This is a genomic window from Bradyrhizobium sp. USDA 10063 (assembly GCF_054063735.1).
Genome location: NZ_JBSSGP010000002.1, coordinates 9173547 through 9287648 on the forward strand (window position 1 = coordinate 9173547; position 114102 = coordinate 9287648).

The window sequence follows — 114102 nt, forward strand, 5'->3', positions numbered from 1 at the left end:
GGCAGGCGGATGCCGACGACAGGGACCGGCCGTTCGGGGGAGGCGGTCGCGGGCGTCCGCTTCAAGGCCTGGCAGCCGGCTTCCGGCCTGCATCCGACCATCCCGGTGCATGCACCGCTGACCTTTGACCTGATCGACACCTGGAACGGCCGCTCGCTCGGCGGCTGCGTCTACCATGTCGCCCATCCCGGCGGCCGCAGCTACGAGACCAAGCCGGTCAATTCCTACGAGGCCGAGGCGCGGCGGCTGGCCCGCTTCCAGGACCACGGCCACACCCCCGGCAGGATCGAGCCGCCGCCGGAAGAACGCACAATTGAATTCCCGCTGACCCTCGACTTGCGGACGCCGCTCCTGCATTGATTGCAACAGGAGCGTCGGGAATGACCGGATCGGTCGGCAACAATCAGGAGAACAGGGCCCGCCCGGGCCAGCGCCGCATGGCGCAGTGGTCGCGCGACTATGCGCGGCTGCCCGGCATTCCCGATGAATATATTGGCCCGGACGGCACGCCGCGGCCGGTCTGGACCCGCTTCTTCGATGCCTTCGCTGCGCTGTCGCCAGCCGAGATCGAGCGCCGCTTCGCCGCCGCCGACCGGCATCTGCGCGACGCCGGCGTCACCTATCGTGCGCCCGGCGAAACGTCCGACCGGCTGTGGCCGCTGAGCCACCTGCCGCTGATCATCGATGAGCCCGACTGGCAGCAGTTGGTTTCCGGCATCACGCAGCGGGCGCAACTGCTCGAGATGGTCCTGCGCGACATCTATGGCGAGGGTCGCCTGCTCGCGGACGGCGCGATCCCGGCCGCCGCGATTGCGGGCAGCAGCGAATATCTGCGCGCCGTCAGCGGCATCAAGCCGCCGGGCGGGCGCTACCTCCACCTCTATGCCGCCGATGTCGGCCGCGGGCCGGACGGCCGCTGGTGGGTGCTCGGCGACCGTACGCAGGCGCCGTCCGGCGCGGGTTACGCGCTGGAAAACCGCCTGGTGCTCTCGCGCGCCTTTGCGGGCCTCTACAAGTCGATGAATGTCGAACGCGTTGCGCCGTTCTTCGAAGCGTTCCGGGACGCGCTGCGCGCCAGCGCCGACCGCGACGAGCCGCGCATCGGTCTGCTGACGCCCGGCTCGTTCAACGAGACCTATTTCGAGCACGCGACGCTGGCGCGCTATCTCGGCTTCCTGCTGGTCGAGGGCGACGATCTCGCCGTCAGCGGCGACCGAGTCCACATCCGCACCGTTGCCGGGCTGAAGCGGCTCGACGTGCTGCTGCGCCGGGTCGATTCCAACTGGCTCGATCCGCTCGAGCTCAACGCCTCCTCGCATCTCGGCGTGCCCGGTTTGATCGAAGTGTTGCGCAAGGGCGGTGTCGTCGTCGCCAACATGCCGGGTTCGGGCGTGCTCGAGTCACGGGCGCTGCTCGGTTTCCTGCCGAGCCTCTGCCGCCGCCTGCTCGGCGAAGAACTGGAAATGCCGCATATCGCGACCTGGTGGTGCGGCCAGAAGGCCGCGCGCGAACAGGTGCTGTCGCGGCTCGATGATTTCGCGATCGAAAGCGCCTATGGCCGGGGTGTCCCGGGTTTTGCGAGCCATGGCCCCGTGCTCGCGAGCGAATTGTCGCCGAGCGAACGCGAACGGCTGAAGAGCGCCATCGCCGAGCGCGGTATCGATTTTGTCGGCCAGGAACTGGTGCGGCTGTCGACCACGCCGGTGTGGGAGAACGGCCAGCTCACGCCGCGTCCCTTCGTACTTCGCGTCTTTGCTGCGGCCACGCCGAGCGGCTGGACGATCCTGCCCGGCGGCTTCTGCCGGATCGCCGAACAGGCGGATGCCCGTGCGGTGTCGATGGGTGACGGCGCGCGCGCCGCGGATGTCTGGGTGGTGTCGGAAAAAGCGGTCTCGACCGCGAGCCTGTTGCCCGCCGGCGATACCGTGCGCATCCGCCGCATCGCCGGCGTGTTGCCGAGCCGTGCCGCCGACAATCTGTTCTGGCTCGGCCGCTATCTCGAACGCGCCGAAGCGACGCTGCGATTGATCCGCGCGCTCGGCTCGCCGATGCGCGACTCGAACAAGGCGAGCTCGACCGGCCCGTCCAACATTCATTCAGTCGAGCGCATCCAGCGCATGCTGGTGGCCTGGGGCGCGAGCTCGCAGACGGCGCGAGCGAACCCGGCCAAGGTCGTCGCCGAAGCCTTGCAGAGCGAGGAGCGGTTCGGCTCGGCGCTGTCGCTGGTGCGCGCCGCGCAGCGCACCGCCACCTCGCTGCGCGAACGCCTGTCGCCGGACGCCTGGCAGGTCATCACCGAGATGGTGGACCGGCTCGGCGAGGAAGTCGAGGATGACGACGGCGTCATCAGCGCGGCCGAGCTGACGCTGCAGGAACTGGCGAGCTTTGCGGGCCTTGCGCAGGAGAACATGAACCGCGCCGCGGGCTGGCGCTTCCTCGAGATGGGCCGCCGCGCCGAGCGCGCCATCAACACCACCCGCTTCGCACGGCAGTTCGCCTATGACGAGGCTGGCGACGAAGACCTCGACATCCTGCTGACGCTCGTCGATTGCCAGATCACCTATCGCTCGCGCTATCTGGTGACGCCGATCCTCGCGCCGGTGCGCGATCTCGCCGTGCTCGACCCCTACAACCCGCGCTCGGTCGCATTCCAGGTCGAAAGCCTCAACGAACACATCGCAGCGCTGCCGAGCCTGAAGCAATACGGGATGATCGAGCGCCCGCAGCGGCTCGCGGTCGCGCTGCAGGCCATGCTCGCGACGGCGGAAGCGGCGACACTTGATATCAAGACGCTGTTCTCGCTGGAACAGGACCTGCTCAATCTCGCCGACGCCATCGGGCTGCATTATTTCCCGCACGGGCCCAACGCGAGCCGGCCGGAGAAGCTGACGGGCCTCGCGTGATCTACGATATCAGGCACGTCACCACCTACTCCTACGAAAGCCCGGTGAATGTCGCGCGATGCTCGCTGCGGCTGGAGCCGCAAAGCGGCAACGGGCAGGAGCTGATTTCCCACAGCGTCGAGATCAGGCCGCGGCCTGCGGAGCGCACGGCGCGGCGCGACTTCTTCGGCACGCACACCGAAAGCATCCTGATCGAGACCGCGCATCGCAACTTGCGCATCGACTCGCGCTCGCGCGTCTCGGTCGCGCGCCATGCGCCCGGCCGCACCGCGCCGAGCCCATCCTGGGAGAGCGTGCGCGATGTTGCGTTCGAGGCGACGAGTCTCGGACCATCCTCGCCGGTCGGCTATGTTTTTGCGAGCGCGCTGGTGCCGGTGCTCGGACCGCTCACGGCCTATGCGTCCGCAAGCTTTCCGCAAGGAGGCGGCATCCTCGCCGGTGCCGCCGACTTGATGCGCCGCATCCGCAGCGACTTCAGGTACGATTCCAAGGCCACCGTGATCTCGACGCCGCTGACGGAGGTGTTCGAGAAACGCCACGGCGTCTGCCAGGACTTTGCCCATGTGATGATCGCAGGGCTCCGTGGCCTCGGCCTGCCGGCAGCCTATATCAGCGGCTATTTGCGCACCATCCCGCCGCCGGGACAGCCGCGCTTGCAGGGGGCGGATGCGACCCACGCCTGGGTCTCGGTGTGGTGCGGCGCCGACCTCGGCTGGATCGGCTTTGATCCGACCAACGATCTCCTGGTCGAGAACGATCACATCATCCTCTCGGTCGGCCGCGATTTCTCCGACGTCTCTCCGGTCGACGGCATCATCGTCGGCTCGCGCAAGCAGAAGCTGAACGTCGCCGTCGACGTGCTGCTGGTGGAGTGACGCCGTCACCCGCTCAGCGAAATATGGCGACGGACGACGGCAGTCCGCCGGCGCGCTTGCCGCGCAGCGTCTCGGACGGGTACTCGCCGAACAGGTTTCGGTAATATTGGGCGAACCGTCCGAGCTCGATGAAGCCCTGCTGCATCGCGACTTCGCCGACCGTGACCTGTCCGGGCGCGCTTTCCCTGAGCATGGAATGGATGGCGCAAAGACGCTTGTGGCGCAGGAATGTCACCGGGCCTACTCCGAAGACCTCGTGAAAGGCACGATGAAGTCCGCGCCGCGACAGGCTGAATTCGGCGCAGATCTCGGAGATATGCACCGGCCTCGGGCCCACCGTATCGAGATAGTCCTCGACGCGGCGAACGAGCTTCATCGCCGATGGTAGATAGCCGCCCTCGTCCGGCGGCAGCGAATTGACGATGGTCCCCGTCATGCAGTCGATGATGGCGCGCTTCCAGAATTCGGCCGCATCATCGGTAAGCACCGCCTCGTGCCGCGCGAGACTTGAGATGATCTGGGGCAGGCGGCGGGCTGCGACCATGCCGATCGCACGGTGTGTGCGATAGTGACTTTTTTGCAGCCAATGGGCGGGATCGCTGAGCCGCGCGTCGCCGCCGAAGATGGAGCCGAGATCGGCGAGATCGAGCCGGACCGCCGCATAGGTGGATGCGCCGTGGAAGACCCCGTCATGCTCGACCAGCGGCGGGATCACCAGGACGTCGGACGGACGCATGTCGAACGACCAGTGCGTGACGCGATCTTCAGCATCAAGCAGCATGCCAACGATCAGCTTGTCATCGGTCGAAATACGCTGCGTGCGCAGGCCGAGATTGAATGAGCCGATGCTCAGCGAGAAATCTCCGATGCCGACATGGGACAGGGTCCCGCGCAGCCTGCCGCGTCCGAGCTGCATGACATCGACATGGCTGCCCTTGACGCCCCGATGCATGCCTTCGAAGCCATCGAGGTCGCTGATGTTGACCGAAAGGCGTTGCGCCATCTTCGCTCCCCCCGCGGTGGAGCAGTGCCGGCCCCGACAACAAGCGGGAAACGGAGAAGTTCCTGCCACACCATGGCACCGATTTGTTCTGCCGATTCGGGTTTCGCGATGGCGCTCGTGCGGCAGCAATTTTCTCTGCATTCTCGCGAACGCGTTTACCAATCGCGGAAGATCGGTCGAGTCCGGTGGGTTCGCATTACGGCCGTAAGCAACCTTGCCGAAAATTGGCACAATCTGCACATCACAGGCATGCCGAGTTGGTCTATCGTTTGATCCACAACCAAAGCAGGCACGTGATCAGGTCGGATTGGACCGCATCACGCGCGGCGGGAGCGACTGCGCTCACGGCAGCCTGCGCTTCACGACAAGAAACAAGAAAAGGGGCTCACCTGTTGCTGCCGCTGGGCTGGCGGCGCTTGAACCGGAAGGGGCGCGACACCGCGCAAGGCTGGCGCCATGTTTCGGGCAGAGACCGAGTGCAGCAACTTTCAGCCGGATGATCTGCGGACCGAAGACATGGTCTGGATTCCCGGCGGCACGTTCCGGATGGGATCGGACCATCATTACCCCGAAGAAGCGCCATCGCATCGCGTAACGGTCGACGGTTTCTGGATCGACCGAACACCGATCACCAATTGGCAGTTCCGCGAGTTCGTGCTCGCCACCGGCCACATTACCGCAGCCGAGATACCGCCCGGTCCCGCGAACGATCCGGACGCGCCGCCGGACATGCGCCAGGCCGGTTCGCTCGTCTTCACGGCGCCGCGGCGGGTGCGCGATTTGCGCGATACCAGCCAGTGGTGGACGTTCATGCCCGGCGCCAATTGGCGCCATCCATACGGCCCCAAGACCCACATCAACGTGCTCGGCAGCCATCCGGTGGTGCACATCACTTACGCCGACGCATTGGCTTACGCGAAATGGGTCGGAAAGGAATTGCCGACGGAAGCGGAGTGGGAATTCGCCGCGCGTGGCGGGCTCGAGGATGAGGAATACGCCTGGGGCAACGCCTTGATGCCCGGCGGCGTCCACATGGCCAATACCTGGCAGGGCAATTTCCCGGTCCAGAATCTCTGCGAGGACGGCTATGACCGAACCTCGCCGGTGACGGCGTTCCCGCCGAACGGCTACGGCATTCACGACATGATCGGCAACGTCTGGGAGTGGACGACCGACTGGTGGTCGGCGCGCCACGAAGCCGACGCGCAGCACGGCGCTCTGCACAATCCGGTCGGCGGCCGCAAGGAGGCCAGCTACGATCCCGCGCGCCCGCGGGCCCGTATCCCGCGCAAGGTGCTCAAGGGCGGCTCGCATCTCTCGGCGCCAAACTACAGCCGCCGCTATCGTCCTGCCGCACGGCATGCCGAGGCGGTAGATGCCTCCACGAGCCATGTCGGCTTCCGGTGCGTGTTGCGGTCACCCGTGTCCGCATCTCACTAGTACCCCCTGCGCGCCGCGCACCGCCGGAGCGAGCCACCAAGCCCGGAAGGGTCGTTGAATCAGTTCCGATGGTGGGAACGAGTCCATGCCCGCGGGAGTTGATCTCTTTGGCAGCAGGGGAGGCATGGTGTCGAATACTGCAAATGCGAGGCCGGGGGGCGAACCAGCGGCCGTCATGTTGTTCCCGCAGCCGGCGCTGCAATTGGTCTACGACACAGCGCCGATCGGGCTTGCATGCCTGTCACCGGACTGCCGGTATCTGCAGATCAATCAACGTCTTACCGAGATATGCGGATTGTCCGTCGAATACCATCTCGGACGTTCCGTCAGGGATTGCGTGCCGGCGCTGGCCGACTCGGTCGAGCAGGTCGTGCGGTCGATCATGGAGACCGGCGAACCGGTGATCGGTGTCGAAGTCGCCGGTCAACGGGCCGATCAGGTCGGTGAGCGTTTCTGGATGACGTATTGGCACCCGTTGCGCGCGCCAAGCGGCCAGATCGTCGCCATCAATGTTGCGGCGGAGGAGATCACCGAACGGAAGCACAACGAGCAGGCGCTTCGCCAGGCCCGCGACGCGGCCGAGGCTGCGCTGCGCAATCTGCGGGAGGCCCAGGCTTCGCTGGTTGAAGCCGAGAAGCTTGCTGCGCTTGGCCGGATGGTCGCGGGCGTCGCCCATGAAGTCAACAATCCCGTCGGCATCAGCCTGACGGTTGCCTCCTCACTTCAGCGCAGGACCGAGCGCTTTGCAGCCGAGGCCGCGCGCGGCGGTCTCAGGCGCTCGACGTTGACCGAGTTCGTCGACGCGATCAAGGATGCGTCGAACCAGCTTGTGACAAACCTCAATCGCGCGGCCGAACTGGTGAGCGCGTTCAAGCAGGTCGCAGCCGACGACGATCAATCCGAGCGGCGCGAGTTCGATGTTGGCGAATTGACCGGACGGATCCTCCTGAACCTGCGTCCCGAGTTTCAGGAGCGCGGTATCACGTTGAATGCACGGTGCGAGCCAAACCTTCGGATGAACAGCTATCCCGGCCCTTATGGGCAGGTTCTGACCAATCTGGCGTTCAATGTCATCGCGCATGCGTTTCCGGACGGCCGCGGAGGCGCCGTCGATCTGACCGTGCGCGCCGCAGGGTCCGATCATGTCGAGGTGATGTTTGCCGACAACGGTTCAGGGATGAGCGCCGAGACCAGGCGTCGGGCCTTCGATCCCTTCTTCACGACCCGCCGCCACGAAGGCGCGACCGGCCTTGGCCTGCACATCGTCCACAACATCGTGACCGAACGCCTGGGAGGGCGGATCAGGCTGGATAGCGAGGCGGGCAGCGGCACGCGCGTTCAACTGCTCTTGCCGAGGATCGTGGGCGAACAGACCCAGCGGATCGATTGATCACGCACTCCTGCGCGCGCCTTCAACCGGATCGGCGCGCAAATTACCGAAGAATTTCTCGACCTCGCGCGACAGCGTCTCCGCCGTCGCCGTCAACTCGCCGGACGCGGTAAGCACGGATTCCGCGGCGACGGATGTCTTGCCCATGGCCTCGCTGAGCGAGCCGATATTGACCACCAGCGTGTCATTGCCTTGCGCGGCCGCCTGCGCATTGATCGAGATCTCGCGCGTCGCGGCATCCTGCTCGCCGACGGCGCCCGCGATATTCGATGTCACCGCGTTGATCTCGCGCACGGCATTGCCGATCTCGCGCACCGCCTCGACCGAATTGCGCGTCGAGGCCTGGATTGTGCCGATATTCTCGCCGATCTCGACGGTGGCTTTCGCCGTCTGTTCCGCCAGCGCCTTGACCTCATGGGCGACGACCGCAAAGCCTCGGCCGGCCTCGCCGGCGCGCGCGGCCTCGATGGTGGCGTTGAGCGCGAGCAGGTTGGTCTGCTCGGCGATCGCCCGGATCAGCGTGAGCACGCCGTCGATGCGCTGGGTCGCGGCGGCAAGCCCTTCGATCTCGGCGACCGACCTGTCGGTGCGCTGGCCGGCCTGCTCGACCGCGCCGGCGGACTGGCGGACCTGGCGGCCGATCTCCTGCACCGACGCCGACAGTTCTTCGGCGGCGCTGGCGACGGCGGAGACATTGTCGGCGGCCTGCGTGGTGGCGCCGGCGGCCGTCACCGCGCGATCGCTGGCATCGGATGCGACGCTGGCAATCGCCTGCGCCGTATCGCGCATCGAGGCCGCGTTGTCGTTGACCGCGCGCAGCACGGCGCCGATCGCCTCGCGGAACGCTTCCACCGAGGCTTCGATGTGCCTGGTGCGCTCGTCGCGTGCCTGCGATTCCTGCAGCACCTGCGAATTGAGGTTGCGGTTGCGCTGCATCGCCTCCCGGAAGATCTCGATCGCGCGCGCCAGCGCCCCGATCTCGTCGCCGCGCCTTGTGTGGGGAACCGCGACGTTCTCCTCGCCGTCCGCGACCTGCCTGATCGTGGTGGTGATCGCCGAGAGCGGGCGGGCGACCGAGCGCGAGATGATCAGCACGCCGAGCACCACGAGAACCAGAGCCAGGCCGCCGAGGCCGGTCAGGACGAGGGCCATGATGCGGTTGGCGTCGGTCTCCTGCGCCAACTTCTTGCTGCGTTCGGCATAGACCTTCGACAGCGCCTCCAGGTCCTTGTTCAGCGCCGTGCGCACGTCGCGGTTGGCGTCGTTGTCGCCCCATTCGCGGCCCGCGGCGGCGCCGATCTCGATGCCGCGGCGCACGAGCTCCTTGCGGAAATCGACGAACTGCTCGATGCGCTTCCTGAAATTGGCGAACTGCTCGGCATCGTCGGCCTGGACGATCTGCTCCCAGTTCTTGACCACGGCGAGGATGCGCTCGTTGAACTTGAGCAGCCCGTCACCGTATTTCTTCACCGCGGCTGGATCCGTCGACATGTAGATGCCGCGGGATTCCATCACCACCGCATAGACGAGCGAATTGACCCGTTCGACATTCAGCGCCGCGCGGCTTGCCGTCTCCACGGCTTCCGTGAGCTCTGCGTTCCGGCGGCTGTTGTACTCGGACAGGAAGGTGATGGCCGCGGTCAGCACCGCAAACAGCGCAAAAATCGCATACAGCCTGGCAGCAAGCGAAAGCCGGGACGCCATGGCGCGGACAGGGGTGGGGTGGGGGGATGTCGTGATTTCAGCCATTCGCGGCACTCCAGATAGGCCGGTGAGCACCGACGGCCGGTAAAATCATGTAGAATTTTAGTGGAGAAATTCTTAATTCGCGAAGTTTTCCGCATTGCAACCGACGGCCGGGGCGGCAACCAGGCCGGATAACCCATCGGCACCGCTTCTTGCATGGTGATAGGCTATCGATCCAATGAAGCGCGGCCAGCGCGCGGGAACTCGTCATGGTCTATCGCCACGTCATCGGTGCCACCTCCTACGTGTTCAGCGATCTGCGCGAGCTGCTCGCCAAGGCCACGCCGCCACGCTCCGGCGACCGCCTTGCGGGGATCGCAGCCGGCAGTGCGGAGGAGACGATCGCGGCGCGGATCGCGCTCGCCGATGTGCCGCTGAAGCAGTTCCTGAACGAGGCGATCATCCCTTACGAGGGCGACGAGGTTACCCGCCTGATCCTCGACACCCATGATGCAGCAGCTTTTGCCGCTATCTCGTCATTGACCGTCGGCGGCTTTCGCGACTGGCTGCTGTCGGATGCTGCGACCACCGACGCGCTGCGGAAGCTGTCCCGCGGCATCACGCCGGAAATGGCGGCCGCGGTGTCGAAGCTGATGCGCAACCAGGACCTGATCCTGGTCGCGAAGAAATGCGAGGTGACGACCCGCTTCCGCAACACCATCGGGCTGCGCGGCCGGATGAGCACGCGGCTGCAGCCCAACCATCCCTTCGACGACGTCAAGGGCATCACCGCCTCGATCCTCGACGGGCTCCTGCTCGGATCGGGCGACGCCTGCATCGGCATCAATCCGGCAAGCGATGACCCGAATGTCATCGGCGGCCTGCTCCGGCTGCTTGACGACGTCATCACGCGCCTGGCGGTCCCGACCCAGGGCTGCGTGCTGACCCATGTGACGACGACCCTGGGGCTGATCGGGCAGGGCCTGCCGGTCGATCTGGTATTCCAGTCGATTGCCGGAACGGAAGCCGCCAACCGCAGCTTCGGCGTCGATCTGGCGCTGCTCGGCGAAGCGCGCGAGGCGGGGCTGTCGCTCCGCCGCGGCACGGTCGGCGACAACGTCATGTATTTCGAGACCGGGCAGGGCTCGGCGCTGTCGGCTGGCGCCCATCGCGGCGTCGACCAGCAGACCTGCGAGGCTAGAGCCTATGCGGTCGCCCGCGCCTTCCAGCCGTTGCTCGTCAACAGCGTGGTCGGCTTCATCGGCCCGGAATATCTCTACGACGGCAAGGAAATCATCCGCGCCGGCCTCGAGGATCATTTCTGCGGCAAGCTGCTCGGGCTGCCGCTCGGCGTCGACGTCTGCTATACCAACCATGCCGAAGCCGACCAGGACGACATGGACAACCTCCTGACGCTGCTGGCCGCGGCCGGGGTCACCTTCATCATGGGGGTGCCCGGCGCCGATGACGTCATGCTGAATTACCAGTCGACCTCGTTCCACGACGCGCTCTACGTCCGGGATGTCTTCGGCCTCAAGCGGGCGCCCGAATTCGACGATTGGCTGTTGCGCGCAGGCCTCACAGGAAACGACTTCCGGCTTGCCGACGGTGCAGGGCTGCTGCCCGAATTTGCCTCGCGCCTGATCGCCTGAAATTCGGCGTTCCGTCCTCGCAGTGCTCTTTGGCAAAGACCCGTTCCCTGCGCGTGTGCACCGCCACAATCTTGAAGAATTTCTGGCCCAGCGTTTGATGCCGTGCTTACATTTGGTTTAGGCTCGTCTTAAGGAAATTTGGATGAGAGCTGAGGGCATCGAAACGGCACGACGCATCCTCTGCGTCTTCCCGCGCTACACGTCGGCGTTCGGCACGTTCGAATACGCCTATCCCTTGACCGATGGCGTCAAGGCCTTCATGCCGCCGCAAGGTCTCTTGCTGATCGCAGCCTATCTGCCGGAAAACTGGCAGGTCCGCTTCATCGACGAGAACATCCGTCCCGCCGGCAAGGCAGATTTCGAATGGGCGGAGGCGGTGTTCGTCAGTGGCATGCACATCCAGCGCCATCAGATGAACGACATCTGCCGCCGCGCGCATGCCTTCGATCTTGCCGTCGCCCTTGGAGGTCCTTCGGTCAGCGCCTGCCCGGACTACTATCCGTCCTTCGACTATCTTCACGTCGGCGAACTCGGCGACGCCACCAATGAGCTGATCGCGCGGCTTGCGCGCGATCCGTCGCGCCCGCCCGAGCAGGTGGTCCTGAAGACGGTGGACCGTGTGCCGATGACGGCGTTTCCGATCCCTGCCTACGAGCTTGCGGAGACCAAGCGCTATTTCCTCGGCAGCATCCAGTTCTCCAGCGGCTGCCCCTATCAATGCGAATTCTGCGACATCCCCGGCCTCTACGGCCGCAACCCGCGCCTGAAGACGCCGCAACAGATCATCGCCGAGATCGATCGCTTGCGCGAATGCGGCATGACCGACACCATCTATTTCGTCGACGACAATTTCATCGGCAACCGCAAGGCGGCCCTCGACTTGTTGCCGCATCTGATCGAATGGCAGAAAAAGAACGGCTATGCGATGCGGTTCGCCTGCGAGGCGACGCTGAACATCGCCAAGCGGCCCGAGATTCTCGAGAAGATGCGCGACGCCTTCTTCGTCACCATCTTCTGCGGCATCGAGACGCCCGATCCCGATGCGCTGAAGGCGATGCACAAGGACCACAATATGATGGTCCCGATCCTCGAAGGCATCCAGACTATCAATTCCTACGGCATGGAGGTCGTCTCCGGCATCATCATGGGCCTGGACACCGACAAGCCGGAGACCGCGGACGCGCTGCTCACCTTCGTCGACCAGTCCCGCATTCCGTTGCTGACGATCAACCTGCTGCAGGCGCTGCCGAAGACACCGCTCTGGGACCGGCTCGAACGCGAGGGGCGCCTGGTCGAGGACGACAGCCGCGACTCCAATGTCGAGTTCCTTTTGCCCTACGATCAGGTCATCAGTTCCTGGAAGCGGTGCATGGAGGTGGCCTACGAGCCTGAGAAACTGTTCGCGCGCTACCAGCACCAATGCGACTACACCTACGCCAACCGTGTGAAGGTGCCGGTCAGCCCGGAAAAGAAGACCTGGGCCAATATCAGGCGCGGGCTGGTCATGCTGCGCAACATCTTCTGGCAGGTCGGCGTGCTCGGCGACTACAAGCGGACATTCTGGAAATTCGCGCTCGGGCGGCTTCGCCGCGGCGACATCGAGGGATTGATCGCATCCTCGATGATCGCACATCACCTGATCACGTTCGCGCGTGCGGCCTCGAGCGGCCAGCAGAACGCGTCGAACTATTCGATCCGGTTGCGCGAGGCCTCCGTGCCTGCCGAGTAGCCGGAAATGAAACCATCGTCGCCGTCGCCCCTTTCGCTGACACGCCTGCGGGACTTGACGCCAGCGCGCGTCGGGCTCGGCCGTTCCGGCGCCAGCCTGCCGACCGAGGCGCTGCTGGGCTTCACGCTCGACCATGCCCGTGCGCGCGACGCCGTTCATGCCGCCTTCGATCTTGAGGCCCTGATTACGGGTTTCAACGATCTCGGCCTGCAGCCGCTCCAGGCGTCGAGCCAGGCGACCGACCGCCGCGACTACCTCAGGCGTCCCGATCTCGGACGGATGCTCGATCCCGAATCGCGACGCGCGATGGAGAGCCGCGGCGGCACGTCCAGCCAACTGGCCCTGGTGATCGGCGATGGCCTGTCGCCGACCGCGGTCAATGTCCACGCGGTCGAACTGGTCCGCCACCTGCTGCCGCAGCTTGCGGCGGGCCGGATCGATGTCGGCGCGACCGTGATCGCCTCCGGCGCCCGCGTCGCGCTGGGCGACGAGATCGGCGCAATTCTCAATGCGCGCATGGTGCTGGTGCTGATTGGCGAGCGGCCCGGCCTGTCGGCGCCCGACAGCCTCGGCGCTTACCTGACCTTCGCGCCGCGGATCGGCCGCACCGATGCGGAACGAAACTGCATTTCGAACATTCATCGCGCGGGTCTCACCTACGCGGAGGCGGCATACCGAATCGCGTGGCTGATCCGCGAGGGACTAAACCGCGCGGTCACCGGCGTTGCGTTGAAGGACGAAAGCGGAGGCATTCCGCCGCAGTTGGCCGCGCCCGGTTCGTGATCCGGGAAGGCGGCATCCGCCCCCGAAAAGATCACGTTCGAACAAAGAGATGAGAGCAGGATCCGCTTCAGCCCGATCCCCTCGCGCCCTGTGACAAATCCGATACTTAATGGCGATTTTTGTACTGCACACGCCGATTTGACCTCTCTCTCGTGCTTGCGAGGCGGTGGAGGGGCCTGTAAAACCGGCGGCGGTCAATACTTCCGTGTTTTCAAGGGCTAGCGCCGATTGGAAGTGGCCGTAGAGCGTTGTTCACGCCCGGAAAACCCAAGCTAGACAATTCGCGCCGATTTCAGAACTGGACAGGGCATGCTCGAAAAGAACTCCGAAAGTCAGGTCCACGTCGGAAAGGTCGAGGAGCCGCCGCAGGGACCCAGCATCGCTTTCGGGCTGGAGCGCATGGGGCTGATCGCGGTCAAGGCGCCGGTCGTCTCGCTGATTGTGCTGATCGCGCTGATGATCGCGGCCGTGTTCGGCGTGCAGCGGATCAAGATCGACGATTCACTGTCGCAACTGTTCCGTTCCAACACCAAAGACTACAAGCAGTACGAGGAGGTGACGAAGCGCTTCCCGGCGACCGAATTCGACGTGCTGGTCGTGGTCGAGGGCAAGACGCTGCTGGCGCGCGACAACCTCGAGAAATTGCGCGACATGGTCACCGACCTGCAACTGGTCGAGGGCGTGCGCGGCCTGGTCTCGCTGTTCTCGGCGCGGCAGGCGCCGGAGCCCGGCAAATTGCCGGCTGCACTGTTTCCCAACGAACTGCCGGAAGGCGCGGCCTACGACAAGTTCGTCGAGACGGTGAAATCCAACGAGATCATTCGCGGCAAGCTGTTGTCGGAGGACGGCACGCTGGCGCTGGTCGTGCTGTCGCTCGATCCCGAAGTGGTCTCGAGCAACAAGCTCAGCACCGTGATCGGCGAGATCCGCAAAGTCATGGCCGACGACCTCTCCGGCAGTGGCCTCGACGCCCAACTCTCCGGCGTGCCGGTGATGCAGCTCGAGATCCGCAACGCGGTCGAGCGCGACGGACTGACCTACAACGTCCTCGGCATCCTCGCCGGCTGCATCATCGCGATCATCTTCTTCCGCAAGATCTCCTTCATGGTGGTAGCGGCATTCCCGCCGATGATCGCCATCCTGCTTGCGCTCGGCGGCCTCGGCTGGGCCAATTTCAATCTCAACATGTTCCTGAACGTGATGACGCCGCTCATCATGGTGATCAGCTTCTCCGACTCGATGCAGCTCACCTTCGCGGCGCGCGACCGGCTGATCGCGGGGCAGGACAAATTGAGCGCGTTCACCAATGCCGTCCGGGTGGTGGGACCGGCCTGTGTGCTGACGCACGCGACCGCCGGCATTTCCTTCATCGCGCTGCAGTTCTCCGATTCCGACCTGATCCGCAAGTTCGGCGAGGCGGGGCTTGCCGCCACCATCATCGCGTTGCTCGCGGTCCTGTCGCTGGTGCCGGTATTCGGCGTGCTGTTCGTCCGCAATGAGCGCATCTTCGCCGTCAAGTTCCAGAGCGCCGATGCCGGCGTGCAGGCGCTGCGTAATTTCTGCTACTGGATCGCGGTGCGCATGGTCAGCAGGCCCGGGCTGTTCAGCCTGATCGCGCTGATCTTCGTTGGCGGGCTCGGCATCATCTATGCCAATCTCGAGCCGCGCTATCGGCTTGCCGACCAGGTGCCGGACAAGCGGCAGGCGGTTGAGGCCAGCAATCGGCTGGACGCCAAGCTGACCGGCGCCAACCCGATCGATGTCCTGATCGAATTCCCGAAGGGCGCTTCGCTCTACTCGCCCGAGACCTTGAAAGTGATCGCCGAGGTTCACTCCACGGTCGAAGGCGCGGCCGGCGTCGGCAATGTCTGGTCGCTGGAAACATTGCGGCGCTGGCTTGCCGAGAAGGCAGGTACGACCGACGTCGCGACGCTCAAGGAATATGTCAGCGTCATCCCCGAACATCTGGTGCGGCGCTTCATCTCGGCGAATCAGGATGCCGTGGTGGTGTCAGGACGCGTGCCCGATCTGGATTCAAGCGAGATACTGCCGGTGGTCGACAAGCTCGATCACGCGCTCGACAAGGTGCGCGCCGAGCATCCCGGCTACGAGATCGCCGTCACCGGCCTGTCCGCGATCGCCGCGCGCAACAGCGCCAGCATGATCGAAAAGCTCAACCACGGGCTGACGATAGAGTTCGCCCTGGTCGCGATCTTCATCGGGCTCGCCTTCCGCTCTGTCGTCGTGATGTTCTCCTGCATCCTGCCGGGCATCTTCCCGGTGGTGCTCTCGGGCACGGTGTTGTGGCTGCTCGGCGAAGGCCTGCAGTTTGCGAGCGTCGTGGCGTTGACGGTATCGTTCGGCCTCGGCCTGTCCGCGACCATCCACTTCCTCAACCGCCTGAGGCTCGAGCGCAAGCCCGGCATCACAGCGGCGCTCGCCGTGGAGCGCGCGACCGTGCTGGTCGGACCTGCGCTGATCCTGACCACGGTGGTGCTGGCCTGCGGCCTGGTGGTGACCGTGTTCTCCGACCTGCCGTCGCTGCGCCTGTTCGGCTGGCTCTCCGCCTTCTCGATGATCGCGGCCCTCGTCGCCGACCTCTTCATCCTGCGGCCGACCGCGATGTTCCTGATCAACCTGTCGGAAAAACTGCGCGGGAGGGCGACTCCACCGCCTCAAGCCAAGGCGGCGGAGTAGACGCCCTCGATCAGATCGTTTTTTGACGAGGTAGGCACCAGTTCGCGTTAAGGAAGCGCGCCAAAACAAATACCCATCGGTTTGCGCCGTCGTGCGACGCACGGGAAGCGTTGTGAGTTGACGAAGGCCGGGCTTGCAGAGGCGAGTGGCGCGAACCTGATGGCGATAATGGTATCCAAACGGCGCGAAGGGATGTCCGGCTTCGTCAGCACACCTTCGAACCTAATTGCGTATCGCGTGGGTCACCGCCGGCTTCTGGAAACACCGGCCGGTAAACGCCGCACGACGCTACGCCCTTTAGCAGGTTTAGCGTCTGGACTAACGCCAACGGTGGCGCCGGATTCGTACGCCCGACGTTGTCTGTCATAACTGGGGTCGCGGTCATCGAGGTGCAGCCCGGTTCGCATATCGACCTGGGCCAAATTGACGCCTTCGGCTTTGGTCGGAGTGACGAGCAGAGCAGTCGTCACCACCGGTAAGACTGCAACCATGGCAAGACCGATCTTCACCATGTGACCTCTCCCTGAGCCGAGAGGCATAACGAGCGCAGACGCTAAGGGTTCCTACAGTTCAAGTGAGCCCCTCGCTTAGCTACCTCGGTTGCCGTTTAATCTCCCTTGGGCCCGGGCGGGCGGACCTTGCCAGATCAATCTGGTCAGTCGGCGAAGGGCCACAAGCAGACTTCGCGAGACGAGATTGATTATGGCGCGTCCATCCAATCAGTCCGCCAAACGGCCAGCACGCTGGGGTGTCACAGTGGGCTGTGCGGACGAGACCAACTGCTTCGCAGAATTTAGAACTTATTGACTTGGATCAACGAAAGGTCCGCTAACTCGTCGCACTCGGATGCTGCGCAAAAGCGATACGAAAGCCACGTCGGGTGCTACGGCCGTCCGCGTCGAAGAGACCGATTTAGCGACAATTCCACGTCCGATCGAACGGGCTCCAGTAGCCTTGACCATTTAATCGGAGAGTTTCATGAGAAACTTCAGTCCGTTGGTGCTGTTAGTACTTCTCGTTACGCAATCGGCCTCGACACAGGCTGCGGATTTGAACGGAGCCTGGACGGTCGACGCCTCGGCCTGCGGTGAGGTGTTTACCAAAGAGAATAACAGGCTTGCTTTCAAACAAGATGCCGATCTCCACGCGGGCGGTTTAATCGTTCAGGGAAAGCAAATAACCGGCACTTTTCAAAAATGCACTGTCAAATCGTTGCACGATGACGGACCGAATTTACGAGTGATTGCGTCATGCTCGGACGGTGTTGCGGTTTCAGACGTAGCGTTCGACGTGAAAATCTCTGGAGAGAATAAGATCACACTCAGCTCCAAGGAGCCGGTGCCAGTGGAAATGCCGTATGTTCGCTGCTCGATGTGAAGTCCCGTGCGACGACGGCTTGAAGAGTACGTGGATGAAATGATCCGGCTATCCGAAGCCTAGGTGCGGACCGGAACTAACGGTGTACATGGTAGGTCAGAGGGAGTATTTGCGAACAAGAAGAGCTTTCCGTACTGATTCAATCAGAAGCGAGCTCTACCCCAGAGCGCCGTTCAGCGCCGCCTGGTCGTGCAGCGAGAAGCGCGGGCCAGCATACATGAATGAGCATTGGTGGATCACGATCTGTCCGCCGCTCACCGTGACATGCGAATAGTCGGGCGGTCGGGCGGCGCTGAGGTCAGCGCATGCTCGAGGAAGGCGAGGCGGCGCTCGCAGAGCAGGCCCTCGTGGTTCGGAGCCGAAATGGGTATCGGTCAGGACGACAAATTTCATCGGACCATGGTCTCCCGGTTCCAGGACTGATAGTCGGGCGAACCTTCGATGCGGATCGGACCGTCGTAGCCGAATTCCACCATGTGCACCGTGACGTAATCCTCGCCGAAGAACACAACGCCATAGGATTCCGGCAGATCCGACGCGCACAGGAGCTTTGTTTCGGCGAATAGCGGATAGCTCGCATGATTGGTGCCGCGCAGCGAGGAGACGGGAACGCCGGCGACCGATCCCGCGAGCGGCAGGTGGCAATGGCCGAAAAAGATATGACGGATCCGCTCGCGATGCCGTGCCACCAGTCGCCGGAAGGCGGCGTCGTCGAGCAGACGGATCTGATCGACCGGCACAATATGCGTCGGCATCGGGTTGTGATGCATGAACAGCAGGAACGGCCCGTCATGCTCGGCGAGCCGTGCCGCAAGCCAGCCGAGCCGTTCGTCGCAATAGCGGCCTGCGTGGGTCTCGGGTTGCGCGGTGTCGAGGAACAGGCAGCGTGCGTCGGGCAGGTCATGGACACCCTGCACGAAGCCGCCTTCTCCGGCGAGGTCGGGAAACACGCTGAGGAAGTTGGCGCGGCTGTCATGGTTGCCGATGCACAACCGCGCCGGAATCGGGAACGTTTCGAGGCGTTGCTTCAGCCATTGATAGTCGTCGCGGTCGCCCCAATCCGAGAGGTCGCCGGTGATCACCATGAGTTCGGCGTCATGGTGATCGCGGAGGATGTGAGTCAGCGCGCGTTCAAAGTTCTTCCTGGGATCGCGGCCGCCGATGGTCGAGCCCGGCGCCGTCAGGTGGATATCGCTCATATGGATGAGTTTCATGGGAACGTCCCGCAAATGAGCTGCGGGGCGCATGATACGCCCCGCAGCGGGTTTCGAAAGGCTTTAGCGCGTTGCACCGGTTGTCTTCGGCAGCAGCTTCTGCACGTCGGCCGTCATGTCGGCGAGCACGGCGTCCGCCTCCTTGGAGCGCGCGCCGCTGATGATCGAGTTCATGTGGTCCTTGATCACGTCGGTGATCTTGAGGCCGTTGTCGCCGGGGAAGGCGTACCACTTGGTGAGCAGGGCCATCTGGCTCACCGCGGTATAGTTGTTCGGGTTCTTCAGGTAGAAGTCCTTCAGATAGACCTCGTTGGCGACCTTGTTGGCGGGCATGTAGCCGGTGGTCTCGGCCATGATCGCGGCACCCTTCGGTCCGGTCCAGAACTTCACCACTTCCCAGGCGGCGTCGCGCTTCGCTTTGTCCTTGGACAGGATCATCACGACATTGCCGCCCGCCGGCAGGCGTCCGTTCGGCGACACGACGTCGGGGAAGGTGTGGGTCTTCAGCTCGAACTTGCCGCCGATCATCTGGGTAACCTTGTTCAGATCGGAGGTCGAGGTGATGTGGAAGCCGGTCTTGCCGGCGGCAAAGGCCGCGCGCATCGCAGGCTGGTCGAGGTTTGGCATGCCGCCTTCGTTGACGAGGCGGGCGAGCATCCGGATTGCGAACTGCCCTTCGGGGCCGTTGAAGGCCACTTTGGTCTCGTCGGCATTCAGCATGGTGCCGCCGCGCGCGAACACCGGCGCCTGCCACAGCCAGTTGCCGGTGATGTCCCACACGTAAGTCACGCCGTTGATGTCGGGGCCGAGCGCCTTGATTTTCTTCGCCTGCGCGATCAGTTCGTCCCAGGTCTTCGGCAGGTTGTTGGGATCGCCGCCGGCCTGCTTCAACAGGTCGAGATTGACATAGACGATCGGCAGCGAGATCGCGAAGGGCAGGGCGTAGATCTTGCCGCTCGCAGTCCCGATGTCGAACATCGCCTGGTGGAAGCCCTGGCGGTCGAAGTCCTTCTCGGCGGCGATGTAGTCGTCGAGCTGGGCCGGGATGTTCTTGTCCACCAGCACGCGGATGCGATTCAGGCCCTGGAAGGTGACATCGGGCATCTGGTTCGTGACCGCTTCGCGCAGCACCTTCTGGGTGCCGTCCTCGTAGGACTCGTAAGGCGCGCGCATCGTGATCTTGATGTCCGGCCGCACCTTGGCGAACTCTTCGGCGATGCGCTTGTGGGTCTCGGCGAACAGTTCCGGATACGGATACTGCAGCACGATCTCGGTCTGCGTCTGTGCCAGCGACGCGCTGGCGGCAAGCGACAGCACGGCTCCGGCGATCCACGATTTCAGCATAGGACAGGCTCCCTGTTTGAGATGACGCGTTACTTGATTCCGGTCAGCGTGATGCCTTCGATGAAGCGGCGCTGCGCGAGCAGGAAGGCGATCAGGAGCGGCGCGATGATCACCATCGCCGCCGCCATCAGCGGGCCGTAATTGGTGCCGGCCTCGTTGTTGCGGAAATGCGCCACCGCCAGCGGCGGCGTGCGCAACTGCTCGCTGTTGAGCACGATCAGCGGCCAGAAATAGTCGTTCCAGTGCGCGACCACGGAGAAGATGCCGAAGGCGGTGACCGCGGGGATGGCGGCGGGCAGCATCACCCGCCAGACGATGCCGAATTCGGAGATGCCGTCCATTCGCGCCGCATCCACCAAGTCATCGGGCACCGACTTGAAGAACTGGCGCATCAGGAAGATGCCGAACACCGAGATTGTAAAGGGCAGCACGAGCGCGGCATAGCTGTCGAGCAGGCCGAGCTTGTGCAGCAGCAGGAACACGGGAATCGCGGTGGCCTGCGGCGGAATCAGGATTCCGAACAGCACCAATGCGAACAGCGTGTCGCGGCCGAGGAAGCGCAGCTTCGCCAGCGCGTAGGCGGCGGGCAGCGCGATCAATATCTGCAGCACGAAGATCGAGACGGTGACGATCACGCCGTTGAGCAGGAACCGCCAGAGGTTGGCCTTGGCGAACGCGATTCTGAGATTGTCCCACAGCGCGAAGTGATGCGGGACCAGATGCAGCTCGCTGGAGAACACTTCCTCCGGCGGCTTGGACGCCGTCGAGATCATCCAGATGAACGGGGCTAGCAGCACCACGGCGCCCGCGATCAGGAGCAGGTGGCGGACAACCGGCCAGAGCGGAATTGCGCGGAGAGCCTTCATGCGGTTTGCACGCCGCGATCGGCGAGCCTCGCTTTGATCAAGGTGAGCAGGAGGACGAACACCAGGAACACGACCGTGAGCGCGGCGCCGTAGCCCGAGCGGAAGAACTCGAACCCCTCGGTGTACATCGTGTGGATCAGCACCTCCGTGGATTTCGAGGGCCCGCCCTTGGTGAGGATGTGCACGGTGTCGAACACCTGGAACGAGCGGATGCCGCTGATCACGATCACGAAGGTTGTCACGGGGCCAAGCATCGGCCAGGTCACGAGACGAAATCGCGCCCAGGCGCTCGCGGCGCCGTCGATCTCGGCGGCCTCGTAGAGCTGCTTCGGGATCGAGACCAGGCCGGCAAGGAACAGCACCATGTTGAAGCCGACCGCCTGCCAGATGCCGATCGCGCAGAGCGCGTAGAGCGCGGTGCCGCGGTCCTGCAGCCAGCTAAACGCCGGCAGCCCGGCCCCGCGCAGAAGCCCGTTCACCAGGCCGAACTGCGGATGCAGCATGAACTCCCAGACCACCGCCATCGCGATCAGCGTCGCCATCACAGGCAGGAAGTAGATGGTGCGGTAGAGGCCGCGCAGGCTGGTGCCGCTTTCGATCAGGAGCGCGATGCCGAGTCCAAGCGTCACCGCGCCGGGCACCACGATCACCACATAGGTCAGCGTGTTGCGCACCGAGATCCAGAATACCCTGTCGGCGAACATATCCTGGTAGTTGGCAAGGCCGATCCAGGAGAACGCGGGCGCGCCGAGCTGATAGTCGGTGAAGGATAGCGCGATCACGCTCGCGAGCGGGCCGAGCAGCATGAGCAGCATCAGCGTGAATGCCGGTGCGACCAGGCCATAGGCCGTCAGCGCCCGCTGGTCGCGGTGCTTTCGCAAAGTTGGACGCACAGCGGCGACGGCGGCATCGATGGTTGCGGCGTCAGACAACGGCCCGCTCCCGCACGCGCTCGGCATGCTCGATCTCGACTTCGATCCGCTTGCCGTCGGCGTTGAAGGCGCGCACCGCATCCATCGCGAAGCCGAACGAGACCGGGGTTGCGATCGGCGGCAGTCGCCGCGGATCGTCGATGCGCGCCACCAGGCGCGCGTCGCTGCCGTTGACGCCGAGATGCACGAACGCTTCCGACCCCATGTTCTCGGCGTGAACGACGTAACCCGAGAACGGCCCGCTGCCGAGCTCGATCCGCTCCGGACGCACGCCGATCCGGCATGGGCCGGCGCTCGCTGTGCTCGCCAACCGCAGCGCGACGCTGAGCGCCTCGATGCGGCGGTCGTCGCGGATTCGCCCGGGCAGGATGTTGATCTTCGGACTGCCGACGAATTCGGCGACGCGGATATCGCGCGGGTTGTCGTAGATGTCGGTGGGCGTGCCGACCTGAACCAGCTCGCCGCCGATCATCACGGCGATCCGGCTCGACATCGTCATCGCCTCGGCCTGATCGTGGGTGACGTACACGAAGGTGGTGTTCAGCCGCCGGTGCAGTTGCGCGAGCTCGGCGCGCATGTGGACGCGCAGCTTGGCATCGAGGTTGGACAGCGGCTCGTCGAACAGGAAGGCGACCGGCTGGCGCACGATGGCGCGTCCGACCGCGATGCGCTGCCGCTGTCCGCCGGACAATTGCGCCGGCTTGCGGCCAAGCAGGTGCGCGATTTCGAGCTGCTCGGCGACCCCTGCGACATCCTCGCGGATGCCGCGTTCCTTGCGGCGCCGGCTCGGCAGCAGCGCGCCGACGAGCGGCAGGCGCTCGATCGCCGAGAGGCGCCGCATGCGCAAGGGCACCGCGATATTGTCGAACGCGCTCAAATGCGGATAGAGCGCGTAGGACTGGAACACCATCGCGAGGTTGCGCGCGCTCGGCCGGATGCCGTCGGCGGCGACGCCGTCGATCCTGACTTCGCCCGCGCTCTGCGGCTCGAGGCCCGCGATCACCCGCAGCAGCGTGGATTTGCCGCAGCCGGAGGGACCGACCAGCGAGATGAACTCGCCATTCTCGATCCTGAGGTCGACGCCTTTCAGGATCTCCGTGCCGTCAAACGATTTCCTGATGGCTGAAAGTTCAATGCTCGCCATTCGATCTATTTCTCGAGCTATTGTTGCGTTGCGCCAGCGTTAAGGAACGCATCTGACACTTGCGTGACGGCTTGGAATGCTTCCTCGGGCCGGACACCGGCTTCCTGTGCGGTAAATCGCCGCCGGCACCGAGACATCGAGTTGCGCTTTGCGCGCGATCGATGTCTAGCTCAGTGTTTCCAAAGCCGCCGTGATGCGATCTCTGCGCCTTGCGCCAGCGCTTCCAGCTTTCGCCAGGCGATGTCGGGATCGACCGTGTGGAGCGTCGCGAAGCTGGCGAAGCCGCAATCGGTGCCTGCGATCACGCGTTCGCGTCCCACTACCCCGGCATAGCGTTCGATGTGCTGCGCAACCACTTCCGGATGCTCGATATAGTTGGTGCAGGTGTCGATCACGCCCGGCACCAGGACTTTGTCATCGGGCAGGGGAATCTCGGTGAAGACCGACCATTCATGCGCATGACGCTGATTGGCCGCTTCGATCAGCAGCGTGGCCGGCCGTACCTTCAGGATCAGGTCGAGGATTTCCGCAAGTTCGATGTCGTGGTGATGGGGAGATTCGTAATTGCCCCAGCACAGATGCAAGCGCATGCGCTCGGGCGGGATGTCCCGCAGCGCATGGTTGAGAATTTCGATCAGCCTGGCGATCTCTTTGCGGAAATCGGCGACCGTCGCTGGTGTCTCACGAAAGTGCCGACCAAGCGCGAGGTCCGGGCAATCGATCTGCAGCAACAGGCCGGCGCTGGCGATCGCGTCGTATTCGCGCTTCATCGCTTCGGCGAGAGCTTCCAGATAGGTGTCGTGCGACTGGTAGTGCCGATTGGGCATGTAGTGGGCCATGATGCCCGGGGACGATGCGCTCATGAACGCACCCTCGACGCTCACCGCATCGAGCGCAGCCTTCAGGTTGTTGATATCGGTCGCCAGGGCGTCTCCGCCGGAGTAGCTCACCGGTCCGACGCAAGCCGGCGTCTTGATGTCAAGCTTGATGCGTTGCGCGAAGTTCGGAAATTCCGACAGTTCGGACAATGCGAGCGGCTGGTCCTCACCTTCCAAGCCGGTCATGCGCTCGCGCGCATAGGTCGCGTAGGCATATTTGCTCATCTCGCCATCGCAAACGATGTCGATGCCAAGCTCGAACTGGCGACGCACGACCGATTTCACCGCGTCTTCCACGGCGCGCGGCAATTGTTTCAGGCCGTTCGCGTCCAGTTCGTGCTTCTCCCGGCGCAGCAGCATTGCCTCAAGTTCGGGCGGACGCGGCAGGCTGCCGACGTGGGTGGTCAGTATTCTCGAAGTACTCAGTTGCATATCGTTCGTCCTCGGACGGTGGTCATCGGCGCGTCATCCTCGTGAGGGTCTCGCGCGATGAGGAGGCCGTTGACGAGTAACCAGCCAGATTAACGTCACCGTGACGTCATATTAGCCGTGCTAATGGCTGGAGCAGCGCAGGTTGTTGGACTGCGATGCGAGGTCGGGCCCGATGCGGGCAAATCCCTATCAGATCAGCGCCTTCACCCATTCCGCGCGGGAGGGGAGTTTCACCCGTGCGGCCGAAAAACTTGGCGTCACTCAATCGTCAGTGACCCAGCACGTGGCAAACCTCGAGCGCACGATGGGGACCAAGCTCTTCGTCCGTCGCCGCGACGGACTGGAACTGACACGCGCCGGTCGCGAGTTGTTTGCCGTCTCGGACAGGCTGCGCACACTTGAGCAATTGATCGAGGAGAAGGTCGCCAATTACAGCGAGATGTCCACCGGACATTTGAGTGTGGTCGCCAATGCGCCGCGCCCGGCGATGCCCGTGATCGCCCGCTATACGACGCTCTACCCGCGCGTCCAGATCGAGTTCACGCTGGTGAGTTGGACGCTGGCCATGGAGCGCCTGCATGAACGCGCCGTCGATGTTGCCATCGTGGCCGATCCGGTGATCGACGAGCAGCTCTACAGCCTGCCGCTGACGCGGGCGCGCTACCGGGCTTATATGTGTCGCGGCCATGCATTGGCGCGCCGCAAGAGGCTTTCGCTCCGCGACCTCGTGGACGAGGCCGTGATCGTGCCGGAGGATGGCTCGCTGACGCAGCGCCTGCTGCACCAGAAGTGTCGCGAACTTGGCATCACTCTGACACGTCTCGTGAAGACCACGACATTTCCCGTCGTGAAAGAGGCTGTGCAACACGGCGTCGGTGTCGGCTTGTGGCCCGATGACAGCCTGTCGGCATCAAGCGAACTGGTTGGCATCGAGATCACCGACATGAGCGAGACCTTCACATATTATCTCCTTGCTCCCGTCGACAAGCGCGAACTGCGCTTCGTGCGAAGCTTCATTGACGTTGCCCGCGAGGTGCTGAATATCGACAACGAGGTCGGTTGGCCTGAATGAAGCTTCGCTCTCACGAAACAGGAAGACAGCAAAATGAATGAAGCGCCTCGTCCGCGCCCGAAGATCGCCGAGACCGTCATCGAGCCGACGGTCAAGCTGCGCGAGAGCACGATCGGCAAGTGCTGCGAGATCCTCGGCGATACCTCCGTCGAATATTCGGAACTCGGCGATTTCTCCTATCTCGGCCCGGGCTGCATGGTCGGGGATGCAGAGATCGGCCGGTTCTGTGCGATCGCCGCGCAGGTCAGGATCGGCGCACCGAACCATCCGATCGACCGTCCGTCGCTGCACCGTTTCACCTATTGTCCCGAATATTACTCTGAGACGGCCGCGCGTGATCGCACGTTCTTCGCCGAGCGTCGGGGCGATCGGGTGGTGATCGGCAACGATGTGTGGATCGGCCACGCCGCCATCGTCCTGCCCGGTGTCACGGTAGGGGATGGCGCGGTGCTGGCCGCCGGCGCCGTCGTGACGCGCGATGTGGCGCCTTACACCATCGTCGGCGGCGTGCCCGCCCGTCAGATCCGGGAGCGGTTCAATCGCAAGATCGCGGCGCGGCTTGCGCGGATCGCCTGGTGGAATTGGCCGTTCGAAACGATCATGGCGCGCCTGGGCGAATTCCAGTCGATGGATATCGAGGCCTTTTGCGCGCGCTGGGACGGTGCTGAGACGGCGGGGTAGGTGCGGGTGCACCGCCCCGCGATCGCAGGCAGGGCGGTCTCACCCAGTAGGCGTCAGCCCTTCGTCAGGGTGATATTGACACCGCGGATCTCGCCTTTGGAATCGATCTGCACAACCTGCTTGTTGCCGTTGGTGCGCAGGTTCAGCGTGGCGGCGAAGCCGGACGCCTCGACGAACACTTCGATCTGGCCGCCGCCGGCGGTACCCTGCAAATTGCCGAAGATGTTGCGGCTCTTCTCGCTCCAGTTGCCGGAGACGCGCTCACCCTGGCTCGTCACATCGCTGGAAAGGTCGAACTTGTAGCTGTCGCTGGCGCAATTCAGGCTCTGCTTCAGGCCAAGTCCGGTGGCGTTGACCTTGTAGCTGGCCCTGCAGCGGATCCGTTCGGTGGTGCCGTTGGAGAGCGCAACGGTGCCCGAACCGCTCCACGATCCGTCAAAACCGGCGAATGGTCCCGACGATTGGGCGTTGCCCGTGCCGGCCGACAACATGACCGCCGCGCCAATGCCGGCAGCCGTGATCGCGCGACCGAACAAGCCCAAACCAAACCGCTTCATTGTGAGTTTTCCCATCAAAAACAGACGATCTTCTTCAAGACACGCCTCGCCGCATCGAACACTTAGTGTTGATCGCGATCCCACAGGTTCAAACGACCCGCCCGACCTTGTCATAGCCGGCGGAATGGCGCGCAACACGCCATTTTTGCCGGAGAGAATCAAGAAGCATCTCACATCGCTTCTGTCTATCCGATATCGGCACTTACGCTGCAACAGTCTGTAGCGAACCGTGATCGGAAAAAATTTCTTGGTTTTTCAACCGATTAGAGGACCCTTTACAGCACCGCAAATTTGGCCGCATTTAGCGGTGCTTGTCCTCTGTTCGTCGCTTTGCTACGCGGCGGCGCAAATCCCAACAAATCCGTGCCGGCCCTGCCGAAATGCAACTTCCGGAACAGGATTTTTTGCTGTCGAAAATGAAGGAATACGATGCGTAAAGTTCTATTGGCCCTCGTGTTGTTGTCGATCCCGCTTTCATCTGACGCCTTCGCCCAGCAGCAATCGCGCAGCGGCACGCCGGAGGAACAGAAGGCCTGCACCCGCGACGTTCAGAAGCACTGCCGCGCGGTGATCGATCAGGGCGACTTCACCATCCTCGCCTGCCTGAAGGAGAACCGCACCAAGATCAGCGCGGCCTGCGACCAGGTATTGAAGACCCACGGGCAGTAACGCCGCATTTTGCACGCGAAAAATTGCCGCAAGAGAGCCTGTGCCCACTGTGTGATATTGGGCACAGGAGCCACGTGCTTTGCCCATACAGCATTGGTTTTGGTCGCGTATTCCCCTATATGGGGCACGCAATCCACCGCATGCGCGCGACTTTTGGCGCATGCGCCTTAGCCAGGGCGAATGTGGCCGGTTCCTGATGACAAGCGCGAGCGAACTGCGATCCGGAAAGACCCACCGCGACGAGAATTTTCCGGTCGCGTCGTGGATCATTCATCCGCGTCACCGCGCCCTGATCCTTGCCTTCTATAATTTCGTCCGCACCGCTGACGACATCGCCGACCATGCCACGTTGCCGCCGGACGAAAAGCTTCGCTATCTCGACCTGCTCGAGAAGGAACTGCTGGGCGCGGGCGATACCCAAAAGGAAGCCGTCAATCTGCGCCGTGCGCTCGCCGAGCGCGCGATGCCGCCGCGCCACGCGCTTGACGTGCTGATTGCGTTTCGCATGGACGTGACAAAGCTGCGGTACGAGAACTGGGACGAGGTGATCCATTACTGCCGCTACTCGGCGATGCCGGTCGGCCGCTTCATGCTCGATGTCCACGGCGAGAGCACGTCCACCTGGACCGCGTCGGACGCGCTGTGCGCGGGCCTGCAGATCAACAACCACCTGCAGGATTGCGCCAAGGACTACAGGAATCTCAACCGCATCTACCTCCCGCGCGACGCGCTGACCGCATCGGGCGCCACCATCGAGATGCTCGGGGAGGCGAAGTCTCCACCGCCGCTGTTGCAATGCCTGCAGGCGCTGGCGGTGCGCACCGAGACGCTGCTTGCCGAAAGCAAGTCGCTCGCCGCCGAGGTGAAGGATTTGCGGTTGGGTCTGGAGATATCGGTGATCCAGGCATTCGCCGACAGGATCGTGAACATGCTGAAGGTGCGCGATCCCCTCAGCGAGCGCGTGCATTTGAGCCCGTTCGAACTGCTTGGCTACAGCCTCGGCGGCGTCGCCGGCGAATTGGCCCGCCGCGCCATCGGGCGCCGGCCCGTGTCAAAAACGGCGGCCGGCGCATGAGCGTTGAGACGGCGGCGGCCAACGCAGACTATGGCACCACCGCGTCCGGCAGTTCGTTCTACGCCGCGATGCGGATCCTGCCGCGCGCGCAGCGCGAGGCGATGTTCCTGATCTACAGCTTCTGCCGCCAGGTCGACGACATCGCCGATTCCGACGGCCCGCGCGAAGAGCGGATGGCCGCGCTGCAGCAGTGGCGCGACGACATCGATGCGCTGTACCGGGGCAATCCGCCGCCGCGGCTCAAGGACTATGCCGCCTCGGTCAAGTCCTTCGGCCTGAAGCGGGAGGATTTTCTTGCCATCGTCGATGGCATGGAGATGGATGTGCCGCAGGACATCCGCGCACCCGAGATGGCGACGCTCGATCTGTATTGCGACCGCGTGGCGAGCGCTGTCGGGCGACTCTCGGTGCGGGTGTTCGGCCTGCCCGAAGAGGACGGCATCCTGCTCGCACATCATCTCGGCCGTGCGCTGCAGCTCACCAATATCCTGCGCGACGTCGACGAGGATGCCGGCCTTGGCCGGCTCTATCTGCCGCGCGAGATGTTGTTGCATGCCGGCATCACATCTAACGATCCGCAGCGGGTTATCGCCGAGCGCAACCTGCCGAAAGTGTGTCTGCCGCTCGCCGAGCGCGCGAAAAAGCATTTCGAGATGGCGGATGAAGTGATGAAGCGCAACTCGCGGCGCGCGGTCCGCGCGCCGCGGATCATGTCGAAATACTATCGCGCAATCCTCGATCTGCTGATCGCCCGCGGCTTTGCAGCGCCACGCGAGCCCGTTCGCGTCGGCAAATGGCAAAAGATCGGCATTCTTCTTCGTTACGCGTTCATCTGACATCTGATGCAAAAGACCGTTCATATCATCGGCGCCGGTATTTCCGGCCTCTCGGCAGCCGTTCGCCTTTCCAACGCGAACTACACGGTGCACGTCCACGAGGCGACGCAGCAGGCCGGCGGCCGCTGCCGCTCTTATTTCGACGCCGCGACCAATCTCACCATCGACAACGGCAACCACCTGTTGCTGTCCGGCAACCGCCATGCATTGGCCTACGCAAAATCGATCGGCACCGAGGCCGGGCTGGTCGGGCCCGAACGCGCGAAGTTTCCCTTTGTCGATCTCGCAACCGGCAAGCGCTGGGAGCTCGATCTCGGCTCTTCCCGCTTGCCGCTCTGGGTGTTCGATGAGGCGCGCCGCGTCCCCGATACAGGTCTACGCGACTACCTCGCGCTGGCGCCTCTCGCCTGGGCCGGCACCGACAAGCGGGTCGGCGATACCATCGCATGCAAGGGCACGCTGTACGATCGTCTGGTGCAGCCGCTGTTGCTCGCCGCGCTCAATGTCGATCCGCCCGAGGGCTCGGCAGGATTAGCCGGTGCGATCGTACGCGAGACGCTGCTTGCCGGCGGCGAGGCCTGCCGGCCGCTGATTGCGCGCGACGGTTTGAGCTCGGTCTTGATCGAGCCCGCGGTGAAGCTGTTGCAGGAGAGGGGCTCGAGCGTGCGGTTCAGCCACGAGCTGCGCCAGTTTGGCACGGTGTCCGACCATGTCAGCGAGCTCAAATTCGGCGATGACACGATCGATCTTGCGCCCACTGACGCCATTGTGCTCGCAGTGCCGCCGCGCGCCGCGGCATCGCTGCTGCCGGGCCTGAAGACGCCGACCAAATTCCGCGCCATCGTGAACGCGCATTTCCGCTTTGATCCGCCGCCCAATGCTGCGCCGATCCTCGGCGTAGTCGGCGGCCTCGTGGAATGGTTGTTCGCGTTCCCGCAGCGGCTCTCGGTCACGATCAGCAATGGCGATCGTCTCGTCGACATGCCGCGCGAGGAACTGGCGCAGGCGATCTGGCGCGACGTCTGCAAGGCCGCCGGCGTTTCCGGCGAATTGCCCCCTCCATTGCCCCCTTGGCAGATCGTGCGCGAGCGCCGCGCCACATTCGAGGCCACGCCGGAGCAGCACGCTCTGCGGCCCGGCGCGGTCACGGCCTACAAAAACCTGTTTCTCGCCGGCGATTGGACTGATACGGGGTTGCCGGCAACCATCGAGGGATCGGTGCGCTCCGGCGACCGCGCCGCCGATCTGGTTCTGGCCAGGCATTGATCTTGCCAGGCGAGCGGCAGAAACGCGCTACAGCATGATCCGGAAAAGTGGAAACCGGTTTTCCGAAAGATCATGCTCAAACAAAGAGATGAGATGAGATCATGATCCGATTCCGGATCATGATCTCAGAGAAGGAGTAATCGAGCAAAATGGATGCCGTCAGCGATACCGCCACCGTCGATCCGGTCGCACTGGAGAAGAGCATCTCCGCGGCGACCGAGGCGCTGCTCGGCCATCGGCAATCCGACGGACATTGGGTGTTCGAACTCGAGGCCGACAGCACGATCCCGGCGGAATATGTGCTGCTGTGCCACTATCTGGGCGAGCCCGTCGACAGCGTGCTGGAGACGAAGATCGCCAACTACCTCCGCCGCGTGCAGGGCGCCCATGGCGGCTGGCCTCTGGTGCATGACGGCCCGTTCGACATGAGCGCGAGCGTGAAGGCCTATTTCGCGCTGAAGGTGATCGGCGATTCCGTCGATGCGCCGCATATGGTGAAAGCCCGCGAGGCGATCCGTTCGCGCGGCGGAGCCGCGGCCAGCAACGTCTTCACCCGCTTCCTGCTGGCGCTGTTTGGCGTCTTGACCTGGCGCGCGACGCCGGTGCTGCCGGTCGAGATCATGCTGCTGCCGATGTGGTCGCCGTTCCACATCAACAAGATCTCCTATTGGGCGCGTACCACGATGGTGCCGCTGATGGTGTTGGCCGCGCTGAAGCCGCGGGCGAAGAACCCGAAGGGCGTCGGCCTCGACGAACTGTTCCTGCAGGATCCCAAGTCGATCGGCATGCCTCCGAAGGCGCCGCATCAGAGCTGGGGCTGGTTCCTGCTATTCCGCGGGCTCGACAGCGTGCTGCGCGTGGTCGAGCCGCTATTTCCGAAGAGCCTGCGCCAGCGCGCGATCGATGCCGCGCTCGCCTTCACCGAAGAGCGGTTGAACGGCGAGGACGGCATGGGCGCGATCTATCCGCCGATGGCCAACATCGTGATGATGTATGACGCGCTCGGCAAGGACGAGACCTATCCGCCGCGTGCCACCACGCGGCGTGGCCTCGAGAAGCTCTTGGTGATTCGCGAGCACGAGGCCTATTGCCAGCCCTGCGTATCGCCGGTGTGGGACACTGCGCTGACCTGCCATGCGTTGCAGGAGGCCGGCAGCGAGGAGACCCTTGCCAAGGCCAAGCAGGGGCTCGACTGGCTGAAGCCGCGGCAGGTGCTCGATTTCAAGGGCGACTGGGCGGTAAAGGCGCCCAACGTGCGGCCGGGCGGCTGGGCATTCCAGTACAACAACGACCATTATCCCGACCTCGATGACACCGCCGTGGTGGTCATGGCGATGGACCGGGAGCGCCGCTATAGCGGCACCAAGGAGTACGACGCAGCGATTGACCGCGGCCGCGAATGGATCGAGGGCCTGCAGAGCCGCGACGGCGGCTGGGCCGCCTTCGACGTCAACAACCTCGAATACTACCTCAACAACATCCCGTTCTCCGACCATGGCGCACTGCTCGATCCGCCGACCGAGGACGTCACCGCGCGCTGTGTGTCGATGCTGGCGCAACTCGGCGAGACCGAAAAGACCAGCAAGGCGGTCGCCGACGGTATTGCCTATCTGCGCCGCACCCAGCTTGCAGAAGGTTCCTGGTATGGCCGCTGGGGCCTGAACTTCATCTACGGCACCTGGTCGGTGCTCTGCGCGCTCAACGCCGCCGGCGTCGACCATCAGGACCCGATGATTCGGAAGGCGGTCGACTGGCTGGTGTCGATCCAGAATCAGGATGGCGGCTGGGGCGAGGACGCCGTCAGCTACCGGCTGGACTATCGGGGCTATGAGGTCGCGCCGTCGACCTCCTCGCAAACGGCATGGGCTTTGCTTGCGTTGATGGCGGCGGGGGAGGTCGAAAACCCCGCAGTCCTACGGGGGGTGGAGTACCTAAAAAGCACACAGACCGAAAAAGGACTCTGGGAGGAGCAGCGCTTCACGGCTACGGGCTTCCCGCGCGTGTTTTACTTGCGTTATCATGGCTACTCCAAGTTCTTCCCGCTCTGGGCGCTAGCGCGGTATCGGAATTTGCGAAGCACGAACAGCAGGGTGGTAGGGGTCGGAATGTGAATCTGGGGGCGGGGGCCGCCGCGACTGTGGGGAAAATGCTGGATCCGCGGCCGGTCTTGATCGTAACGGGATTAGTGCAAGAGGCCCGCATCGCAGCCGGGCCGGGCATGATCGTTATTTGCAGTTCCAGCGATCCGCAGCAGCTTCGCGCGCTATTGGCGACGCTCGATTCGTCGTCGTTCCGCGGCGTGATCTCGTTCGGCGTGGCCGGCGGGCTCGATCCGGCGTTGCGGTCGGGCGACGTCGTGGTGGCGACGGAGGTGCTTTCCGGCGACACCCGATTCCTGGCCGACATGGCCCTGAACGAGGAGATGGTTGCCAGCGCCACCCTGAGGCGCCGCAAGATCGTCCGCGCCGGGCTCGCAGGTGTCGAGCAGGTGATTGCGGCCAGGGCCTGCAAGGCGGCGTTGTGGTCGGCAACCGGTGCTTCCGCCGTTGATATGGAGAGCCACATCGCCGCCGCCTACGCGGCCAAGGCGGGCATTCCGTTCGCGGCGCTCCGGGTGATCAGCGATCCCGCCCACCGCGCGCTACCGGAATTGGCCAAGACCGCGGTCAAGCCGAATGGCGACATCGACCTGCGCAAGGTCCTGCGCGGCGTGGCGCGCAATCCGCTGACGCTGCGCTCGCTGGTCTCGACCGGAATCGACTTCAACCGCGCGCTGCGCTCCTTGCGCGGCTGCCGTGGCTTCCTGCTGGGCGGCGAGAGCATCGTCCCCGTAGAGCCGATTCGCTCGGCTGCATAGCAAAGAACCGCAGCCCGGGTTACGCGCCAGCGTAACCCGGGCCCGCTCTCAGCGCTGGCTCAGAAAATCCCGGGCTACGAAGCTTGGCAACAACCGGGCTGTCATTCCGGGGCGATGCGAAGCATCGAGCCCGGAATCCATGTCTCCGCCGTCACCTGCCGCTTGATGGATTCCGGGCTCGCGCTGCGCGCGCCCCGGAATGACGGCGGTGGGCGTGGTAAACGGGCTACGAACAAAACAAAAGGCCCGGCCGTCATCGACGGTCGGGCCTTTTGCTTATTCGACGCTGCTCGCCTGTTACGCGGCGGTCGAGGCTTTCTGTGCGGCCTTCTGCTCGGCGGCGAGCGCTTCGTCGCGGCGGATCTCGGAGAGCTTCTTCTGGACCTGTTCCGAGAAGATGTACTGCGCCGGGCGCTGCTTGGAGAGGTCGATCTCGGGGGCCATCGGACCCTTGGTGCGGATGCCGCGCATCGACACCCACGCTGCCTTCAGCGGGTTGTTGAGCGCCGCGATCGCCGCGGTCGGCTCGTAGCCGCAATGCGCCATGCAGTCAGCGCACTTCTCATACTTGCCGGTGCCGTAGGAATCCCAGTCCGTGGTCTCCATCAACTCCTTGAAGGTCTTTGCGTAACCTTCGCCGAGCAGATAGCAGGGCTTCTGCCAGCCGAAGATGTTGCGCGCCGGCATGCCCCAGGGCGTGCACTCGTATTCCTGGTTGCCGGCCAGGAAGTCGAGGAACAGGCCGGAATGCATGAAATTCCACTTCTTGCCCTTGCCGAGCGCAAAGACGTCGCGGAACAGCTTCTTGGTCTTGGTGCGGTTGAGGAAGTGCTCCTGGTCCGGCGCGCGCTCATAGGCGTAGCCCGGCGACATCGACACGCCGACGCCAAGCTCGGTGGTGAAGTCGAGGAACTTTGCAATTTCCTCCGCCGGATGGCCGTCGAAGATGGTGGCGTTGACATTCACGGTGAAGCCGCGGGCCTTCGCCGCCTTGATCGCTGATACCGCGCGGTCGAACACGCCCTTCTGCGACACCGCCTTGTCGTGGTGATCCTTCAGGCCGTCCAGATGCACCGAGAAGAACAGGTATGGCGACGGCTTGAAGAGGTCGAGCTTCTTCTCCAAGAGCAGCGCGTTGGTGCAGAGCGAGACGAACTTCTTGCGTTCGACCAGCCCGCGCACGATCTCGCCGATCTCCTTGTGGATCAGCGGTTCGCCGCCCGGAATCGCGACCATCGGCGCGCCGCACTCGTCGGCCGCGTCCCAGCATTCCTGCGCCGTCATGCGGCGGTTGAGGATCGCGTCGGGATAATCGATCTTGCCACAGCCGACGCAGGCGAGATTGCAGCGAAACAGCGGCTCCAGCATCAGCACGAGCGGATAGCGCTTGCGGCCGAGCAACTTCTGCTTGAGCAGATAGCCGCCGATGCGCAGTTCCTTGAAGAAGGGTATTGCCATTACAAGCTTTCTCTCTCGACTCTTACGACCAAGTTTGGGTCAGCCTGCGGTCAGTTCGGCCGGCAGGCGGAATTCGATGTTCTCCTCCCGGCCCGACAGGACCGACACCTTGACCGGTCCGATGCGCCGCAACGACTCGATCACGTCGTCGACCAGCACTTCGGGCGCAGAGGCACCCGCCGTGATGCCGACGGTCTTTGCATTGTTTAGCCATTCCGGGTTGAGTTCGCTGCCATCGGCAATGAGATAACTGGCAACGCCAGCCTCGGTGCCGATCTCGCGCAACCGATTGGAATTGGAGCTGTTGGCGGCCCCCACCACCAGGATGACATCCACCAATTTGCTTAGGTCCCTTACCGCAGATTGGCGGTTCTGTGTGGCATAGCAGATATCCCGGATGTCAGGGCCTTGAATATCTGTAAAACGGGCCTGGAGCGCCAGAATGATGTCGCGTGTGTCATCCACGCTCAGCGTGGTCTGGGTGATGTAGGCGACCGGCGTATCGGCCGGCAGCGTCAGGGCGTTGACGTCCTCGACGCTCTGGACCAGCAGCACGGGTCCTGGAACCTGGCCCATGGTTCCCTCGACCTCGGGGTGGCCGGCATGTCCGATCAGGATCAGTGACCGGCCCTTCGACATGTAGCGCTTGCCCTGATTGTGGACCTTGGTGACCAGCGGGCAGGTGGCATTGAGCACCGGCAGGCCGCGCGCGGCCGCCTCTTCCTCGACGCTGCGCGCCACGCCATGGGCGCTGAACACCGTGACCGCGTCCGCCGGAACCTCGGACAGGTCCTCGACGAAGATCGCGCCTTTGTTCTTCAGGCTTTCGACGACGTATTTGTTATGCACGATCTCATGTCGCACATAGACCGGCGGCCCGTATTTCTCGAGCGCACGCTCGACGATCTCGATGGCGCGCACCACGCCCGCACAAAAACCCCGCGGCTGAGCTAGAAAAACCTCCATAGGACGTCCGTTAAGCAAATTGCACCAATCCGATCCGAAAACCCGCGCGGCCGGACGTCCGCAGCCGGCATTTCCGACCTGCTGCAATGTCCGCACCAGCAGTTCCTGCACTTAAGCCCACCCCCAAGCGCACGGAAGAAGAGCGCTTTGTGTCAAAAAATGAGCGTCTAGAAAAGCCGGATTACGGAATGGGTACCGTTCGGGACACCGGTTTAAGGTAATAAAATACCTAAAACTGCGGCATTAATGTCCACCCCATCTCACTTGTTCGTCACTTTATTGCCCGGCCGGGCGGGATATACCGCGCCCCAACGCCGTTCCGGCCCGTTTCGACGCTTCCTAGTGAACCAGCGGTCGGGCGGTCAAAACAACATTAGATCGGCCCCTGGAACTCCGCTAGATAGCGGGCGTTTTCGGCGTGCTTCCTGCAAGATCAGAAAGAAATGAAGTGCTGACACGTATAGTTGTCTCAATTGTTAGAACGTGCACGCGGTTTGCTATCCCTGTCGTCGTCTTCTCGCTGATCCTTGCGGTGGCGGCGGGCTATTACGCGGCCCGCAACTTCGCCATCAATACCGACATCAATACGCTGATCTCGCCCAACCTCGACTGGCGCCAGCGCGACATCCAGTTCGAGGAAGCGTTCGACCGTGAGCGACTGATTCTTGCCGTGGTGGAGGCGCCGACGCCGGAACTCACGGGCCTTGCCGCCAAGGCGCTGGCCGACAAGCTCACCGGTGACACCAAGCATTTCGAAGCGGTCACGCCGCTCGGCTCCGGCGAATTCTTCGAGAAGAACGGGCTTCTGTTCCTGCCGACCGAGGAGGTCGCCCAGGTCACCGGCGAGCTCGAATCCGCCGCCCCCCTGATCGAGATCATGGCCGGCGATCCCTCGATCCGCGGCCTCACCGGCGCGCTGGAGACAGGTCTTGCCGGCATCAAGCGGGGGCAGGCCAAGCTCGAGAATGCCGCGCGCCCCTTCAACCTGATCTCGCAGACGGTCGAGGATGTCCTCAGCAACAAGGACAAGCCGACCTTCTCCTGGCGCGAGCTCACCAGCGACAAGCCGCTGACCGATTCGGACAAGCGCGCCTTCATCGAGTTCAAGCCCGTGCTCGACTATCAGGCGCTGGAGCCCGGCAAGGCGGCCACCGATACGATCCGGCAGGCAGCCGCCGACCTGAAATTCGCAAGCGAATATGGCGCGCGCGTCCGCCTTACCGGACCGGTGCCGATCGCCAACGAGGAATATTCCACCGTCCAGGACGGCGCCGTCGTCAACGGCATCGGCACCGTGCTGATCGTGCTGGTGATCCTGTGGCTCGCGCTGCATTCGGCCAAGATCATCTTCGCCGTGTTCGTCAACCTGTTCATCGGGCTTGCGATCACCACCGCCGTCGGCCTGATGATGGTCGGCTCGCTCAACCTGTTGTCGATCGCCTTCGCCGTGCTGTTCGTCGGCCTGGGCGTCGATTTCGGCATCCAGTTCAGCGTCCGCTACCGCTCCGAACGCTTCAAGAACGACAACCTGACGCTGGCGCTCGAGAACGCCGCGCGCCGCTCGGCGGTGCCGCTGTCGCTTGCGGCGATGGCAACGGCCGCAGGCTTCCTGTGCTTCCTGCCGACCGACTACAAGGGCATCTCCGAGCTCGGCAAGATCGCCGGCGCCGGCATGCTGATCGCGTTCCTGTCCAGCATCACGACGCTGCCGGCGCTCCTGGACCTGCTCAATCCGCCCGGCGAGAAGGAGCCGGTCGGTTACGCATTCCTCGCGCCCGTCGATCATTTCCTGGAGAAGCATCGCGTCGCCATCATCGTCGGCACGCTCGCGCTCGTGATCGCCGGCCTGCCGCTGCTCTACTACATGAAGTTCGACTTCAACCCGATCAACCTGCGCAACTCGAAGGTCGAATCGATCGCGACCTTCCTTGATTTGAGGCGGGACCCGAACACCGGCGCCAATGCGATCAACGTCATGACGCGTTCGGAAGCCGACGCCAGGAAGATCGAGGAGAAGCTCGAGAAGCTGCCGGAAGTGTTGAGCGTGCGCTCGCTCGACAGCTTCGTGCCGACCGATCAGCCCGCCAAGCTGAAGCTGATCGCGCAGGCGGCGAGGGTGCTCAACCCGGCGCTCAATCCGGATTCGATCGATGCCCCGCCGACCGACCAGGAGAATGTCGAGGCGCTGAAGAGCTCAGCCGACAACCTCCGCAAGACTGCGGGCGACACCAAGAATGCGGGCGCCGTGGCCGCACGCCGGCTTGCGGATGCGCTGACCAGGCTCGCCGATTCGAATCAGGCGACGCGCGACAAGGCGCAGAACGTCTTCGTTTCGCCGCTGAAGGTGGTGTTCGACCAGCTCAAGGACATGCTGCAGGCCCAGACCGTCACCCTGAAGTCGCTGCCGGAAGTGCTGGTACGCGAGTGGAAGGCCAAGGATGGACTGATACGCGTCGAGGCCTTGCCGAAGGGCGATCCGAACGACAACGACACGCTGCGCAAGTTCGCGGCCGCCGTGCTCGCAGCCGAGCCGACCGCGATCGGCGGCCCGGTCTCGATCCTGAAATCCGGCGACACGGTGGTGAAGGCGTTCGTCCACGCCGGTATCTGGGCGCTGATCGTGATCAGCCTGTTGCTCTGGCTGACGCTGCGGCGCGTCGTCGACGTGCTGCTCACGATCGTGCCGCTGCTGGTCGCGGGCGCCGTGACGCTGGAAATCTGCGTGCTGATCGGGCTGCCGCTCAACTTCGCCAACATCGTCGCGCTGCCGCTGCTGCTCGGCGTCGGCGTCGCCTTCAAGATTTATTACGTCACCGCCTGGCGTCAGGGCAGAACGAATCTGCTGCAATCGAGCCTGACGCGGGCAATCTTTTTCAGCGCGCTGACGACGGCGACCGCGTTCGGCAGCCTGTGGCTCTCAAGTCATCCGGGCACCGCGAGCATGGGCAAATTGCTCGCGCTGTCGCTGGTCACGACTCTTGCCGCCGTGCTGCTCTTCCAGCCGGCCCTAATGGGTAAACCGCGTGACGTCCGGAAGGACGCAGATATCGCCGACGACGTCACCTGATTGGCCGGTTGATTGGCCGGTGGCTGCCTGCTTCTGGCCGGTCTGTTGTTTGGACGACGCGGCTGGAGCGGTGGCAGGAGCAGCACTCACCGAGCCCGTGGTCTTGGGCGGCGTCTGAGGCGCTGCCTGCGATGCAGACGGCGATGCACCTTTGGGCGCGGTGCCCTTGGCCATGCTGTTCGCACTGCTCGCGGTGCTGGACGGGATCGGCGGCCCAACGCGGGTCCAGGTCTCGCCGCCGCAAAGAAAGCCCAGCACGCAGCCTTGAATCTCGAGCTTGTCAGAACCAATTGGCTTGATCGTAGAGCTGTAGAGCTGACCGTCCTTGGCATTGTAGACTTGGCCCTCCCACGCATCCGCGCCCGCCTTCTTCTTCATGTCGATCAGGATCGGCATGCCGAGCGTAGGCCGGCTTTGCTTCGCGGGATCTGGATTATGCGTGTCCTTGCCGCCAGGGGTCTTCTCCCAGGCGACCGCGCCCCATATGCTGCCGTTGCACTGTGCGACCCTGATGTGGGCGACACCGTCAGCTACGCGCCAGTCGCCGGTCGGGTCCGCAGCCAGGGCAGGGACCAATGCGCTCGCCAAAAGGAATCCCGAGTATGCTATGGTGCGCGCGAGCTTAGGTAGGCAGTGCAACATGGTCCGAACCTGTGCTTAAGTAGTAGAAGGGCCAAAGCTTGGGGGCAAAACGCCGCAATCGGCGTTTTGAGTTGACGAAATGACCATCAACCGACGTATGTAGCCGATGCTAAGCTCAAATCTAGACGTTTCCGAGATGTTTGTGGAGCGCCAGGCGCAGCGCAGTTCCCTGCACGCGCGCTACTTGAACGAGCAGCTTGTGCGCGTGCTCAAGACTATCGGCTATGACGTCGGCTTTCAAAAAGGGCAAGGCCAGTATCTCTTCGATCGCGAGGGGGCACGTTATCTCGACCTACTGAGCGGATTTGGCGTTTTTGCGATCGGCCGCAACCATCCGGCGCTGCGCCAGGCATTGAAGAGCGTGCTGGATGCCGACCTGCCCAACCTCGTGCAGCTCGATGTGTCCACGCTCGCCGGCATCCTGGCCGAGCGCCTGCTCGAGCATGTACCATATCTGGACAAGGTATTCTTTTCCAATTCGGGCGCCGAGACGGTTGAAGCCGCGATCAAGTTCGCGCGTGGCGCGACCGGCCGCCCCGGCATCGTGTCCTGCTCGCATTCGTTTCACGGATTGTCCTATGGCGCGCTGTCGCTGATGGACGATGCGAATTTTCGCGGCGGCTTCGAGCCGCTGCTGCCCGGCTGCACCCAGATTCCGTTCAACGATCTCGCCGCGCTCGAGCAGGCGCTGTCGTCGCGCCAGGTCGCGGCCTTCATCGTCGAGCCGATCCAGGGCAAGGGCGTCAACATGCCCTCGGACGAATTCCTGCCCGGTGCTGCAGCGCTGTGCCGGAAATACGGCACGCTGTTCATCGCCGACGAGATTCAGACCGGCATCGGCCGTACCGGCAAATTCCTCGCCATCGAGCACTGGAATGTCGAGCCCGACATGGTGCTGCTCGCGAAAGCGCTGTCCGGCGGACATGTCCCGGTCGGCGCGCTGCTGACGCGCAAAAGCATCTTCGACAAGATCTTCAACCAGATGGATCGCGCCGTCGTCCACGGCTCGACATTTTCTAAAAACGATCTCGCAATGGCCGCCGGCATCGCGACGCTCGAAGTCATCAAGGCCGAGAAGCTGGTCGAGCAGGCGGCCAAGCGCGGCGCCGAGCTCCGCCTCGCGCTGACGCGCATGGTCCCGGGCTACGAGCTGATGAAGGAAGTCCGCGGCAAGGGCTTGATGATCGGCATCGAGTTCGGCCCGCCGAAGTCGCTGCGCCTGCGCGCATCCTGGAACGTGCTGGAGACCGCCAACAAAGGCCTGTTCTGCCAGCTCATCACCGTGCCGCTGTTCAAGGACCACAAGATCCTGACCCAGGTCGCCGGCCACGGCAGCCACACCATCAAGCTGTTGCCGCCGCTCACGCTCACCGAGGACGACTGCACCTGGATCGAAAAGGCCTTCGACACCGTGATCGCCGGCAGCCACAAGGTCCCCGGCGCGATCTGGTCGCTCGGCAAGACGCTGGTCGACAACGCCGTGCGGAAGTCCGCGTAGTCGCGTGCGGATTAGCGAAGCGTAATCCGCCGCAGGTCCCACCAACCGACGCGTGTTGGCGGACTACGCCTTCGGCTGATCTACTCTGTCAACGACCTGGAGGAGATGAAATGCACATCACAGGCGGTTGTCATTGCGGAGCCATCCGCTACGAGGCTGAAGGTGAAGCCCTCACGCACGCGCTGTGCCATTGCACGGATTGCAGGCGTCACTCCGGCGCGCCGATGGTCGGCTGGACGATGTATCCCGTCGATGCCGTCAAGGTGACGCAAGGGCAGCCCAAGGTCTACGCATCATCCGAGCACGGCCGCCGGCACTTCTGCGCGAACTGCGGCACCGGTCTTTTCTACGTTAACGATCAGATGCTGCCCGGGATCATTGATGTTCAGAGCGGAACTTACGACGATCCCGATGTCGTGCCCGCAATGATCCATGTCCAGGTCGCGGAGCGGGTCCAATGGATGGAGCGCGCGCACGAACTGCCGGTGTTTGATCGATACCCGCCACAGCAATAATGGCCCACGACGATCTGTAGCCCGGATCCAGGCTACGAAGCTGGAGTCCGCATCGCGGCCTCGAACTTCTCGCCGAATTCGGCGAGTTCGTCGGCGCCGAGGTCGCTGACGGCCCAGAAGTTCAGGCCGTGGTCGCTCCATTGGCGGATGTTGAACCCCTGTCGCGTGCTCATCCTGGCGGCGTGGCGCTCGGTATCTGATGTCTGCGCGACGAACAGGTTGATGACATGCTGGCGCCTTCGATAGACAACGGCGCCGATGGCGCGGGCGTCGACATAGTCGAGCCGGCCGCCGATCAGGGTGAAGCCCTTCGCGGTGAGGTCGATCACGGGCGGCGCGACATCGAGCTTGCCGTTGAACCACGGCTTGACTGTGTGCTGGTCGGTGGAAAGCACGTCGGTGAGATGGCCGGCCTGCAGCGAGCGCAAATGCGCCGAGACCAGTTCCGACTGGATGCGCGCCTCGTCGTCGCTGCGCAGGATGACGGCGACGAGGCCGGTCGCGGCCATCGCGGAGACCGCCGATCCCAGTGCGAATCCGCGCAGCACCGCGCGGCGGTTCGGCGTGGCCCTCGGCTGCGGCAGCGCGGCCTCGATGCGCTGCCGCAGCTCAGGCGGCGCGGTGTAGCTTGCATCCTTGTCCGCGATCATGCGGCTCATCGCGCGATAGTCTTTCGCCAGCGCCGCGCAGCGCGGGCAGCCTGCGATGTGGTTCTCGACCTCGCGCGCGTGTCCCGCGTCGAGCTCGCCGTCGATCAGCGCCTGAAGCAGCACCTCGGCTTCCTCGCAGGTCATTCTGCTTGCTCCTGTTCCGCAAGCCACGCCGAGCGCAGCATCGCGCGGGCGCGCGCAAGGCGCGACATCACGGTGCCCACGGGCACGGCCGCGACATCGGCGATCTCGCGGTATGAAAGATTCTGGATCTCCCGGAGCACGAAGGTCTCGCGAAACGGTTCGGCGAGCGCCGCGATCAATCGGCGAATTGCAGCGGAATCCTTCTCACGCAGCATCTGCGCTTCCGGCGTCTCCGGCGCCTCATGCCAGAGCGGGGCTTCCGCGTTGTCGGCGACATCTTCGATCGCGCCGGTCTGAGTGCCCACGCGCCGCGCATATTCGGCACGGCAGACATTGCGCAGGATCGCGAACAGCCACGGCTTCATCGCCGGTCCGCGATAGCTGTCGAAATGCTTGAAGGCGCGCAGGAAACACTCCTGCACCGCATCCTCGGCATCACGGGCGTCGCGCAGGAGATAGCGCGCCAGTGTATAGGCATCGTCGAGATAAGGCAGTGCGGCCTCGCGAAAGCGCCGCGCCTTCTCGGGATCGTCCTCCGACGCTTTCATCGCCTCATGCCCGGTTTGTGCGGCGAATGTCTTGGCCCGGCCGGTCTCGACCTGTCGGCCGGGCATGGTTGCGCTGGCTGAGATTGGCAACTTACTCGACCCTGATCATGCCTGTCATGTGCGGGTGCAGCGAGCAAAAATATTTGTACTCGCCGGCCGCCGTGAAGGTGAATGAAAAGCTGTCGTCGGTGTCCATGGTTTTCGACCTGAATTTTCCGGCGCACACCACCGTGTGCGGAATGTCGTCGCGATTGGTCCAGGTCACGGTCGTGCCGACCTTCACGTCGAGCTGCGTGGGCTGGAAGACGAAATTGTCGATATGCACTTCCGTCGTCTCAGCGCGTGCAGCGGAGGCGGGCAGCAGCATGGCCGCGGCAACGGCGATGCCGAAGTCACGGCGATTGATCGTGCTCATGAACCTGTTCCTCTTCAGCCCTGCAGCGGCGTGTCGATGATGGCGAGGCGCTCTTGTCCCTGCTTGAAGTTGACGCTGGCGATGCCGAGCAGGCTGCGAAGCTTCGCATCCTCGACCTTCATCGGGCCGGGCGAGGGCGCAGTGCCAGGCGCCGGCTGCGGGAAGGCGGTCGAACGCGCGGTGTGGAAGGTGACGTTGCCTTCGACCTTCTGCATCACCTGGTGGATGTGTCCGTTCAGCACGGTCACCGAGCCGAAACCCTTCACATATTCCAGCGCGCGGCCGCCGTCCTCGGTGCCCCAGCCCCAGGTCGGGTAGACGGTCCACAGCGGAATGTGGGCGAACAGCACGATCGGGGTCGATTTCGAGCGGCCCTTCAGGTCCTTCTCAAGCCATTCGAGCTGTTCGGCACCGAGATTGCCGAGGCCTCCGGCCTTGAGGTCGACGACATTGACGAGGCCGATGAAGTGCACGCCGCCGGCGTCGAACGAATACCAGCCGGCGCCCCTGGTGCCGCGGCCGTAGCGCTCCTTGTAGAGCTTGACTTCCTCGTCGATCAGATCGTGCTCGCCCGGCACGTAATGCACGTCGAGCTTCGCCTGCGAGATGATGCGCTCGGCATTGTCGAACTCGGCAGCTTTCGACAGATGCGTGATGTCGCCGGTGTGGATCATGAAGGAGGGCTTCGCCGGCATGGCGTTGATCTTGCCGATGGCTTCTTCCAGCGTGCCAAGCGCGTTCGGATTGGCCGCCTTGTCGAAGCCGACATGGCTGTCGCTGATCTGCAGGAAGGTCATGCCAGAGGTCTCGGCGGCTCGCGCCGAGCCGACCATGCCGAGCGAGCGCGGCACGCCGCCCGCGACCGTCCAGAGCACGCCGGTGCCCGCCCAGGTCATGCATTCCAGCACTTTGCGTCGGCTGACGCCGCGCTCGTCATCCCTGTGGTCGTGACCGAACTCGCTCATCGCTGCTCTCCCTGAGCCCATGATTGGGCCTGCGGAGACGTGATCGGGCGAGGGGAGGGGTTATTCCCGGCGGCGAAAATCTACTGGCGTGAGGCGATGACGATTTCGTGAGGCGGGCTTCACTGCTCGGGTCGCGCGAATTCCCGCAGGGCTTGCAGCAGGATTGGCGGCGCTTCCTGCGCCACGCAGTGGCCGATCCCGTCGAAACGCCACTCGCTTACATCGGGGATGAGCGAAGTGGCCCGCGACGCCATCTCCTTATAGATCGGCGAAGATTTTTCGGCGATGGCCACGCGCACCGGGCAGTCGATTTCGGTGAGCCATCCGAAAGGATTGCCGCGCGCATCTCCGGCGTAGACCTGCTCCATCGCCTCGAAGATCGGGCGCAGGATCGCCGACTCGATTTCCGGCGTGCAGCGCAGCCGTACCCGGCCGTTCTCCTGGGGCGCAAAGCCATGCCTGATATAGGCCCACAGCGAAGTCTCAGACCAATCGGAAAATGCCGGCGCAGTCCGATAGCGCGTGAACACCGCGTCAAAACTGTCGAACTCGGCTTGGCGGCGCAAGACGCCCTGCACCGCGGAGGCTGCCCATTCGCTCAATCCCGTCACTCCGTCGCGCGGCATGCGCGGATCCATGACGGTCGGCTCCATCACGAACAGGCGTGCGAAGCGCCCCGGCAGCAGTTTTGCGGCGAGCAGCAGGTCGGTGGCGCCTGCGCTGTGGCCGATGCCGTAGATATCGCGCAGGCCGAGCTCTTCGATGACCATGCACACGTCCTGCGCATAGTCCTGAAAGTGATAGAAGTCCGCCGCGGGCTTGTGGCTGTCGCCGTGGCCGCGGCGATCGAGCGCATACACCGTGTAGTCTGATGCAAGATCGCGCGCGACGTCATCCCAGACATCGGCCACGAAACCTGTGCCGTGCAACAGAAGTGCGGGCGGCCGGTGCGAGGGCTCCTCGGCCCATTGCACCAGCGCAATGCGCGCATCCGCAGATCCGGTTGAAAAGCGCTGCTGACTGATCATGCATTCTACGCCGCAGGAATAAGCGTGATCCGGCCTGCCTCGCCGCGCTTGCGATGCGGCTTCAACCTGATTTCCACGTCTTGGTCGAAAGCAGTGAGCATCCGCATCAGTTTTTCCACGGATGCGAGCCTGAGGTGACCTCGCAGGAGTTTCGACAGGTCGGGTTGTTTCATTTCGACCAGCTTGGCGGCCTCGGTTTGAGTCAACTCCCGTTCGGCCATCAGCCGCTTGAGCTGAACGACCAGCGCGGCCTTCAACTGATGCTCCTCGGCATTGGGCAGGCCGAGATCAGCGAAAATGTTGCCGGACCCCTTGGTATGGGCGGGCACTTTTTTCTTGGCGCTCATCGCCGATATCCCCTGGTTGCCTCGTGGATGGCCGGTACTGTCTCAGTTTGAATTTTCGACGGCGTCGCGCGAACAGCCGGGACCGGGTTGGCGGAATCGATCAGTTCAATCGCGTCCGCCATCTTCATGACCCGATCAATCAGGCCCGCAGCCATTGCCGGGGTTGCGCCAAGCGTCTTGTGGACGCGGCAGAAGTTGTAGAACACGAAGTAGAGCGCCAGCGCGTGGCAGTGGTTTTCGAACTTCTTGCTGAACGCATTGGTCAGGCGGGTGAACCGGCGCATTGACATGAGCATGGTGAGGTTCTGGCGCTCGGCAAACGACGTATTGATAAGCTCCGGGTCCGGATTGCCCATAATCGCCTGCTTGACCGCGCCGATGCTCTTGGGCGGGCTGTAGCGGCCCGCACCGGCGTAGTCCGTGACGAAAATCTTGTTCAGCATCGCATAGTCGGCGTCAAAATCGACCTCTGCCACGGCCTTCAAATAGGCCTTGTGGCCGTCCGTGGTGAGTTGGACGCGGTTGGCAAGCCGAGCCTTCAAGTCGCCCATAAACGCAACGCCGGTTTGCTGGCTGCGGTCGCCAACGTGCCAGGAAACGATCAGCTTGGATTCGGCATCGATTGCCGTCCACGTCCATACGTCGCCAGCGGCCTCAGGGGCGGCCTTGGCGAACTTGACGTTCTTCTCCTTGGCGTAGCTGAACGACCAAATCTCGTCGCATTGGACGGCCTTGGCGGCCACATTGCGCACCGTCTTGTCGTGGAAGGTGGCACAAGCCAACCCGGCGTCAATCAGAAGCTTCGAAACGGTATTGATCGAGACCCCGGTGACCCGGCTGATCGACCGCATGCTGCTTCCCTCGCAGAGCATTGAAAGGATTTGGACGCGGGTTCCGACCGGGAGCCTGTTCATGGGCGCATTAGGCGAAAAAATCTGATATTGTCAAGCATAAAGTTCAGTTTAAGCCATTGCATTAAATGGCCTTGAACTATATAAGAATCAATGTCATACGGCGCGGATGGAGATTGTGTTCGCCGACCCAATACTTGCGCTGATTGAGACGGAAGATGCGGGACAAACGCGGCTCCCTGTCCCCGTCATCAAGTCCGCAAGGCGAAAGCTAACCGTCATTCGTGCCGCGCCGGATGATCGTGCACTGAGGAATTGGAAAAGCTTGCACTACGAAAAATTAAAGGGGGATCGTGATGGCTATCGGTCAGTCCGGGTCAATGAAAAATACCGGATCGTGTTCTCGCTCGACGAAACCACTAGGCCGCCCACCGTCACGATAGTCGCTATTGAGGATTATCACTGATGGCTCAGGTCAAAATCGCCTCCGTGGACCATCCGGGCACATTCATCGCAGAGGAGCTTGAGGCCCGCGGGTGGTCTCAGGTGGATCTAGCGTACATCCTTGGAATGTCGGTGCAGCAGCTTAACCCGCTTCTCACTGGCAAGGCCAATATCACCCCGGACTTGGCTGCCGCACTGGGTGACGCCTTCGACATGCCCGCCGAGTTTTTTGCAAACTTGCAGAAGCTCTACGAGCTTAACCGAGTCAAACCAGTTGACCCGGGTGTTCGCACTCGCGCGTCATGGGTGGCGTGGTTTCCAGTCCGCGAAATGATAAAGCGCGGATGGATCGAAGATACCGAGCCGGGTCTACTTGACCTTCAAATGCTTCGGTTCTTCGGCAAGAATCGCGTGGAGGACATTCCCTTTATTGGTTCAGGGGAAATCACCGCCCATGCCGCCAAGAAAAGCAGCGCATACGACGATACAACGCCGATCCAGTATGCGTGGCTGCACCGGGTAATGACGATCGCGAAGATGCAAGAAGCGCCGCTATATTCCGAGGAGACGCTTAGGAAAAATTTAGGACGGATAAGGGCGCATCTCCTCGATAAGGATGACTTGATCCGTATCCCTGAAATTCTTCGAACGTGCGGTGTTCGTTTTTCTCTGGTTGAGGCCCTGCCAAAATCAAAGATTGATGGCGTGTGCGTGTGGATCGATGGGCAGCCGGCTATTGGGATGACCACCCGTTTAGACCGGCTGGATAACTTCGCTTTTGTTCTTCGTCATGAGCTTGAACATGTCCTGCAAGGGGACGGCAGGGATGAATCGTTTGCGCCAGTTGATGAACTAGACGCCTCCGATGTTGCCGGGGCTTCCAACAAATCAGAGGAAGAAATAAGGGCGAACGATCAGGCTGCTGAGTTCTGTATACCAAAGGCGCAATTGAACTCGTTCTTGGCAAGAAAGGGACAATACATCTCAGAACAGGACGTCATTGGCTTTGCCGCACGGTTAGAAATCCATCCGGCAATTGTAGTGGGGCAAATTCAGCACAAGCGTCAAAACTATGCGTGGTTGCGTAAGTATCAAACGAGCATTCGAAACTACCTAATGGACTGGAAATATGTCGATGGTTGGGGGCGACTAGTCCCAACCGGACTATAGGGGGCCAGAATGGCTAACTTCGATGAGCAGTTGCTGCGGGCGTGGGACGAGTGGGAGGACATTACGGGCGAGGCGGCCAACGATCCAGATGACTTCATAGTCTGGGCAGTTGAGAACAAAAGGCTTACTCCGCGTCCGCAAGAGTATCGAAAGTTTCTGCGGCGGCAGGTTTCGCGAGTTCTGCGACAGGCCACACGGATGGATGAAGCTGGTTTCACTTACAGGGCCAAGCAGTCCGTCCTGTCCTTTGAGGAGGACGGGAAGCCCCACCGCATGTGGTTCGACACAGACAAGGGCGGAACGCCGAACCTGCGCCAGAAAGCAGTGCGTCAGCGTCGCGATGCTATCGCAAGCGATGTCTATCGCGCCGTCTGCGATATGGAACACATGAACAAGGTGTTCCCCGAGGACCCGCAACTATCTTTCTTCCTCGATTTTGCAGATGACGTTGCGGAACGACGGGCTGCCGATCTATTGAATCGTGACAGCGAAGATGATGAGGATGAGGCGGCTTAATGCCCCGCGGACCGAAGGGTGAGAAGCGCACCGGTGACGTTATCGGTGCCGCCATTATGGTCGGCCGCATCGCTACTGGGGAGATTGAAGAGCCGACCGGCAAGGCCCCTAACCGCGCCAAGGGTGGTCGGAAGGGCGCAAAGGTGCGCGCTCGGACACTTACCTCTCAGGAACGCTCTGACATAGCGAGAGCCGCTGCTTCGGCCCGTTGGAGAAAAAGCGGAACCTAGCAATAAACTTCGCTAGGGAGAGGTATTTGGAAAAGGACCTTGTGCGGCTCGTTGCCAGGATCACGGGCTGCGTGTTCCAGAGCCTTGCCACCTTCCGGGCAACGGCGTCATCGAAGCAGCCGATTGCAAATATTGCTTGGGGAATGATCGCACTAGCTCTCGGCTGTGTCGGTTTAGCTTGTGCGCTAGACCTTTGATCGAAGCTCAATTTCAAACTGAGACACTACCGGGTAGCCTCGGGTTACCGCCCGTCTTCCAAAATCATCGCAGCAGCCTTCTCCGCGATCATCGCGGTCGGCGTGTTGGTGTTGCCCGATGTGATCGTCGGCATCACCGAAGCGTCGGCCACGCGCAGGCCCGCGATGCCGTGGAAGTGCAGGCGTTCGTCGACCACGGCCATCGGGTCGCTCGCCGCGCCCATCTTCGCGGTGCCGACGGGGTGGAAGATCGTGGTGCCGATGTCGCCGGCGGCCTTTGCGAGCGACGCATCGTCGTCGCCGACGGAAGGGCCGGGCAGGAATTCCTCGGGCCGGTATTGCGCGAGCGCCTTCTGCTTCATCAGGCGGCGCGTGGTGCGGATTGCGTCGGCTGCGACCTGGCGGTCCTCGTCGGTCGACAGATAATTCGGCGCGATCGACGGTTTCTCGTCCGGCTGGGCGGAGCGGATGCGGACGGTGCCGCGCGAGGTCGGCTGCAGGTTGCAGGCGCTCACGGTGATCGCGGGAAAGCGGTGCAGAGGATCGCCGAATTTGTCGAGCGACAGCGGCTGCACGTGGAACTGGATGTTGGCGCGCTCGCGCGTGGAATCGGATCGGGTGAAGATGCCGAGCTGCGACGGCGCCATGGTCAAGGGGCCGCGGCGGCGCAGCGCATAGTCGAGGCCCATCAGGCCGCGGCGGAACAGCGAGTAATAGGTTTCGTTCAGCGTGCGCACGCCAGTGACCTTGTAGATCGCGCGCTGCTGCAGATGGTCCTGCAGGTTGCGCCCGACGCCCTGCTTGTCGAGCACGACGCCGATGCCGAGCGGTGCGAGCCAGTCGGCGGGCCCGATGCCGGAGCGCTGCAGCACCTGCACCGATCCGATCGCGCCGGCGGTCAGGATCACTTCGCCCTTGGTGCGGGCCTCGATGGTCTCGTTGCCGCGGATGAAGCGCACGCCGACGGCGCGGCCCTGTTCGACGATCAGGCGATCGACCAGCACGTTCTTTTCCAGCCGCAGGTTCGGCCGGTGCAGCGCCGGCTTCAGGAAGCCGCGCGCCGAAGACCATCGGCGGCCGCGCTTCTGGTTGACGTGGAAATAGCTCACGCCTTCGTTGTCGCCGGTGTTGAAATCGGGAATGCGTTTGATGCCCATCTCTTCGGCGGCATCGCCGACGGCGTCCAGAACTTTCCAGGACAGCCGCGGCGCCTCGATGCGCCAGCCGCCGCCGGTGCCATGATGTTCGCTCGGCCCGAGGAAATGATCCTCGAGCCGATGGAATACCGGCCGCACGTCGTCATAACCCCAGCCGGTGAGGCCGAGCTGGCGCCAGTGATCGTAATCTGCGGCCTGTCCGCGCATCGAGATCATGGCGTTGATCGCCGAGCAGCCGCCGATCACCTTGCCGCGGGGATAGGCCAGCGCGCGGCCGTTGAGGCCGGGCTCCGCCTCGGTCTTGAACATCCAGTCGGAGCGCGGATTGCCGATTGCGAAGAGATAGCCGACCGGGATGTGAAACCAGATCCAGTTGTCGTCGCCGCCGGCTTCCAGCACCAGCACGCGCTTGCTCGGATCGGCCGAGAGCCGGTTGGCCATGATGCAGCCGGCGGTGCCGGCGCCCACGACGATATAGTCGAAATCACCCTCGAGCTTCCCAGGCATTCTCTTGTTTTCCACCCGTCCGTAGTCGCGTTGCCTGAAAATGTTCCAGGCATCCAGCATTTTTCTGCTGTCCTAATAGTCAGACGTGGGCGGGCGGGACAAGTCCAGCCATGACGCCTGGGCATGGGCGACCGGGCTCGGCTGTTGGGTGGACCGCCGCTTGCATGCTAGACATCACACAAGCTTGAATCACAGACCTGAGAAGTGCCATGCCCATCGTCAACCGCGTCGCCGACCTGCAGCCCGCCATCCAGGCCTGGCGGCGGGATATCCATGAACATCCCGAGCTGATGTACGATACCCACCGCACTGCAGCATTCGTTGCCGAGCGCCTGCGCGAATTCGGCTGCGACGAGGTCGCGACGGGGCTCGGCCGCACCGGCGTGGTCGGCGTCATCAAGGGCAAGAAACCCGCCGGCAATGGCGAGATCAGGGTCATCGGGCTGCGAGCCGACATGGATGCGCTGCCGATCGAGGAGGAGACCGATCTGCCTTATGCCTCCAAGACGCCCGGCAAGATGCACGCCTGCGGCCATGACGGCCACACCGCGATGCTCCTGGGCGCCGCCCGCTACCTCGCCGAGACCCGCAACTTTGCCGGCAATGTGGTCGTGATCTTCCAGCCCGCCGAAGAGGGTGGCGCGGGTGCCGCCGCGATGATCAAGGACGGGCTGATGGAGCGGTTCGGCATCGAGCAGGTCTATGGCATGCACAACGGCCCCGGGATCCCCGTCGGCTCGTTCGCCATCCGGACCGGCCCGATCATGGCGGCAACGGACGCGATCGACATCAGGATCGAAGGCCTCGGCGGCCACGCCGCGCGGCCGCACAAATGCATCGACAGCGTGCTGGTCGGCTCGCAATTGATCACGGCGCTGCAGTCGATCGTCTCGCGCACCGTCGATCCCCTGGATTCGGCCGTCATCTCGATCTGCGAATTCCACGCCGGCAATGCGCGGAACGTGATCCCGCAGACCGCGGAGCTGCGCGGCACGGTGCGCACGCTGACGCCGGAGGTGAGGGCGCTGGTCGAGAAACGCATCCATGAGGTGGTCGCGGGCGTTGCGCAGATGACCGGTGCCAGGATCGACCTCACTTACGAACGCGGCTATCCCGTCACCGTCAACCACCGCTCGCAGACCGAGTTTGCGACCAGGGTCGCCAAGGAAATCGCCGGCGAGACCAACGTCCACGAAATGCCGCCGATGATGGGCGCGGAGGATTTCGCCTACATGCTGGAAGCGCGGCCCGGCGCCTTCATCTTCTGCGGCAATGGCGACAGCGCCGGCCTGCATCACCCCGCCTACAATTTCAACGACGAGGCGATCGTCTACGGCACGTCCTACTGGATCAAGCTGGCGGAGAACACGCTGTCGGCGTGACGGCTCCGTCATTGCGAGGAGCGAAGCGACGAAGCAATCCATGCCTCAGCAAGCGGAGAGATGGATTGCTTCGCTCCGCTCGCAATGACGGTGTGCGGCTCTCTGCTCAGAACATATTCGCGAACAGTACGTAGAGCGAGGCTGACAGCATGATCGCGGCGGGCAGTGTCAGCACCCAGGCCATCACCATGTTGCGGATGGTCGCGACCTGCAGGCCCGAGCCGTTGGCGGCCATGGCGCCGGCGACGCCGGATGACAGCACGTGCGTGGTGGATACCGGCAGGCCGAAGGTGTCGGCCGCGAAGATCGTGCCGGCGGCAACGAGCTCGGCGGAGGCGCCCTGCGCGTAGGTCAGGTGAGTCTTGCCGATCTTCTCGCCGACCGTGATCACGATGCGCTTCCAGCCGATCATGGTGCCCAGCCCGAGCGCGATCGCGACTGCGATCTTCACCCAGGTCGGAATGAACTTGGTCGCGCTGTCGAGCGAGGCCTTGTAGGCGTTCAGCGTCGCGATCTCTTCCTTGCTGAGGTCGCTCTCCTTGTCCTTCATCAGGAAGCGGATCGCTTCCGAAATCAGGTACATGTCGTTGCGGGTGTTGCCGACTGCTTCCGCAGGCACCCTGTTCAGCGAGCCGTACCTCATCACCTGATCGCCGACATCCTTGACCAGCACCGCGAGCGAGGGGAAGGTGCCCTCAGTGAGGTGGTGCAGCGAGATGTACTGCGTCACGGCCGGACGGGGATCGCCGATGATGCTGTGACCGGCGCCCTTCGCGGCGATCACCTTGGAGGCGGCTTCCGAGGTCTTCTGGAACTGGGCGACCATGGATTCCGGCAGCGTGCGGTTCAGCGCATAGGCGGTCGGCACGGTGCCGATCAGGATCAGCATGATCAGGCCCATGCCTTTCTGCCCGTCGTTGGAGCCGTGCGCGAAGCTGACGCCGGTGCAGGTCAGGATCAGGAGGCCGCGGATCCAGAGCGGGGGCGCTTTGTTGCCTTCGGGCGCGGCATAGAGCGCAGGGTTGCGCACGATCATCTTGAGCACGAGCAGCAGAATGGCGGCGCAGATGAAGCCGACCAGCGGCGACAGCAGGAGCGCGTAGCCGATCTCGGTGGCCTTGCTCCAGTCGACGCCGGAGGTACCGTCGCGGCCACGCATCAGCGCATTGGCGATGCCGACGCCGATGATCGAGCCGATCAGCGTGTGCGAGGACGAGGCCGGCAGGCCGAAATACCAGGTGCCGAGATTCCACAGGATCGCGGCGATCAACAGCGCGAACACCATGGCAAAGCCCGCGCTGGAGCCGACCTGCAGGATCAGTTCGACCGGCAACAGCGAGATGATGCCGAATGCGACCGCGCCGGACGAGAGCAGCACGCCGAGGAAGTTGAAGATGCCCGACCACATCACCGCGACTTCGGCGGGCAGCGAATGCGTGTAGATCACGGTCGCGACCGCGTTGGCGGTGTCGTGGAAGCCGTTGACGAATTCAAAGCCGAGCGCAATCAGCAGTGCAACGAACAGCAGGATGTAGGGCAAGAAGGTGGTGACGCGGGTGCCGGTGGCATCGACGTCGACATAGATGCTGTAGGCGACGAACAATAGCCCAGCCGCGAGGATGCCGAAGAAGATGATCATCGTCAGCGGATTGAAGCCTTTATCGAGATTTGGTCTTGAAGCCGGCTGGATCGGTCTTCCGCCGCCCACTGATGAATTGAGTGCAAAATCGGTCATTCTGACGCCCCGTCAAAATACAGAAGGAGGCCCTAGTTTTGACCGATTGCCTTGAAGGTTAGATGACAGCCGTAGTTTGCGTGAGCCGCGGCGGTGCGTGAGTGCTGCATCGATTGCGGCCTGCGACGCGCGTTCGCGACGCGATCAGTTAAATGGCAAGCCACGCGCACGGCGGAAGCGTGATGCGAAGGAAGCGGTCGCGCGCTGCCTGACGCCGGGGCTGTGGCGCCGCGGCAGCGCGTCGACCGCATGGGAACGTCATTGGCGTGAACAAGACGCCCCAAACTCCCCCTGTAATTGGAGAGTATCGTCCATCAATGTAAGGTTGTAAATGGATATCAGTTTTATCAACGGCTTGTTATTGCGGACTATGCATGGTGCCATGCTTACGCTGCGGCCTGCGCGCGCTTCCTCAATAGTTCCGCCGCGATCTTCAGATCCTCGACAAAACGTTGATATTCCCGCTCTTTCGCATCGTCATCGGGCAGCCGCAGCAGATAGGAGGGATGCACCGTCACCAGCGCCTTGATGTCGTCGTCGAGATCGATCAGGCGGCCGCGGTTCTTGTTGATCGGCGTGAGCTTGTTGAACACGCATTGTGCAGCGGTCGCGCCCATCGCCACCACCAGATCCGGCTTGATCGATGCGAGTTCCCGCTCATACCATTGGCGGCAGGCCTTGATCTCCGGCGTAGTCGGCTTCTGGTGCAGGCGGATCTTGCCGCGCGGTACGAATTTGAAATGCTTCACCGCATTGGTGACGTAGACCTTCTTGCGGTCGATGCCGGCCTCGATCAGCGCGCGGTCGAGCATCAGGCCGGCGGGACCGACGAACGGTTTCCCGGCGAGATCTTCCTTGTCGCCCGGCTGCTCGCCGACCAGCACCACCTGCGCGCTTTGCGGGCCTTCGCCGAACACGGTCTGCGTCGCATGCTTGTAGAGATGGCAGGCGCGGCACTCCGCGGCTTCCTCGCGCAACCTGCTCAGCGTGTCGGCGGCGTGGCGGATCATGGCGGGTTCCGGTGGCGTAGCGCTTTCGCTTGCGGGCTTAATCGTCAAAGCCTCGGGTGGGTTCCTCGCTTTCTTTGCCGCGAGCCGCGCCGGGTTGAAGATCGCAGCGCAATGACGCTGCCAGATCTCCTCCAGCCGATTGCCTGCGGGCATCTCGGCCTCGCTGATGCCTGGCGTGATCGACACCGCATGCCCGTCCCAATGCGCGCAGACATCTGATGTGAGGATCGACCAGGGCATGTCGGCAAAGCGGCTCGCGAAGAACGGCGCGGCCAGTTCCACGACATGATGCTGTGGCTCGAACCAGGCGACGAAATGCGATGTGTGCTCGCGCCCGATTTCGCGGAAGCGGATCGACGTCCGCATCCGCTGCGCCTCGTGATGCACGGCCTTCGCCATCGCATGGATGCGCGCGACCTCGGGATCGTCGGCGATATCGAGCAGGTCATGGTCGCGGCGCAGGCGCCACAACAGGCGATAGAGCAGGGCAAAGCGCTCCGCGTCGCGATACAGGATCGCGGTTTTTGCCAGCTCGACAAATTTGGCCGGCACGTTGAACGTGCCGTGCGGCACTTCCAGTGGCGCTTCGGCCGTCGATATTTCCGACAGATCGGGCCCGTGGCCGCGCACGGCCCATGTCACGTCGGCCGGCGTCACGTCGTTCAATACCAGCGCCCGCGCCGCCGTGCGCCAGCCGTCGAAATCGGTCTCGCTGCCCAGGATGATGTGGTGCATGGTACCTGCTCCGCTCTCATCAACCCCCTTGATTTCACTGAAGAATTTATCCCGTTACCAATCCGATTGACTCCGCCCGCGCAGTTGGCTTTATATTAGAACATATCATGAACGAATGGGCTAGCTTCTGGTTTCTCTCCTAAGCCAGCAACGGCCCCGATATCTTCCTTAAGGAGCGGCGCATGACGAGCGCACGCCTGAGCACGCTTGCGTCCTTGCGCGGGCGCATCGAGCGCATTGAGACATCCAATGAAGCGCACGCGCTGCAGCGGATCGCGCTGGGACACCCCAGCGCCGATGCGATGCTCAAGGGCGGCCTTGCGAAAGCCGCGGTGCACGAGGTGTTTGCCGAGGGGCGCCAAGGCGCTTCCGCCACCGGCTTCATCGCAGGGCTGGCCGGCCGTCTTGCCGCACGAAAGCCGCTGGTCTGGGTGCGGCAGGATTTTTCCGAAATCGAATCCGGCGCGCTCTCGATGAGCGGCCTGTCCGAGCTCGGCCTCGATCCGCGCCTTCTCGTCACCGTGCGCGCCGCCGACATCGACAATGCGCTACGCACCACGGCCGATGCGCTCGCCTGCGACGCGTTGGGCGCCGTCATCATGGAGGTCTGGGGCGAGTCCAAGCAGCTCGATCTGGTCGCGAGCCGCAAACTGACGCTTGCCTCGCAATCATCAGGCGTCCCCGCGCTGCTGCTCCGCCTGGCGGCAACGCCGCTTCCCTCCACCGCGGAAACCAGATGGATCGTGCGCGCGGCGCATTCGCCGCCGGGCGCCAGTTGGAGCGCGTGGGGTGCGCCTCTGTTCGATGCGCAGCTCGTTCGCAATCGTCATGGCCCGGTCGGGCGATGGATCATGGAATGGAAATGTGATGAGTGCCTTTTCAGTGAACCGTCGGCGTATCCTCAGCCTGTGGCTGCCGCGCCTGCCCATCGATCGGATCAAGCGGCAACTGGCGCGCACCGCCTCGCAAGCTGAAACACGCGAGCTGCCCGAACTCCCTCTCCCGCTTGCGGGAGAGGGCCGGGGTGAGGGTGGCTCCGCGGGCGAGACTCTTCGTGTGGAGAGAACCCTCACCCGGATCGCATCTGGCGATGCGATCCGACCTCCCCCGCAAGCGGGGGAGGTGGAAGTGCCGAGCGTCGTCAGCGCGAAGCGGACCGCGCTGGCTGAAAATACTTCTCACCACACGGGCGCTGCATCGCCCCCTCTCCCGCTTGCGGGGGAGGGCTGGGGTGGGGGTGGCTCCGCGGGCGAGACTCTTCGTGGGGAGAGAGCCCTCACCCGGATCGCTGGCGCGATCCGACCTCTCCCGCAAGCGGGAGAGGTGGAAGTGCCGAGCGTCGTCAGCGCGAAGCGGACCGCGCTGGCTGAAAATACTTCTCACCACACGGGCGCTGCATCGCCCCCTCTCCCGCTTGCGGGGGAGGGGGGGGGTGGGGGTGTCTCCACAGGCGAGACTCTTCGTGGGGAGAGAACCCTCACCCGGATCGCATCTGGCGATGCGATCCGACCTCCCCCGCAAGCGGGGGAGGTGGAAGTGCCGAGCGTCGTCAGCGCGAAGCGGACCGCGCTGGCTGAAAATACTTCTCACCACACGGGCGCTGCATCGCCCCCTCTCCCGCTTGCGGGGGAGGGCTGGGGTGGGGGTGTCTCCACAGGCGAGACTCTTCGTGGGGAGAGAGCCCTCACCCGGATCGCTGGCGCGATCCGACCTCTCCCGCAAGCGGGAGAGGTGGAAGTGCCCAGCGTCGTGGTCATCAAGGAGCACAACGCGCTGGTGATCCACTCCCTCGACGACATCGCCGCGCGAAGCGGCCTGTCGATCGGTCTGCCGCTCGCCAATGCCCGCGCGATCTGCCCGGAACTGACGGTCTATGATGCCGACGAGGTTGCGGATGCCAAGACGCTCAATGACATCGCCGATTGGTGCGATCGCTTCACACCTCTGGTGGCGCTCGATCCGCCCTATGGTCTCTTCCTGGACATCACCGGCTGCGCCCATCTGTTCGGCGGTGAGCGTGCGATGCTGCAGATCGTCTGCGGCGCTCTCAATCGGCGCGGCTTTGCCGTCAGCGGCGCGATCGCGGCCACATCGGTCTGCGCCCGCACGCTGACGCGGCATTCGTCTGGCAGGATCATCGAGGATGGTGCGGAGGCCGAGGCCGTCGGCCCGTTGTCGATCGCGGCACTGGGCGCGGATGAGGCAATCACGAAAGGCTTGCGCCGCGCCGGCCTGAAGACCATCGGCGATGTCGCCGCCCGCGCGCGCCATGAGATCGCGGCGCGTTTCGGCGCAGCTTTCACCACGCGGCTCGAACATGCGTTGGGGCAGGGCGATGCGCCGATCAGCCCGCGCAAACCATTGCCGGACTACATCGTTGAAAAGCGTTTTCCCGAGCCGATCACGACCGAGCCCATGATCGCGATGACGCTGCAGAACCTCGCCAAGATGCTGGTCCAGGCGATGGACAAGCAGGGCAAGGGCGCGCGCAAGCTGGAGGCAGCCTTCTTCCGCACCGACGGCGCGGTGCGCACGCTTGCCGTCGAGACCGGGCGTGCGGTGACGAAGTTTGAGGTGATCGACCGCCTGTTCCGCGAACGGCTCGAGGCGCTGAGCGATCCCCTCGATCCCGGCTTCGGCTTCGACCTGATCCGCCTGTCCGCCGGCCGTACCGAGATCGTGGTGCAGCAGCAGCGCGATCTCGACGCCCATGTCCATGACAATGACGAGCTTGCCGCGCTGATCGACCGCATCGCTGCCCGCATCGGCGGCAAGCGCGTGGTCGTGCACCTGCCGGAGGACACCCATATCCCCGAGCGCGCGGCGCTTGCCGCGCCGGCGCAGCATCATCTGGCCGCTTCATCGCATGCCGTCTGGCCCGCGCGCGCCGAGGGCGAGCCGCCGCTCCGTCCGCTGCGGCTGTTCGAAAGGCCGGAGCCGATCAAGGTGCCGTTCGCCACCGTGCCTGATGGACCGCCGCATCGCTTCACCTGGCGGCGCGCCACGCATCAGGTGGTGCGGGTCGAAGGTCCCGAACGCATCGCCATGGAATGGTGGCAGCGGGACGGGAAAGTGCTGACGCGCGACTATTTCCGCGTCGAGGACGAGCAGGGCCTGCGCTTCTGGATCTTTCGCGATGGTCTCTACGACAGCGAATTGATCGACGAAGACGGCAAGCCCGTTCCCGCCAACTGGTTCGTGCATGGGTTGTTCGCATGATGGAACCGACGCCCGACTATGCCGAGATCGGCATATCAAGCAATTTCTCCTTCCTGCGCGGCGGATCGGATCCGCGCGCCTATGTGCATCAGGCGAGCATTCTCCGCATCCCCGTGATCGGGCTTGCCGATCACAACACGCTCGCCGGCGTGGTGCGCGCCTACAAGGAGCTCGAGAATTCGGAAGTGACGCACCCGCCAAAGCTCCTGATCGGTTCGCGCATCGGCTTCATGGACGGCACGCCTGACATCCTGGTCTATCCGCGCGACCGCGCAGCCTACGGCCGGCTGTGCCAGCTCCTCACCCGCGGCAAGCGCGGCAATGACATCGAACGGATCGAAAAGGGCGAATGTCATCTGAAGCTGAATGATCTCTTGGACTTCGCTGAAGGCCAGCTCCTGGTGCTGTCATTGCCGCACCGTTTCGAGGCGGCCAAGGCGCTCGATCTGCTTGCGCACCTGAAGGCAAGCCGCACTGATGGCGTGTGGCTCGCCGCAAGCCTGCTCTATCGCGGCGACGACAGGCGGCGGCTGGCGCGATTGCATCACCTCGCAACGAAAGCCGAAGTGCCGCTGCTCGCGACCAACGAGGTGCTCTATCACCATCCCGCGCGCCGCCCGCTGCAGGATGTGCTCACCTGTATCAGGGAGAAGACGACGATCGATGCGATCGGCAGGAAGCTGGAAGCCAATGCCGAGCGGCATCTGAAGCCCGCGCACGAGATGGCGCGACTGTTCCGCGATTTTCCCGACGCGATCGCAGAGACCATGCGCTTTGCCGATCGCATCACCTTCTCGCTCGACCAGCTCAAATACCAATATCCCGATGAGCCAGTGCCGCCGGGCAAGACCGCGCAGCAGCATCTGGAAGACCTGACCTGGGCCGGCGTCATCAATTATTTCGGCGGCCGGATCGACGACAAGCTCAGAGCGACCTTGCACAAGGAGCTCGCGCTGATCGCAGAGCTGAAATACGCGCATTACTTCCTGACCGTGCACGACATCGTCCGTTACGCACGCAGCCAGGGCATTCTGTGCCAGGGGCGGGGATCGGCGGCGAACTCCGCCGTGTGCTATGTGCTCGGCATCACTTCGGTCGATCCGACCAAGGTCGATCTGTTGTTCGAGCGCTTCATCTCCAAGGAGCGGCTGGAGCCGCCCGATATCGACGTCGATTTCGAACATTCGCGGCGCGAGGAGGTGATGCAATATGTCTATCGCCGCTATGGCCGGCATCGCGCCGCCATCATCGCGACCGTCATCCACTATCGTCCGCGCAGCGCGATCCGCGACGTCGGCAAGGCGCTTGGGCTGACGGAGGACGTCACCGCCGCGCTCGCCGATACCGTGTGGGGAAGCTGGGGCAAGGGCCTCAACGACATGCAGGTGCGGCAGGCGGGACTGGACCCGAAGAACGCGATGATCGGGCTCGCCGTCGATCTCGCCACCGAGCTGATCGAATTCCCGCGCCACCTCTCGCAGCATGTCGGCGGCTACGTGCTGACGCAGGACCGGCTCGATACCTATGTGCCGATCGGCAATGCCGCGATGGACGACCGCACCTTCATCGAATGGGACAAGGACGACGTCGACGCGCTCAACATGATGAAGGTCGACGTGCTGGCACTGGGCATGCTGACCTGCATCCGCAAGAGCTTTGACCTGATCGCCGAGCACAAAGGTCAACGATATGAGCTTGCGACGGTCCCGCAGGATGACGAAAAAGTCTACGACATGCTGTGCCGCGGTGAATCGCTCGGCGTCTTCCAGGTCGAAAGCCGCGCGCAGATGAACATGCTACCACGCTTGAAGCCGCGGGAGTTCTACGACCTCGTCATCGAGGTCGCGATCGTGCGCCCGGGGCCGATCCAGGGCGACATGGTGCATCCATACTTGCGCCGGCGGAACAAGCAGGAGAAGGTGACCTATCCAGCGCCATCGCCGGAACATGGCGATGCGGACGAACTCTACCGCGTGCTGCACAAGACGCTCGGCGTGCCCTTGTTCCAGGAACAGGCGATGCGGATCGCGATCGAGGCGGCACACTTCACCTCCGAAGAGGCCAACGGTCTGCGCCGCTCGATGGCGACCTTCCGCAACCTCGGCACCATCGGCAAGTACGAAGACAAGCTGATCGGCAACATGGTCGCGCGCGGCTATGATCCGGAATTTGCCAGAAGCTGCTTCGACCAGATCAAGGGGTTTGGCTCTTACGGTTTCCCGGAAAGCCATGCCGCGAGCTTCGCGCAACTCGTCTACATCTCCTCCTGGCTCAAGCATCATCATCCCGACGCCTTTTGCTGTGCGCTCTTGAACTCGCAGCCGATGGGCTTTTATGCGCCAGCCCAGATCGTCGGCGACGCCCGCAAGAACGGCGTCGAGGTCCGTGAGATCGATGTGTCCTTCAGCTTCGCCCAGAACACGCTGGAGGAGAGCAGCGGCAAGCATTGCGCCGTCCGATTAGGATTCCGCCAGATCGACGGATTCAACTGGAAGGATCCGGACGAGGAACGACTGAAACAAATCCAGGCGTCATTCCGGGAGGTGCCTGCGCTCCCTCTCCCGCCTGCGGGAGAGGGTCGGGGTGAGGGTGTCTCCCCGGGCGAGAACCTTTGTGTGGCGATAGCCCTCACCCGGATCGCATCTAGCGATGCGATCCGACCTCCCCCGCAAGCGGGGGAGGTGGAGCAGACAGAATTCTCTTTGGTCGCGCCGGTGGCGCCGCAAGCTCCCACCTCTCCCCAGCGGGGAGAGGTCGACTTGCACATGGCCATGTGCAAGTCGGGTGAGGGGGCTCAGGTCCCACGAGAGACCGTGCCCCTCACCCGCGCCTTCGGCGCGACCTCTCCCTATGGGAGAGGTGAAGAAACCAACGACTGGGCCGACCGCATCGTTGCGGCGCGGCAGCGGCGTCCCTTCACCTCGCTGGAGGATTTTGCCCGCGACACCGGCCTGCCCAAGCGCGCTCTGATCCTGCTGGCGGATGCTGATGCCTTCCGCTCGATCGGGCTCGATCGCCGTGCGGCGCTCTGGGCGGTGCGGCGGCTGCCCGACGACGTGCCATTGCCCCTGTTCGAAGCCGCGATCGCGCGCGAGCAGCCGGACGAGAACGCAAAACCCTTGCCGCAGATGCCGCGGCAGGAACAGGTGGTCGCCGACTACCAGACCATCCGCCTGTCGCTGAAGGGCCATCCGATGGAATTCCTGCGCGCGATGTTTGCAAAAGAGCGCGTCGTGCCCTGCAAGGAGATCTGCCACCGCAACGACCGCCGCCGTGTCCGCTGCGCCGGCGTGGTGCTGGTGCGGCAGCGCCCGGGCAGCGCCAAGGGCGTGGTGTTCATGACGCTGGAGGACGAGACCGGCATCGCCAATATCGTGGTGTGGCCGAAGGTGATGGAGCAATACCGGAAAGAAGTGATGGGCGCGCGGCTGATCCTGGTCGAAGGCTATATCCAGAGCAGCCCGGAGGAGGTGACGCATCTGGTCGCGCAGCGCATGATCGACCGCTCCTACGATCTCATCGGTCTTTCCAACGATGCGTTCAGCGCAAAGCCGGCCGTGCCCGCCGGCCCCGCTCTGGTCGAACCCCTCAACGACGACCGCCGCGACCACGGCGAAAACTCGCCGCAAAAAATCCGCCACCCCCGCAACGTCCGCATCCTGCCCCCGTCAAGGGATTTTCATTGAGGCTATAGCCGCATACTCCTCCCTCATCCCGAGGAGCCGCAAAGCGGCGTCTCGAGGGATGGGCCGCGAAACTCCCACCGTTCGTCATCCCGGGGCGCCCTCTTGTCGCGAGCTATCCATTTCGCAATGCACTTGACGCGTCTTGGCGTTCTCATCCCGCAGGTTTAGCATGTCGAAGGTCAGTGCCGTTTTGGCTGCCTGGACGATCGTTCATTTGCAACGAGCGGGAGCCGACAATGAAGACGATTTTGGTACCAACCCAGAATACCCCGGCCATGACCTCCACGCTCGAAGCGGCGGTGCTGCTTGCGCAGCGCACCGGCGCCTATATCGAGGGTGTTCCACTGTGGTTTGGCGCTCCTGAGTTTGTCGTGGCAGGGCTGGCCAGCAGCTATTCCATGGAAGCCTATCGGGTGCGGCGCGAAGCGGAGGCGGCTGGCGAGCGCGAGCTTTTCGAGACCTTCATGCAGCAGCACGGCGTTGCTGCTGTGAAAACGACCGCGGACCGACCCTGGTTTAGCTGGTTTGCCGAGGTGCCGCCGGGCGAGGGCCTCGTCGGCAGCCATGGCCGCGCGTTCGATGTGATTGTGATGAGCAGGCCGTCCGCTGATACGGACCCTCTCTATAAGCGAGCGATCGAGTCGGGACTGTTCGAAAGCGGACGGCCTGTTCTGCTGTCGCCGCCGATCGCTCCGAAAGAGGTCGCGACCAACATCATGATCCATTGGAATGGCAGCACCGAGCAGGCCCGCGCCAACGCCTTGGCGATGCCATTGCTGCGTCTGGCCGAACGCGTGACAGTGCTGACTGTCATCGGTGGACAGGGGGTGCCGGGTCCATCAGCCGACCAGGTACGCAAGCAATTGCGCTATAATGGCATTGCCGCCGAGCCCATGAGCATTGAGCTGGACGGTCGCAGCACCGGTGAAGCGGTCCTCGCGGCGGCCCGGGCGGAAGGCTGCGATCTGCTCGTCAAGGGAGCCTTCACAAGGGCCAGACTGCGGCAAATGATCTTCGGCGGCGCCACCAGCCACATCATGGAGCACGCAGACCTGCCGTTGTTGATGGCGCATTAGAAGCCGTGCCCGGCCGGACCCGCCTCCGCATCCCGTCAAGGGATTTTCGTTGAGCAGGCCGCGCCACAAACTCACCCTCATCCCGAGGAGCCGCGCAAGCGGCGTCTCGAAGGATGGGCCGTCGTGGGTTTCCTCACTCTCCGTCATTCCGGGATGCGCCGTAAGGCGCAGGCCCGGAATCCATCACGCCGCATCCGCAGGTGGAGAGATGGATTCCGGGCTCGTCCTTCGGACGCCCCGGAATGACAGTGTGTGTTGTGGCGCGAGCTATGCAAAAAGTGCCCGTCGGGCAAATCACCAAAAGTCTGTCCAGCCCTTCCGCAAAAAACATTCCGCTTCCGTCGTCGGGCAAATCAGCACTATGACTCCGCGCGTCTCACCCGAATGAGGGGCGGCTCGCGATCGTCACGAACGTTGCGGTGGGATGCGGTGGACGCGATGCGTGCGACTGACGAGTGCGCGCAGTGCGGACGGCGAAGTCGTGTGGTTCTGGCGCCCCGACGCTGGCGCTAAGTTTCTAGTGATCGAGCATCGCTAGAGGCGACGGTGGCAAGAAAGCCCGGTCACCGGGAAGAGCACGAAGTAAGCCGTAACACCATCGCGCAGGGAAAGCCGGAGTTGCTTCGGTTGACCTGTGGTCCTACCCCCGTGCTTTTTGTTGCACGGGGCCCACGGGTGCAACCGGCACCCGGCTTTCCCTGCGCCCTCTGATCTCGAGGAGGGTGAACGAGACGCAAAGCTCGGACGCAACGCGCCGCGAGAACACGGACTCACATCCTCTCCGCTGTTTGAAAATTGAATCAGAGGTCTCCTCCCCGTCATTGCGAGCGCAGCGAAGCAATCCATCTCGCCGCTTGTGGAGGCATGGATTGCTTCGCTTCGCTCGCAATGACGAAAGCGTAGGATGGGTAGAGCGCAGCGAAACCCATCATTTGCGCCACTTGCTCCATCGCGATGGGTTTCGCTTCGCTCTACCAATCCTACGCACCATCTCACATCCGCCTCACTCCGCCGCAGCCCCGACCGGTGGCCCGCCGGGAGGCCGATGCAGGAACGTCATCGTGGCGTAAGCGCCGAGCCAGGAGCCGATCGCGGCGAACAGCACGTAGAGGGAGTTTTCGGTATAGCTGATCACCGCGTAGGACGAGAGCACGTACCAGACGCTGCTCCAGGTCGCCGCCGGCACGCGCTTGCGCGCCACCACGGCGGACGTGAACATGACGTAGACCGCATCGGTTGCGGCCGTCGCCAGCACCACGGCGGCGGCGGTCAAGGGATCGATGGCCATTGCAACTCCTTCCGAGTTCGGGCACTGCTCTTGGGAACAAGATTGAGGGAACGTCGAAGCGCGACCGGTTCAACCATGCCGAAAAGGCAGGCGGTCGGCATCGTCAAAACGGGAGGGCAAGAGGGGAAGGATCGTCAGGCAAGGTCTGCCTGCGCGCGGTCGGGCCTGTCGCACGGCCCGCTTTTGGTCTCGCCGGCTGCCACCCCGGAATTGCCCGGGGCTTGGCATTCAGCAGGCGTTCATGCCTCACTGTCCAAAGATTAACCGCAAACCTGCGTCCAATTGTCGCTTTTTTGGTTGTCTCAGCCGGTAATTGGGCACTATTAGCGCAGCGGAACCCTCCGACGTCAGCCACGGCCCATGGTCAACGACATTACCAAGCGATTGCAGACCCTTAGCCGCCAGCGCCTGGCGGCGGTCGTGGCCGTGCTGGCGATTGCCGGCGGCGTGGCCTACGGATCCCTGTACACCAAGGGGGCAAAGGGCGGCCATTCGGAGATTTCGAGCCAATCCCGCAAGGGCCTGCAACGCTACACGCCGACCCAGGCGGAATGGGCGAGCCTCAGCCTGCAGCCGGTCTCCGAGCGTGCCTTCCGCGCCGAATACGTCACCGAGGGCAAGATCGGCATCGACGAGGATCGCTCCACCCCGGTGTTCTCTCCCTATACCGGCCGCGTCACCAAGCTGCTGGCGCGGGCCGGCGACACCGTCGTCAAGGGCCAGCCGCTGTTCGTAATCGAGGCCGCCGACACCGTGCAGGCGCAGAACGACTACATCTCGGCGATGACAAGCGTGAACAAGGCGAAGTCGGCGCTTGATCTCGCGCAGCTTCAGGACAACCGCGCCAAGGATTTGTTCGAAGGCAAGGCCGTGCCGCTGAAGGATTATCAGCAGAGCCAGGCCACGCTCATCCAGGCGCAGAACGATCTGCGCTCGGCGCAAACGACGATGGAGGCGGCGCGCAACAAGCTGCGCATCCTCGGCTTCGGCGACGAGGACATCGACACGCTGCGCCAGAAGGGCGGCATCAATCCTGAGATCACGATCTTCGCGCCGATCGGCGGCACCGTGGTGCAGCGCAAGGTCGGCCCCGGGCAGTATGTCTCCTCCGGCGCCAGCGACCCCGTCTACGTCATCGGCGACCTCTCCACCGTCTGGCTGCTCGCCTTCGTCCGCGAGAGCGACGCCGCCAAGGTCGCGGTCGGGCAGGACGTCACCTTCAGCGTGATGGCGCTGCCGGGCCGCTCGCTCACCGCGCGCATCAATTATGTCGCCGCCGCGATCGATCCGACGACGCGCCGGCTCCTGGTCCGCGCCACCATCGACAACGCGGATGGCGCGCTGAAGCCGGAGATGTTCGCCAATGTCACGCTCTATTCGCCGGGCGACCATCCCGCGGTCGGCGTACCCAAGCAGGCGCTGATCTATGAAGGCGACCAGGTGCGCGTCTGGGTCGCGCATCAGGACAAAACGATCGAGCTGCGCAAGGTCAAGCCCGGGATCACCAACGGAGATCTCGTCGAGATCGTCAGCAATCTGCGGCCAGGCGAGCAGATCGTCACCCGGGGCAGCCTGTTCATCGACCGCGCCGCCTCCGGCACCTGACCCTTCCAGATCATTGAAAGCTCCGATCTGAATGGATCGCCTTGTCGCTCTCGCAGTCAGCCGCCGCTATCTGATGGTCGGCATCTTCGCCGCCGTCCTGATCGGCGGGCTGATCGCCTTCCAGCATCTCAATATCGAGGCCTATCCCGATCCGACCCCGCCGATGGTCGACGTCGTGACGCAAAGCCCGGGCCTGTCGGCGGAGGAGATCGAGCGCTACATCACGATTCCCATCGAGACCCAGGTCGCCGGGCTGAAGAACCTGCGCACGATCCGCACCATCTCGCTCTACGGCCTCTCCGACGTGAAGCTGCAGTTCTCGTTCGACTACACCTATGACGAGGCGCTGCAGCAGGTCCTGAACCGCCTCGCGCAACTGCCGCCTTTGCCGGGCAATGTGCAGCCGACCATCTCGCCGCTCAGCCCGATCGGCGAGATTTTTCGCTACCGGCTGGTCGGCCCACCCAACTACAGCGTCCTCGATTTGAAGACATTGCAGGATTGGGTGCTGCAGCGCCGCTTCCGCGCCGTGCCCGGCGTGATCGACGTCACCGGCTGGGGCGGCAAGACCAAGACCTATGAGGTGCAGGTCGATTTCAACAAGCTCGTCGCCAACGGCTTGACCTTGCCGCAGGTATTGCAGGCGGTGAGCAATGCCAACATCAATGTCGGCGGCAACACGGTCGATATCGGCAGCCAGTCCGCGGTGGTGCGCGGCGTCGGCCTGATCCGTTCGGTCGACGATCTCAACAACACCATGGTGTCGCAGTCCGGCGGCAACCCGGTGCTGGTCAGGGATATCGCGACCGTCACCGTCGGCGAGAAGCCGCGGCTCGGGATTGCCGGCATCGACAATGACGACGACATCGTGCAGGGCATCGTACTGATGCGGCGCGGCGAGCAGAGCTCGCCGACCATCGCCCGCGTCGAGCAGCTGGTCAAATCCATCAACAATTCCTCGATCCTTCCGCCAGGGGTGAGGATCGAGCGCATCTATGACCGCAAGGACCTGATCGATCTCACCACCCACACCGTGCTGCACAACATGGTGGTCGGCATCCTCCTGATCGTGCTGCTGCAATGGATCTTCCTCGGCGACCTCCGCAGCGCGCTGATCGTCGGCGCAACCATTCCGTTCGCGCTGTTCTTCGCCGTGATCATCCTGGTGCTGCGCGGCGAATCCGCCAATCTGTTGTCGGTCGGCGCGATCGATTTCGGGCTGATCGTCGATGGCACCGTCATCATGGTGGAGGCGATCTTCCGCCGCCTGTCACAGACTACGGCGCTTTCGGAAGCCGAGCAGAGCCATATCTCCGCTGAGACCATGATGGGCATCAAGAGCCACGCGATCCTGTCGGCGTCTGCCGACGTATCGCGCTCGATCTTCTTTGCCGCCACCATCATCGTTGCCGCCTTCCTGCCGCTGTTCACCCTGAGCGGCGTCGAGGGCAATATCTTCGGACCGATGGCGCGGACCTATGCCTATGCGCTTGCCGGCGGCCTGCTCGCGACCTTCACCGTGACGCCGGCGCTGAGCGCGATCGTCCTGCCCGCGCACATTGAGGAAACCGAGACCTGGATCGTCAAGCAGCTCAATCGCGTCTATCTGCCCGTCCTGAGCTGGGCGATCGCCAACCGGCGGCTAGTGCTCATCGGCGCGATCGGCCTCGTGATCCTGACCGCCTTGTCCGTACGCTTCCTCGGGCTCGAATTCCTGCCGAAGCTGGAGGAGGGCAATCTGTGGATCCGCGCCACGCTGCCGCCGACGATCTCGCTGCAGGAGGGCAATGCCTATGTCAACGAGATGCGGCGGATGATCCGGGCCCGTCCCGAGGTCGAATCGGTGGTGTCACAGCATGGCCGCCCTGATGACGGCACTGACGCCGCAGGCCTGTTCAATGCGGAATTCTTCGCGCCGCTGAAGCCAACGAGCGAATGGCCCGGCACGCGCGACAAGGAAGAGTTGACTGCGCAGCTACTGGCGCAGTTGCAGGACAAGTTCCCCGGCGTCGAGTTCAACTTCTCGCAATATCTGCAGGACAACGTCTCCGAAGCCGTCTCCGGCGTGAAGGGCGAGAACTCGATCAAGCTTTACGGCAACGATCTGCAGGCGCTGACCGATACCGCCAACCAGATCAAGTCGGTGCTCGCGACGGTGCAGGGTGTGACCGATCTTGCCGTGTTCACCTCGCTCGGCCAGCCGACGATCCAGATCGATATCGACCGTGCCCGTGCCGCGCGCTATGGCCTCTCGCCGGGCGACATCAATGCCACGATCAAGGTCGCGGTCGGCGGCGACAGCGCCGGCGATCTCTATGAGCCCGGCAGCGATCGGCATTTCCCGATCATCGTTCGGCTCGCGCCGGAATACCGCAAGAGCGCCGAGGCGATCCAGAACCTGCGGATCGGCGTCGCCGGCTCGAACGGAGGGATCACGCAGATTCCCTTGAGCGAGGTTGCTTCGATCAAGCTGATCTCGGGTGCGGCCTATATCTACCGCGAGCAGCAGGAGCGCTATCTGCCGATCAAGTTCTCGGTGCGCGAGCGCGATCTCGGCAGCGCGATCCGGGAGGCGCAGCAGAAGGTCGCCGATCAGGTCAAGCTGCCGCCGGGATCGCATGTCGAATGGGTCGGCGAGTTCGGCAACCTGCAGGACGCCATCAAGCGGCTGTCGATCGTGGTGCCGATCAGTCTCGCGTTGATCGCGATCCTGCTGTTCTTCAATTTCGGCTCGATGGTCGACACGCTGCTCGCCATGAGCGTGATCCCGATGGCGATCTTCGGCGGCGTGCTCGGGCTGCTCGTCTCCGGCATTCCCTTCAGCGTGTCGGCTGCGATCGGCTTCATTGCGCTGTTCGGCATTGCGGTGATGGACGGCATCATTATCCTGTCGCAGTTCAACCAGCTCATCGACGAAGGTTACGACCGGATGCGGGCCGTGGTCCGCACCGGTGAACTGCAACTGCGCCCGGTACTGATGACCTGCGTCGTCGCCGGCGTCGGGCTGTTGCCGGCGGCGCTGTCGGAAGGGATCGGCTCGCAGGTGCAGAAGCCGCTCGCAGTCGTGGTCGTGACCGGCATGATGCTGGCGCCGCTCGTCATCCTGGTGACGCTGCCGGTCCTGATCTCCTATTTCTCGCGGCGCGACTCTAGGAGGTGAAGCCGTAGAGCCGGGCCGGGTTGTCGACCAGGATCTTCTTGCGCGTCGCCGCGTCCGGCGCCCACACCGCGAGCTGGTTGAGGAGCCGCCCGTCGTCGATCTGGTACAGCGGAACAACGTCGCTCACCTGTTTTCCGGGCGGGACCACCGTATCCGGATGCGGCCAGTCGGTGCCCCAGACGATGCGGTCGGGATTTGCCGCGATCAGGGCCTTGGCGAGCGGGATCGCATCCTGATAGTCGGGTGCGAGCTTGGACGCGCGGTAGGCGCCAGAGATCTTCACATAGGCCTTGCCGGACTTCACCAGTTCGACCAGGTCCGGAAAACCCGGTTGTTCCACGCCGAGCGCGGCCTGCGCGCCGCCGAAATGGTCGAAGACAACAGGCACGGGCGATGCCGCGACGAGATCCTTGACCGCAGGGATCAGGGGCAAGTTCGTGTAGACCTGCACATGCCAGCCGCGCGCCTTGACGCGGTCTATTCCACTGGTCAGGCGGGCACGGCCGACATTGGGATCGTTGATGCCGCCGGTCGCGAGGTTGAGGCGGATGCCGCGAAAACCGTCCTTATGCATCGCATCGAGATCGCTTTCCGGCGTCTTGTCGTCGATCACAGCCACCCCTCGAGCCGTCGCACCGCGCGCCATCATGCCGAAGCGGGTCGCGGAATTGTCGGTGCCGTAGACGCTCGGGGTCACGATCACCACGCGCTCGATCCCGAGCGCCTTGTGCAGCGCGCTCATCTCCGCGGGCAAGGCCTGTTCCGGCGTGTAGACGCGGCCGGCGAAAAACGGGAATTTCTGGGGATCGCCATGGATGTGGGTGTGGCAGTCGCAGGCCCCGGCCGGCACGTCGAAATTCACCGGCGTCGATGGCTGCGCCGCCTTGGCGTAGACGTTTTTGTTGTTCATGATCACTCCGGCCGCGATGGAGGCAAGCATCATACTGCGTCGCGTCAGCATTGGTCTTCTCCCTGCGTTTCCTCGTTTGATCGGCGCTTGCTGCGCCCCAGCGTTATCAGCCGCTGGTCAAGCGAGGTTACAGGGCGAATGTGCGGGCGGGAAGGCGGCGGTGCGTATACCGGATCATTGTCCGGACGGTGTGCGTAACCCGTGCCAGGCGTCGCGCACCTGATGGTAATGCACCTCCGGCAGGTAGTCCGGCGTATTGAGATTGAGGTTCTTGACGTCGAGCCGGCCGATGGCGCTGAGCAGCGAGTAGGAAGCGATCACGCGATCGCGCAGCGCGCCGATCAGCCTGGCCCTGGCCAGAATCAAATCCTGTTGCGCATTGAGCACGTCGACGGTGGTGCGCTGGCCGCCGGCCGCCTCCCGCTGCACGCCCTGCAGCGCAACGTTCGCAGCGCGAACCTCGGACTCGGAAGCCGAGACCGCCGTCTTGGCGCCTTCGTTGGCAACCCAGGCACTGACCGCAGCGGTGCGCGCCTGGTTACGAACCTGGTCGAGCACCAGCCGGCTCTGGGCCGAGATCTCCTTGGCCTGGCGGGTCTGGGACGCCGCCATGCCGCCGTCATAGATCGGCTGGTTCAACTGGCCGATGATGGAGGCCTGGTCGGTCCCGAACGTGCTGAGCGTCGGGTCGTTATCACGGGCGCGGCTGACGCTGCCCTGCACCGTGACGTTCGGCATCAGGCTGCTTTCGGCGACGCGGATCGTGGTCGAGGCGACGTCGACGTCGAAGCTTGCCGCCATCACTGCGGGGTGCTCGCGGAAGGCGAGGCCGACCGCGTCCTCGCGGCTGCGCGGCAGCAGGCGGTCGATGACCTCCGCCGGCCGCAATTGCCCGGGCGCATTGCCGATCACTTGCGCATAGGTGGCCTGGCTGATGGCGAGATTGATCTCGGCGGCGTTGAGATCGGCAAGGCCGCGGTTCAGCCGCGCTTCGGCCTGCGCGGTGTCGGTCGGCGTGACATCGCCGGCATTGAGGCGCTTTTGGGTGATGCCCTGGGTTTCGCGCAGGAAAGCGACGTTGGCGCGCTGTGCCTCGACCAGCGATTGGTTGGCAAGCACATTGGTATAAGCGGTGACGGCGTCCAGCAGCACACCCTGGCCGACATTGCGCAGCGCCTCGCGGCCGGATTGCACCTGCAGTTCCGCCACCCGCACGCTGTTGGCGGTTTTGAAACCGTTGAACAGCGTCTGCGTCACCGTCAGGCCGATCTGCCACGGCTTCAGGTTCCCGGTCTGAACGACGTTATTTGGCAGCAGGTCCCGCACCGCCTGCAGGCCGGCGGAGAGGGTTGCGGCGATCTGCGGACGATAGCCGGCCAGCGCCTGCGGCACGTTCTCGTCAGTCGCACGCTGCCGCGCCCGCTCGGCATTCAGCGCCGGATTGGTCTGGTAGGCTTTGGCGAGCGCTTCAGCGAGACTCTCCGCATGGACCGCCGAGGCGGTGAAATCGAGACAAAGCATGACGCCAAGGCAAATGCCCGTCTGAAGCAAACGCCTTCTTACGTCGCTAATTCTAGCGGCACGTCCGACCATAATAACTCGCAAACCACCCCGACTGTGTGCCCCGCCGACTGGTCACATCTACTGTTTAGGTGATGGTGCCGCCACTGACAAACGGTCGCGCGACATCTGCACATCAAATCAGTGCTTGTCTGTTGCCGGTTCGTCACAGCGACGACTTTTGCGGTGCGAGCTACGCCGTCATTCCGGGTTCGTGCTGTGCGCGCCCCGGAATGACGACGGTGATTGACTTACCTGTTCTTGTTCACGGGCGGTCGCTTCTCGATGAACGCGGCCATGCCTTCGGAGCGGTCTTCGAGCGAGAAGGTCGAGTGGAACAGGTTGCGCTCGACGTTGAGGCCTTCCGACAGCGTGGTCTCGAAGGCGCGGTTGATGGCTTCCTTGGCCATCGCGGTCGCCGGGCGCGACATCGATGCGATCTTTTCGGCGGCCGAGAGTGCTTCTTCCATCAGCTTGTCGGCGGGCACGATGCGGCTGACGAGGCCGGAGCGTTCGGCCTCGGCGGCATCCATCATGCGCCCGGTGAGGCAGAGGTCCATCGCCTTCGACTTGCCGATGGCGCGCGTCAGCCGCTGCGTGCCGCCGATGCCGGGGATAGTTCCGAGTGTGATCTCAGGCTGGCCAAATTTCGCGGTGTCGGCAGCGATGATGACGTCGCACATCATGGCAAGCTCACATCCACCGCCAAGCGCATATCCCGCCACCGCCGCAATCGTCGGCTTGCGGCATCTGGCGACGCGGTCGCCGCCGATTGCGGCGAAGTCGCTGGTGAACATGTCGATGAAGCCCTTCGGCTGCATCTCCTTGATGTCGGCGCCAGCGGCAAAGGCCTTCTCGTTGCCGGTAAGGACGATGCATCCGATCGCATCGTCAGCCTCAAGGTCATCGACTGCGGCCGCGATCTCGCGGAAGACGCCGAAGGAGAGCGCGTTGAGCATTTTGGGACGGTTCAGCTTGATGATGCCGACCGCGCCCTTGCTCTCGACAATGATGTGTTCAAACGTCGACATGATCCACCCCGTTTTTCTGGTCTAGCGGCAATGTGCCCGCTGACGGGGTAGGCTTCAAGTAGGCTCCCGGACGCGGTGTGGCGCTATTTGCGTCGCGCGTCCGGGGCAGCAAAACGGGCGCTGCTACGCCATGAACATGCGGGCAGCCGAAGCCATGGTCAGCAGCGCGCCCGCGGCGATGAAGATCTTCCCGATCAGGGAGGTCCGATCCCAGGTCGAGTTGTCGGCGCTGGCGACCGGCGGCGTCGGCGCCTGGGCGGTCGTCATCGCGACCGTCGGGGCAGGCTGCTGCGACTGCGCGGCGGGCTGATTCTGCGGCTGGCTCTCCTGCAGTGCGCGATCCATTTCGTTGAGCTGGTCGGAGGCGACGACGTCGGCATCATCGGGCGCCTTTGCCTCGTCGGGCTTGTCGGACGCGGCGAGCAGTGTGTTGGCTCTCGCCGACATCGCGCTCGCATTGTCCGCAGGCACGTTCGGGGTCAGTTCGGCCTTGGCATTGGCTACCGATGCCGGAAGTGCGGTCGACACGGCTGCGGCGTCAACGACTTCGGCGCTATCCGGCTTCTTGGTCTCGGAGGATTTGGATTCGGAAGATTTGGATTCGGTCTTGGCCGACTTGTCGCGCTTTCCGTGACGCGTACTCTGTTTCTTAACGCTTGTCGCATTATCAGAGTCCGAGGCAGTCGTGCCGCCCGAACCTGCCGCCTCGACCGGCGACGGCGCGGCGACGCATGCAAACAGCCCTGCGGCCACAAGCAGCGCCAAAAGCCCGCTGGCTTTGGTGATCATCTGACAATCTCCCCATTTGCCCGCCCCCTAGGCGGGAAATGAGACCCCGAGGCGTGTCCACAGCGGGGCAAAAAAAGGGAATCTTCGGGTTTTGCCGGACCAAAACAGGGCGGCACTGTTGCACGAAAGCGGCCGCTTTCGGGCCGGTCGCTGATTTTTCCTCCAGACAAAATTCCTTACTGGCGACCCGGCCGGTGCGAGCTCCGGCAATCGATGTTAAGAGCGCTGCGGATCTCGACAGGCCCATCGACTCTCAAGCCCTGACTTTGAGATCCCGTCGCTCGAGCGCTTGTTCACGACTTCGTGAGCGGTTCGCTCCCGGCGTAACAAATTGAAGGGTTGACCGAATTGCGTTGTGGGAGCGCGCGTGCGCGAGCGTGAGGACGAATGGACCGGCCTGATGCGGTCGGCCATTTCGGGCGACAGCACGGCATATCATCGCCTGCTCAGGGCGATCACGCCGGTCCTGCGGGCGGCCGCGCGCCGCGGCCTGGCGCGCGCGGGGCAACCGATCGATCAGTCCGAGGATATCGTGCAAGACATTCTGCTGGCGGTGCATTCGAAGCGACATACCTGGGACGTAAACGCTCCGTTTGCGCCCTGGCTGTTCGCGATCGCCCGCAACAAGCTGATCGATGCGCTGCGGCGCCGGGGCAAGCGGATATTCGTCAACATCGACGATTTTGCCGAGACTCTGCCCGGTGAGGCGCGGGAGGAGACGGCCTCCGCGAGCGAAATCGCCGCGCATCTGAACACATTGCCGGCGCGGCAGCGCGATGTCCTGCAGTCGATCGCCGTCGACAGTGCCTCGATCAAGGATACGGCGGCAAAATTCTCGATGAGCGAGGGCGCAGTGCGGGTGGCATTGCATCGCGGGCTCGCCAACCTCACGGCGAAACTGCGGGAGAGTTGAAGATGGATACCGATCAGCTCATTCGTACGCTCGCCGCCGACAACACCGAGCGCGCGCAGCCGGTGGGTTTTGTCCTGATGCTGGCGTTGCTCGCCGCCGCACCGATTTCTGTGCTGATGTTCTTTACCGAACTCGGCGTCAGGCCCGATGTCATGACCGCGATGCGCAACCCGTTCTTCGATCTGAAGTTCGCGGTGACGCTGGCGCTCGCCGCTTCCGCAATTGCCGTCAGCCTGCATTTGTCGCGGCCCGAGGCTTCGCTGCGCGGCTTTGGCTGGTGGCTGCTTGTTCCGGCCGGGCTGCTGGTGGCCGGTATCAGCGGCGAGATGATGATGCCGCAGCGCGCGCCGATGATGACGCGGCTGGTCGGCAACAATTCGCGGGCATGCCTGATCTCGATTCCCTTGATGTCGCTGCCGTTGCTCGCGGGCGCATTGCTCGGCCTGCGCCATGGCGCGCCGGCGCGCCCGGCAGTCGCCGGCGCGATCGCCGGCCTGGCGGCGGCGGGGCTGGCTGCCACGCTCTATGCGTCGCATTGCACCGATGATTCCCCGCTGTTCGTGGCGACCTGGTACACGATCGGGACCGCGCTGGTCGCCGCGATCGGCGCGCTGATCGGGTCGAAGGTGCTTCGATATTGATGGATGGTACGGGCTCTGTCCCTCATCCCGAGGAGCCGCGTCAGCGGCGTCTCGAGGGATGGCCGCGGGCGAGATCGGGGCCTTATAGTTCGAGACGCGCGAAGACGCGCTCCTCACCACGAGGGTCTAGCCGGGATTATGCCGCGCTCCATCCGGCTACGGGCCTGAAGGTTACGCCGCGGGAGCGCTTTGCTGCATGCGGTGGAAGCGCAAGACCTGCTGCGCGGTCGATGGCCGGAGCCGTTCGTAGGTTTCCATGCAGGCCAGCAGGTCGGTCGGCTCGCCGCCCGACAATTCGTCGCGCAGGTTGATGACCGAGCGCACGGTCGACCACGAGAAGCCCGCAACCTTGGCCAGGATCATCACGCCTTCAGCGCGGGTCTCGATCATCATGTTCTCGGCAACGGCCAGACTCACATTGGCAAGAGCTGCAATCGAGGCATTGGTCTCATCGAACTTGCCGGCTTCGGCAAACGCCGCCACCTGGAATTCGTCGAGCCGGCCATCCTCGTACAGCGACTTCACCAGCGCATGGGCGATCGCTGTGTCACGCGTGACCGCCGCGGGCGAGGAGCGTGCCCGCCGCGTCGCCTCGCGCACCGCACTCGGCACCTCCTTGGCCTGCTGCGGGTTGGCGGCTTCGAGCCGGTGCCGCACCGTGTCCGACGCCTTCGCCAGCAGCTTCAGATAGAGATGCCGCGGCATGCTCGGGCGCAGCCCGATACAGGTCGCAAGGTCGTCGTCGCCTTCGGCGCGGCTGATCAGGCGGGTGAAGCCGCGCTCGGTGAATTCGGCGCCGGGATTGTTGACGGTGCTCTGGATCACCTCGTCATTGCCGCGCAGCACCAGCACGTCGGTGACGGCGCCGCTCAGCGTCTTGCGGGCCGAGATTGCCATCAGATGCGCCTGGCTCTTGTTGCGTGCGGTCTCGATCAGGGTGTCATCGTCGAGCTGGCTCGATTGCGTCAGCACGGGACCTGCGACCTCGATCATGTCGTCGAAGGCGAGCGTCCGGACGGTCAGCGGCGGAGCCGTGTCGATGGGCGCGAGCCGGTTGGACAATAGCGCCTTCGCCGAGGTTTCGATGTGAAGCAGCAGGCACTGGAACACATCGTCGAACAGCGCGATCTGCTGGTCCGAATAGTCCACCGCGCCGTTGATGAAGAGATCGGTCACGCGGCGCAGGGTCTCGACCCGGCGCGCCACCGTTCCATGCGCGAGCGTCGTCTGCAACTCGTCAAGCAGGTTCTCGGGGCCGATTGCGGGTTTCGAACTCATGATTGTGACTCTGTCCTGGAGTATTGGCGATGCGACTGCGTCGTGTTCTTCGACGATGGAAGCGAATTCCTTTGATCATGCACTGGCGATGCGATTGCGTCCCCGCGCCTTGGCCGAGTAAAGCGCGCTGTCGGCGCGGGCGAGAAGCATGTCCGGACCCTCGTTGGGCTGCAGCGTGGCGATGCCGGCGGAAATCGTCACCTTCATGCCCGGCGAGAACGCGCTCCAGTCGAGCTCGGCGACGATCGCGCGCAGCCGGTCGAGCGCGCGCCTGGCGCCATCTTCGTTCAACTCGGGCAATATCAGCAGGAACTCCTCGCCGCCGTAGCGCCCGAAGCGGTCGACGCTGCGGATATTCGCGAACATGGAGATGGCGAAAGTCCTGAGGACTTCGTCGCCGGTCGGATGGCCATAGACGTCGTTGACGCGCTTGAACCAATCGAGGTCGATCAGCGCGACCGAGCAGGGCGCGCCGGTGCGCTCGGAGCGGACGATCTCCTCGTCCAGCGTCCGCATGATGCTGCGCCGGTTGAGTGCGCCGGTCAGTTCGTCAAGCTCGGCGAGCTCCTCGATGCGCTTGTAGGCTTCCTTCAGCTTCTGCCCGTTCTGGTACAGCGATTGCTGCATCGAACTGGAGAAGATGCCCAGGAACATGCATCGCCCGATGGTGAGCGCAAAGACCAGCATGGTGGCGAGCCGCTCCAGGGTGTTGCCATGCGGCATCGAGATCGGCTTGTCGGTCAGCAGGAACAGTGCGGCGAGGCCGAGCACCATCACCGTCCAGATCAGGGCGGTCTGGCGCGCCGAGGTCCTGAGCGCGCCGACGAAGCCAAACACCACGAACAGATTGCACAGGAACAGCACGCCGACCTGCGGCGCGATGTAGGTGAATGCGAGCTGGTTCACCATGTGGAGCGCCGACTGCGGCGCGACCAGATAGTGATCCCTGACGCGTTCGTGGAAGCCGAGCTCGGAAAGCAGCACGTAAAGCGCGCACAGGCTCAACCCGCAAAGCGCGTAGACCATGCCCAACGCCATCGGGATCGTGCCGGCGCTCCCATAGACCAGGAGCACGAGGGCGTCGATCGCGTAGCAGACGCCGATCATCGCCTGGATCTGGCGCCGACGTCTGGCGCGGCGCGACAGCTTCGTGGCGGCCAGCCGGGAGCGGCGGCCATCCAATCCGCCGGCAACCGGGTTCAGAAATGAGGACGCCGCAGTGCCCATTTGCTCGCCATTGACGGAAAACCCGCAAAATCTACGGGGCAAAGCCTTTAGGTTTGGTATCTTTCGGCGCCGAATCTGGTTCGTGGAATCCCGCCATCTCCCTTGTTTTCACAGGTGAAAATCGCCAAACCCTGACAGGGCAGCCGCGTCGGGCGAGCGCTGGGGGCAATGGGGTTGGAATTGGCTGGAGGAATGCCTTATGCGCGGACTCTTGCTAAGGTTGCGAGCAGTCGGCATCGTCTCAGGGAGGGTATTCCCTACTATGATACCGATAACGGGGGCGGGATGCGAGATTCGCACGGAATTCAGGATTTGTGGGATAGCCCACACATGCGCTCCGCACATTGCGGTAATGTGAAGATTTCTGCTCTCGCCATCGAACCAGCCCCCACCCCCTTCCGACCAATCTTGCGAGACGGCCATTGAGCGCGACGCAGGCGGCTTCAGACGAGGTTCTGATCGCCCGGATCGCTCAAGGCGACCGGCTCGCCATGCAGGTGCTGTACGGGCGGCACCATGTAAGGGTGTACCGTTTCGGACTCCGGCTTGTGCGGGACGAACAGGTCGCGGAAGACCTCATCAGCGAGGTATTTCTCGATGTGTGGCGTCAGGCTGGCAAATTCGAAGGCCGATCTGCCGTCTCAACCTGGCTGTTGGCGATCACCCGGTTCAAGGCCCTGTCTGCGCTGCGGCGCAGGAAGGACGCTGAACTGGACGAGGAGGCCGCGAACGCGATCGAGGATGCGTCTGACGATCCGGAAGTGGCGGTGCAGAAGAAGGATACGGGTGAAGCGTTGCGCAAGTGTCTGACGGCACTTTCGCTGGAGCACCGGGAGATTGTCGATCTCGTCTACTACCACGAGAAGTCCGTGGAGGAAGTCGCCGAGATCGTTGGTATTCCCGAGAACACCGTGAAGACGCGCTTGTTCTATGCGCGTAAGAAATTGGCCGAACTGCTCAAGGCAGCCGGCATAGAGCGAGGTTGGCCGTAATGGCGGCGATAAGAAAAGTGCTGGATCAAGAGCCCAGCGACATCGAACTGCTGTTGCCTTGGCATGCGGCGGGCACGCTGAACGCGCGCGACGCGCGGCGTGTCGAGGAGGCGCTGGCCAGCGATACGGAACTTGCCAGGCAATATGCCGTGATCCGTGAGGAATATGCCGAGACCATCCACCTCAACGAGAGCTTGGGCGCGCCGTCCATGCGCGCGATGCAGAAGCTGTTCGTCGAGATCGACCAGGAGCCCGTGCGCACACGGTCGACTTCGGTGAGCCTTTCGACGCGAATCTCGCAGTTTTTCGCCAGCTTGTCGCCGCGGACCGTGGCATGGTCGGCGGCAGCAGGCGCGATCGTGCTGCTGCTTCAGGCCGGCGTGATCGGCGCGGTGCTGATGATGAAGAGCCAGGGAAGTTCGTTCCAGACGGCGTCCCTGACGCTGGAGCAGCGGGCGCCGGCGCCGGAACTGCGGTCCGCGGCGCCGATCACCCGCGACCTCGGCGCAGCGAGCCCGCCGCGTGCGCTGGTGCGTTTCGCGCCGGATGCCCGCATCTCCGACATCACGGCGCTGCTCGACAATTACCAGGCCTCGATCATTGGCGGTGCCCGCGAGGGCATGTTCCGCATCCAGTTCGGCAACAGCGCGATGAGCAAGAACGACGTCGCCGCGCTGCTCGGCAGGCTGCAGAAGGAAAAGATCGTCGGCCTCGCGGTGGAGACGCCGTAAGGCGCAACCAGTCCCGGTCATAAATAGTCCCACCACGCGCTAGAGGTGCCATGGCCCGTGAACGCTCGAAATGGCGGATCGAGACGGCGTTGATGCTGATCGCGGCGCTGTTGCCGCTCATCGGTCTTTCGGGTCAGGCCGCGGCGCAGAGCATCATGCGCACGCCGGAAATCCGCGTCGCCCCTCGGGTGCCGAGCGTCAGCACGAATGTCGGGCCGCGGGTCAATGCCAATCTCGGTGGAGCGGCGGTTGCGCGGACCCCGTCGCGGATCAGCGTCACCACCCACACCATGCCCCGCATTGGTGTGCACTCGACATTGCCCTCCGCGCGCTATTCGCCCAACCTCCATCGGGCCTGCGACTATGCCTATCGCGGCAGCGACGGCGAGTGCCTCGGCCGTCCCGTCTCCACCGCGGATGGCGGAAGTGGCGGCAAGGCGGCCGGCAAGAAGGCCAGGAGTGGATCGGCCAAGGGCGGATCGCGCAACAATGCGACGCAGACCGCGGCTGACCTGCGTTCGGTGCCCAACGAACTCGTGGCCGAAATCGATGGCGCGCTGACCGACGCACAGATTGATGCACTGGCGCGTCGCCACGGTCTTGCGCGCGTGGAGATGCAGAACTTCCCGCTGCTGGGCTCCACCATCGGCCTGTTCCGCATCACCGATCGCCGCCCGTTGGACGTGGTGCGCCGGGCGCTTGCCGGCGACGGCAGCGTGCGCTCGGTGCAGCTCAATTTCCGCTACCTGCTGCAGGACCAGAAGACGGCAGCGCCGACCGAGGGCGATCCGGCGCAATACGCGTTAGGGCAGCTTCGCCTTCCGCAGGCGCACACGCTGGTTCGCGGCATGAACGTGACCATCGCCGTGATCGATTCCGGTATCGACGCGAGCCATCCGGAACTGGCGAATACGATTGCCGACACCTTCGATGCGATCGGTGGCAAGGAAGGGCCGCATGCGCACGGCACCGGCATCGCCGGCGCGATCGCCGCCCATGCCAGGCTGATGGGCAGCGCGCCGGAGGTGCGCATTCTCGCGATCCGCGCGTTCGGCGCGACCGCGAACGGGGCGCAGAGTTCGTCCTACGTGATCCTGAAGGGGCTGGACTATGCGGCGCTGCACGGCGCGCAGATCATCAATATGAGCTTTGCCGGCCCTAAGGATCCGGTGATCGAACGGGCGGTCGCCGCGAGTGCGGCCCGCGGGATCGTGCTGATCGCCGCTGCCGGCAATGCCGGAGCCAAATCGGCGCCGCTCTATCCCGCCGCGAACCCGAACGTGATCGCGGTCAGCGGCACCGATGCGCAGGAGAAACTGTTCTCGGCCTCGAACCGGGGCAACTACATCGCGCTCGCCGCGCCGGGCGCCGATATCTTCCTGCCGGCGCCGGACGGCAAATACCAGATCGCCTCCGGCACCTCGTTTTCCGCCGCCTTCGTCAGCGGCATTGCGGCACTGGTGCTGGAGCGTAATCCGGCGCTGAAACCGAACGAGGTACGCTCGATCCTGACCGGCACGGCGCGCGATCTCGGCGCCCCCGGACGCGACGATCTGTTCGGGGCGGGGCAGCCCGATGCGTTCGCGGCGGTGTCCGCCGTTGCGGCGCCGGCGGTTCCGGACGCTTCCAGCAAGGACGCACCGGCTACGCCTGTGCGGGATAACACTTCTGTGAGCCGGGCGATGGAACAGCCGGCCCCGTCCATGGCCGCGGATAAATCGGCCGCAAATGACGCGAAAAGCCAGGCCGAGCAGTGAGTTTTCCGCGCTAGATCGCCCCCTTTGGAAGGTTAAAAAAATCGAACGGCGATTTTGAACGTCGGGCAGCGTGTCGCGACCAATATGTGTGGGAGCGATCCATTCCTCCCCATTGGCTATATCAGGCGCGAGCGCCCATCCACCCCAAGCGCCCATATGGCTTGACCCGTCCGGTTGTCCCCCCGGACGGGTCTTCATTTTTGGGCCTGTGAATTTCGTGGACCGCGTTTGCCGGTCGCGTGAACGGTCATGCAGGCGTCGCCTCGACCGTCTAATAGCGGCGGTCCCAATAATCCCAGTATTCACGCGGACTTCTCTGAGTGCCCCGAGTCGTTAACGAAAAGGTGTTAGACTTTTTTAACCTTTTCCACAGAATATGCCCGTCACATTTTGATTCGGTTCGGTTGCGTCCTGCGTCCGTTTCTCTCTTTACGGGCTGTCTTAATGGCAAATCGAACTGACGCGGCCAGAGGCCGCGAGATCGTGGCGCGCTGGTGCGCGCTGGCGGAAGCACGGCTGGAACACCTCACCGAACTGTTCGAATCCGGGCGCTGGCGCCGCTATCACAGCGATGTGTCCTTCCTCGAGAACGTCCAGGAGGCCAAGCAGGCGGTCGAGACCTGGCGCAACCTGTTGCGGCGCGAGGCCTCGCTGGACAATTCGCCGATCGACATCTCCTGGCTTGGCCGCGGCCGCGTGACGCCGTTGCCCGCTCCGGTGCGGTTGCAGTCGCGACCGGTCGAGCCGCCGGCGCCGGTGGCACCGCCAGCGCCGCTGATCGAGATTGTCGCGCTCGAGCAGGCCGTGGAAGAGGAAGCGCCGGCGGTGGAAGAGACGCCACTGCCGCTGCTCGACCTCGCTGCCATGCAGGCGCGCTATCCGCTGCTGCGCAACGCGTACTAAAAGTTATTTCCGGACAGCGTTGCCGCCGAGCACGACCTGCGCATATTGCTGCGCGCCGGCAACCGACAGATCCGCGGTGACCGCCCGCGCATGGTCGAGCCCGACCACGGCGCCGCGCGGCGCCTCCGAGATCATGTTGTTGTGGACCAGCGCGATCCCGGCGCCCGGCACCACCGAGACGCCGATACCGACGAAAGCCTTGCGGATCACGTTGCCGGTAATAGCGACGTCGCGCAGATATTTGCCCCAGCCGGCAACGATGCCGAAGGATGGCGCGTTCTCGATCACATTGCCGGTGACGGCGGTATCCGCCTCAATATAGATGCCGATGCCGGCATCATCGTCCGGCGCGGTCCCGATCGGCCGCTTCGGGATCAGGTTGCGGATGATGTTGCCCTGGACCACCGCGATGCGGCCGCCCTCGTTGAAATTGCAGACGGAGACGCCGACGGCGGCGCCGTCGACCGTGTTGTTGGCGATGACGGCGCCCTCGAAGGAGAACTCCGAATAGAGCGCGACTTCGCGGACATCGCTGACGCTGTTGTCTGATATGTGGATGTTCGAGGCTGAATTGCCGCGCACGGCGGAATAGTCGCAATTCCTGATGCGGTTGCCGCGCACGATCACATTGCCGGCGCGGAAGGCGTTGATGGCGTTGCCATACTGGCCGGAGCCACCGGGCCCGGCCTTGATGTCCTCGATGCGATTGTCGGCAACGATCGTGCCGTCGTCGCCGATGGCGGTGCGCAGGATCTCGATGCCGTTATCGTTGGTGCCGGAGATGGTGTTGCGCGAGACCATCAGGCCCAGCGCGTCGAACGACACGATGGCGGTGGTCGCGATGTTGGTGAAGATGTTGTCGCTGACGTCGCCCGCCACCTGCTCGAACCAGATGCCGTTGCCGCCGCTTCCGATGATCTCGCAAGCAGTGATGCGGACGTCGCGCGCGCTGAGGCAATGCACGAGGCCGCGCCGCGTCGGCAGCGGCACGTTGCCGCCGTCCAGCGTGAGACCGGAGAGGCCGACGCTGTCGGCGCCTTCACCAAGAAACATCGACAGCCCGCCATTGAAGACGAGTTTGGTCGCGCCGCGCACGCCAACGAGCTGCGAGCCGCGCTGCAGGCGGAGCAGGCCGGTGCGGTAGACACCCGGCGGCAGCGCCAGCGGCGCTTGCGCGCGTGCGGCCTCATCGATCGCGCGCTGCAAGGCCTTGGTCTGGTCGTCGGGGCTGCCGGGGCGGACGCCATATTGCGTGGCATCGCGACCGAGCGCGGAGGCGAGTGGCGCCGCGCGCGCGGCATCTGCCGACAGCGCCAGCGCGCCGGCGGCACCCGCTGCGGAAGCTCCGATGAGATGGCGGCGATTGACGTCCATGATGCATGGCCCTCGCTAGGCAAGTCGTAGCGCAGAACTGTAGCCTGGCACGGTGAGCGCGAGGGGGCGTGGACGCGATTGTTGCAGGTAGGGTTAATCTGCGGTGGAGCGGCAATGCGTAGGGTGGGCAAAGGCGCGTCAGCGCCGTGCCCACCATCAACACTCCGCTCGTGATGGTGGGCACGCTTCGCTTTGCCCACCCTACGCAGCTATTGTCGGCCGTCGCGCGAGCTTCATCATTTCCATCAGCAGCGCCTCGCCGGCATCGACGAGATCTTCCAGCGTGATGCACTCGGTTCCCTTGCGGCGGGCGGCTCCGTGGCGCGGGATCAGCGGCACATGCACGAATGCGGCGAGCCGCAGGCCGTCGGTCTTGTCCACGGTCTCGATCGCGCGCCAGCTTAAGTAGTTGCAGAGATAGCTGCCGGCATCGCGAGAGGCACGCGCGTCGATGCCGGTCGCGAGCGCGGCGCGCAGCAGTTTTGCGGTGTGCGGTCCAAACATTGTCGCATCGTCGCCGTCGACGATCGAGCCCTTGCGCGCGCGGCGGCGTCCGGCGTCGGCGACCAGCGTGGTGACGGCGTTGCGGGCGCGGGTCTCGATCCGCAGATGCGCGGTGCGGCCCGCGAGCCCGAACATCAGAAGCGCCCGCGGACGGACGCGCGCGATCAGCTCCGGCAATTCGCGATCGACGGTATCGTAGGTCACCCTGAAGATGTGGCTCGTCAGTCTGACGCCGTCGAAGGCGGGACGACGAAGCTGCGTCAGCCGCTTCACCAGGGGCATGGTTGGATTGAACGGCGCGCCAGGAAATGGACCGAAGCCGGTAATGAGGATTGTGAGCTCCTCGCTCATCGCAAAAGTTCCGCGATCTGCTCGGCCGCCACCGCCGGCGATATCCGACCGTCGGCGACCTCGGCCTCCGTCTTCCTCACCTTGGCGCGGATCGCGGGGTCCGAGCGCAGCCGCGCCATGATCCGCTGCTCCAGCATCGACCACATCCATTTCACCTGCTGTTCGCGCCGTCGCGCCGCGAACTCGCCGGAGGCGTTCATCGCGGTGCGATGCGCGACGATGTTCTGCCAGAGCTTGTCGATGCCCGCGCCGGTCAGCGCCGAATAGGTCTCGACCGGCGGGTGCCAGTGTTCGGAGCGTGGTTTGAGGATATGCAGCGCGCTGCGATAGTCGGCCGCAGCGATATTGGCGCGCTTGAGATTGTCGCCGTCGGCCTTGTTGATCGCGATCATGTCGGCGAGCTCGACCAGGCCCTTCTTGATGCCCTGCAGTTCGTCGCCGGCGCCGGGCAGCATCAGGGCAAGGAAGAAATCGGTCATGTCGGAGACCGCGGTTTCGGACTGGCCGATGCCGACGGTTTCCACCAGCACCACATCAAAGCCAGCCGCTTCGCAGAGCAGCATCGCCTCGCGCGTCTTCGCCGCGACGCCGCCGAGCGTACCGGAGGAAGGCGAGGGGCGGATATAGGCCTGGTCGGACGCCGCGAGCCGCGCCATCCGCGTCTTGTCGCCGAGGATCGAGCCGCCGGTCCGCGCGGACGACGGATCGACCGCCAGCACCGCAACCTTGTGCCCGTGCTCGATCAGGAACATGCCAAGCGCGTCGATGGTGGTCGACTTGCCGACCCCGGGCGAGCCGGTGATGCCGACACGGAAAGCCTTGCCGGTGTCCGGAAGCAGCGCCTGCACCAGATCACGCGCCGCCGCCTGGTGGTCGGCGCGACGGCTTTCGATCAGCGTGATCGCACGCGCCAGCGCCGCGCGGTTGCCGGCGCGCAGGTCCTTGGCGAGGGCGGTGATGTCGAGGGCCTTGGTGATGCTCATTGCCGATCGTCTTCATCGGCCTTTGGCCGCGATCCGCCGAAAATCCTGGCACCCTCAGGCGACAGATATGGCTTGAGCGTTTCCAAGGGCACGAAGGCAACATATTGGCCCTCGGCGTAGGGGCCGACTGCGTAGGGCGGATAGTGGAAGGTCAGGCCGGAGCTCTTGCCCGTTTCGGTCGAGGGCGTCAGCGTCACCGCGCCGATCTTGAGCAGCGTTGGCTTCAGTTCCTTGTACCACTCGGCGGTCGCGGTCTCGCCGGCGCCGCGCTTCTTCTTCTCGATGTTCAACGAAGCGATGACCGCATCCAGCATCGCCTTCATGGTCGGCCCATCGTCGGCGGTCTCTGTGAAGAAGGGGCGGATGCTGATGCGCTTCTTCTCGCTAGAATCCCACAGGATGGTGTTGACGTCGGAGTTCGGATGCGCGCCGTGGGTATCGATATAGTCGTTGCGGACGATGCTCACGTAACGGCCGCCGACCACCGTGCGGACATTGTACTTGCGCTCGAAGGTCCAGCCGCCGCGGTCGAACAGTTGCGGATCCTGCCTCCGCGCCGATGCGGCCTCGGCGGCGCTCTTGTCGACCCACTTCCTGCCTTCGGCAAGGCAATCCGCGGACAGCGCGGGATCGGTCTTGATCTTGTCGTCGAGATAGACGCTGGCTTCGATGCTCTTGTTCTTGACCAAAGCGTCGGGCTTTGGGTCGGCTGCGAGGACACGCCCGAGACATATGACGCTCAATACGAGCGCGACGCTCAACTTACTCAGCAAGGTCAAGGTTTTGCTTCCTTGGCAATTTGTTCGGCAAAGTTTCTGAGGGGTTCGAGATCGCGCTCGACCATGTTCCAGAGCAAATCCGGGTCTGTCCGGTGATGGGCGTGGCGCAACCAATTTCCGAGATCAGCCAAACCTCTCCCATTGATGCCAGGTTCTTTCGCCTTCAATTCTGCTGGAATGAACCGGGATGCCTCGCTGATGATTTCAAGCAACCGTTCCATCGCGAGTCGCACCGTCAGATCGTTTGCAAAGCTTTCACGCGTAAACCCGGCCACCATGTGTCGAATATTGTCGATCGCGGTGACGATATGATCGATTCGATCAGCAGGAGTCGGGCGCACGTCAAAACACTTCGACGATGTCGTCTGCTATACGCTGCGCGAAGCGGGGAGTGAGGGAGCGCCGCGTGGTGGCCTGCGCCTGCAATCCGGTCGCATCCTCGATGATGTGCTCAACACCAATTAAATCGAGGAGCGAAAACGAGGCGTCCGGTTCGATTTCTACGAGTACGTCAATGTCGCTGTCAGGCCGATTGTCGCCGCGTACGCGCGAGCCGAAAATGGCGAGCTTCGACACGCCCGTCGCCCTGATGGCGTCGGCGTTCTTTCGTATCGCAGCAATGATCTGGTCACGCGTCATGGCTCAACCTGTGGGCAGTTTGGCCAGTCTATCAGCTACTCCGCCGCCTCGCTATGGCCGAGCCGGGCGTTGAGCTTGTGGATCAGCTCCTCGGCAGCGTCGGAGATCACGGTGCCCGGCGGGAAGATCGCTTCTGCGCCGGCCTGGTACAGCGCCTCGTAATCCTGCGGCGGCACCACGCCGCCGACGATGATCATGATATCCTCACGGCCGTATTTCTTCAGCGCGGCCTTCAGTTCCGGCACCGCGGTGAGGTGAGCGGCGGCGAGCGAGGAGACGCCGAGGATGTGCACGTCGTTTTCGACCGCCTGCCGCGCCGCTTCGTCGGCGGTGGCAAACAGCGGCCCGATATCGACGTCGAAGCCGATGTCGGCAAAGGCCGATGCGATCACCTTCTGGCCGCGGTCGTGGCCGTCCTGGCCGATCTTCGCCACCAGGATGCGCGGCCGGCGGCCTTCGGCCTCCTCGAAGGCGTCGATCAGCGCCTGCACCTTTTCGACCCCGTTGGACATGGCGGCTGCCTCCCGCTTGTAGACGCCGGTGATGGACTTGATCTCGGCGCGATGGCGGCCGAACACTTTTTCCATGGCGTCCGAGATCTCGCCGACGGTCGCCTTGGCGCGCGCGGCGTCAATGGCGAGCGCCAGCAGATTGCCATTGCCTTCGGAGGCTGAACGGCTCAGCGCCGCCAGCGCCTGCTCGACGTCCTTCTGATTGCGTTCCTGCCGCAGCCGCTTCAGCTTGTCGATCTGCAGCCGCCGCACATTGGTGTTGTCGACCTTCAGGACGTCGATCGGCGCCTCGTTCTTTGGCTTGTACTTGTTGACGCCGATCACCGCCTGCTTACCGGCGTCGATACGCGCCTGCGTCTTCGCTGACGCTTCCTCGATCCGCAGCTTCGGCACGCCGGCTTCGATCGCCTTCGCCATGCCGCCGAGCGCTTCGACCTCCTGGATGTGACCCCAGGCCTTGGCGGCGAGATCGCGGGTCAGCCGCTCGACATAGTAGGAGCCGCCCCAGGGATCGATGATCCGGTTGGTGCCGCTTTCCTGCTGCAGGAAGAGCTGGGTGTTGCGTGCGATGCGGGGCGGAGAAGTCGGTCGGCAGCGCCAGCGCTTCATCGAGCGCATTGGTGTGCAGCGACTGGGTGTGTCCCTGCGTCGCCGCCATCGCCTCGATGGTCGTGCGCATCACATTGTTGAAGACGTCCTGCGCGGTCAGCGACCAGCCGGAGGTCTGGCAATGCGTGCGCAATGAAAGCGAGCGCGGGTCCTTAGGATTGAACGGCTTGAGCAGCTTGGCCCAGAGCAGGCGCGCGGCGCGCATCTTGGCGACTTCCATGAAGAAGTTCATGCCGATCGCCCAGAAGAACGACAGCCTTGGTGCGAAGCGGTCGACGTCGAGGCCGGCGGCAAGGCCGGCGCGCAGATATTCGACGCCATCGGCGAGCGTGTAGGCGAGCTCGAGGTCCTGCGTCGCACCGGCCTCCTGCATGTGATAGCCGGAGATCGAGATCGAATTAAACTTCGGCATCCGCTGCGAAGTGAAAGCAAAGATGTCTGAGATGATCCGCATCGAGGGTGTCGGCGGATAGATGTAGGTGTTGCGCACCATGAACTCTTTCAGAATATCGTTCTGAATGGTGCCCGACAGTTTCTCCGGCGGCACGCCCTGTTCCTCGGCGGCCACCACGAACAGCGCGAGGATCGGCAGCACCGCGCCGTTCATGGTCATCGACACGCTCATCTGGTCGAGCGGAATCCCTGCGAACAGCGTGCGCATGTCGTAGATCGAGTCGATCGCCACACCGGCCATGCCGACGTCGCCGGAAACGCGCGGATGATCCGAGTCGTAGCCGCGGTGGGTGGCAAGATCGAAGGCGACCGAGAGGCCCTTCTGCCCCGCGGCAAGGTTGCGCCGGTAAAAGGCGTTGGAGTCTTCGGCCGTGGAGAAGCCGGCATATTGCCTGATGGTCCAGGGCTGGTTGACATACATGGTCGGGTAGGGGCCGCGCAGATAGGGCGCGATGCCCGGCCAGGTCTCGAGAAAATCAACGCCGGCGAGATCGGCTTCGCCGTAGGCCGCCTTGACCGGAATGCCCTCCGGCGTCAGCCACGGCTCGACGGTGCCGGTGGGCGGTGCGCCGGCGGCAGGCGCAAACGCGATGTCCGCGAAGTTCGGAATGCGGCTCATGAACGGCGTTCCTTCAATTTCATTATTTTTGCCTCACAATCCGAAAGACGCTGACGAACTTCGGGTTCTCCTGGCGTGGCAAGTTGCGGCGGAAACGTTCCAAGGAACCCTACGAGGTCTCCGATCTGCATAGAGGTGCCGAACACGCTGAATTTCAGGGGCAAAATGTACGCCGCCAAAGCCAGGAACACTACGGAGAAAACAACAAACGAAACGGATATCTGACCGGCGAGCACTCCCGCGACGATCAAGGCGCCGATACCGCAGGCGATGCCAACCAGGACGAAGCGAAGCCAGAGAGGCAGTTGCGGCAGTTGCGGAAAGTCCAAGGCGGGACACTCGTGATAGGCAATCATGGATCGCAATCGATCACGCTCCGCTTCGAGTTCGGCAAGTTCATCCCGGTAAGTCACCGACCTCACCTCAATCATGGTCCGGATGCTGGTGGCTGACGATGGTCGCCATCTTCTCCGGTCCGTAATTCTGCTGCGTGGTCTGGCTCGGCAGGTTGGCGATGCCGACCACCCAGCCGAGACGGGATTCGGTGCCGTATTGCCGGGTCGGCACCACCATATCGGGCCGGTCGAAGGTGCCGGTCATGATCTCGATCCGGGGGCCGTCGATGACGCGGAAGCTCAAGGGCGTGCCGCAGGCGGGGCAGAAATCGCGCTCCGCGATCGTGGAGGAACGGAACGACGCCGGCTTGCCGCGGGTCCAGGCGAAATCACGCTTCTCGACATCGGCGAAGGAGGCGAACGGCGCGCCGGAGGCCTTCTGGCACATCCGGCAATGGCAGATGCTGATCCGTGTGGGCGCCGCGGTCACCGCAAAGCGGATCGCGCCGCATTGGCAGCCGCCGGTCAGAACGGGTTTTTGGCTCGACGTCATGCTCACTCCATCCGCCGATAGGCTTCCTGCAGCGTCGCCAGCGCGTCGCAGCCGGCAAAGATGAAATCGGTCACGCCGGACGCACGCAGCGCGGTTTCCAGCTCCCCCGGCCGCCCTGCCAAATAGATATGCTTTGCGCCGGCCGCTTGAAGGGCCCTGGCGGCCGCGGCGGCGTGTTCCGCGTAGACCTTGTCCGAGGAACACAGGCAGGCGATCACGGCCCCCGACGCCTTGAAGGCTTTCCCAAGTGCAGCCGGATCGGAAAACCCCGCGCTGTCGAGCGCTTTGATGCCGCCGGTCTCGAAGAAGCTCTTCGCAAAGGTGGCGCGCGCGGTGAAGTCGGCGGGCGTGCCGAGGTTGGCGAGGAATATCCCGGGACGAGCGCCGCTCGACTTCAGGCTCGCATCGGATTTGTCGCGCAGCGTCTCGAACGGCTCGGCAAGCCGCATCGGCGACAGCGCGTCGAACTTGAATTTCGCCTCGCCATAGAGCGGCAGTACGATCGGTTTTGCTTCCAGCACCGTGGCGTCGGCTTCATGAAGGTTCGGAAACTCGCTGGCGCCGGTCAGCACATCGCGCCGCTTGGCGATGTTGGCCTCGCGCGCGACGCGCGTACCGGCAACCTTGCGCTGGATCAGGTTCTGCTGAAGCGCGGCAAAGATGCCGCCGGCTCTTTCGATTTCCTGGAACAACAACCAGGCCGCTTCGCAAAATTCTTTTGTCAGCGCCTCTATGCCGCCGGAGCCTGCCGCCGGATCGGATACTTTGGCGAGATTGGACTCTTCGAGCAGAATGAGCTGCGTGTTGCGCGCGACGCGCCGGGCAAAGTCGTCGGGCAGGCCGAGCGCCAGCGTGTGCGGCAGCACGGTGACGGCGTTGGCGCCGCCAAGGCCTGCGGAGAAGGCGGCCATGGTGGCGCGCAGCATGTTCACATAGGCATCGCGCTTGGTCACCATCCGCCAAGCGGTGTCGGCGGCGATGAACAATGGCCGTGGCGTCAGTCCGCAGGCCTGCTCGATCCGCGCCCATAGGAGCCGCAGCGCGCGGAATTTCGCCAGCGTCAGGAACTGGTCGGCATCGGCGCTGAGCCGCGCATAGACCATGCGTTGGGCATCTTCGAGCGCAACACCCGCTTGTTCGAGAGCGCGCAGATAGGCGACGGCGCAAGCCAGCACGAAGGCGAGTTCCTGCACCTCCGATCCGCCAGCATCGTGAATCACGCGCCCATCGGCGGCGGCAAAGGGCCCTTTGAAGCCGAGTGCCACAAGGCCTTTGATCGCGCCGGTCACCGCCGGCACGATCTCGTTCCAGTCGTAAGGGCTAAAGCCCCAGGCCGCACAGGCCGCCAGCGGATCGAGCCCGAAACGGATGTCGCAGTTGGCGGGAGCAAATCCCCTGCGCTTCACATATTCCGCGACGTGGATCGCGGCCATCCGCGATTGCGGGCCGATCTGGAGATCAAGGGCGATACCGGCATCGAGATAGATGCCATCGAGCACCTTGTCGACGGCTTCCGCCGTCGGCTCAAGTCCGAAGCCATGGGCGCCAGTGCCGCCGGCGAAGACCAATGCGAGGCCGGTGGCGCCATTCTCGAGATCATGCAGCGCCTGCGCATTGGCGCGGCGCGGATCGGGATCATCGATCCGCTGCATGACTTGCCAGGGCGCAGCCAGGCCGCGGCCGGCGATCGGGCTGGCATTGGTGGCGCGGCGATAGATCGGCTCGATCTTGATCCCGTCATAGGTCTTGCCGACGAGCTTCTCGAACGGCGCGCCCTTCAGGACGCCGTCCACCAGCTTGCGCCAGTCCTCGTAAGTCGCCGGCGCAAAATCGGCCGCCAGTCGCAGATCGTCAGTCGTGGTCGCCATCCGCCCTATCGTTCCTCAAGTCTTCCTCGCCGTTTGGCCGGAAATTGCCATGCCGAAGCCGCCAAGCCAAACGCTGTTTTCAGTCCTGTAGACCGGGTGTAGCGCCAGCCTAACCCGGGTCCGCTCGCAATCGTCGATGCAGGCGTCCCGGTTTCGCTGCGCTCCACCCGGGCCACAGCGTCACTCGCCGGGCTCCGGGAGCCGTACGATACCGTCGGTCGAGACCGCTGCCAGCGCATCCTTGATCCTGCGTCCCGCAATGACACGGTCGGGCGCGATCTCCGCGAGCGGTACCAGCACGAAGCCGCGCTCGAACAGGCGAGGGTGCGGCAGCGTCAATTCCGGACGGTCGATGCTGACATCGTCATAGGCGAGCAGGTCGAGATCGAGCGTGCGCGGACCGAAGCGGCGCTCGGGCGAGCGATCGCGGCCGAACTTGGTCTCGATCTTCTGTAGGCAGAACAATAGCGCATGAGGATCGAGGCTGGTCTCGATCTCGATGCAGGCATTGATGAAGCCCGGCTGCTGCTCATCGCCCCAGGGTGGCGTGGCATAGTTCGACGAGCGGGCCACCAGCGCTGCCTGCGTCATGCCACAGATCTGGGGAATCGCCTTGTTGAACGTCGCGCGGACGTCGCCGAGATTGCCGCCCAGTGCAATCAGGGCGCTAGCCATGCGCGGCCGTTTGCCGCGTGCGGGTCAGCACCACGCCGACATCTTCGAAGATCGCGGCGATCGGCGCGTGCGGCTTGTGGACGGTGACCTTGACCGCGCTGACGCGAGGGAACGTCGACAGCACCGCATCCGCCACCGCGCCGGCGGCGCGCTCCAGGAGCTTGTAGTTGGTATCCCTGAATGCCTCGGTCGCGGTCGCCACCACGTTGGAGTAGGACACGGTGTCGGCGAGCTTGTCGGTGCGCGAGGACTCCGAGAGGTCGACGGAGAGTTCGAGGTCGACGATGAAGCGCTGGCCGACTTCGGCCTCGTGTTCCATCACGCCGTGACGGGCATGGATGACGATGCCGGTGATGAAGATCGTATCGGTCATTCCTGCTCCCTGATCGCTGCCGCCACCCGCAACGCCTGCACGGTTTCCGCGACATCGTGGGCGCGGATGATCTGCGCGCCGCCTTGTGCGGCGATGAGATGCGCCGCGATCGAGCCGCCGATGCGCTGGTCCGGCTCCGAAGGCGTCACCGTGCTGATGAAGCGCTTGCGCGAGGCGCCGACCAGGAGCGGGAGGCCGAACGCGCGAAGCTCCGCAAGCCGCGCCAGCACCATCATGCTCTGCTGCGGCGTCTTGCCAAAGCCAATGCCGGGATCGAGCACGATCTGGTCAGCCGAAATGCCAGCCTCGGCAGCGATGTCGAGCGAACGCGCGAAGAAGGCCGAAATATCCTTCATGATGTCGATCGAGGGATCGGCGCGGTCTCGGTTATGCATGATGATGACGGGCGCCTGCCGCGCCGCGACCAACGGCGCCATGCTGGCATCGCGCTGCAGGCCCCAGACATCGTTGGCGATGAGCGCGCCGTGATCGAGCGCCCAGGCCACGACTTCCGATTTCATGCTGTCGATCGATACGGGCACACCGAGCGAAACGACATCTGCCAGCACGGGCTGCAGCCGCCGCAACTCCTCCTCCACCGAGACCGGTTGGGAACCGTAGGGGCGGGTGGATTCAGCGCCGATGTCGATGATATCTGCGCCTTCGGCGACCATCCTGCGCGCCTGCGTCAGCGCCTGTTCGGGCGCGCTAAACCGGCCGCCGTCGGAAAAGGAATCCGGGGTGATGTTGAGCACGCCCATCACGGCCGGGTAGGGCCGGGAGAGCAGCGCCGGCAGCACCGCAGTCCCGCCGGAACGGACGTCCCTTTGCATCGCAGCAATCATGCCGGTGGCTTTGCGCGTCCCGCACCGGCGAGTCAAGCCGGGAATAGCGAACGGGCTTAGTAAGTGATCTTGGGCGGCAATTTGCGCGCGCGCTCGATCAGGCGCTCGACCGATTTCTCCGAAGGCAGGACGCGGACGAGCTTACGCCTGGTGTTCACTTCCTTCATGTTCTGCGCAAGCCGCGACGGATTGCGCAGCGCGAGCTCGCGAACGGTGGTGACGCCGGCGGCACGGACCAAACCGACCCTTTGCTTTGCCCATCCCGGGAATACGCATGTAGTCGGAGACGTTGGCCCATTCGAGCAATTGTTGTTCGCTGATGCCGGTCTTGGCCGCGAGCGCCTTGCGTCCCTTGACGGTGCGGGCGGCTTCAAGCAGCGCGTCCGTGGTGCGAATGCCCTGCGCCTTCAATTTCGAGGCGCAATAGGCGCTCAGACCATCGATCTCGGAAAGTGGGTATGTCATGATGTCTGGTATTGAATGACTCAACCTGAGGGTGCGTTCAAGCAAATTGGCTGAGTCCTGGCGTCCCCGCGACGATCTCGCCCATCTGATCCGCTCCGAGTTTGTCGCGCCCGAACCGGAAAAGTTCACGCGCAATCTTCTGAACCTCATTCATGCTGAGGCCGAGCGCCATCAGCCTGGTGCCGACAGCCATCAATCCGCCGCCCATCAATCGCACGAGACCTGCACTGCTGTCCGAAGCCGCAATCGCCGCTTCCGCGCCCGGAATCTGGTCGATCAGCGCTTCAACCTGGTTGGATGGCCCCTCCCGACGGAGGAAACCCAGAACGATGCCGACGGCTTTTTCGGCGATAGTTCTATCGATGCCGGCCTCGGCGGCCAGCCGTCCAACCAGTTCGTCCATCTTGCCCCGCCCTCAGCCGGCTTGCCGCCGGACCTTGCTTGAGAATTGATCTTGAGCGCCTGTGATACGAATTACAAGCGAGGAGCGCAGATGATCCCGTTTTTCGTCTTCATCACAGGCGAAGTGTTGCAGTAATACAAGAGTTGCATATGCAAACCGCGCTGTTCTATCGCGTTGCGTCATCGTTTTTTGAACGGCTCGTCAGAGAAAAAGAAGACGAGAAGTGTCGCATCCGGGCGGCAAAAAAGCGCCGGCGGCGCTTGACAGTTTCAATCGACGGGCAAGATGCAATATGATGGATGCGTTCGGCGAAGATACCTTCCCGATACGCGCGAAGAGGCGATGCGATGGCGACTTCCGATAACAAGATTGCCGATACAAATGATAAGATTTTTATCGGTAAGGGCGAACAGGCGGCGTGGCTGACGCTTGCGCTCGCCAATCGCCACGGCCTTGTTACAGGTGCAACGGGAACCGGCAAGACAGTCACGCTGCAGGTGATGGCGGAAGGATTTGCGCGCGCCGGCGTTCCGGTGTTTGCCGCCGATATCAAGGGAGATCTGTCCGGGATCGCCGAAGTTGGTGAGCCCAAGGATTTCATCGTCAAGCGCGCCAGCGAGATGGGGCTGAAATTCCAGCCGGATCAGTTCTCGACGGTGTTCTGGGATGTGTTCGGCGAGCAGGGGCATCCGGTTCGCGCGACCGTCACCGAGATGGGGCCGCTATTGCTGTCGCGCATGCTCGATCTGAACGATGTCCAGGAAGGTGTTCTCAACGTCGCGTTCCGTGTCGCCGACGAGAACGGCCTTACGCTGATCGACATGAAGGATCTGCGCGCGCTGCTGGATGCAATCGTGCCGTCGGGCGGCAAGAAAGCCGCCGATGACGAGGAGGATCCGCTGGAGCCGATCCGGAAGGCCGCGCAGAGCTTCGGCAATGTCAGCAAGGCCACCGTCGGCACCATCCAGCGGCAGCTCCTGGTGCTGGAGAACCAGGGCGGCACGAAATTCTTCGGCGAGCCGGCGTTGACGCTGAAGGATTTCATGAAGACCGACAGCGACGGCCGCGGCATCGTCAACATCCTGACGGCGGACAAGTTGATGCAGAGCCCGCGGCTCTATGCAACCTTCCTGTTGTGGATGCTGTCAGAATTGTTCGAAGAACTGCCGGAGGCCGGCGACCTGCCGAAGCCGAAGCTGGTGTTCTTCTTCGATGAAGCGCATCTCTTGTTCAACGATGCGCCGAAAGCGCTATTGGACAAGATCGAGCAGGTGGTGCGGCTGATCCGCTCGAAAGGCGTCGGCGTCTACTTCGTCACGCAGAATCCAATCGATGTCCCGGACAAGGTGCTCGCGCAATTGGGCAACCGCGTGCAGCATGCGTTGCGCGCCTTCACGCCGCGCGACCAGAAGGCGGTCGCGGCCGCCGCGCAAACGTTTCGGCCCAATCCGAAGCTCGATACCGCCCTCGTGATCATGGAACTCGGCAAGGGCGAGGCGCTGGTGTCTTTCCTCGAAGGTGGCGGTACGCCGTCAATGGTCGAGCGCGTGATGATCCGGCCGCCGTCGGCGCGGATCGGGCCGATCACGCCGGAGGAGCGCAAGAAGATCATCGACGCGAGCCCGTTCAAGGGCAAATACGACACCGCGGTCGATTCCGAATCCGCCTATGAGATGCTGCAGAAGCGGATCGAGGGTACGGCGGCGCCGGCGGACGGCCCTGAGGCCGGCGGAGGCGGCGGCATACTCGGTCAGATCGGCGATATCGCGGCCACGATCTTCGGTACCAATGTCAAGCGCGGCAGGCTGTCGACGGGCCAGGTCATCGCGCGCAACGTCACCCGCTCGGTCACCAACAAGGTGATCGGCGGCATCGTGGCCGACGTCGGCAAATCGGTCGGCGGTCAGGTCGGCGGCTCGATCGGACGCGCATTGGTGCGCGGCGCGCTCGGCGGGCTGTTGCGGCGGTAACATGTTTTCCCGCCGCGACCTGCCCACGATTGCTGGAACGAGCTTGTGCTGAGATATCCATCGCTTCGGGCGCCGCTCGACATCCTGTTCTTCCTCGCTTGCATCGCGCTCTCCGCCGATGTGCTCGTTCCCGAGATTTTCGGGCACGGCAAGACCAAGGATTATCCGCTCTGGTATTGGGCCGGGCAGCAGGTGCTGCAGGGCAAGGATCTCTATCCTGCCGATCCTCATACCTATTTCGATTTCATCTACCCGCCGCTGCCGGCGGTGCTGCTCGCTGTGCCGAGCTATTTCGGCAAGATTGCGCTTTATCTTGCGCTCTGCCTGCTCAACATCATCGCGTGGTGGATGACCGCGCAACTGTCGCACGCGATGGCGGGATCGGGCCGCAAACCGGGCTGGTTATTGGAGGCGCTGCCCGGCCTCGTCACGCTCACATTTGTCTTTGATATGTTCGATCTTGGCCAGCCGAACCTGATCCTGCTCGCAATGATGCTGTATGGGTTCTGGCTGTTGCGGCTGAAACGGCTGTGGTTCGCGGGCAGCATGTTTGCGCTGGCGACCGCGATCAAGGTGTTTCCGGTGGCGGTATTGCCCTATCTGATCTGGCGCCGGCGCTGGAAGGCGGTTGCGAGTACATTGGTGTTTCTCGCCGTGTTCCTGTTCGTGCTGCCGGCGCCGTTCCGCGGCTTCCAGCACAACGTCACGGAATTGAAGACCTGGTACCAAGGCATGGTCGGCTCGAGCTCGGAAAAAGGCTTTGGCCAGCGCGACGAGCAGAACTGGTCCTGGGTCAACCAGTCGATCATCGCGATGACGCATCGGCTGACGCGTCCCGTGAACTACAACCAGGACGATCCATTCGTGGCCAAGCCGGCGCGCACGATGAATATCGTCAATCTCGATTTCAAGACGTCGAACCTCATCGTGCTTGCGATCTCGCTCGCGCTTGGTCTCGGCTATATCGCGGTGATGCCGCCGGCATCGCGCCGGACCGAGAAATCCGATGCGGAGGAGCTAGGCATCCTGTTCTGCCTGATGACGGTCGCCTCGCCGCTGGCGCGGCAATACTACTTCCTGTGGCTGTTCTTCCCGATGACGGTCCTGATGCATCGCGCCGCCTATGATCCGCGCCCGGCGGTCAGGACCGCGACGTGGATCCTGCTGGCGGTTGCGGGCTGCCTGCTCCTGTTGTCGCTGCCGCTGTTTCCGATCGATGTGCAGGCCTATGGTAACAATCTCGTGGCGACCATTATGCTCGCGGGTGGATTAGTCTGGCATATACGGGATCGGCCTCCAGCCGACGCCGCCGGCGCTTTGCCTGAAGCGGCCGGCGCGCTAAAACTCGGTGACAACAGCGCCCACAGCTAGGGAATTCAGCGATGTCCAATCCAAAGCTCCAGGCGGTCCTCGACCGCATCGACGCCGATTTCGACAACAGCCTGGAGCGGCTGTTCTCGCTGCTTCGGATCAAGTCGATCTCGGCCGATCCGGCCTTTGCCGCTGACTGCAAGGCGGCGGCGGAGCATCTCGCCAAGGACATCGCGACGCTCGGCTTTGCGGCCGAGGTCAGGCCGACCGCGGGTCATCCGGCCATCGTCGCCAAGGCCAATGGCAGCACGGACGGCCGGCCGCATGTGCTGTTCTACGGGCATTACGACGTGCAGCCGGTCGATCCGCTCGATCTGTGGCACCGTCCGCCGTTCGAGCCCGTCGTCACCGACCATGCCGATGGCCGCAAGATCATCGTCGCGCGCGGCGCGGAGGACGACAAGGGCCAGTTGATGACCTTCATCGAAGCCTGCCGCGCCTGGAAGCAGGTCACGGGTTCGCTGCCGGTCGACATCACCATCCTGATCGAGGGCGAGGAGGAAGTCGGCTCGAAGCATTTCGTGCCGTTCCTGGAAGCGAACAAGGCGGAGCTGAAAGCCGATTTCGCGATGGTCTGCGACACCGGCATGTGGGATCCGAACACGCCGGCGATCACCACTTCGCTGCGCGGACTGGTCTATGACGAGGTCAAGATCAAGGCCGCCAACCGCGACCTGCATTCGGGCGTATTCGGCGGCGGCGCGCAGAATCCGATCCGCGTGCTGACCCGCATTCTCGGCGGTCTGTTCGACGACAATGGCCGCATCACCATTCCCGGCTTCTACGACGGGGTGAAGGACCTGCCGGCGGATGTCCTCGCGCAGTGGAAGAAGCTCAACCTGACGCCCGACAGTTTCCTGAAGCCAATTGGGCTCTCGGTGCCGGCCGGCGAGAAGGATCGTCTGTTGATCGAGCAGATCTCCTCACGCCCGACCTGCGACATCAACGGCATCGTCGGCGGCTATATCGGCGAGGGCTCGAAGACGGTGATCCCGTCGCTCGCCTCCGCCAAGATCTCGTTCCGCCTCGTCGAAGGCCAGGATCCCGCCAAGATCCGAAAGTCGTTCCGCGATTACGTGACGTCGCGAATCCCGGCCGATTGCTCGGTCGAATTCGGCGACCATTCCAGCGCGCCGGCAATCGCGCTTGACTGGAACATGAAGCCGCTCGCCGCCGCCAGGCGCGCGCTGACGGAAGAGTGGGGCAAGGAAGCGGTTCTCATGGGATCAGGCGCATCGATCCCGATCGTCGCCGACTTCAAGCGCACGCTCGGCCTCGATTCGCTTCTGGTCGGCTTCGGACTCGACGACGACAACATCCATTCGCCGAACGAGAAATACGACCTCAAGAGCTTCCACAAAGGTATCCGCTCCTGGGCGCGGATTCTGTCGGCATTGGCGGAGGCGCGAGGCTAGGCGGGATAACGTCGGCGGCGCCAGACCTGTTTGGCGCCGCGATACCTGCGGCCAGCCATAGTGTGCGCGCGGCAGGCGCGCAGACGACGTGATATGAACAGTGAGTGCCAGCTCCGGACGGAGAGTCCCAAAACGCGTTCAGTGACATGATCAAGCACTGGATATGGAAAGCGGCTATCGCGGGATTCTGCGGCAGCGCAGCCCATACCTTGCTGATGTATCTGAAGTCCCGGTTTGATCTGCTTCCAGCCTTCCAACCCTACGAGAGCCTTCAGGGCGCGCTCGGTCACATGATTGGCGGCCAAATCCATCCAGCAATTCCCTGGGCCATCTCCTACCTGAACGGCTCGACCATCCTCGGCCCGGCTTTTGGATGGATCTATCCGCGCCTGCCCGGCAATAGTGGCGCAGCGAAAGGATTGGTGTTTGGCGTTCTCGGCTGGATGCTTATGGGGATCGTATTCTTTCCCCTGTTGCGACTTGGGTTCTTTGCCACGGGGGTGGGCCTCGGAATAAAGCCTGCTCTGTTTTCCCTGGCGATGGTTCTGACGTACAGCATCATCCTTGGGATCGTCTACGCTGCGTTGAATTCCTGGCCGCCGCCTCAAACCGGTGAGAAGCTAAAACGCCGCCCGGGATTGGGCGGCGTTTAATTCGGTAGTGCAGAGGTTGTTGGACACAACCTTACACCAAACCCCCGAAAATTCAATTCCGGAAGCTCGGGTCGATGCGGTCGAGCTTGCGGAGCAGGGGCGGCCAGACCAGGGTCGTCGAGCGCAGCTCGGCGCGGTCGGGATTTGAGAGCAGCGCGGTGTTCTTGTCGATCACGGACTGCTCGACCGGGTAGACGGTCGGGCCCAGCACGCGGGTGCGCACCTGCATGGTGCAGGCCCGCTCCAGGTGGTACATGCGCTCGAAGGCGGAAGCGACCGAGCGGCCGACCGTGAGCGTGCCATGGTTGCGCAACAGCATGTGGTTCTTGTTGCCGAGATCGCGCTGCAGCCGCGGGCGCTCGTCGTGATCGAGCGCGATGCCCTCGTAATCATGATAGGCGAGATCGTGGGTGACGAGCTGGGCGGTCTGGTTCAGCGGCAGCAGCCCTTCCGGGCAGCTCGAGACCGCGGTGCCGTCAGGCGTGTGCAGATGGAGCACGCAGCCGGCGTCCTCGCGCACCTCGTGGATGGCGGAATGGATGGTGAAGCCGGCGGGGTTGATGTTGTAGTCGGTCTTGGACAGCAGGTTGCCGCCCAGATCGACCTTGACCAGGCTGGAGGCCGTGATCTCCTCGAACAGCAGGCCATACGGATTGATCAGGAAATGATGCTCCGGCCCCGGCACGCGCGCGGAGATGTGGGTGTCGACCAGATCGTCCCAGCCATACAGCGCGACGAGGCGGTAGCAGGCGGCGAGGTTGACGCGCTGTTGCCACTCGGCATCCGTCATATCCGAGGACACTTCCTTCAAGCGAGCTTCCGCTGGCGACATGACCGGCTTCTCCATGTGTCGATTTGTCGGCGGGAAGCGTAACCTTGCCGCCAGTCGGCAGCAAGGCAGGTTCGGCGTGACTGATATGCGGCGCCGCGCTTAGGGGGCGGGGATTGCGAGCAGGCTTGAGATGCTGCGGCCGCGGATGTCGTAGACGCGGGCGAACACGACGTCGTCGCGCTTGATCTCGACCATCACCGGCGCGGTCAGGCCCTTGCAGTAGAACTCGCCGAGCGTCATGGCGAAATCGGCGGACTGGCTGTCCCAGCCGATGGTGAAGTCCGGGCCGAGCGCGACCTGCGCCGGGCGCTGCGGGCCGCAGACGGCGACCTTCCATTTGCCGTTCTGGGGCGGAATTTCCTGTCGCTCGATCAATTGCTCGCGCAGGCCATCGGAGGCCTGCTTCAGGGCAAGACCCCAGTAGTCCAGCATGAACAGGTCGTCGGCACCGCGGACCGTGCCGGCGATATGGTTGAAGTGGGTATATTGATACGGATGGAGCCGGATCATTTCGCTGAGCGGCAGCAGCAGACCGAAGGTGAACACGGCCAGCGCCACCGGCTGCCAGCTCCTGCGCTTTTCGCCGAGCCAGTCCATGGTGCGCGCGAAGGCAAAGCCCGCCAGCACCGCCATCGGCGGGATCACGAAGATGAAATGGCGGATGCCGTTATAGAGCGCCGGCCGCTTCACCATCGCGATGACCAGCGGCAGCGTTGCCGCCAGCGTCAGCATCAGCAGGATGGTCTTGCGCCGCGCGCTGACGTCGGCGCGCGACAGCGACATCAAGCTCATGACGACTGCCGCGACCAGGAGGCCGAGCAACACCTCGGGAAGCTGCAGCGCGAACAGCGTTGGCAGATAGGACCACGGCATGTCCGGCACCGAGACCAGCGCGCCGTCGAACATCTCCTTCCAGGGCTTCTCGAAGAAGTGCGAGAAATAGGTCACGGCCTCGAGCGGGTGGCCCGGTTCCATGATCGACCACGGCCAGATCAGGCCCATCACGAGATAGCCGAAGATCAGTGCGGGCATCAGCACGTAGACCACATGGATGAAGCGATGCGCCGCCTCGCGCGGGCCTTGCTTGCGGACTTCTTCAAGCAGCAGCGGCAGGAAACCAACCGCGGCGTAGATCAGCGCCAGCCCGCCGAGAACCCGGCAGCCGAGCGAAAGCCCGGCGCCAAACCCGACGATCAGGATGGTGCGCGGCGAGGGCGCCGGATATTCCTCGGCAAGACGCACCAGGCCCATCAGCAGGACCATCATCGCCACCGCGAATGGCGCGTCCTTCGGGTTCATGAACATGTGGCCATAGAAGGTCGGGCACAGCGCGAGCAACAGCAGCGCGGCAAGGCCGGCCAAAGGGCCGCCCACGCGGCGGCCGAGCCGCCAGGTAAGCGCGAGCCCGATCACACCGACGACGGCGCCGAGAAGTCGCCGGGTTTCGAACAATTCGAGCGGGATGACCTTATGCAGGAGCGCCGCGGCCATGTCGAAACCGCCGCCGTACATGTACAGATTGGCGAATGACAGCGCGCCGGTGTCCTTGAAGCCGGAACCATACATGCGCAGCAGGAGGTCGGCATATTCGGCGTGGGTGTAGTCGTCCCAGCCCAGCCCGTAATCGCGGAACGTGAGACCTGCGATCAGGGCGACCGCGCTCAGTACGACGATCGCGAGATCGTCGCATGTCTTTTCCACCGAGCGCCGCGCGGGCGTTTCGATGGCAGAAGTCGTGATGGATGACATGGCTATTGGTGACCCGGCGTCCCTCGGCCCTGCTGGCGCTTTAGGGCCTCATTCCCCGGCATCCATATAGCGCAGTTCCACTAACGAGTAATTGGGAATTGTGGCGTAATTTACTGATGCATCGCAGCAATTTGGCATCAATTCGTAGCCGGTAAATTTACGGGGACGCATTGCCGGTCGACCTCCGAGAGAAACGGAAGGAGCGGTAATCTTGTCGTTCAAGATCCGGATAGGAACCGTCTCCGGAATTGTTGGTTGGCGATGCACATAATATGACGGTATCGTGGCATAGGGGGCCGGCGCATAGATTTAGCGCGGTTTTCGGGGGTGAGTTCGATGATGGTCGGGATGTTGGTCGCGGGTTTTGGCCTGCTTTTGGCAGGCCTTCTGGCGATCGGCTATGGCATTCAATACAAGGAATTCAGCGTCGGTAGCACGCTGATCCTCTCCGGTGTGTTCGGCTTCTGCACCGGCCTGATCGTGTTCGGCCTTTGGCTCGCTGTCCGGGAGTTGCGGAATCTCGCTCAGCGTCTCGGAACCGGGATGCCAGCAGAGCTGCGCCCGGAATTCCCTCTGCCGCCCGTTACCTCGCGTGCGGCGGCTGCGCCCGCGGGTGGCTTGCCGTTCACGCGCGACCAGCCGGCGGCGGAAGATTCCGGGGGGGCCGAGCCGGTTGCGCCGGCAGCCGGTGCGGCCACGCCGCCCTGGTATCACGAAGCCGCCGCCCGCGATCGCGCCCGCAACGAAGTGCCGCCCGTCGCTCCGCCGGTCGCGGAACCGTCGGAGACTGCCTCGGCAGCTCCCAAGCGGCGCAACCTGATGTTCTCCTCCACGCGCAAGGAGCGCGAACGGGCGCAGCCGCGCGCAGGGGAGCCTCTGACCCCCGACCCGGCGCTGACCGAATCGGGCGAGCCGCAGCAGCAGGTGAACTTCGATGACACATGGCCGAGATCGGAGCGGCAACGACCTTCCGACCTTCCGCCGCGCCGCCCGTTCCGCACGCCCTCAGGCGAGAGCCCCAGCGCGCCGCTGGCCGACCATCGTTCGCCACAGCCGCAGGAGCAGCCGCCGGTAACGGTGCTGAAATCGGGCGTCGTCGACGGCATGGCCTATTCGCTCTATTCCGACGGCTCGATCGAGGCGCAGATGCCGGAAGGCATGATGCGCTTCGCCTCCATCGACGAACTGCGGGCGCATCTCGACCAGCGTTCGTCATAAATCGGGAAATACTTGCAATGACGCCGTCTTGAAGAATAAAGCGGCGTAGTTCTTGCTAGATTCCCAGCAGTCCGCTCATATTTGGCAAGTAATGCGGGGCTCCGCTGGTGTATTGGCGCTGCCGATACTGCCTGTCGGTCCTGCTCCGTTGCCACCGTCCGAGCTTTAAAGAGAAGTCGCGCGATGACCGATGCCACCGGCAAAAGCCCTGTCGAACTGACCGCCAACATCGTGTCGGCCTATCTCAGCAACAATCCGACCCAGGCTTCGGAGATCCCCAACCTGATCAGCCAGGTTCATGCCGCGCTGTTGCGGGTCGCCAGCGGCCGGATCGAGGCACCGCTCGAGCCGGCCAAGCCAGCGGTGTCGGTGAAGAAGTCGGTTACATCAGAATATCTGGTTTGCCTGGAAGACGGCAAACGATTCAAGTCGCTGAAGCGTCACCTGCGCACGCAGTACAACATGACGCCGGAACAATACCGGGAGAAATGGGGGCTGCCGCCCGACTATCCGATGGTCGCGCCGAACTATGCGGTAGCCCGCTCACAACTCGCCAAGAAGATGGGTCTCGGCCAGCAGCAGCGGAAACGGAAGTAGTGCAGCGAAGTGGATTCCGGTTCGCGTGAAGAAACTGGGTTAAATATAGAGCTAGGAAGCGGTCGCGAGCGTCTCGCGCGCGTCCGAGCGGATACGCTCGATCATCGAGCGGAATCCGTTGGAGCGCTGTGGCGTCAGGTGCTCGCGGAACCCGAACTCATCGAAGATTGCGGCCGCATCGGTCGCCAGGATTTCCTTGGGCGTGCGGTCCGAATAAAGCGTGAGCAGGATCGCGATCAGCCCGCGCACGATATGCGCGTCGCTGTCGCCGAGATAATGCAGCCGCGGCTCGCCATTGCCGGCGCGATCGATCTTCCGGGAGAGCCAGACCTGGCTCGCGCAGCCCTGCACCTTGTTGGCCGCGGAATGCTCTTCCTCCGGCATCGGTGCAAGGGTGCGGCCGAGTTCGATGACGTAGCGGTACCGGTCGTCCCACTCGTCGAGCAGCGAAAAATTGTCCCTGATTTCGTCGATCGTCATCGTCACCCGCATCCCATCCTTCGAGTCGTTATATAGGGTCGCGGGCGGCCGAATGCGATGAAAATGCTGCCGGTTCCGGCTTATTTTGCGGTCACGGCGCGGCCGGTGGCCGCCATTCGATGGCCTGGTCGTCGGCCGTCAGGGTGTCCCGGGACGCGACCAAGGAGACCTCGGGATCCCCAGGCGCGCCGATCGAGCCGGTATGGTCAGGCGGCTTCTTGTCGATGATGATCTGATAGATTTTTCTTGCGCCATCGGTGGCGCGCTGACCGATCGCGGTCGCGGCCTGGCCGCCGACCTCGCAGGCTGCCGGCTGGCGCTTGCAGAACTGGCTCATATCGCTGACCGCGGCGGTCGCCGCCTGCACGGCTTCGGCGGCGCCGACCTGCGGCAGCTTTTCCGATTCAGGTGTTTTGTCCCTTGGCAGCAGCACGAGCACGAGCCCGAGCCAGAATGCCATGCGCAGCAGGAAAAACATCTCGCGACCCCGTCATCTTCGTTTGCGGTTGATCCGCAATTCGCACGTGACTAGCAGCGGTCAATAAAACGCAAGTGTTTGCCTTGAAGTTAAATCGTCGAAAATTCGCGGAAAATGCGCGCTGAAATCCGGGGGCGTCTGGATTCGGTGTAAATTTTCGATTGATGCTCCGCGCCGCGGCCACATGTCCTTGCCCGGCTTGTCCACCATTTCGAAACCATAAGATTATCGATCGCGGAAACCTAACGTTCACCATCCGCGCCAAATGCGCCCGTTGTGATGTGCAAAAGCTGCGCGAATGCACAGAGTCTGGCGGCCAGACGCGGCACCTTAGCGTTCGCTTAAGTTCACTCTGACACGGTGAGTCCAAGATGAAGGGGGCGTTCCGACGCGTCTTTGACGTAGGATCGGAAAGCGCGAGAGCCGTGAGTGTTTTGAGTATTATCCGCGATTGTCTCGATGCCCTGCTGCATCCGTCGGCGAGATATGACGCGTTGACGCGGGCGCGGCATCGCGCCTTCATGGCGCCGCGGCTGCTCGGCAGCCTGGCCGCGTTCGCTGCGTTTCCGGTCTATCTCGCGCTGCGCGGCGCGCCGACCGCGATCGAGGTCGCGGCTTTCGCCTGGCTGATCGCGCCGATCCTGTTGTCATGGTTCCTGTCCCGCACCGGCCGTTATGAAGGCGCGCATGTGCTGTCGTCGCTGGCGCTTGCCGGCTTCGTCATGATTGTGGCGGCGGCCACTGGCGGCATCGCATCCTTTGCCGCGGTCTGGCTCATCGTCGTTCCGATCGAGGCGGCACTGTCGGCCTCGCGTCGCGTCGTGGCATTCGCCTTTGCACTCGCGATGTCATGCGCGGCAGCCTTGATCGTACTCGGCCATTTCCACCTGCTGCCGCCGTCAAATCTGAGCGCGCCATTGCAGGGCGCCTTGACCGGTTTCGGCGTCGTTTCAGCGACGCTCTATGCCGCGGGCCTTGCGTTCGGCGCCGAGTCGCTCGCGCGCACCAGCGTGGCGCTGTTCTATCGCGAGGAAGAACGCTACCGTCTGCTGGCGCACAATATAAGCGATGCGCTGTCGCGCCACAGCCGCAACGGGGCGGTGCAGTTCATCTCGCCGGCGGCGGAAGCGATGCTCGGCGTGCCGGCGCCGCGGCTGATGGGTCACGGCCTGTTCGATCGCGTCCATGTCGCCGATCGTCCGGCCTATCTCACAGCGCTGTCGGACGCAGCGCGGGGCGGCGAGGGACGCAGCGTCGAGTTCCGCCTGCGGCGGGAAGCGCCGCGCGGTTTGGCGCAGTCGGCGGATTTCATCTGGGTCGAGATGCGCTGCCGGCCGCTCGATCAGGCCGCAGGCGAAGGCGAGGTCGTCGCCGTGATCCGCGACGTCACCGATCGCAAGATGCAGCAGGAGGCGCTGGAGCAGGCCCGCAATGCCGCCGAGCAGGCGGACGCGTCGAAGACCCGGTTCCTCGCCACCATGAGCCACGAATTGCGCACGCCGCTGAATGCCATCATCGGCTTCTCCGACATGATCGTCCAGGAAGATGTGCTGATGCTCGATGCGGCACGCCGCAAGGAGTATGCGCAGCTCATCCGGGATTCCGGCCAGCATCTGCTGTCGGTGGTGAACGGCATCCTCGATATGTCGAAGATGGAAACGGGCACTTTCGAAATTGCGCCCGAGCCGTTCGCGCCTCGCCCCGCGCTGCTCAACTGCTGCAACCTCTTGGCGCTGAAGGCGCGGGAGAGCGGCGTCGACTTGATCACCCGCGCGCCGGAGGATCTGCCCATGATGAACGGCGATCCGCGCGCCTTCAAGCAGATCACGCTCAATCTGGTATCCAACGCCATCAAGTTTACCGAGCGCGGCGGCAGCGTCACGGTGTCGGCGGCGGTCGAGGGATCGCGGCTGATGCTGCGCGTGACCGATACCGGCGTCGGCATCGATGCCGACGACCTCAAACGGATCGGCAATCCGTTCTTCCAGGCCGGCAAGACCTATCAGCGCCGCCATGAGGGCACCGGACTTGGACTGTCGATCGTGAAGGGCCTGGTCGGCTTGCACCAGGGCGAGATGAGTGTAGAGAGCAAGCTTGGCGAAGGCACCACCGTGACCGTGACGCTGCCCTTGTCGTTTGCGCCGCCGGCGGTACAGGAGCCTTTCGGCAAGATCGCGACGCTGAAGCCCGCGCTGCGATCCGGACTACAAGAACAAGCCCAGCAGGTGAAGAAGAGTGCCTAGAAAAGTTGCCGATGATGACGAGATGCCGCGCCGCCGCCGTCGCGGCGCGCAGGCAGTTGCGATCGAAGCTGAGGAGGAGCGCGGCCTCCTGATGCGCCTGCTGCTTCACAGCCCGAAGGACACCGTCGCAGGCGTGCTGGCGGCCGGGGCTGTCATCGCCATCATCACCAATGCGCTGTTCCTGCAAGCCGGCCGCCATCCATCGCCGATGTTCGGTTCAGTCGTGACGCTGCCGCCGCCGGCGTCTGCCGTCACGAGTCCGCTGCCGCGTCCGCGCCCGGTCGAGGCGGCTGCGCGTCCAGTTGAACCCCAGCCTGTGGAAGCGAAGCCCACCGAGCCCGCGAAGCCGTCCGAACCCAGGGCGGAACCGAGGGCATCCGATTCCAAAATCTCTGATTCCAAGTCTTCCGACCCGATGACCAACCTCGTAGTGAAGTCGACCTCGGCTGCGCCGGCTGCAGCAAATGTCGTCCGGCCGCCCGCGCCGATCCCCTCGCGCGGCGAGACCACCCAGAGTGCGGCATCGAAGCGCATCGCAGCGGTCCAGCGCGCGCTCACCGAATACGGCTACGGCCAGCTCAAGCCGACCGGCACCATCGGTTCCGACACCCAGGCCGCGATCGCCAAGTTCGAGCGTGACCGCAAGCTGCCGGTGACCGGCCAGATGTCGGACCGGGTCGTGCGCGAACTCTCGGCGATGATCGGACACGCGGTCGAGTAGCTTCGCACCCGGCGTTAGCCTATCATCACGCAATGCGACTGAAATCAAGCATCTGGGTGGCCGCATATCTGCGTCGCTGCCAGAAGGAAGGCGTGTTCGGTGCGGTGCGCCGGCGCGGCGCGGAGGAGGCGGGGGCGGTGTTCGTGAAGGTTGGCGCTGCTCGACGGCAACGCCATGCTTTACACGCCCGCGCCGCAGACGGCCTATGAAGATAGCAGACCGTTCGACCGCATCTTCGTGCCGATGACAAAAGAGCCGGTACCGGAGTTTTCGGTGGAACAACGGCTTGCCAAGGAAATCCGCTTCGATCCCGATGCCTGGGTCGTCGAGACCGAGGACAAGGCCGGGCGGCACTTTCTCGACCTCGCGAAGACCTAGAGCGTTTTCGAGCGAAGTGGACACCGGTTCGCGTGAAGAAAACGCGTCAAAACAAGAATCTAGAGCCTCGGTTCTGATTCCATCAGAACCGAAATGCTCTAGCGTCCCGAGCTCTGCGAGCGGATCGCGGGCGCATCGCCGGGCTGCGCGGCCGGGCGCTTCTCGCTGGATGCGGAGCGCGCGCGATGGCGCTCATCGTCGTAGAGCGAGGGACGATATTTGGCGCGCGCAACCGCCATGGTCGAGCCGCGCCACGCCGCCAGCATGATGAGCGCTGTGCGTTCGCTCAGCCGATCGTACATTCGCGACAGGCGGAAGACATACTGCACCGATGAACCCAGCGCCGGATTGAGGAACATCAGCACCCGCTGGAACGCCGGGCTCGGCATGTTCAGCGCTCTCGCCGCGCAGGCCAGCGGCTCGCCGCCGGGATCACTCACGACCTGCTCGGCAATGCGCGTTGGCAGGATCAGGGCTTCGCCGACTTCGCGTGCGAAATTCTCGAGATCTTCGGCGAATGCCGCCATTTCCAGGATCTCGATCGCGCGCGCGGCGCGTGTTGCCGGAATCCGCGCCGACGCCTTCAGCGGCGTCTGCACGATGTTCTGCAGGATCTGGACCCGCTCGCTGGCCGTCGCGGCAAAGAACATGTCGGTGATCTCTGCGGCATCGTTGGGCCGCATCGCGAGGCTCGATGCCATCCGAAGCTGCGCCTCGCTCGGAGGCGTGACTGATGGTGCTGCAGACGGCGGCGCCGGGATTTCCGCGGCGACCGGCAACGGCTCGCCCGGGTCGGCGCGCCGCAGGCGGAGCTTGCCGAGAAGCTCCTCCGGCGTCGCCGGATAAACCGAGAGCCGCGCCCGCACCGCCGCGCGCGTCGCATCATCCACCTGCTCGATCAGGCGCGAGGCCAGTTCGACGAACTGACGCTCTTCATCGGCGGAGTGAGCCTTGGTCTGCACATAGAGGTCGGTGAGCACGCGCAGCAGCGTCGGCCGAATGTCGACGCCCTCGCGACGAGAGAGGGTCATCAGCCCGTCGAGGCCTGGAATGACTGGAGCTGCGCTCATGGGAAGGCGTACGCGACTTTCGAAAATGCGTAAAACGTTCGGACGCCAGCCTATGTCGGCGGCTTTAAGAGCCGGTTAAGGAAAACGAGCCGTGAAGGGATCCGTTAAAATGTGAACTATCTGACGGAAGCGATCTGACGAATAAGGCACACTCGCCACATCAGTAACCGACCGGCGGTCCCGGTTAAGAGGTCATTAACCACGTGCGGTCCTTAATCCGGACGCCGCCTGGCAAATCATCGCCGCGCGGCAGGCAGAGAGAACAGAAATGGGCACCATCATTGAGTTTCCGGCGGATGCGGCTTCGCGGCGGCCGGGCGCAGTCTTGGGCGGCGCTGCAAGCAATGGCATGGGGACTGTTCTGATCCTTCCCGTTATCCGGATTGAGCGCGTAACCGAGCAGAGCGACGGTGGGCGCGGGCCGGCAGAAGGTACAGCGCCTCGTCGCCGTCGCCGTCGGCGCACCTGACGATTGGACGTTTGACATGCGCGAGGCGTGTCTTCCGAGCCGGAGCACCGGAAACCGGCGCTCACGCCCGGTATTCGCGCTGCTGCTGATTGGCGCTGCGCTTGGCGGCTGCAGTGGCGGCGATTTCGGCCGCACGCGCGCCGACTTCCGCAATGACGACATGCACCGCTGGCTCGGCGCGGAAGCGACCGGCAGCATCGGCATGAGGCCCTCGCAGTTCCAGCTCACCGAGAACGAGCGCCAGCTCCGCGATCTCGCCTATCCCCTGATCGAGCCGCCGCATTCGCGGCCGGCCTGGAAGAGCGTGTTCGGCGACTATCAGCCGCTACCCTCGCCATGGCGACAGAAGGTGGTGTTCGATCGGACCGCTTACGGACGGGCGCTGATTGACGAGCCGCACCGCGCGCACACCTCCCGCTACATGCAACTGATCGACGACGTACGCGACGACATCACGCGCTTCGAGCCGTTCTTTGCGAACGCCTGGCGTGTCATCGAGCTCGACCGCAGGCGCAATGCCAGCCTCGGCATGGTGTCGGACCTGTCGCCGCGCGAGCGGGCCGATGCGATCGCCAGGATGGAAGAGAACACGCTGATCGTGCAATGGGTCCAGCAATGCCTGGAGCGACGGATTTCGTCCTATCGCTGGGCGCTGGAGCGGTTGGTGATCCAGGCGCCGGACAATGTCGCGGCCGATGCCGATCGCCTGATCGGCGAGCTCGCCGCACTGACCGCCAATCCACCGGTCGCCGCGCAGCCGCCGGTGATCGGGCACGCCACCGTCGTGAAGGGCTAGCGCTTGCCGGAAGGCCGTGCCGCGGGCGCAGGGGCGGGGAGCGGGATTTCGGCCTGCTTCGGCGCGGGCGGCTCGGTCTGCACCTTGCAGCTTGCCGCCGCGAGCGAGGCCCGTGCCTGCGGCATCAGGCCGGGCTCGGCCGCCAGCGCCTTCAAGAGGATCAGTCCGGTCGTGGTCGGGGAATCGATGATCAGCCTGTCGGCGGCGGTGATTTCCTCGTCCTCGGGCAACTCGTTGTGCTGCGCTTCGGTCATCAAATCGAGCTCGATCACCTTCTTGCCGGCGGAGCGGTCGTTGATGGCGTAATAGGCGAGCTCGTTGCGGGTATAGAACGACACCGAGGTATAGCCTTGGCTCACCGGCACCGTCAGCTTGATCGGCCCGGTCGAGAGATCGTAGCGGCAGATCGCCATCGCGAATGCCGGGTCCATGAACGGCATCAGCGAATTGCCGGGATCCGCTGATGGCAGCGGCGTGACCGCATTGAGCTGGGTGATCGGCGTCAGCCGCGAATAGGCGTCCTGGGAGGCGATCCGCGGCAAGGCCAGCACGCTGACGAGATGCACCACGCCGCCCAGCAGCACGCCTGCGATGATCGTGAAGGCGAGGCGGATCATGGGCAGCCCACCGTCGAGATCACCGGCATCGGCGCGTCGCGTTGGGTCCGCGTCGCCACCCCGACCGGCGTGTCGTAGAGCCGCAGCATCAGCGCGTAACGCTCGATGCCGCCGGTTGGCAGCCAGTTGCCGGCACGCGAGCGCGAGGCGATGCGGATCTCGAACGTACCGTCGGAGGCGCGGATGATCTCCTGGCTGGTGAAGCCGTAGCGCTGCAGCGAATTCGCCACCAGACGGCCTTTGCTGTCGAACAGCGTCAGCGTCCAGAACCGCGCGGGCGGGGTGACGCCGCTGACGACGACGTCGCAACGTCCGTCGAGCGGCTTCTTCTTGTCGTCGGTGGTGGCGGTGAAGGCGATGCCGTCGCCGGTGCCAACCGGCAATTCGCCGGAGCGGGCGATGATTGCGCGGTTGTAGGGGTCGATGTCGGACGTGCCATTCCTCGGCCGGGCGGTCCAGGCGCCGATCTTGAGCGTACCGATATTGGTGCCGCGCGTCGCGGCCACATAGGTCGAGCCGAGGCCGATTCCGGCGGCGAGTATCAGCGCGAGCAAGGTAATGAGGATCAGCCGCACGGCCCTACAGCTCCGAAGCGATCGCGGGCATCAATTCTTGCGCGGCGTCGGTGTCGCCGCCTGGTCGCCGGCCGCCGTGAGGTAATTCTCCGGGAAGGCCAGTGCGCTGGACGACGGCTTGTCTGGTGTCGCCGGCGCGTTGGACGAAGTCTTGCCCAAGGTCCTGGCCGCATCGTCAAGCATTTTCTCGACCCGCACCAGGATATCGGCGCCGCGCTTGGTCAGCACTGGCGGTGGCCCGGGCTTGGTCTCGAGCACCTTGGGCGCGGCGTTCGCGGCCGCGTTCGCCTGCGTCGCCGGCTCCCGAGGCAGCTTCTGACCCATGCCGACGCCGGGAATTTCCCGGACCTCGACGCCCTGATGCGCGGCGACCATGATGTCGTGCCAGGTCTGCGCCGGCAGCGAGCCGCCGGTCATGCGGTTGGTCGGCGAGTAGTCGTCATTGCCGTACCAGACCGCGCAGGTGAAGTTGCCGGTGTAACCGACGAACCAGGCGTCACGATAGGCGTTGGTGGTGCCGGTCTTGCCGGCGGTCGGAATGCCGTCGAGTGCGGCGCGGCGCGCGGTACCCTCGCTCACGACGTGGCTCATCATCCCCGCCATGTCGGCGGCAACGGAGGCCGGAATCGCCTGCTTCGGCTTCGGCCCGTCGCGGTCCCAGCGCCATACCAGGTCGCCGGCGCCGGTGCGGACTTCCAGCACCGCATGCGGCGTGACGGAGCGGCCCCTGTTCGGGAACGTCGCGTAGGCGACCGCGTGCTCGACCACGGTGACTTCGTCGGAGCCGATCGGCAGCGAGGGCGTATCCGGCAGCGGTGCTTTGAGGCCGAAACGGCGGGCGACCTCGACGATCTTGGCGCGGCCGGCTCTTGGGCCTTCCTTGCCTCCGAGCGCGATCGAGAGCTTTACCGGCACGACGTTGATCGAGCGCGTGATCGCCTGCGTCAGGGTCACCGAACCGGAATAGGAGTGGCCATAGTTCTGCGGGCACCAATTGCCGATGCACACGGGGCCGTCGACGATCTTCGAGTTCGGCGTATACCCGTTCAGGAGCGCGGTCGTATAGACGTAAGGCTTGAACGACGAGCCGGGCTGCCGATAGGCATCCGTGGCGCGGTTGAACTGGCTGGCGCCGTAGTCGCGGCCGCCGACCATCGCGCGCACGCCGCCGTCGAGATCGGAGACCACGGTTGCCGCCTGGGTCGCGTGATAATCGCGGCCGAACTGGCGGAGCTGGTTCTCGATCGCTTCCTCGGCCGCGCGCTGCACGTTCATGTCGATGGCGGTGCGGACCACGAAGACACGCTCGGTATAGGATTTCGGGAAGGTGTCGACCAGCCTGCGCATCTCGTCGAACGCCCAGTCGAGATAGTAGTTCGGCGAATTCTCGTCGCGCCGGTCGACCGCGACCGCAGGGTTGCGGCGGGCGCCGAACACCTGGCCCTCGGTCATGAAGCCGGCATCGACGAGGTTGTCGAGCACGACGTTCGCGCGGGCGCGCGCCGCCGGCAGGTTGATATGCGGCGCATACTTCGTGGGCGCCTTGAAAAGGCCGGCGAGCATCGCAGCTTCCGCCAGATTGACGTCGCGCGCCGACTTGTTGAAGTAGAAATGCGCGGCGCCATCGACGCCGAAGGTGCCGCCGCCCATATAGGCGCGGTCGAGATAGAGCTTCAGGATCTCGTTCTTGGAAAGGCGGTGCTCGAGCCAGATCGCCAGGAATGCTTCCTTGATCTTGCGCTCGATGGTGCGCTCATTGTTCAGGAACAGGTTCTTGGCGAGCTGTTGGGTGATCGAGGAGCCGCCCTGGCGCACGCCCCCGGCCTGCG

The 114102-nt window shown here is 63.8% G+C and carries 99 protein-coding genes and 3 pseudogenes (2 of these 102 running past the window's edge); 49 read left to right on the forward strand and 53 right to left on the reverse strand.

What is annotated here, in order from left to right; genetic code table 11:
* The 3 genes in view from ACVJGD_RS44630 to ACVJGD_RS44640 are tightly spaced (at most 20 nt apart) and all read left to right on the forward strand, a layout consistent with a single transcriptional unit that may run on beyond the window.
* On the forward strand, positions 1-360 hold the 3' end of the coding sequence (locus ACVJGD_RS44630) for a transglutaminase family protein (RefSeq protein ID WP_456640030.1). The gene continues 2904 nt to the left of window position 1, outside the view; only the last 360 of its 3264 coding nucleotides appear in the window; its start codon lies off the left edge, out of view; it ends in the stop codon at positions 358-360.
* A 20-nt stretch (positions 361-380) separates the two neighbouring features.
* Complete coding sequence (locus ACVJGD_RS44635; protein ID WP_456640031.1) at positions 381-2903, forward strand: circularly permuted type 2 ATP-grasp protein; 2523 nt, start codon at positions 381-383, stop codon at positions 2901-2903.
* Positions 2900-3778 (forward strand): transglutaminase family protein, encoded by an 879-nt coding sequence (locus ACVJGD_RS44640; protein ID WP_456640032.1) that lies wholly within the window; start codon positions 2900-2902, stop codon positions 3776-3778. Before ACVJGD_RS44635 ends, ACVJGD_RS44640 begins: the two co-directional genes overlap by 4 nt.
* A 13-nt stretch (positions 3779-3791) precedes the next feature.
* On the opposite strand, the gene ACVJGD_RS44645 is transcribed toward ACVJGD_RS44640, so the two are convergent.
* Complete coding sequence (locus tag ACVJGD_RS44645; protein ID WP_456640033.1) at positions 3792-4781, reverse strand: helix-turn-helix domain-containing protein; 990 nt, start codon at positions 4779-4781, stop codon at positions 3792-3794.
* A 456-nt stretch (positions 4782-5237) separates the two neighbouring features.
* Here ACVJGD_RS44645 and ACVJGD_RS44650 point away from each other — a divergent pair, with 456 nt between their 5' ends.
* Positions 5238-6221 carry a formylglycine-generating enzyme family protein gene (locus tag ACVJGD_RS44650; RefSeq protein ID WP_456640034.1) on the forward strand — a complete coding sequence of 328 codons (984 nt, stop codon included), beginning with the start codon at positions 5238-5240 and terminating at the stop codon, positions 6219-6221.
* 175 nt (positions 6222-6396) lie between these two features.
* Positions 6397-7611: a sensor histidine kinase gene (locus ACVJGD_RS44655; protein WP_456640035.1), complete on the forward strand. Its 1215-nt coding sequence runs from the start codon at positions 6397-6399 to the stop codon at positions 7609-7611.
* On the opposite strand, the gene ACVJGD_RS44660 is transcribed toward ACVJGD_RS44655, so the two are convergent.
* Entirely contained in the window at positions 7612-9360 is a 1749-nt protein-coding gene (locus ACVJGD_RS44660; protein WP_456640036.1) for a methyl-accepting chemotaxis protein, read from the reverse strand.
* Positions 9361-9566: 206 nt separating this feature from the next.
* On the opposite strand from ACVJGD_RS44660, the gene ACVJGD_RS44665 reads away from it, so the two are divergent.
* From ACVJGD_RS44665 to ACVJGD_RS44680, 4 genes are all read left to right on the forward strand, one after another.
* Positions 9567-10949 (forward strand): ethanolamine ammonia-lyase subunit EutB, encoded by a 1383-nt coding sequence (locus tag ACVJGD_RS44665; RefSeq protein WP_456640037.1) that lies wholly within the window; start codon positions 9567-9569, stop codon positions 10947-10949.
* Between the two features lie 142 nt (positions 10950-11091).
* Entirely contained in the window at positions 11092-12678 is a 1587-nt protein-coding gene (locus tag ACVJGD_RS44670; protein ID WP_456640038.1) for a B12-binding domain-containing radical SAM protein, read from the forward strand.
* Between the two features lie 6 nt (positions 12679-12684).
* Entirely contained in the window at positions 12685-13461 is a 777-nt protein-coding gene (gene eutC / locus ACVJGD_RS44675) for an ethanolamine ammonia-lyase subunit EutC (protein ID WP_456640039.1), read from the forward strand.
* A gap of 309 nt (positions 13462-13770) precedes the next feature.
* On the forward strand, positions 13771-16158 hold the full coding sequence (locus tag ACVJGD_RS44680; RefSeq protein WP_456640040.1) for an efflux RND transporter permease subunit: 2388 nt from the start codon (positions 13771-13773) through the stop codon (positions 16156-16158).
* A 242-nt stretch (positions 16159-16400) separates the two neighbouring features.
* On the opposite strand, the gene ACVJGD_RS44685 is transcribed toward ACVJGD_RS44680, so the two are convergent.
* A complete protein-coding gene (locus ACVJGD_RS44685; RefSeq protein ID WP_456640041.1) occupies positions 16401-16670 on the reverse strand; it encodes a hypothetical protein in 270 nt (89 codons plus the stop codon).
* Between the two features lie 466 nt (positions 16671-17136).
* Between ACVJGD_RS44685 and ACVJGD_RS44690 the strand changes: the two genes are divergently transcribed.
* On the forward strand, positions 17137-17535 hold the full coding sequence (locus tag ACVJGD_RS44690) for a hypothetical protein (protein ID WP_456640042.1): 399 nt from the start codon (positions 17137-17139) through the stop codon (positions 17533-17535).
* Between the two features lie 389 nt (positions 17536-17924).
* On the opposite strand, the gene ACVJGD_RS44695 is transcribed toward ACVJGD_RS44690, so the two are convergent.
* The 6 genes from ACVJGD_RS44695 to ACVJGD_RS44720 form a co-directional block, all read right to left on the reverse strand.
* On the reverse strand, positions 17925-18749 hold the full coding sequence (locus ACVJGD_RS44695; RefSeq protein ID WP_456640043.1) for a phosphodiesterase: 825 nt from the start codon (positions 18747-18749) through the stop codon (positions 17925-17927).
* Positions 18750-18812: 63 nt separating this feature from the next.
* Positions 18813-20093, reverse strand: a complete 1281-nt coding sequence (locus ACVJGD_RS44700; RefSeq protein ID WP_456640044.1) for an ABC transporter substrate-binding protein — start codon at positions 20091-20093, stop codon at positions 18813-18815.
* Positions 20094-20122: 29 nt separating this feature from the next.
* Entirely contained in the window at positions 20123-20959 is an 837-nt protein-coding gene (locus ACVJGD_RS44705) for a carbohydrate ABC transporter permease (protein ID WP_456640045.1), read from the reverse strand.
* On the reverse strand, positions 20956-21852 hold the full coding sequence (locus ACVJGD_RS44710; RefSeq protein WP_456640583.1) for a carbohydrate ABC transporter permease: 897 nt from the start codon (positions 21850-21852) through the stop codon (positions 20956-20958). Before ACVJGD_RS44710 ends, ACVJGD_RS44705 begins: the two co-directional genes overlap by 4 nt.
* 31 nt (positions 21853-21883) lie before the next feature.
* Positions 21884-23035, reverse strand: a complete 1152-nt coding sequence (locus ACVJGD_RS44715; RefSeq protein ID WP_456640046.1) for an ABC transporter ATP-binding protein — start codon at positions 23033-23035, stop codon at positions 21884-21886.
* A 170-nt stretch (positions 23036-23205) separates the two neighbouring features.
* Positions 23206-24345 carry a cobalamin-independent methionine synthase II family protein gene (locus tag ACVJGD_RS44720; RefSeq protein ID WP_456640047.1) on the reverse strand — a complete coding sequence of 380 codons (1140 nt, stop codon included), beginning with the start codon at positions 24343-24345 and terminating at the stop codon, positions 23206-23208.
* 172 nt (positions 24346-24517) lie between these two features.
* Between ACVJGD_RS44720 and ACVJGD_RS44725 the strand changes: the two genes are divergently transcribed.
* Positions 24518-25417: a LysR family transcriptional regulator gene (locus ACVJGD_RS44725; protein WP_456640048.1), complete on the forward strand. Its 900-nt coding sequence runs from the start codon at positions 24518-24520 to the stop codon at positions 25415-25417.
* A gap of 33 nt (positions 25418-25450) precedes the next feature.
* On the forward strand, positions 25451-26098 hold the full coding sequence (locus tag ACVJGD_RS44730; RefSeq protein WP_456640049.1) for a DapH/DapD/GlmU-related protein: 648 nt from the start codon (positions 25451-25453) through the stop codon (positions 26096-26098).
* A gap of 53 nt (positions 26099-26151) precedes the next feature.
* Here the strand turns inward: ACVJGD_RS44730 and ACVJGD_RS44735 are convergent, their stop codons facing one another.
* A complete protein-coding gene (locus ACVJGD_RS44735) occupies positions 26152-26655 on the reverse strand; it encodes a hypothetical protein (RefSeq protein ID WP_456640050.1) in 504 nt (167 codons plus the stop codon).
* A 429-nt stretch (positions 26656-27084) separates the two neighbouring features.
* Here ACVJGD_RS44735 and ACVJGD_RS44740 point away from each other — a divergent pair, with 429 nt between their 5' ends.
* The 6 genes from ACVJGD_RS44740 (at position 27085) to ACVJGD_RS44765 (ending at position 33358) form a co-directional block, all read left to right on the forward strand.
* The gene (locus ACVJGD_RS44740) at positions 27085-27324 is read left to right on the forward strand and encodes a cysteine rich repeat-containing protein (protein WP_456640051.1); all 240 of its coding nucleotides are present in this window, start codon (positions 27085-27087) and stop codon (positions 27322-27324) included.
* Between the two features lie 196 nt (positions 27325-27520).
* The gene (gene hpnC / locus ACVJGD_RS44745; RefSeq protein ID WP_456640052.1) at positions 27521-28399 is read left to right on the forward strand and encodes a squalene synthase HpnC; all 879 of its coding nucleotides are present in this window, start codon (positions 27521-27523) and stop codon (positions 28397-28399) included.
* Positions 28396-29235, forward strand: a complete 840-nt coding sequence (gene hpnD, locus ACVJGD_RS44750; RefSeq protein WP_456640053.1) for a presqualene diphosphate synthase HpnD — start codon at positions 28396-28398, stop codon at positions 29233-29235. Before hpnC ends, hpnD begins: the two co-directional genes overlap by 4 nt.
* A 6-nt stretch (positions 29236-29241) precedes the next feature.
* Positions 29242-30501 (forward strand): hydroxysqualene dehydroxylase HpnE, encoded by a 1260-nt coding sequence (hpnE, locus tag ACVJGD_RS44755; RefSeq protein WP_456640054.1) that lies wholly within the window; start codon positions 29242-29244, stop codon positions 30499-30501.
* 149 nt (positions 30502-30650) lie between these two features.
* Positions 30651-32612 (forward strand): squalene--hopene cyclase, encoded by a 1962-nt coding sequence (shc, locus tag ACVJGD_RS44760; protein ID WP_456640055.1) that lies wholly within the window; start codon positions 30651-30653, stop codon positions 32610-32612.
* Positions 32609-33358, forward strand: coding sequence for a phosphorylase (locus ACVJGD_RS44765; RefSeq protein WP_456640056.1), 750 nt, complete (start codon positions 32609-32611; stop codon positions 33356-33358). Before shc ends, ACVJGD_RS44765 begins: the two co-directional genes overlap by 4 nt.
* Positions 33359-33655: 297 nt before the next feature.
* On the opposite strand, the gene hpnH is transcribed toward ACVJGD_RS44765, so the two are convergent.
* Together hpnH and ispH are read right to left on the reverse strand one after the other, a co-directional pair.
* Positions 33656-34816: an adenosyl-hopene transferase HpnH gene (gene hpnH, locus ACVJGD_RS44770; protein WP_456640057.1), complete on the reverse strand. Its 1161-nt coding sequence runs from the start codon at positions 34814-34816 to the stop codon at positions 33656-33658.
* Between the two features lie 39 nt (positions 34817-34855).
* Positions 34856-35782 (reverse strand): 4-hydroxy-3-methylbut-2-enyl diphosphate reductase, encoded by a 927-nt coding sequence (gene ispH / locus ACVJGD_RS44775; protein WP_456640584.1) that lies wholly within the window; start codon positions 35780-35782, stop codon positions 34856-34858.
* 448 nt (positions 35783-36230) lie between these two features.
* Between ispH and hpnN the strand changes: the two genes are divergently transcribed.
* A complete protein-coding gene (hpnN, locus tag ACVJGD_RS44780; RefSeq protein ID WP_456640058.1) occupies positions 36231-38849 on the forward strand; it encodes a hopanoid transporter HpnN in 2619 nt (872 codons plus the stop codon).
* Here hpnN and ACVJGD_RS44785 read toward each other — a convergent pair.
* Positions 38790-39491, reverse strand: a complete 702-nt coding sequence (locus ACVJGD_RS44785) for a DUF2147 domain-containing protein (RefSeq protein ID WP_456640059.1) — start codon at positions 39489-39491, stop codon at positions 38790-38792. The genes hpnN and ACVJGD_RS44785 overlap by 60 nt on opposite strands.
* A gap of 106 nt (positions 39492-39597) precedes the next feature.
* Between ACVJGD_RS44785 and hpnO the strand changes: the two genes are divergently transcribed.
* Together hpnO and ACVJGD_RS44795 are read left to right on the forward strand one after the other, a co-directional pair.
* Positions 39598-40989, forward strand: coding sequence for an aminobacteriohopanetriol synthase HpnO (hpnO, locus tag ACVJGD_RS44790; RefSeq protein WP_456640060.1), 1392 nt, complete (start codon positions 39598-39600; stop codon positions 40987-40989).
* 110 nt (positions 40990-41099) lie between these two features.
* Positions 41100-41504, forward strand: coding sequence for a GFA family protein (locus ACVJGD_RS44795; protein ID WP_456640061.1), 405 nt, complete (start codon positions 41100-41102; stop codon positions 41502-41504).
* A 32-nt stretch (positions 41505-41536) separates the two neighbouring features.
* On the opposite strand, the gene ACVJGD_RS44800 is transcribed toward ACVJGD_RS44795, so the two are convergent.
* The 7 genes from ACVJGD_RS44800 to ACVJGD_RS44830 all read right to left on the reverse strand — a co-directional run bounded on the left by ACVJGD_RS44800 (position 41537) and on the right by ACVJGD_RS44830 (position 46515).
* Complete coding sequence (locus tag ACVJGD_RS44800; RefSeq protein WP_456640062.1) at positions 41537-42298, reverse strand: anti-sigma factor family protein; 762 nt, start codon at positions 42296-42298, stop codon at positions 41537-41539.
* Complete coding sequence (locus tag ACVJGD_RS44805; RefSeq protein ID WP_456640585.1) at positions 42295-42846, reverse strand: sigma-70 family RNA polymerase sigma factor; 552 nt, start codon at positions 42844-42846, stop codon at positions 42295-42297. The genes ACVJGD_RS44800 and ACVJGD_RS44805 overlap by 4 nt, the downstream gene beginning before the upstream one ends.
* A gap of 91 nt (positions 42847-42937) precedes the next feature.
* Complete coding sequence (locus ACVJGD_RS44810) at positions 42938-43261, reverse strand: cupredoxin domain-containing protein (RefSeq protein ID WP_456640063.1); 324 nt, start codon at positions 43259-43261, stop codon at positions 42938-42940.
* A gap of 14 nt (positions 43262-43275) precedes the next feature.
* Positions 43276-44226: a metallophosphoesterase family protein gene (locus ACVJGD_RS44815; RefSeq protein WP_456640064.1), complete on the reverse strand. Its 951-nt coding sequence runs from the start codon at positions 44224-44226 to the stop codon at positions 43276-43278.
* 119 nt (positions 44227-44345) lie between these two features.
* Positions 44346-45254, reverse strand: a complete 909-nt coding sequence (locus ACVJGD_RS44820; RefSeq protein WP_456640065.1) for an alpha/beta fold hydrolase — start codon at positions 45252-45254, stop codon at positions 44346-44348.
* A gap of 5 nt (positions 45255-45259) precedes the next feature.
* Entirely contained in the window at positions 45260-45601 is a 342-nt protein-coding gene (locus ACVJGD_RS44825; RefSeq protein WP_456640066.1) for a helix-turn-helix domain-containing protein, read from the reverse strand.
* The gene (locus ACVJGD_RS44830; RefSeq protein ID WP_456640067.1) at positions 45598-46515 is read right to left on the reverse strand and encodes an IS1 family transposase; all 918 of its coding nucleotides are present in this window, start codon (positions 46513-46515) and stop codon (positions 45598-45600) included. The genes ACVJGD_RS44825 and ACVJGD_RS44830 overlap by 4 nt, the downstream gene beginning before the upstream one ends.
* A 115-nt stretch (positions 46516-46630) precedes the next feature.
* Here ACVJGD_RS44830 and ACVJGD_RS44835 point away from each other — a divergent pair, with 115 nt between their 5' ends.
* The 3 genes from ACVJGD_RS44835 to ACVJGD_RS44845 are packed head-to-tail and all read left to right on the forward strand — an operon-like array spanning position 46631 to position 48582.
* A complete protein-coding gene (locus ACVJGD_RS44835) occupies positions 46631-46918 on the forward strand; it encodes a type II toxin-antitoxin system RelE/ParE family toxin (RefSeq protein WP_456640068.1) in 288 nt (95 codons plus the stop codon).
* Positions 46918-48066, forward strand: a complete 1149-nt coding sequence (locus ACVJGD_RS44840) for an ImmA/IrrE family metallo-endopeptidase (RefSeq protein ID WP_456640069.1) — start codon at positions 46918-46920, stop codon at positions 48064-48066. Before ACVJGD_RS44835 ends, ACVJGD_RS44840 begins: the two co-directional genes overlap by 1 nt.
* A gap of 9 nt (positions 48067-48075) precedes the next feature.
* Entirely contained in the window at positions 48076-48582 is a 507-nt protein-coding gene (locus ACVJGD_RS44845) for a hypothetical protein (RefSeq protein WP_456640070.1), read from the forward strand.
* A 471-nt stretch (positions 48583-49053) separates the two neighbouring features.
* On the opposite strand, the gene ACVJGD_RS44850 is transcribed toward ACVJGD_RS44845, so the two are convergent.
* Positions 49054-50673, reverse strand: a complete 1620-nt coding sequence (locus ACVJGD_RS44850) for a GMC family oxidoreductase (RefSeq protein ID WP_456640071.1) — start codon at positions 50671-50673, stop codon at positions 49054-49056.
* A 209-nt stretch (positions 50674-50882) separates the two neighbouring features.
* Between ACVJGD_RS44850 and ACVJGD_RS44855 the strand changes: the two genes are divergently transcribed.
* A complete protein-coding gene (locus ACVJGD_RS44855) occupies positions 50883-52055 on the forward strand; it encodes a M20 aminoacylase family protein (protein WP_456640072.1) in 1173 nt (390 codons plus the stop codon).
* 106 nt (positions 52056-52161) lie between these two features.
* Here the strand turns inward: ACVJGD_RS44855 and ACVJGD_RS44860 are convergent, their stop codons facing one another.
* The gene (locus tag ACVJGD_RS44860; protein ID WP_456640073.1) at positions 52162-53790 is read right to left on the reverse strand and encodes an inorganic phosphate transporter; all 1629 of its coding nucleotides are present in this window, start codon (positions 53788-53790) and stop codon (positions 52162-52164) included.
* A 386-nt stretch (positions 53791-54176) separates the two neighbouring features.
* The gene (locus ACVJGD_RS44865) at positions 54177-55535 is read right to left on the reverse strand and encodes a UdgX family uracil-DNA binding protein (protein WP_456640074.1); all 1359 of its coding nucleotides are present in this window, start codon (positions 55533-55535) and stop codon (positions 54177-54179) included.
* A 182-nt stretch (positions 55536-55717) separates the two neighbouring features.
* Here ACVJGD_RS44865 and ACVJGD_RS44870 point away from each other — a divergent pair, with 182 nt between their 5' ends.
* The 4 genes from ACVJGD_RS44870 to ACVJGD_RS44885 all read left to right on the forward strand — a co-directional run bounded on the left by ACVJGD_RS44870 (position 55718) and on the right by ACVJGD_RS44885 (position 63516).
* On the forward strand, positions 55718-56509 hold the full coding sequence (locus tag ACVJGD_RS44870; protein ID WP_456640075.1) for an ImuA family protein: 792 nt from the start codon (positions 55718-55720) through the stop codon (positions 56507-56509).
* Positions 56510-57272: 763 nt separating this feature from the next.
* On the forward strand, positions 57273-58754 hold the full coding sequence (locus ACVJGD_RS44875; RefSeq protein WP_456640076.1) for a Y-family DNA polymerase: 1482 nt from the start codon (positions 57273-57275) through the stop codon (positions 58752-58754).
* A complete protein-coding gene (locus ACVJGD_RS44880) occupies positions 58754-62440 on the forward strand; it encodes an error-prone DNA polymerase (protein ID WP_456640586.1) in 3687 nt (1228 codons plus the stop codon). The genes ACVJGD_RS44875 and ACVJGD_RS44880 overlap by 1 nt, the downstream gene beginning before the upstream one ends.
* Positions 62441-62676: 236 nt before the next feature.
* A complete protein-coding gene (locus tag ACVJGD_RS44885; RefSeq protein ID WP_456640077.1) occupies positions 62677-63516 on the forward strand; it encodes a universal stress protein in 840 nt (279 codons plus the stop codon).
* Positions 63517-64519: 1003 nt separating this feature from the next.
* Here the strand turns inward: ACVJGD_RS44885 and ACVJGD_RS44890 are convergent.
* Positions 64520-64804 (reverse strand): hypothetical protein, encoded by a 285-nt coding sequence (locus ACVJGD_RS44890; RefSeq protein ID WP_456640078.1) that lies wholly within the window; start codon positions 64802-64804, stop codon positions 64520-64522.
* Between the two features lie 360 nt (positions 64805-65164).
* Here ACVJGD_RS44890 and ACVJGD_RS44895 point away from each other — a divergent pair, with 360 nt between their 5' ends.
* Together ACVJGD_RS44895 and ACVJGD_RS44900 are read left to right on the forward strand one after the other, a co-directional pair.
* Positions 65165-66409 carry an efflux RND transporter periplasmic adaptor subunit gene (locus ACVJGD_RS44895; RefSeq protein ID WP_456640079.1) on the forward strand — a complete coding sequence of 415 codons (1245 nt, stop codon included), beginning with the start codon at positions 65165-65167 and terminating at the stop codon, positions 66407-66409.
* A gap of 31 nt (positions 66410-66440) precedes the next feature.
* On the forward strand, positions 66441-69569 hold the full coding sequence (locus ACVJGD_RS44900; protein ID WP_456640080.1) for an efflux RND transporter permease subunit: 3129 nt from the start codon (positions 66441-66443) through the stop codon (positions 69567-69569).
* On the opposite strand, the gene ACVJGD_RS44905 is transcribed toward ACVJGD_RS44900, so the two are convergent.
* The 4 genes from ACVJGD_RS44905 to ACVJGD_RS44920 form a co-directional block, all read right to left on the reverse strand.
* On the reverse strand, positions 69559-70530 hold the full coding sequence (locus tag ACVJGD_RS44905) for an amidohydrolase family protein (protein ID WP_456640081.1): 972 nt from the start codon (positions 70528-70530) through the stop codon (positions 69559-69561). The two genes, ACVJGD_RS44900 and ACVJGD_RS44905, sit on opposite strands and share 11 nt — an antisense overlap.
* Positions 70531-70653: 123 nt before the next feature.
* On the reverse strand, positions 70654-72072 hold the full coding sequence (locus ACVJGD_RS44910; RefSeq protein ID WP_456640082.1) for a TolC family outer membrane protein: 1419 nt from the start codon (positions 72070-72072) through the stop codon (positions 70654-70656).
* 218 nt (positions 72073-72290) lie between these two features.
* Complete coding sequence (locus tag ACVJGD_RS44915; protein ID WP_456640083.1) at positions 72291-73070, reverse strand: enoyl-CoA hydratase; 780 nt, start codon at positions 73068-73070, stop codon at positions 72291-72293.
* Positions 73071-73193: 123 nt separating this feature from the next.
* The gene (locus ACVJGD_RS44920) at positions 73194-73859 is read right to left on the reverse strand and encodes a hypothetical protein (protein WP_456640084.1); all 666 of its coding nucleotides are present in this window, start codon (positions 73857-73859) and stop codon (positions 73194-73196) included.
* 367 nt (positions 73860-74226) lie between these two features.
* Here ACVJGD_RS44920 and ACVJGD_RS44925 point away from each other — a divergent pair, with 367 nt between their 5' ends.
* Together ACVJGD_RS44925 and ACVJGD_RS44930 are read left to right on the forward strand one after the other, a co-directional pair.
* Positions 74227-74772, forward strand: a complete 546-nt coding sequence (locus ACVJGD_RS44925) for a sigma-70 family RNA polymerase sigma factor (RefSeq protein WP_456640085.1) — start codon at positions 74227-74229, stop codon at positions 74770-74772.
* Between the two features lie 2 nt (positions 74773-74774).
* Positions 74775-75413 (forward strand): NrsF family protein, encoded by a 639-nt coding sequence (locus ACVJGD_RS44930; RefSeq protein ID WP_456640086.1) that lies wholly within the window; start codon positions 74775-74777, stop codon positions 75411-75413.
* Between the two features lie 171 nt (positions 75414-75584).
* On the opposite strand, the gene ACVJGD_RS44935 is transcribed toward ACVJGD_RS44930, so the two are convergent.
* On the reverse strand, positions 75585-76691 hold the full coding sequence (locus tag ACVJGD_RS44935; protein WP_456640087.1) for a DUF2336 domain-containing protein: 1107 nt from the start codon (positions 76689-76691) through the stop codon (positions 75585-75587).
* A gap of 75 nt (positions 76692-76766) precedes the next feature.
* A complete protein-coding gene (locus tag ACVJGD_RS44940) occupies positions 76767-77918 on the reverse strand; it encodes a GGDEF domain-containing protein (protein ID WP_456640088.1) in 1152 nt (383 codons plus the stop codon).
* Positions 77919-78340: 422 nt separating this feature from the next.
* Between ACVJGD_RS44940 and ACVJGD_RS44945 the strand changes: the two genes are divergently transcribed.
* From ACVJGD_RS44945 to ACVJGD_RS44960, 4 genes are all read left to right on the forward strand, one after another.
* Entirely contained in the window at positions 78341-78910 is a 570-nt protein-coding gene (locus tag ACVJGD_RS44945) for a sigma-70 family RNA polymerase sigma factor (RefSeq protein WP_456640089.1), read from the forward strand.
* Complete coding sequence (locus ACVJGD_RS44950) at positions 78910-79641, forward strand: hypothetical protein (RefSeq protein ID WP_456640090.1); 732 nt, start codon at positions 78910-78912, stop codon at positions 79639-79641. Before ACVJGD_RS44945 ends, ACVJGD_RS44950 begins: the two co-directional genes overlap by 1 nt.
* A 50-nt stretch (positions 79642-79691) precedes the next feature.
* Positions 79692-81398 carry a S8 family serine peptidase gene (locus tag ACVJGD_RS44955; RefSeq protein ID WP_456640091.1) on the forward strand — a complete coding sequence of 569 codons (1707 nt, stop codon included), beginning with the start codon at positions 79692-79694 and terminating at the stop codon, positions 81396-81398.
* Positions 81399-81842: 444 nt separating this feature from the next.
* Positions 81843-82301 carry a TIGR03809 family protein gene (locus tag ACVJGD_RS44960; RefSeq protein ID WP_456640092.1) on the forward strand — a complete coding sequence of 153 codons (459 nt, stop codon included), beginning with the start codon at positions 81843-81845 and terminating at the stop codon, positions 82299-82301.
* Positions 82302-82304: 3 nt separating this feature from the next.
* On the opposite strand, the gene ACVJGD_RS44965 is transcribed toward ACVJGD_RS44960, so the two are convergent.
* The 15 genes and pseudogenes from ACVJGD_RS44965 to ACVJGD_RS45035 all read right to left on the reverse strand — a co-directional run bounded on the left by ACVJGD_RS44965 (position 82305) and on the right by ACVJGD_RS45035 (position 94641).
* Complete coding sequence (locus ACVJGD_RS44965) at positions 82305-83675, reverse strand: TIGR03808 family TAT-translocated repetitive protein (protein WP_456640093.1); 1371 nt, start codon at positions 83673-83675, stop codon at positions 82305-82307.
* 201 nt (positions 83676-83876) lie between these two features.
* Entirely contained in the window at positions 83877-84530 is a 654-nt protein-coding gene (locus ACVJGD_RS44970) for a pyroglutamyl-peptidase I family protein (protein WP_456640094.1), read from the reverse strand.
* Positions 84527-85513, reverse strand: a complete 987-nt coding sequence (gene meaB / locus ACVJGD_RS44975; protein ID WP_456640095.1) for a methylmalonyl Co-A mutase-associated GTPase MeaB — start codon at positions 85511-85513, stop codon at positions 84527-84529. The genes ACVJGD_RS44970 and meaB overlap by 4 nt, the downstream gene beginning before the upstream one ends.
* Positions 85510-86283: an RsiV family protein gene (locus tag ACVJGD_RS44980; RefSeq protein WP_456640587.1), complete on the reverse strand. Its 774-nt coding sequence runs from the start codon at positions 86281-86283 to the stop codon at positions 85510-85512. Before ACVJGD_RS44980 ends, meaB begins: the two co-directional genes overlap by 4 nt.
* Before the next feature lie 5 nt (positions 86284-86288).
* The gene (locus ACVJGD_RS44985) at positions 86289-86633 is read right to left on the reverse strand and encodes a HepT-like ribonuclease domain-containing protein (protein WP_456640096.1); all 345 of its coding nucleotides are present in this window, start codon (positions 86631-86633) and stop codon (positions 86289-86291) included.
* A gap of 1 nt (position 86634) precedes the next feature.
* Positions 86635-86931 (reverse strand): nucleotidyltransferase family protein, encoded by a 297-nt coding sequence (locus tag ACVJGD_RS44990; RefSeq protein WP_456640097.1) that lies wholly within the window; start codon positions 86929-86931, stop codon positions 86635-86637.
* A 35-nt stretch (positions 86932-86966) separates the two neighbouring features.
* Positions 86967-89124: pseudogene (scpA, locus tag ACVJGD_RS44995) on the reverse strand (methylmalonyl-CoA mutase).
* Entirely contained in the window at positions 89121-89555 is a 435-nt protein-coding gene (locus tag ACVJGD_RS45000; protein ID WP_456640616.1) for a hypothetical protein, read from the reverse strand. The pseudogene scpA and the gene ACVJGD_RS45000 overlap by 4 nt, the downstream one beginning before the upstream one ends.
* The gene (locus ACVJGD_RS45005) at positions 89548-90012 is read right to left on the reverse strand and encodes a GFA family protein (RefSeq protein WP_456640098.1); all 465 of its coding nucleotides are present in this window, start codon (positions 90010-90012) and stop codon (positions 89548-89550) included. Before ACVJGD_RS45005 ends, ACVJGD_RS45000 begins: the two co-directional genes overlap by 8 nt.
* A 2-nt stretch (positions 90013-90014) precedes the next feature.
* Entirely contained in the window at positions 90015-91880 is a 1866-nt protein-coding gene (locus ACVJGD_RS45010) for a methylmalonyl-CoA mutase family protein (protein ID WP_456640099.1), read from the reverse strand.
* Positions 91881-92060: 180 nt separating this feature from the next.
* Positions 92061-92555, reverse strand: a complete 495-nt coding sequence (folK, locus tag ACVJGD_RS45015) for a 2-amino-4-hydroxy-6-hydroxymethyldihydropteridine diphosphokinase (RefSeq protein ID WP_456640100.1) — start codon at positions 92553-92555, stop codon at positions 92061-92063.
* Positions 92548-92928 (reverse strand): dihydroneopterin aldolase, encoded by a 381-nt coding sequence (gene folB / locus ACVJGD_RS45020; RefSeq protein ID WP_456640101.1) that lies wholly within the window; start codon positions 92926-92928, stop codon positions 92548-92550. Before folB ends, folK begins: the two co-directional genes overlap by 8 nt.
* Complete coding sequence (folP, locus tag ACVJGD_RS45025; protein ID WP_456640102.1) at positions 92925-93761, reverse strand: dihydropteroate synthase; 837 nt, start codon at positions 93759-93761, stop codon at positions 92925-92927. The genes folB and folP overlap by 4 nt, the downstream gene beginning before the upstream one ends.
* A 68-nt stretch (positions 93762-93829) precedes the next feature.
* Positions 93830-94238 (reverse strand): annotated as a pseudogene (locus tag ACVJGD_RS45030) (DUF4332 domain-containing protein).
* Between the two features lie 37 nt (positions 94239-94275).
* Positions 94276-94641 carry a DUF2267 domain-containing protein gene (locus tag ACVJGD_RS45035; RefSeq protein WP_456640103.1) on the reverse strand — a complete coding sequence of 122 codons (366 nt, stop codon included), beginning with the start codon at positions 94639-94641 and terminating at the stop codon, positions 94276-94278.
* A gap of 149 nt (positions 94642-94790) precedes the next feature.
* Between ACVJGD_RS45035 and ACVJGD_RS45040 the strand changes: the two genes are divergently transcribed.
* From ACVJGD_RS45040 to ACVJGD_RS45060, 5 genes are all read left to right on the forward strand, one after another.
* Complete coding sequence (locus tag ACVJGD_RS45040; RefSeq protein WP_456640104.1) at positions 94791-94937, forward strand: hypothetical protein; 147 nt, start codon at positions 94791-94793, stop codon at positions 94935-94937.
* A 51-nt stretch (positions 94938-94988) separates the two neighbouring features.
* Complete coding sequence (locus tag ACVJGD_RS45045; protein ID WP_456640105.1) at positions 94989-96611, forward strand: helicase HerA-like domain-containing protein; 1623 nt, start codon at positions 94989-94991, stop codon at positions 96609-96611.
* 45 nt (positions 96612-96656) lie between these two features.
* Positions 96657-97982, forward strand: coding sequence for a glycosyltransferase family 87 protein (locus ACVJGD_RS45050; protein ID WP_456640106.1), 1326 nt, complete (start codon positions 96657-96659; stop codon positions 97980-97982).
* Positions 97983-97993: 11 nt separating this feature from the next.
* Entirely contained in the window at positions 97994-99397 is a 1404-nt protein-coding gene (locus tag ACVJGD_RS45055) for a M20/M25/M40 family metallo-hydrolase (protein ID WP_456640107.1), read from the forward strand.
* A 146-nt stretch (positions 99398-99543) separates the two neighbouring features.
* Positions 99544-100050, forward strand: coding sequence for a DUF6789 family protein (locus ACVJGD_RS45060; RefSeq protein WP_456640108.1), 507 nt, complete (start codon positions 99544-99546; stop codon positions 100048-100050).
* 52 nt (positions 100051-100102) lie between these two features.
* Here ACVJGD_RS45060 and ACVJGD_RS45065 read toward each other — a convergent pair whose 3' ends face one another.
* Both ACVJGD_RS45065 and ACVJGD_RS45070 read right to left on the reverse strand, forming a co-directional pair.
* Positions 100103-100882: a class II aldolase/adducin family protein gene (locus ACVJGD_RS45065; RefSeq protein WP_456640109.1), complete on the reverse strand. Its 780-nt coding sequence runs from the start codon at positions 100880-100882 to the stop codon at positions 100103-100105.
* Positions 100883-100981: 99 nt separating this feature from the next.
* The gene (locus ACVJGD_RS45070; protein WP_456640110.1) at positions 100982-102631 is read right to left on the reverse strand and encodes a glycosyltransferase family 39 protein; all 1650 of its coding nucleotides are present in this window, start codon (positions 102629-102631) and stop codon (positions 100982-100984) included.
* Between the two features lie 336 nt (positions 102632-102967).
* Here ACVJGD_RS45070 and ACVJGD_RS45075 point away from each other — a divergent pair, with 336 nt between their 5' ends.
* Positions 102968-103849, forward strand: coding sequence for a DUF308 domain-containing protein (locus ACVJGD_RS45075; RefSeq protein ID WP_456640111.1), 882 nt, complete (start codon positions 102968-102970; stop codon positions 103847-103849).
* A 183-nt stretch (positions 103850-104032) separates the two neighbouring features.
* Positions 104033-104446 (forward strand): MucR family transcriptional regulator, encoded by a 414-nt coding sequence (locus ACVJGD_RS45080; RefSeq protein ID WP_456640112.1) that lies wholly within the window; start codon positions 104033-104035, stop codon positions 104444-104446.
* Between the two features lie 51 nt (positions 104447-104497).
* Here ACVJGD_RS45080 and ACVJGD_RS45085 read toward each other — a convergent pair whose 3' ends face one another.
* Together ACVJGD_RS45085 and ACVJGD_RS45090 are read right to left on the reverse strand one after the other, a co-directional pair.
* The gene (locus ACVJGD_RS45085) at positions 104498-104926 is read right to left on the reverse strand and encodes a SufE family protein (RefSeq protein WP_456640113.1); all 429 of its coding nucleotides are present in this window, start codon (positions 104924-104926) and stop codon (positions 104498-104500) included.
* A gap of 91 nt (positions 104927-105017) precedes the next feature.
* Entirely contained in the window at positions 105018-105404 is a 387-nt protein-coding gene (locus ACVJGD_RS45090; protein ID WP_456640114.1) for a DUF5330 domain-containing protein, read from the reverse strand.
* Positions 105405-105829: 425 nt separating this feature from the next.
* On the opposite strand from ACVJGD_RS45090, the gene ACVJGD_RS45095 reads away from it, so the two are divergent.
* The 3 genes and pseudogenes from ACVJGD_RS45095 to ACVJGD_RS45105 all read left to right on the forward strand — a co-directional run bounded on the left by ACVJGD_RS45095 (position 105830) and on the right by ACVJGD_RS45105 (position 108746).
* Positions 105830-107647: an ATP-binding protein gene (locus tag ACVJGD_RS45095; protein WP_456640115.1), complete on the forward strand. Its 1818-nt coding sequence runs from the start codon at positions 105830-105832 to the stop codon at positions 107645-107647.
* The gene (locus ACVJGD_RS45100; RefSeq protein WP_456640116.1) at positions 107640-108368 is read left to right on the forward strand and encodes a peptidoglycan-binding protein; all 729 of its coding nucleotides are present in this window, start codon (positions 107640-107642) and stop codon (positions 108366-108368) included. Before ACVJGD_RS45095 ends, ACVJGD_RS45100 begins: the two co-directional genes overlap by 8 nt.
* A gap of 32 nt (positions 108369-108400) precedes the next feature.
* Positions 108401-108746: pseudogene (locus ACVJGD_RS45105) on the forward strand (DUF1491 family protein).
* 98 nt (positions 108747-108844) lie between these two features.
* On the opposite strand, the gene ACVJGD_RS45110 reads toward ACVJGD_RS45105, so the two are convergent.
* A complete protein-coding gene (locus ACVJGD_RS45110; protein ID WP_456640117.1) occupies positions 108845-109777 on the reverse strand; it encodes a DUF2336 domain-containing protein in 933 nt (310 codons plus the stop codon).
* 307 nt (positions 109778-110084) lie between these two features.
* Between ACVJGD_RS45110 and ACVJGD_RS45115 the strand changes: the two genes are divergently transcribed.
* The gene (locus ACVJGD_RS45115; RefSeq protein ID WP_456640118.1) at positions 110085-110285 is read left to right on the forward strand and encodes a hypothetical protein; all 201 of its coding nucleotides are present in this window, start codon (positions 110085-110087) and stop codon (positions 110283-110285) included.
* A 16-nt stretch (positions 110286-110301) separates the two neighbouring features.
* A complete protein-coding gene (locus ACVJGD_RS45120) occupies positions 110302-111081 on the forward strand; it encodes a hypothetical protein (protein WP_456640119.1) in 780 nt (259 codons plus the stop codon).
* Here ACVJGD_RS45120 and ACVJGD_RS45125 read toward each other — a convergent pair.
* The 3 genes in view from ACVJGD_RS45125 to ACVJGD_RS45135 are tightly spaced (at most 30 nt apart) and all read right to left on the reverse strand, a layout consistent with a single transcriptional unit that may run on beyond the window.
* A complete protein-coding gene (locus ACVJGD_RS45125; protein ID WP_456640120.1) occupies positions 111078-111698 on the reverse strand; it encodes a DUF1254 domain-containing protein in 621 nt (206 codons plus the stop codon). The two genes, ACVJGD_RS45120 and ACVJGD_RS45125, sit on opposite strands and share 4 nt — an antisense overlap.
* Positions 111695-112273, reverse strand: coding sequence for a DUF1214 domain-containing protein (locus ACVJGD_RS45130; protein WP_456640121.1), 579 nt, complete (start codon positions 112271-112273; stop codon positions 111695-111697). Before ACVJGD_RS45130 ends, ACVJGD_RS45125 begins: the two co-directional genes overlap by 4 nt.
* A 30-nt stretch (positions 112274-112303) precedes the next feature.
* Positions 112304-114102, reverse strand: partial view of a transglycosylase domain-containing protein gene (locus ACVJGD_RS45135; protein ID WP_456640122.1) — the 3' portion only. 484 nt of this gene lie beyond the right edge of the window; 1799 of the gene's 2283 nt are visible here — the last part of the coding sequence; the start codon falls outside the window, past its right edge; it ends in the stop codon at positions 112304-112306.

What these genes read in the sequence shown, in the direction of transcription:
- ACVJGD_RS44635 (WP_456640031.1), top strand. Translation starts at nt 381, where the DNA reads ATGACCGGATCGGTCGGCAACAATCAGGAGAACAGGGCCCGCCCGGGC.
- ACVJGD_RS44645 (WP_456640033.1), bottom strand. Translation starts at nt 4,781, where the DNA reads ATGGCGCAACGCCTTTCGGTCAACATCAGCGACCTCGATGGCTTCGAA.
- ACVJGD_RS44650 (WP_456640034.1), top strand. Translation starts at nt 5,238, where the DNA reads ATGTTTCGGGCAGAGACCGAGTGCAGCAACTTTCAGCCGGATGATCTG.
- ACVJGD_RS44655 (WP_456640035.1), top strand. Translation starts at nt 6,397, where the DNA reads ATGTTGTTCCCGCAGCCGGCGCTGCAATTGGTCTACGACACAGCGCCG.
- ACVJGD_RS44660 (WP_456640036.1), bottom strand. Translation starts at nt 9,360, where the DNA reads ATGGCTGAAATCACGACATCCCCCCACCCCACCCCTGTCCGCGCCATG.
- ACVJGD_RS44665 (WP_456640037.1), top strand. Translation starts at nt 9,567, where the DNA reads ATGGTCTATCGCCACGTCATCGGTGCCACCTCCTACGTGTTCAGCGAT.
- ACVJGD_RS44670 (WP_456640038.1), top strand. Translation starts at nt 11,092, where the DNA reads ATGAGAGCTGAGGGCATCGAAACGGCACGACGCATCCTCTGCGTCTTC.
- eutC (WP_456640039.1), top strand. Translation starts at nt 12,685, where the DNA reads ATGAAACCATCGTCGCCGTCGCCCCTTTCGCTGACACGCCTGCGGGAC.
- ACVJGD_RS44680 (WP_456640040.1), top strand. Translation starts at nt 13,771, where the DNA reads ATGCTCGAAAAGAACTCCGAAAGTCAGGTCCACGTCGGAAAGGTCGAG.
- ACVJGD_RS44685 (WP_456640041.1), bottom strand. Translation starts at nt 16,670, where the DNA reads ATGGTGAAGATCGGTCTTGCCATGGTTGCAGTCTTACCGGTGGTGACG.
- ACVJGD_RS44690 (WP_456640042.1), top strand. Translation starts at nt 17,137, where the DNA reads ATGAGAAACTTCAGTCCGTTGGTGCTGTTAGTACTTCTCGTTACGCAA.
- ACVJGD_RS44695 (WP_456640043.1), bottom strand. Translation starts at nt 18,749, where the DNA reads ATGAAACTCATCCATATGAGCGATATCCACCTGACGGCGCCGGGCTCG.
- ACVJGD_RS44700 (WP_456640044.1), bottom strand. Translation starts at nt 20,093, where the DNA reads ATGCTGAAATCGTGGATCGCCGGAGCCGTGCTGTCGCTTGCCGCCAGC.
- ACVJGD_RS44705 (WP_456640045.1), bottom strand. Translation starts at nt 20,959, where the DNA reads ATGAAGGCTCTCCGCGCAATTCCGCTCTGGCCGGTTGTCCGCCACCTG.
- ACVJGD_RS44715 (WP_456640046.1), bottom strand. Translation starts at nt 23,035, where the DNA reads ATGGCGAGCATTGAACTTTCAGCCATCAGGAAATCGTTTGACGGCACG.
- ACVJGD_RS44720 (WP_456640047.1), bottom strand. Translation starts at nt 24,345, where the DNA reads ATGCAACTGAGTACTTCGAGAATACTGACCACCCACGTCGGCAGCCTG.
- ACVJGD_RS44725 (WP_456640048.1), top strand. Translation starts at nt 24,518, where the DNA reads ATGCGGGCAAATCCCTATCAGATCAGCGCCTTCACCCATTCCGCGCGG.
- ACVJGD_RS44730 (WP_456640049.1), top strand. Translation starts at nt 25,451, where the DNA reads ATGAATGAAGCGCCTCGTCCGCGCCCGAAGATCGCCGAGACCGTCATC.
- ACVJGD_RS44735 (WP_456640050.1), bottom strand. Translation starts at nt 26,655, where the DNA reads ATGAAGCGGTTTGGTTTGGGCTTGTTCGGTCGCGCGATCACGGCTGCC.
- ACVJGD_RS44740 (WP_456640051.1), top strand. Translation starts at nt 27,085, where the DNA reads ATGCGTAAAGTTCTATTGGCCCTCGTGTTGTTGTCGATCCCGCTTTCA.
- hpnC (WP_456640052.1), top strand. Translation starts at nt 27,521, where the DNA reads ATGACAAGCGCGAGCGAACTGCGATCCGGAAAGACCCACCGCGACGAG.
- hpnD (WP_456640053.1), top strand. Translation starts at nt 28,396, where the DNA reads ATGAGCGTTGAGACGGCGGCGGCCAACGCAGACTATGGCACCACCGCG.
- hpnE (WP_456640054.1), top strand. Translation starts at nt 29,242, where the DNA reads ATGCAAAAGACCGTTCATATCATCGGCGCCGGTATTTCCGGCCTCTCG.
- shc (WP_456640055.1), top strand. Translation starts at nt 30,651, where the DNA reads ATGGATGCCGTCAGCGATACCGCCACCGTCGATCCGGTCGCACTGGAG.
- hpnH (WP_456640057.1), bottom strand. Translation starts at nt 34,816, where the DNA reads ATGGCAATACCCTTCTTCAAGGAACTGCGCATCGGCGGCTATCTGCTC.
- ispH (WP_456640584.1), bottom strand. Translation starts at nt 35,782, where the DNA reads ATGGAGGTTTTTCTAGCTCAGCCGCGGGGTTTTTGTGCGGGCGTGGTG.
- ACVJGD_RS44785 (WP_456640059.1), bottom strand. Translation starts at nt 39,491, where the DNA reads ATGTTGCACTGCCTACCTAAGCTCGCGCGCACCATAGCATACTCGGGA.
- hpnO (WP_456640060.1), top strand. Translation starts at nt 39,598, where the DNA reads ATGCTAAGCTCAAATCTAGACGTTTCCGAGATGTTTGTGGAGCGCCAG.
- ACVJGD_RS44795 (WP_456640061.1), top strand. Translation starts at nt 41,100, where the DNA reads ATGCACATCACAGGCGGTTGTCATTGCGGAGCCATCCGCTACGAGGCT.
- ACVJGD_RS44800 (WP_456640062.1), bottom strand. Translation starts at nt 42,298, where the DNA reads ATGACCTGCGAGGAAGCCGAGGTGCTGCTTCAGGCGCTGATCGACGGC.
- ACVJGD_RS44805 (WP_456640585.1), bottom strand. Translation starts at nt 42,846, where the DNA reads ATGAAAGCGTCGGAGGACGATCCCGAGAAGGCGCGGCGCTTTCGCGAG.
- ACVJGD_RS44810 (WP_456640063.1), bottom strand. Translation starts at nt 43,261, where the DNA reads ATGAGCACGATCAATCGCCGTGACTTCGGCATCGCCGTTGCCGCGGCC.
- ACVJGD_RS44815 (WP_456640064.1), bottom strand. Translation starts at nt 44,226, where the DNA reads ATGAGCGAGTTCGGTCACGACCACAGGGATGACGAGCGCGGCGTCAGC.
- ACVJGD_RS44820 (WP_456640065.1), bottom strand. Translation starts at nt 45,254, where the DNA reads ATGATCAGTCAGCAGCGCTTTTCAACCGGATCTGCGGATGCGCGCATT.
- ACVJGD_RS44825 (WP_456640066.1), bottom strand. Translation starts at nt 45,601, where the DNA reads ATGAGCGCCAAGAAAAAAGTGCCCGCCCATACCAAGGGGTCCGGCAAC.
- ACVJGD_RS44830 (WP_456640067.1), bottom strand. Translation starts at nt 46,515, where the DNA reads ATGAACAGGCTCCCGGTCGGAACCCGCGTCCAAATCCTTTCAATGCTC.
- ACVJGD_RS44840 (WP_456640069.1), top strand. Translation starts at nt 46,918, where the DNA reads ATGGCTCAGGTCAAAATCGCCTCCGTGGACCATCCGGGCACATTCATC.
- ACVJGD_RS44845 (WP_456640070.1), top strand. Translation starts at nt 48,076, where the DNA reads ATGGCTAACTTCGATGAGCAGTTGCTGCGGGCGTGGGACGAGTGGGAG.
- ACVJGD_RS44850 (WP_456640071.1), bottom strand. Translation starts at nt 50,673, where the DNA reads ATGCCTGGGAAGCTCGAGGGTGATTTCGACTATATCGTCGTGGGCGCC.
- ACVJGD_RS44855 (WP_456640072.1), top strand. Translation starts at nt 50,883, where the DNA reads ATGCCCATCGTCAACCGCGTCGCCGACCTGCAGCCCGCCATCCAGGCC.
- ACVJGD_RS44860 (WP_456640073.1), bottom strand. Translation starts at nt 53,790, where the DNA reads ATGACCGATTTTGCACTCAATTCATCAGTGGGCGGCGGAAGACCGATC.
- ACVJGD_RS44865 (WP_456640074.1), bottom strand. Translation starts at nt 55,535, where the DNA reads ATGCACCACATCATCCTGGGCAGCGAGACCGATTTCGACGGCTGGCGC.
- ACVJGD_RS44870 (WP_456640075.1), top strand. Translation starts at nt 55,718, where the DNA reads ATGACGAGCGCACGCCTGAGCACGCTTGCGTCCTTGCGCGGGCGCATC.
- ACVJGD_RS44880 (WP_456640586.1), top strand. Translation starts at nt 58,754, where the DNA reads ATGGAACCGACGCCCGACTATGCCGAGATCGGCATATCAAGCAATTTC.
- ACVJGD_RS44885 (WP_456640077.1), top strand. Translation starts at nt 62,677, where the DNA reads ATGAAGACGATTTTGGTACCAACCCAGAATACCCCGGCCATGACCTCC.
- ACVJGD_RS44890 (WP_456640078.1), bottom strand. Translation starts at nt 64,804, where the DNA reads ATGGCCATCGATCCCTTGACCGCCGCCGCCGTGGTGCTGGCGACGGCC.
- ACVJGD_RS44895 (WP_456640079.1), top strand. Translation starts at nt 65,165, where the DNA reads ATGGTCAACGACATTACCAAGCGATTGCAGACCCTTAGCCGCCAGCGC.
- ACVJGD_RS44900 (WP_456640080.1), top strand. Translation starts at nt 66,441, where the DNA reads ATGGATCGCCTTGTCGCTCTCGCAGTCAGCCGCCGCTATCTGATGGTC.
- ACVJGD_RS44905 (WP_456640081.1), bottom strand. Translation starts at nt 70,530, where the DNA reads ATGCTGACGCGACGCAGTATGATGCTTGCCTCCATCGCGGCCGGAGTG.
- ACVJGD_RS44910 (WP_456640082.1), bottom strand. Translation starts at nt 72,072, where the DNA reads ATGGTCGGACGTGCCGCTAGAATTAGCGACGTAAGAAGGCGTTTGCTT.
- ACVJGD_RS44915 (WP_456640083.1), bottom strand. Translation starts at nt 73,070, where the DNA reads ATGTCGACGTTTGAACACATCATTGTCGAGAGCAAGGGCGCGGTCGGC.
- ACVJGD_RS44920 (WP_456640084.1), bottom strand. Translation starts at nt 73,859, where the DNA reads ATGATCACCAAAGCCAGCGGGCTTTTGGCGCTGCTTGTGGCCGCAGGG.
- ACVJGD_RS44930 (WP_456640086.1), top strand. Translation starts at nt 74,775, where the DNA reads ATGGATACCGATCAGCTCATTCGTACGCTCGCCGCCGACAACACCGAG.
- ACVJGD_RS44935 (WP_456640087.1), bottom strand. Translation starts at nt 76,691, where the DNA reads ATGAGTTCGAAACCCGCAATCGGCCCCGAGAACCTGCTTGACGAGTTG.
- ACVJGD_RS44940 (WP_456640088.1), bottom strand. Translation starts at nt 77,918, where the DNA reads ATGGGCACTGCGGCGTCCTCATTTCTGAACCCGGTTGCCGGCGGATTG.
- ACVJGD_RS44950 (WP_456640090.1), top strand. Translation starts at nt 78,910, where the DNA reads ATGGCGGCGATAAGAAAAGTGCTGGATCAAGAGCCCAGCGACATCGAA.
- ACVJGD_RS44955 (WP_456640091.1), top strand. Translation starts at nt 79,692, where the DNA reads ATGGCCCGTGAACGCTCGAAATGGCGGATCGAGACGGCGTTGATGCTG.
- ACVJGD_RS44960 (WP_456640092.1), top strand. Translation starts at nt 81,843, where the DNA reads ATGGCAAATCGAACTGACGCGGCCAGAGGCCGCGAGATCGTGGCGCGC.
- ACVJGD_RS44965 (WP_456640093.1), bottom strand. Translation starts at nt 83,675, where the DNA reads ATGGACGTCAATCGCCGCCATCTCATCGGAGCTTCCGCAGCGGGTGCC.
- ACVJGD_RS44970 (WP_456640094.1), bottom strand. Translation starts at nt 84,530, where the DNA reads ATGAGCGAGGAGCTCACAATCCTCATTACCGGCTTCGGTCCATTTCCT.
- meaB (WP_456640095.1), bottom strand. Translation starts at nt 85,513, where the DNA reads ATGAGCATCACCAAGGCCCTCGACATCACCGCCCTCGCCAAGGACCTG.
- ACVJGD_RS44990 (WP_456640097.1), bottom strand. Translation starts at nt 86,931, where the DNA reads ATGACGCGTGACCAGATCATTGCTGCGATACGAAAGAACGCCGACGCC.
- ACVJGD_RS45000 (WP_456640616.1), bottom strand. Translation starts at nt 89,555, where the DNA reads ATGATTGAGGTGAGGTCGGTGACTTACCGGGATGAACTTGCCGAACTC.
- ACVJGD_RS45005 (WP_456640098.1), bottom strand. Translation starts at nt 90,012, where the DNA reads ATGACGTCGAGCCAAAAACCCGTTCTGACCGGCGGCTGCCAATGCGGC.
- ACVJGD_RS45010 (WP_456640099.1), bottom strand. Translation starts at nt 91,880, where the DNA reads ATGGCGACCACGACTGACGATCTGCGACTGGCGGCCGATTTTGCGCCG.
- folK (WP_456640100.1), bottom strand. Translation starts at nt 92,555, where the DNA reads ATGGCTAGCGCCCTGATTGCACTGGGCGGCAATCTCGGCGACGTCCGC.
- folB (WP_456640101.1), bottom strand. Translation starts at nt 92,928, where the DNA reads ATGACCGATACGATCTTCATCACCGGCATCGTCATCCATGCCCGTCAC.
- folP (WP_456640102.1), bottom strand. Translation starts at nt 93,761, where the DNA reads ATGCAAAGGGACGTCCGTTCCGGCGGGACTGCGGTGCTGCCGGCGCTG.
- ACVJGD_RS45035 (WP_456640103.1), bottom strand. Translation starts at nt 94,641, where the DNA reads ATGGACGAACTGGTTGGACGGCTGGCCGCCGAGGCCGGCATCGATAGA.
- ACVJGD_RS45040 (WP_456640104.1), top strand. Translation starts at nt 94,791, where the DNA reads ATGCAAACCGCGCTGTTCTATCGCGTTGCGTCATCGTTTTTTGAACGG.
- ACVJGD_RS45045 (WP_456640105.1), top strand. Translation starts at nt 94,989, where the DNA reads ATGGCGACTTCCGATAACAAGATTGCCGATACAAATGATAAGATTTTT.
- ACVJGD_RS45055 (WP_456640107.1), top strand. Translation starts at nt 97,994, where the DNA reads ATGTCCAATCCAAAGCTCCAGGCGGTCCTCGACCGCATCGACGCCGAT.
- ACVJGD_RS45060 (WP_456640108.1), top strand. Translation starts at nt 99,544, where the DNA reads ATGATCAAGCACTGGATATGGAAAGCGGCTATCGCGGGATTCTGCGGC.
- ACVJGD_RS45065 (WP_456640109.1), bottom strand. Translation starts at nt 100,882, where the DNA reads ATGTCGCCAGCGGAAGCTCGCTTGAAGGAAGTGTCCTCGGATATGACG.
- ACVJGD_RS45070 (WP_456640110.1), bottom strand. Translation starts at nt 102,631, where the DNA reads ATGTCATCCATCACGACTTCTGCCATCGAAACGCCCGCGCGGCGCTCG.
- ACVJGD_RS45075 (WP_456640111.1), top strand. Translation starts at nt 102,968, where the DNA reads ATGATGGTCGGGATGTTGGTCGCGGGTTTTGGCCTGCTTTTGGCAGGC.
- ACVJGD_RS45080 (WP_456640112.1), top strand. Translation starts at nt 104,033, where the DNA reads ATGACCGATGCCACCGGCAAAAGCCCTGTCGAACTGACCGCCAACATC.
- ACVJGD_RS45085 (WP_456640113.1), bottom strand. Translation starts at nt 104,926, where the DNA reads ATGACGATCGACGAAATCAGGGACAATTTTTCGCTGCTCGACGAGTGG.
- ACVJGD_RS45090 (WP_456640114.1), bottom strand. Translation starts at nt 105,404, where the DNA reads ATGTTTTTCCTGCTGCGCATGGCATTCTGGCTCGGGCTCGTGCTCGTG.
- ACVJGD_RS45110 (WP_456640117.1), bottom strand. Translation starts at nt 109,777, where the DNA reads ATGACCCTCTCTCGTCGCGAGGGCGTCGACATTCGGCCGACGCTGCTG.
- ACVJGD_RS45115 (WP_456640118.1), top strand. Translation starts at nt 110,085, where the DNA reads ATGGGCACCATCATTGAGTTTCCGGCGGATGCGGCTTCGCGGCGGCCG.
- ACVJGD_RS45120 (WP_456640119.1), top strand. Translation starts at nt 110,302, where the DNA reads ATGCGCGAGGCGTGTCTTCCGAGCCGGAGCACCGGAAACCGGCGCTCA.
- ACVJGD_RS45125 (WP_456640120.1), bottom strand. Translation starts at nt 111,698, where the DNA reads ATGATCCGCCTCGCCTTCACGATCATCGCAGGCGTGCTGCTGGGCGGC.